The organism is [Enterobacter] lignolyticus SCF1 (assembly GCF_000164865.1).
Lineage (GTDB): Bacteria > Pseudomonadota > Gammaproteobacteria > Enterobacterales > Enterobacteriaceae > Enterobacter_B > Enterobacter_B lignolyticus.
Genome location: NC_014618.1, coordinates 4,458,046 through 4,573,388, shown reverse-complemented (window position 1 = coordinate 4,573,388; position 115,343 = coordinate 4,458,046). Strand labels below are relative to the sequence as shown.

At 57.4% G+C, this 115,343-nt stretch carries 94 protein-coding genes, 7 tRNA genes, 6 rRNA genes and 1 riboswitch (2 of these 108 only partly in view); of the genes, 76 read left to right on the top strand and 31 right to left on the bottom strand.

Going from position 1 to position 115,343, the window contains the following annotated elements; all coding sequences use genetic code 11:
• Both hemD and hemC read right to left on the bottom strand, forming a co-directional pair.
• Positions 1 to 390, bottom strand: partial view of a uroporphyrinogen-III synthase gene (gene hemD, locus ENTCL_RS21200; protein ID WP_013368176.1) — the 5' portion only. It extends 351 nt beyond the left edge of the window; 390 of the gene's 741 nt are visible here — the first part of the coding sequence; the start codon lies at positions 388 to 390; its stop codon lies beyond the left edge, outside the window.
• A complete protein-coding gene (hemC, locus tag ENTCL_RS21195; protein WP_044612036.1) occupies positions 387 to 1,328 on the bottom strand; it encodes a hydroxymethylbilane synthase in 942 nt (313 codons plus the stop codon). The genes hemD and hemC overlap by 4 nt, the downstream gene beginning before the upstream one ends.
• 341 nt (positions 1,329 to 1,669) lie before the next feature.
• On the opposite strand from hemC, the gene cyaA reads away from it, so the two are divergent.
• Positions 1,670 to 4,216: a class I adenylate cyclase gene (gene cyaA / locus ENTCL_RS21190; RefSeq protein ID WP_013368174.1), complete on the top strand. Its 2,547-nt coding sequence runs from the start codon at positions 1,670 to 1,672 to the stop codon at positions 4,214 to 4,216.
• On the opposite strand, the gene cyaY is transcribed toward cyaA, so the two are convergent.
• Positions 4,213 to 4,533 carry an iron donor protein CyaY gene (gene cyaY, locus ENTCL_RS21185; protein ID WP_013368173.1) on the bottom strand — a complete coding sequence of 107 codons (321 nt, stop codon included), beginning with the start codon at positions 4,531 to 4,533 and terminating at the stop codon, positions 4,213 to 4,215. The two genes, cyaA and cyaY, sit on opposite strands and share 4 nt — an antisense overlap.
• A 110-nt stretch (positions 4,534 to 4,643) precedes the next feature.
• On the opposite strand from cyaY, the gene lptM reads away from it, so the two are divergent.
• The 8 genes from lptM to corA all read left to right on the top strand — a co-directional run bounded on the left by lptM (position 4,644) and on the right by corA (position 11,574).
• On the top strand, positions 4,644 to 4,847 hold the full coding sequence (gene lptM, locus ENTCL_RS23315) for an LPS translocon maturation chaperone LptM (protein WP_013368172.1): 204 nt from the start codon (positions 4,644 to 4,646) through the stop codon (positions 4,845 to 4,847).
• 36 nt (positions 4,848 to 4,883) lie between these two features.
• A complete protein-coding gene (gene dapF / locus ENTCL_RS21180; protein ID WP_013368171.1) occupies positions 4,884 to 5,708 on the top strand; it encodes a diaminopimelate epimerase in 825 nt (274 codons plus the stop codon).
• Positions 5,705 to 6,412, top strand: a complete 708-nt coding sequence (locus ENTCL_RS21175; RefSeq protein ID WP_013368170.1) for a DUF484 domain-containing protein — start codon at positions 5,705 to 5,707, stop codon at positions 6,410 to 6,412. Before dapF ends, ENTCL_RS21175 begins: the two co-directional genes overlap by 4 nt.
• Entirely contained in the window at positions 6,409 to 7,311 is a 903-nt protein-coding gene (gene xerC / locus ENTCL_RS21170) for a tyrosine recombinase XerC (protein WP_013368169.1), read from the top strand. Before ENTCL_RS21175 ends, xerC begins: the two co-directional genes overlap by 4 nt.
• Positions 7,311 to 8,027 (top strand): 5-amino-6-(5-phospho-D-ribitylamino)uracil phosphatase YigB, encoded by a 717-nt coding sequence (gene yigB / locus ENTCL_RS21165; RefSeq protein ID WP_013368168.1) that lies wholly within the window; start codon positions 7,311 to 7,313, stop codon positions 8,025 to 8,027. The genes xerC and yigB overlap by 1 nt, the downstream gene beginning before the upstream one ends.
• Positions 8,028 to 8,106: 79 nt before the next feature.
• Positions 8,107 to 10,269: a DNA helicase II gene (uvrD, locus tag ENTCL_RS21160; RefSeq protein WP_125451886.1), complete on the top strand. Its 2,163-nt coding sequence runs from the start codon at positions 8,107 to 8,109 to the stop codon at positions 10,267 to 10,269.
• A gap of 148 nt (positions 10,270 to 10,417) precedes the next feature.
• Complete coding sequence (gene ysgD, locus ENTCL_RS24210) at positions 10,418 to 10,474, top strand: YsgD/CorL family protein (RefSeq protein WP_418112718.1); 57 nt, start codon at positions 10,418 to 10,420, stop codon at positions 10,472 to 10,474.
• A 149-nt stretch (positions 10,475 to 10,623) separates the two neighbouring features.
• Positions 10,624 to 11,574: a magnesium/cobalt transporter CorA gene (corA, locus tag ENTCL_RS21155; protein ID WP_013368166.1), complete on the top strand. Its 951-nt coding sequence runs from the start codon at positions 10,624 to 10,626 to the stop codon at positions 11,572 to 11,574.
• 14 nt (positions 11,575 to 11,588) lie between these two features.
• On the opposite strand, the gene ENTCL_RS21150 is transcribed toward corA, so the two are convergent.
• From ENTCL_RS21150 to yigI, 4 genes are all read right to left on the bottom strand, one after another.
• Positions 11,589 to 12,365, bottom strand: a complete 777-nt coding sequence (locus tag ENTCL_RS21150) for a phosphate/phosphite/phosphonate ABC transporter substrate-binding protein (RefSeq protein WP_013368165.1) — start codon at positions 12,363 to 12,365, stop codon at positions 11,589 to 11,591.
• Positions 12,313 to 13,353 carry a fatty acid desaturase gene (locus ENTCL_RS21145; RefSeq protein WP_013368164.1) on the bottom strand — a complete coding sequence of 347 codons (1,041 nt, stop codon included), beginning with the start codon at positions 13,351 to 13,353 and terminating at the stop codon, positions 12,313 to 12,315. The genes ENTCL_RS21150 and ENTCL_RS21145 overlap by 53 nt, the downstream gene beginning before the upstream one ends.
• 124 nt (positions 13,354 to 13,477) lie before the next feature.
• Complete coding sequence (gene rarD, locus ENTCL_RS21140) at positions 13,478 to 14,371, bottom strand: EamA family transporter RarD (protein ID WP_013368163.1); 894 nt, start codon at positions 14,369 to 14,371, stop codon at positions 13,478 to 13,480.
• A gap of 51 nt (positions 14,372 to 14,422) precedes the next feature.
• Complete coding sequence (yigI, locus tag ENTCL_RS21135) at positions 14,423 to 14,890, bottom strand: acyl-CoA thioesterase YigI (RefSeq protein ID WP_013368162.1); 468 nt, start codon at positions 14,888 to 14,890, stop codon at positions 14,423 to 14,425.
• Between the two features lie 159 nt (positions 14,891 to 15,049).
• Between yigI and pldA the strand changes: the two genes are divergently transcribed.
• The 3 genes from pldA to rhtC all read left to right on the top strand — a co-directional run bounded on the left by pldA (position 15,050) and on the right by rhtC (position 18,519).
• Positions 15,050 to 15,919 (top strand): phospholipase A, encoded by an 870-nt coding sequence (pldA, locus tag ENTCL_RS21130; protein ID WP_013368161.1) that lies wholly within the window; start codon positions 15,050 to 15,052, stop codon positions 15,917 to 15,919.
• Positions 15,920 to 16,008: 89 nt separating this feature from the next.
• The gene (recQ, locus tag ENTCL_RS21125) at positions 16,009 to 17,838 is read left to right on the top strand and encodes an ATP-dependent DNA helicase RecQ (RefSeq protein WP_013368160.1); all 1,830 of its coding nucleotides are present in this window, start codon (positions 16,009 to 16,011) and stop codon (positions 17,836 to 17,838) included.
• A gap of 60 nt (positions 17,839 to 17,898) precedes the next feature.
• Complete coding sequence (gene rhtC / locus ENTCL_RS21120) at positions 17,899 to 18,519, top strand: threonine export protein RhtC (protein WP_044612035.1); 621 nt, start codon at positions 17,899 to 17,901, stop codon at positions 18,517 to 18,519.
• On the opposite strand, the gene rhtB is transcribed toward rhtC, so the two are convergent.
• Positions 18,520 to 19,140, bottom strand: coding sequence for a homoserine/homoserine lactone efflux protein (gene rhtB / locus ENTCL_RS21115; RefSeq protein ID WP_013368158.1), 621 nt, complete (start codon positions 19,138 to 19,140; stop codon positions 18,520 to 18,522).
• A 109-nt stretch (positions 19,141 to 19,249) separates the two neighbouring features.
• Here rhtB and pldB point away from each other — a divergent pair, with 109 nt between their 5' ends.
• Together pldB and yigL are read left to right on the top strand one after the other, a co-directional pair.
• Positions 19,250 to 20,242, top strand: a complete 993-nt coding sequence (pldB, locus tag ENTCL_RS21110) for a lysophospholipase L2 (protein ID WP_013368157.1) — start codon at positions 19,250 to 19,252, stop codon at positions 20,240 to 20,242.
• A 42-nt stretch (positions 20,243 to 20,284) separates the two neighbouring features.
• Positions 20,285 to 21,091, top strand: coding sequence for a sugar/pyridoxal phosphate phosphatase YigL (gene yigL, locus ENTCL_RS21105; RefSeq protein ID WP_013368156.1), 807 nt, complete (start codon positions 20,285 to 20,287; stop codon positions 21,089 to 21,091).
• Here the strand turns inward: yigL and ENTCL_RS21100 are convergent.
• Positions 21,082 to 21,888 (bottom strand): EAL domain-containing protein, encoded by an 807-nt coding sequence (locus ENTCL_RS21100; protein ID WP_013368155.1) that lies wholly within the window; start codon positions 21,886 to 21,888, stop codon positions 21,082 to 21,084. The genes yigL and ENTCL_RS21100 overlap by 10 nt on opposite strands.
• Positions 21,889 to 22,069: 181 nt before the next feature.
• Here ENTCL_RS21100 and ENTCL_RS21095 point away from each other — a divergent pair, with 181 nt between their 5' ends.
• Positions 22,070 to 22,969 carry a carboxylate/amino acid/amine transporter gene (locus ENTCL_RS21095; RefSeq protein WP_013368154.1) on the top strand — a complete coding sequence of 300 codons (900 nt, stop codon included), beginning with the start codon at positions 22,070 to 22,072 and terminating at the stop codon, positions 22,967 to 22,969.
• Here ENTCL_RS21095 and metR read toward each other — a convergent pair.
• A complete protein-coding gene (gene metR / locus ENTCL_RS23310; RefSeq protein ID WP_013368153.1) occupies positions 22,857 to 23,810 on the bottom strand; it encodes an HTH-type transcriptional regulator MetR in 954 nt (317 codons plus the stop codon). The two genes, ENTCL_RS21095 and metR, sit on opposite strands and share 113 nt — an antisense overlap.
• A 116-nt stretch (positions 23,811 to 23,926) precedes the next feature.
• On the opposite strand from metR, the gene metE reads away from it, so the two are divergent.
• Complete coding sequence (metE, locus tag ENTCL_RS21080) at positions 23,927 to 26,188, top strand: 5-methyltetrahydropteroyltriglutamate--homocysteine S-methyltransferase (protein ID WP_013368152.1); 2,262 nt, start codon at positions 23,927 to 23,929, stop codon at positions 26,186 to 26,188.
• 47 nt (positions 26,189 to 26,235) lie between these two features.
• Here metE and ENTCL_RS21075 read toward each other — a convergent pair whose 3' ends face one another.
• Positions 26,236 to 27,039 (bottom strand): dienelactone hydrolase family protein, encoded by an 804-nt coding sequence (locus ENTCL_RS21075; protein ID WP_013368151.1) that lies wholly within the window; start codon positions 27,037 to 27,039, stop codon positions 26,236 to 26,238.
• A gap of 265 nt (positions 27,040 to 27,304) precedes the next feature.
• On the opposite strand from ENTCL_RS21075, the gene udp reads away from it, so the two are divergent.
• The 9 genes from udp (at position 27,305) to tatD (ending at position 35,215) form a co-directional block, all read left to right on the top strand.
• The gene (gene udp / locus ENTCL_RS21070; RefSeq protein WP_013368150.1) at positions 27,305 to 28,066 is read left to right on the top strand and encodes a uridine phosphorylase; all 762 of its coding nucleotides are present in this window, start codon (positions 27,305 to 27,307) and stop codon (positions 28,064 to 28,066) included.
• Between the two features lie 139 nt (positions 28,067 to 28,205).
• Positions 28,206 to 29,651: a DNA recombination protein RmuC gene (rmuC, locus tag ENTCL_RS21065; RefSeq protein ID WP_013368149.1), complete on the top strand. Its 1,446-nt coding sequence runs from the start codon at positions 28,206 to 28,208 to the stop codon at positions 29,649 to 29,651.
• A gap of 66 nt (positions 29,652 to 29,717) precedes the next feature.
• Entirely contained in the window at positions 29,718 to 30,473 is a 756-nt protein-coding gene (gene ubiE / locus ENTCL_RS21060) for a bifunctional demethylmenaquinone methyltransferase/2-methoxy-6-polyprenyl-1,4-benzoquinol methylase UbiE (protein ID WP_013368148.1), read from the top strand.
• A gap of 12 nt (positions 30,474 to 30,485) precedes the next feature.
• Positions 30,486 to 31,091 carry a ubiquinone biosynthesis protein UbiJ gene (gene ubiJ / locus ENTCL_RS21055; protein WP_013368147.1) on the top strand — a complete coding sequence of 202 codons (606 nt, stop codon included), beginning with the start codon at positions 30,486 to 30,488 and terminating at the stop codon, positions 31,089 to 31,091.
• Positions 31,088 to 32,728 (top strand): ubiquinone biosynthesis regulatory protein kinase UbiB, encoded by a 1,641-nt coding sequence (gene ubiB, locus ENTCL_RS21050; RefSeq protein WP_013368146.1) that lies wholly within the window; start codon positions 31,088 to 31,090, stop codon positions 32,726 to 32,728. The genes ubiJ and ubiB overlap by 4 nt, the downstream gene beginning before the upstream one ends.
• Before the next feature lie 76 nt (positions 32,729 to 32,804).
• The gene (tatA, locus tag ENTCL_RS21045) at positions 32,805 to 33,059 is read left to right on the top strand and encodes a Sec-independent protein translocase subunit TatA (protein WP_013368145.1); all 255 of its coding nucleotides are present in this window, start codon (positions 32,805 to 32,807) and stop codon (positions 33,057 to 33,059) included.
• A gap of 3 nt (positions 33,060 to 33,062) precedes the next feature.
• Positions 33,063 to 33,605, top strand: coding sequence for a Sec-independent protein translocase protein TatB (gene tatB / locus ENTCL_RS21040; protein WP_013368144.1), 543 nt, complete (start codon positions 33,063 to 33,065; stop codon positions 33,603 to 33,605).
• A gap of 2 nt (positions 33,606 to 33,607) precedes the next feature.
• Positions 33,608 to 34,390, top strand: coding sequence for a Sec-independent protein translocase subunit TatC (tatC, locus tag ENTCL_RS21035; RefSeq protein WP_013368143.1), 783 nt, complete (start codon positions 33,608 to 33,610; stop codon positions 34,388 to 34,390).
• Between the two features lie 42 nt (positions 34,391 to 34,432).
• Entirely contained in the window at positions 34,433 to 35,215 is a 783-nt protein-coding gene (gene tatD, locus ENTCL_RS21030) for a 3'-5' ssDNA/RNA exonuclease TatD (protein ID WP_013368142.1), read from the top strand.
• Positions 35,216 to 35,217: 2 nt separating this feature from the next.
• Here tatD and rfaH read toward each other — a convergent pair whose 3' ends face one another.
• Positions 35,218 to 35,706 (bottom strand): transcription/translation regulatory transformer protein RfaH, encoded by a 489-nt coding sequence (rfaH, locus tag ENTCL_RS21025; RefSeq protein WP_013368141.1) that lies wholly within the window; start codon positions 35,704 to 35,706, stop codon positions 35,218 to 35,220.
• A 173-nt stretch (positions 35,707 to 35,879) separates the two neighbouring features.
• Here rfaH and ubiD point away from each other — a divergent pair, with 173 nt between their 5' ends.
• Together ubiD and fre are read left to right on the top strand one after the other, a co-directional pair.
• Positions 35,880 to 37,364 carry a 4-hydroxy-3-polyprenylbenzoate decarboxylase gene (ubiD, locus tag ENTCL_RS21020; RefSeq protein WP_013368140.1) on the top strand — a complete coding sequence of 495 codons (1,485 nt, stop codon included), beginning with the start codon at positions 35,880 to 35,882 and terminating at the stop codon, positions 37,362 to 37,364.
• Positions 37,365 to 37,405: 41 nt separating this feature from the next.
• Entirely contained in the window at positions 37,406 to 38,110 is a 705-nt protein-coding gene (gene fre, locus ENTCL_RS21015; protein ID WP_013368139.1) for an NAD(P)H-flavin reductase, read from the top strand.
• A gap of 85 nt (positions 38,111 to 38,195) precedes the next feature.
• On the opposite strand, the gene fadA is transcribed toward fre, so the two are convergent.
• Together fadA and fadB are read right to left on the bottom strand one after the other, a co-directional pair.
• The gene (gene fadA / locus ENTCL_RS21010) at positions 38,196 to 39,359 is read right to left on the bottom strand and encodes an acetyl-CoA C-acyltransferase FadA (protein ID WP_013368138.1); all 1,164 of its coding nucleotides are present in this window, start codon (positions 39,357 to 39,359) and stop codon (positions 38,196 to 38,198) included.
• A 9-nt stretch (positions 39,360 to 39,368) separates the two neighbouring features.
• Positions 39,369 to 41,558 carry a fatty acid oxidation complex subunit alpha FadB gene (fadB, locus tag ENTCL_RS21005; RefSeq protein ID WP_013368137.1) on the bottom strand — a complete coding sequence of 730 codons (2,190 nt, stop codon included), beginning with the start codon at positions 41,556 to 41,558 and terminating at the stop codon, positions 39,369 to 39,371.
• A gap of 189 nt (positions 41,559 to 41,747) precedes the next feature.
• Here fadB and pepQ point away from each other — a divergent pair, with 189 nt between their 5' ends.
• From pepQ to birA, 11 genes are all read left to right on the top strand, one after another.
• Positions 41,748 to 43,079: a Xaa-Pro dipeptidase gene (pepQ, locus tag ENTCL_RS21000; RefSeq protein WP_013368136.1), complete on the top strand. Its 1,332-nt coding sequence runs from the start codon at positions 41,748 to 41,750 to the stop codon at positions 43,077 to 43,079.
• Positions 43,079 to 43,693: an IMPACT family protein gene (locus ENTCL_RS20995; protein ID WP_013368135.1), complete on the top strand. Its 615-nt coding sequence runs from the start codon at positions 43,079 to 43,081 to the stop codon at positions 43,691 to 43,693. The genes pepQ and ENTCL_RS20995 overlap by 1 nt, the downstream gene beginning before the upstream one ends.
• Before the next feature lie 40 nt (positions 43,694 to 43,733).
• On the top strand, positions 43,734 to 45,185 hold the full coding sequence (gene trkH / locus ENTCL_RS20990) for a Trk system potassium transporter TrkH (protein WP_013368134.1): 1,452 nt from the start codon (positions 43,734 to 43,736) through the stop codon (positions 45,183 to 45,185).
• 11 nt (positions 45,186 to 45,196) lie between these two features.
• Positions 45,197 to 45,730 (top strand): menaquinone-dependent protoporphyrinogen IX dehydrogenase, encoded by a 534-nt coding sequence (gene hemG, locus ENTCL_RS20985; protein ID WP_013368133.1) that lies wholly within the window; start codon positions 45,197 to 45,199, stop codon positions 45,728 to 45,730.
• A gap of 402 nt (positions 45,731 to 46,132) precedes the next feature.
• Positions 46,133 to 47,671: ribosomal RNA gene (locus ENTCL_RS20980) — 16S ribosomal RNA — on the top strand.
• Between the two features lie 71 nt (positions 47,672 to 47,742).
• Positions 47,743 to 47,819: transfer RNA gene (locus ENTCL_RS20975), tRNA-Ile, on the top strand.
• 38 nt (positions 47,820 to 47,857) lie between these two features.
• Positions 47,858 to 47,933, top strand: a tRNA-Ala gene (locus ENTCL_RS20970).
• A gap of 178 nt (positions 47,934 to 48,111) precedes the next feature.
• A 23S ribosomal RNA gene (locus ENTCL_RS20965) occupies positions 48,112 to 51,017 on the top strand.
• Positions 51,018 to 51,082: 65 nt separating this feature from the next.
• Positions 51,083 to 51,198 (top strand): 5S ribosomal RNA (gene rrf, locus ENTCL_RS20960).
• Together the 16S, 23S and 5S rRNA genes with 2 tRNA genes alongside form the textbook arrangement of a ribosomal RNA operon.
• A gap of 145 nt (positions 51,199 to 51,343) precedes the next feature.
• The gene (murB, locus tag ENTCL_RS20955; RefSeq protein WP_013368132.1) at positions 51,344 to 52,372 is read left to right on the top strand and encodes a UDP-N-acetylmuramate dehydrogenase; all 1,029 of its coding nucleotides are present in this window, start codon (positions 51,344 to 51,346) and stop codon (positions 52,370 to 52,372) included.
• Positions 52,369 to 53,331 carry a bifunctional biotin--[acetyl-CoA-carboxylase] ligase/biotin operon repressor BirA gene (gene birA / locus ENTCL_RS20950; RefSeq protein WP_013368131.1) on the top strand — a complete coding sequence of 321 codons (963 nt, stop codon included), beginning with the start codon at positions 52,369 to 52,371 and terminating at the stop codon, positions 53,329 to 53,331. The genes murB and birA overlap by 4 nt, the downstream gene beginning before the upstream one ends.
• 37 nt (positions 53,332 to 53,368) lie before the next feature.
• On the opposite strand, the gene coaA is transcribed toward birA, so the two are convergent.
• Positions 53,369 to 54,319: a type I pantothenate kinase gene (coaA, locus tag ENTCL_RS20945; RefSeq protein WP_013368130.1), complete on the bottom strand. Its 951-nt coding sequence runs from the start codon at positions 54,317 to 54,319 to the stop codon at positions 53,369 to 53,371.
• Between the two features lie 393 nt (positions 54,320 to 54,712).
• On the opposite strand from coaA, the gene ENTCL_RS20940 reads away from it, so the two are divergent.
• The 16 genes from ENTCL_RS20940 to ENTCL_RS20865 all read left to right on the top strand — a co-directional run bounded on the left by ENTCL_RS20940 (position 54,713) and on the right by ENTCL_RS20865 (position 72,468).
• Positions 54,713 to 54,788, top strand: a tRNA-Thr gene (locus tag ENTCL_RS20940).
• 8 nt (positions 54,789 to 54,796) lie between these two features.
• Positions 54,797 to 54,881, top strand: a tRNA-Tyr gene (locus ENTCL_RS20935).
• Between the two features lie 115 nt (positions 54,882 to 54,996).
• A tRNA-Gly gene (locus ENTCL_RS20930) sits at positions 54,997 to 55,071 on the top strand.
• 5 nt (positions 55,072 to 55,076) lie between these two features.
• Positions 55,077 to 55,152: transfer RNA gene (locus ENTCL_RS20925), tRNA-Thr, on the top strand.
• 112 nt (positions 55,153 to 55,264) lie between these two features.
• Complete coding sequence (gene tuf / locus ENTCL_RS20920) at positions 55,265 to 56,449, top strand: elongation factor Tu (RefSeq protein ID WP_013368129.1); 1,185 nt, start codon at positions 55,265 to 55,267, stop codon at positions 56,447 to 56,449.
• A gap of 222 nt (positions 56,450 to 56,671) precedes the next feature.
• Entirely contained in the window at positions 56,672 to 57,055 is a 384-nt protein-coding gene (gene secE, locus ENTCL_RS20915; RefSeq protein ID WP_013094999.1) for a preprotein translocase subunit SecE, read from the top strand.
• Between the two features lies 1 nt (position 57,056).
• Positions 57,057 to 57,602: a transcription termination/antitermination protein NusG gene (gene nusG / locus ENTCL_RS20910; RefSeq protein WP_001287521.1), complete on the top strand. Its 546-nt coding sequence runs from the start codon at positions 57,057 to 57,059 to the stop codon at positions 57,600 to 57,602.
• 143 nt (positions 57,603 to 57,745) lie between these two features.
• Positions 57,746 to 58,174, top strand: coding sequence for a 50S ribosomal protein L11 (gene rplK / locus ENTCL_RS20905; RefSeq protein ID WP_013368128.1), 429 nt, complete (start codon positions 57,746 to 57,748; stop codon positions 58,172 to 58,174).
• Positions 58,175 to 58,177: 3 nt separating this feature from the next.
• A complete protein-coding gene (gene rplA / locus ENTCL_RS20900; protein WP_013368127.1) occupies positions 58,178 to 58,882 on the top strand; it encodes a 50S ribosomal protein L1 in 705 nt (234 codons plus the stop codon).
• Between the two features lie 275 nt (positions 58,883 to 59,157).
• Positions 59,158 to 59,655, top strand: coding sequence for a 50S ribosomal protein L10 (gene rplJ / locus ENTCL_RS20895; protein WP_002438625.1), 498 nt, complete (start codon positions 59,158 to 59,160; stop codon positions 59,653 to 59,655).
• 66 nt (positions 59,656 to 59,721) lie between these two features.
• Positions 59,722 to 60,090, top strand: a complete 369-nt coding sequence (gene rplL, locus ENTCL_RS20890; protein ID WP_035890291.1) for a 50S ribosomal protein L7/L12 — start codon at positions 59,722 to 59,724, stop codon at positions 60,088 to 60,090.
• 320 nt (positions 60,091 to 60,410) lie between these two features.
• Positions 60,411 to 64,439 (top strand): DNA-directed RNA polymerase subunit beta, encoded by a 4,029-nt coding sequence (gene rpoB, locus ENTCL_RS20885; RefSeq protein WP_013368125.1) that lies wholly within the window; start codon positions 60,411 to 60,413, stop codon positions 64,437 to 64,439.
• Between the two features lie 76 nt (positions 64,440 to 64,515).
• A complete protein-coding gene (gene rpoC, locus ENTCL_RS20880) occupies positions 64,516 to 68,739 on the top strand; it encodes a DNA-directed RNA polymerase subunit beta' (RefSeq protein ID WP_013368124.1) in 4,224 nt (1,407 codons plus the stop codon).
• A 193-nt stretch (positions 68,740 to 68,932) separates the two neighbouring features.
• Complete coding sequence (locus ENTCL_RS20875; protein ID WP_013368123.1) at positions 68,933 to 69,895, top strand: sugar ABC transporter substrate-binding protein; 963 nt, start codon at positions 68,933 to 68,935, stop codon at positions 69,893 to 69,895.
• 76 nt (positions 69,896 to 69,971) lie between these two features.
• Positions 69,972 to 71,501, top strand: coding sequence for a sugar ABC transporter ATP-binding protein (locus ENTCL_RS20870; RefSeq protein ID WP_013368122.1), 1,530 nt, complete (start codon positions 69,972 to 69,974; stop codon positions 71,499 to 71,501).
• Positions 71,494 to 72,468 (top strand): ABC transporter permease, encoded by a 975-nt coding sequence (locus ENTCL_RS20865; RefSeq protein ID WP_013368121.1) that lies wholly within the window; start codon positions 71,494 to 71,496, stop codon positions 72,466 to 72,468. Before ENTCL_RS20870 ends, ENTCL_RS20865 begins: the two co-directional genes overlap by 8 nt.
• Before the next feature lie 563 nt (positions 72,469 to 73,031).
• On the opposite strand, the gene ENTCL_RS20860 is transcribed toward ENTCL_RS20865, so the two are convergent.
• From ENTCL_RS20860 to ENTCL_RS20820, 9 genes are all read right to left on the bottom strand, one after another.
• The gene (locus ENTCL_RS20860) at positions 73,032 to 73,349 is read right to left on the bottom strand and encodes a PTS lactose/cellobiose transporter subunit IIA (protein WP_013368120.1); all 318 of its coding nucleotides are present in this window, start codon (positions 73,347 to 73,349) and stop codon (positions 73,032 to 73,034) included.
• A gap of 3 nt (positions 73,350 to 73,352) precedes the next feature.
• Positions 73,353 to 73,658: a PTS sugar transporter subunit IIB gene (locus ENTCL_RS20855; RefSeq protein WP_013368119.1), complete on the bottom strand. Its 306-nt coding sequence runs from the start codon at positions 73,656 to 73,658 to the stop codon at positions 73,353 to 73,355.
• 307 nt (positions 73,659 to 73,965) lie between these two features.
• Positions 73,966 to 75,096 (bottom strand): 2-iminoacetate synthase ThiH, encoded by a 1,131-nt coding sequence (gene thiH / locus ENTCL_RS20850; RefSeq protein WP_013368118.1) that lies wholly within the window; start codon positions 75,094 to 75,096, stop codon positions 73,966 to 73,968.
• Positions 75,096 to 75,863 (bottom strand): thiazole synthase, encoded by a 768-nt coding sequence (gene thiG, locus ENTCL_RS20845; protein ID WP_013368117.1) that lies wholly within the window; start codon positions 75,861 to 75,863, stop codon positions 75,096 to 75,098. The genes thiH and thiG overlap by 1 nt, the downstream gene beginning before the upstream one ends.
• Before the next feature lies 1 nt (position 75,864).
• The gene (thiS, locus tag ENTCL_RS20840) at positions 75,865 to 76,065 is read right to left on the bottom strand and encodes a sulfur carrier protein ThiS (RefSeq protein WP_013368116.1); all 201 of its coding nucleotides are present in this window, start codon (positions 76,063 to 76,065) and stop codon (positions 75,865 to 75,867) included.
• On the bottom strand, positions 76,049 to 76,804 hold the full coding sequence (locus ENTCL_RS20835; RefSeq protein ID WP_013368115.1) for a HesA/MoeB/ThiF family protein: 756 nt from the start codon (positions 76,802 to 76,804) through the stop codon (positions 76,049 to 76,051). The genes thiS and ENTCL_RS20835 overlap by 17 nt, the downstream gene beginning before the upstream one ends.
• Entirely contained in the window at positions 76,797 to 77,432 is a 636-nt protein-coding gene (gene thiE, locus ENTCL_RS20830) for a thiamine phosphate synthase (RefSeq protein WP_013368114.1), read from the bottom strand. Before thiE ends, ENTCL_RS20835 begins: the two co-directional genes overlap by 8 nt.
• A complete protein-coding gene (gene thiC / locus ENTCL_RS20825) occupies positions 77,432 to 79,327 on the bottom strand; it encodes a phosphomethylpyrimidine synthase ThiC (RefSeq protein ID WP_013368113.1) in 1,896 nt (631 codons plus the stop codon). The genes thiE and thiC overlap by 1 nt, the downstream gene beginning before the upstream one ends.
• Before the next feature lie 80 nt (positions 79,328 to 79,407).
• Positions 79,408 to 79,508, bottom strand: a riboswitch (TPP riboswitch).
• A gap of 55 nt (positions 79,509 to 79,563) precedes the next feature.
• Positions 79,564 to 80,067: an Rsd/AlgQ family anti-sigma factor gene (locus ENTCL_RS20820; RefSeq protein WP_013368112.1), complete on the bottom strand. Its 504-nt coding sequence runs from the start codon at positions 80,065 to 80,067 to the stop codon at positions 79,564 to 79,566.
• Between the two features lie 96 nt (positions 80,068 to 80,163).
• Between ENTCL_RS20820 and nudC the strand changes: the two genes are divergently transcribed.
• The 6 genes from nudC to ENTCL_RS20790 all read left to right on the top strand — a co-directional run bounded on the left by nudC (position 80,164) and on the right by ENTCL_RS20790 (position 84,519).
• The gene (nudC, locus tag ENTCL_RS20815) at positions 80,164 to 80,937 is read left to right on the top strand and encodes an NAD(+) diphosphatase (RefSeq protein ID WP_013368111.1); all 774 of its coding nucleotides are present in this window, start codon (positions 80,164 to 80,166) and stop codon (positions 80,935 to 80,937) included.
• Positions 80,938 to 80,976: 39 nt separating this feature from the next.
• On the top strand, positions 80,977 to 82,041 hold the full coding sequence (hemE, locus tag ENTCL_RS20810) for a uroporphyrinogen decarboxylase (protein WP_013368110.1): 1,065 nt from the start codon (positions 80,977 to 80,979) through the stop codon (positions 82,039 to 82,041).
• A gap of 9 nt (positions 82,042 to 82,050) precedes the next feature.
• Positions 82,051 to 82,722, top strand: coding sequence for a deoxyribonuclease V (gene nfi, locus ENTCL_RS20805; RefSeq protein WP_013368109.1), 672 nt, complete (start codon positions 82,051 to 82,053; stop codon positions 82,720 to 82,722).
• A 42-nt stretch (positions 82,723 to 82,764) separates the two neighbouring features.
• Entirely contained in the window at positions 82,765 to 83,355 is a 591-nt protein-coding gene (locus ENTCL_RS20800) for a YjaG family protein (RefSeq protein WP_013368108.1), read from the top strand.
• 186 nt (positions 83,356 to 83,541) lie between these two features.
• A complete protein-coding gene (gene hupA / locus ENTCL_RS20795) occupies positions 83,542 to 83,814 on the top strand; it encodes a nucleoid-associated protein HU-alpha (protein WP_002884342.1) in 273 nt (90 codons plus the stop codon).
• A gap of 6 nt (positions 83,815 to 83,820) precedes the next feature.
• Positions 83,821 to 84,519 carry a DUF1481 domain-containing protein gene (locus ENTCL_RS20790; RefSeq protein ID WP_013368107.1) on the top strand — a complete coding sequence of 233 codons (699 nt, stop codon included), beginning with the start codon at positions 83,821 to 83,823 and terminating at the stop codon, positions 84,517 to 84,519.
• Positions 84,520 to 84,531: 12 nt separating this feature from the next.
• Here the strand turns inward: ENTCL_RS20790 and zraP are convergent, their stop codons facing one another.
• A complete protein-coding gene (gene zraP, locus ENTCL_RS20785) occupies positions 84,532 to 84,957 on the bottom strand; it encodes a zinc resistance sensor/chaperone ZraP (RefSeq protein WP_013368106.1) in 426 nt (141 codons plus the stop codon).
• A gap of 251 nt (positions 84,958 to 85,208) precedes the next feature.
• Here zraP and zraS point away from each other — a divergent pair, with 251 nt between their 5' ends.
• Both zraS and zraR read left to right on the top strand, forming a co-directional pair.
• Positions 85,209 to 86,603, top strand: coding sequence for a two-component system sensor histidine kinase ZraS (gene zraS, locus ENTCL_RS20780; protein ID WP_157865566.1), 1,395 nt, complete (start codon positions 85,209 to 85,211; stop codon positions 86,601 to 86,603).
• 8 nt (positions 86,604 to 86,611) lie between these two features.
• Positions 86,612 to 87,934, top strand: coding sequence for a sigma-54-dependent response regulator transcription factor ZraR (gene zraR, locus ENTCL_RS20775; RefSeq protein ID WP_013368104.1), 1,323 nt, complete (start codon positions 86,612 to 86,614; stop codon positions 87,932 to 87,934).
• Here zraR and purD read toward each other — a convergent pair.
• Together purD and purH are read right to left on the bottom strand one after the other, a co-directional pair.
• Positions 87,931 to 89,220, bottom strand: a complete 1,290-nt coding sequence (gene purD, locus ENTCL_RS20770) for a phosphoribosylamine--glycine ligase (protein WP_013368103.1) — start codon at positions 89,218 to 89,220, stop codon at positions 87,931 to 87,933. The two genes, zraR and purD, sit on opposite strands and share 4 nt — an antisense overlap.
• A gap of 15 nt (positions 89,221 to 89,235) precedes the next feature.
• Positions 89,236 to 90,825, bottom strand: coding sequence for a bifunctional phosphoribosylaminoimidazolecarboxamide formyltransferase/IMP cyclohydrolase (purH, locus tag ENTCL_RS20765; RefSeq protein ID WP_013368102.1), 1,590 nt, complete (start codon positions 90,823 to 90,825; stop codon positions 89,236 to 89,238).
• A 564-nt stretch (positions 90,826 to 91,389) separates the two neighbouring features.
• Between purH and ENTCL_RS20760 the strand changes: the two genes are divergently transcribed.
• The 8 genes from ENTCL_RS20760 to aceK all read left to right on the top strand — a co-directional run bounded on the left by ENTCL_RS20760 (position 91,390) and on the right by aceK (position 102,585).
• A 16S ribosomal RNA gene (locus ENTCL_RS20760) occupies positions 91,390 to 92,929 on the top strand.
• Positions 92,930 to 93,015: 86 nt separating this feature from the next.
• Positions 93,016 to 93,091 (top strand) — tRNA-Glu (locus tag ENTCL_RS20755).
• 194 nt (positions 93,092 to 93,285) lie between these two features.
• A 23S ribosomal RNA gene (locus tag ENTCL_RS20750) occupies positions 93,286 to 96,191 on the top strand.
• 65 nt (positions 96,192 to 96,256) lie between these two features.
• Positions 96,257 to 96,372 (top strand): 5S ribosomal RNA (gene rrf / locus ENTCL_RS20745).
• A 190-nt stretch (positions 96,373 to 96,562) separates the two neighbouring features.
• Positions 96,563 to 97,492: a homoserine O-acetyltransferase MetA gene (gene metA / locus ENTCL_RS20740; RefSeq protein ID WP_013368101.1), complete on the top strand. Its 930-nt coding sequence runs from the start codon at positions 96,563 to 96,565 to the stop codon at positions 97,490 to 97,492.
• A gap of 266 nt (positions 97,493 to 97,758) precedes the next feature.
• On the top strand, positions 97,759 to 99,360 hold the full coding sequence (gene aceB / locus ENTCL_RS20735; RefSeq protein WP_013368100.1) for a malate synthase A: 1,602 nt from the start codon (positions 97,759 to 97,761) through the stop codon (positions 99,358 to 99,360).
• A gap of 32 nt (positions 99,361 to 99,392) precedes the next feature.
• Positions 99,393 to 100,697 (top strand): isocitrate lyase, encoded by a 1,305-nt coding sequence (gene aceA, locus ENTCL_RS20730; protein WP_013368099.1) that lies wholly within the window; start codon positions 99,393 to 99,395, stop codon positions 100,695 to 100,697.
• Positions 100,698 to 100,803: 106 nt separating this feature from the next.
• Entirely contained in the window at positions 100,804 to 102,585 is a 1,782-nt protein-coding gene (aceK, locus tag ENTCL_RS20725; protein WP_044612031.1) for a bifunctional isocitrate dehydrogenase kinase/phosphatase, read from the top strand.
• Here the strand turns inward: aceK and iclR are convergent.
• Complete coding sequence (gene iclR, locus ENTCL_RS20720; protein WP_013368097.1) at positions 102,582 to 103,406, bottom strand: glyoxylate bypass operon transcriptional repressor IclR; 825 nt, start codon at positions 103,404 to 103,406, stop codon at positions 102,582 to 102,584. The genes aceK and iclR overlap by 4 nt on opposite strands.
• Positions 103,407 to 103,598: 192 nt before the next feature.
• Here iclR and metH point away from each other — a divergent pair, with 192 nt between their 5' ends.
• Together metH and ENTCL_RS20710 are read left to right on the top strand one after the other, a co-directional pair.
• Positions 103,599 to 107,282 (top strand): methionine synthase, encoded by a 3,684-nt coding sequence (gene metH, locus ENTCL_RS20715; protein WP_013368096.1) that lies wholly within the window; start codon positions 103,599 to 103,601, stop codon positions 107,280 to 107,282.
• Between the two features lie 180 nt (positions 107,283 to 107,462).
• A complete protein-coding gene (locus tag ENTCL_RS20710) occupies positions 107,463 to 109,094 on the top strand; it encodes a Na/Pi cotransporter family protein (protein WP_013368095.1) in 1,632 nt (543 codons plus the stop codon).
• An 86-nt stretch (positions 109,095 to 109,180) separates the two neighbouring features.
• Here the strand turns inward: ENTCL_RS20710 and pepE are convergent, their stop codons facing one another.
• Positions 109,181 to 109,870, bottom strand: a complete 690-nt coding sequence (gene pepE, locus ENTCL_RS20705) for a dipeptidase PepE (protein ID WP_013368094.1) — start codon at positions 109,868 to 109,870, stop codon at positions 109,181 to 109,183.
• A gap of 199 nt (positions 109,871 to 110,069) precedes the next feature.
• Here pepE and rluF point away from each other — a divergent pair, with 199 nt between their 5' ends.
• Positions 110,070 to 110,948, top strand: coding sequence for a 23S rRNA pseudouridine(2604) synthase RluF (rluF, locus tag ENTCL_RS20700; RefSeq protein WP_013368093.1), 879 nt, complete (start codon positions 110,070 to 110,072; stop codon positions 110,946 to 110,948).
• Here rluF and ENTCL_RS20695 read toward each other — a convergent pair whose 3' ends face one another.
• Both ENTCL_RS20695 and lysC read right to left on the bottom strand, forming a co-directional pair.
• Positions 110,949 to 111,221: a YjbD family protein gene (locus ENTCL_RS20695; protein ID WP_013368092.1), complete on the bottom strand. Its 273-nt coding sequence runs from the start codon at positions 111,219 to 111,221 to the stop codon at positions 110,949 to 110,951.
• 73 nt (positions 111,222 to 111,294) lie between these two features.
• The gene (gene lysC, locus ENTCL_RS20690) at positions 111,295 to 112,644 is read right to left on the bottom strand and encodes a lysine-sensitive aspartokinase 3 (RefSeq protein WP_013368091.1); all 1,350 of its coding nucleotides are present in this window, start codon (positions 112,642 to 112,644) and stop codon (positions 111,295 to 111,297) included.
• Between the two features lie 304 nt (positions 112,645 to 112,948).
• On the opposite strand from lysC, the gene pgi reads away from it, so the two are divergent.
• The 3 genes from pgi to ENTCL_RS20675 form a co-directional block, all read left to right on the top strand.
• Positions 112,949 to 114,598, top strand: coding sequence for a glucose-6-phosphate isomerase (gene pgi / locus ENTCL_RS20685; protein WP_013368090.1), 1,650 nt, complete (start codon positions 112,949 to 112,951; stop codon positions 114,596 to 114,598).
• A gap of 366 nt (positions 114,599 to 114,964) precedes the next feature.
• Entirely contained in the window at positions 114,965 to 115,207 is a 243-nt protein-coding gene (gene yjbE, locus ENTCL_RS20680; protein ID WP_013368089.1) for an exopolysaccharide production protein YjbE, read from the top strand.
• 63 nt (positions 115,208 to 115,270) lie between these two features.
• A protein-coding gene (locus ENTCL_RS20675) for a YjbF family lipoprotein (protein WP_013368088.1) crosses the window boundary here: on the top strand, positions 115,271 to 115,343 show its 5' portion. It continues 566 nt past the right edge of the window; the window shows 73 of its 639 coding nt (coding positions 1-73); it begins with the start codon at positions 115,271 to 115,273; the stop codon falls past the right edge of the window.

Sequence of the window (115,343 nt, the reverse complement as noted above, 5' to 3'; positions counted from 1 at the left end):
CAGCGCCTTTTTGCCCGTAATATTTTGTAATTCAGGTAATTGTAGCAATACTTCGCTGATTTCCCGATCCAAAGGATAGCGAACGTCGATGCCGCTGACGGTGTGCAGCGCCAGCGCGGTGGTGCGTCCGATGGCGAAGTAGCCGGGCGGCGACGGCCAGCGCAGGCCGGACTGCTGCAGCTGCCCGTGGGCGAAGTCGACGGCGTGCTGCGACAGCGCGAATAATAAATCGCCTGCGCCCAGCGCGGACATCGCCTGCGCGAGCCCGGGAAGATCGCGGCCGGGGGTAAATTCAATGAGCGGAAAGCTCCAGGCCTCTCGCCCCATCGCCTGCAGGCGGCGGACCAGCTCTTCTCCTTGCTCAGAGGGGCGAGTGACCAGAATACTCATTGCGGTGCTTCTCCGTTATAGACCTCAGCGAGGATCTCGCGCGCGCCGTTGTCGAGCAGCTCTTCGGCCAGCGATACGCCAAGACGCTCAGCCTCTTCCGGCGTGCCGCGGCGCTCTCCGCGCACCATACGGCTGCCGTCCGGAGCGCCAACCAGCGCGCGCAGCCACAGCTCGCCGCCTTGTAATTCAGCATAGCTACCGATAGGCACCTGGCAACCGCCCTCCAGACGGGTGTTCATCGCGCGCTCTGCGCCGACGCGAACGGCGGTTTCCGGATGGTTCAGCGGCGCCAGCAGGGCGCGCGTGGCGTCATCATCTAGGCGGCACTCGATGCCGACGGCGCCCTGGCCGACGGCGGGCAGCGACTGCTCCGGCGACAGAGCCTGGCGGATACGCGATTCCAGGCCGAGACGCTTCAGGCCGGCGACGGCCAGAATAATCGCGTCGTAGTCGCCGTTATCGAGCTTGCTCAGACGCGTGCCGACGTTGCCGCGCAGAGAGCGGATAACGAGATCCGGACGCTGTGCGGCCAGCTGGCACTGACGGCGTAAACTTGACGTGCCAACGATGCTGCCGGCAGGCAGCGCATCGAGGGACGCGTACTGATTTGAGACAAACGCATCGCGCGGATCTTCGCGTTCGCAGATGGTGGTCAGCCCAAGCCCCTGCGGGAACTCGACCGGCACATCCTTCATTGAGTGAACGGCGATGTCGGCGCGATGTTCAAGCAGAGCCAGCTCCAGCTCTTTGACAAACAGTCCTTTTCCGCCCACTTTGGCCAGCGGAGTATCAAGAATAACATCGCCGCGGGTGACCATGGGAACCAGTTCAACCTGTAGCCCCGGGTGACACGCCGTCAGGCGGTCTTTGACATAATGTGCCTGCCACAGCGCGAGGGGGCTTTGTCGGGTGGCAATTCTTAAAACTTTGTCTAACATGCTTGTTACCGTCATTATCGTCTACTAAGCATCCTAACATTGTTGCCATAAGGATGTTAGTTTTCACCGATTTCCGAATTTTGCAGAAAAAAGCCGGGCGAACCGTATTAAGGAATTTACACGTTGCAAACGGTGCTAGACTTGTATGTAGCGCATCTTTCTTTACGGTCAAACGGCAAGGTGTTAAATTGATCACGTTTTAGACCATTTGTTCGTCACTACTACGCTAACTATTTCTGACGACAAACGGGAACGGTTCTTGTTGAAATACTAAAAACCCCTGTCTCTTGCGCTCCTGCAGCCCGGACGATACGGCGGTTTTGAACATCAGGCGATATGTCTTGTACCTCTATATTGAGACACTGAAACAGAGACTGGATGCCATCAATCAATTGCGTGTGGATCGCGCGCTTGCTGCCATGGGGCCCGCTTTTCAGCAGGTCTACAGTCTACTGCCGACATTACTGCACTATCATCATCCGCTGATGCCGGGTTACCTTGACGGTAACGTTCCCAAAGGCATCTGCCTGTACACGCCTGATGAAACCCAACGCCACTACCTCGACGAGCTTGAGCTGCATCGCGGCATGCCGCCGCAGGAAACCGCCAAAGGGGAGCTGCCGATCACCGGCGTGTACTCCATGGGCAGCACCTCCTCGGTCGGGCAAAGCTGCTCTTCCGACCTCGATATCTGGGTCTGCCACCAGGCTTGGCTTGATAACGAAGAGCGTCAGCTGCTGCAGCGCAAGTGCAGCCTGCTGGAAAGCTGGGCGGCGTCGCTGGGCGTAGAGGTCAGCTTCTTCCTGATCGACGAAAACCGTTTCCGCCATAACGAAAGCGGCAGCCTCGGGGGTGAGGACTGCGGTTCCACTCAGCATATCCTGCTGCTTGACGAGTTTTACCGTACCGCCGTGCGTCTCGCCGGGAAACGTATTCTGTGGAATATGGTGCCGTGCGAGGAAGAAGAGCATTACGACGACTACGTCATGACGCTCTACGCGCAGGGCGTACTGACGCCAAACGAATGGCTGGATCTCGGCGGGCTGAGCTCGCTGTCGGCGGAAGAGTACTTCGGCGCCAGCCTGTGGCAGCTGTATAAAAGCATCGACTCCCCGTACAAGGCCGTGCTGAAAACGCTGCTGCTCGAAGCCTATTCCTGGGAGTATCCCAACACCCATCTTCTGGCGAAAGACATCAAACAGCGCCTGCACGATGGCGAAATCGTCTCCTTTGGTCTCGACCCTTACTGCATGATGCTGGAGCGCGTCACGACCTACCTGCAGGCGATTGACGACGATACGCGTCTCGATCTCGTGCGCCGCTGTTTCTATCTCAAGGTGTGTGAAAAACTAAGCCGCGAGCGCGCCTGCGTCGGCTGGCGTCGCGAAGTGGTGGGACAGCTGGTGAAAGAGTGGGGCTGGAGCGAAGAGCGCCTCGCCATGCTGGATAACCGGGCGAACTGGAAAATCGATGAGGTGCGCAAAGCGCATAACGAACTGCTCGACGCGATGATGCAGAGCTACCGTAACCTTATCCGCTTCGCGCGTCGGAATAACCTGAGCGTATCGGCAAGCCCGCAGGACATCGGGGTGCTGACCCGCAAGCTGTATGCCGCGTTTGAGGCGCTGCCGGGCAAAGTGACGCTGGTGAACCCGCAGATTTCCCCGGATCTGTCCGAGCCAAATCTGACGTTTATCTACGTGCCGCCGGGACGCGCCAACCGTACGGGCTGGTATCTGTACAACCGCGCGCCGAAGATGGAGGCTATCGTCAGCCATCAGCCGCTGGAATATAACCGTTATCTTAATAAGCTGGTGGCGTGGGCCTGGTTTAACGGCCTGCTCACCTCGCGCACTCGCCTGTTTATTAAGGGCAACGGGATTGCCGACCTGGCAAAACTGCAGGAGATGGTAGCGGACGTATCGCACCACTTCCCGCTGCGCCTGCCCGCGCCGACGCCGAAAGCGCTGTACAGCCCGTGTGAGATTCGCCATCTGGCGATTATCGTTAACCTGGAGTATGACCCGACGGCGGCGTTCCGCAATCAGGTCGTGCATTTCGATTTCCGCAAACTGGACGTGTTCAGCTTTGGCGAAGAGCAGAATTGCCTGGTTGGCAGCGTTGACCTGCTGTACCGCAACTCGTGGAATGAAGTGCGTACCCTGCACTTTAACGGCGAGCAGGCGATGATTGAAGCGCTGAAAACGATCCTCGGCAAAATGCACCAGGACGCCGCGCCGCCGGACAGCGTTGAAGTCTTCTGCTACAGCCAGCACCTGCGCGGCCTGATTCGCACCCGCGTGCAGCAGCTGGTTTCCGAATGCGTCGAGCTGCGTCTTTCCAGCACCCGTCAGGAAACCGGGCGCTTTAAAGCGCTGCGGGTCGCCGGGCAGACCTGGGGGCTGTTCTTCGAACGTCTGAACGTCTCGGTGCAGAAGCTGGAAAACGCTATCGAGTTTTACGGCGCGATTTCGCATAACAAGCTGCACGGATTGTCGGTGCAGGTGGAAACCAACCAGGTTCAGCTGCCGCAGGTGGTGGACGGGTTTGCCAGCGAAGGGATCATCCAGTTCTTCTTTGAAGACACCAGCGATGACAACGGCTTTAACATCTATATTCTGGACGAAGGCAACCGCGCTGAGGTGTATCACCACTGTGAGGGTAGTAAAGAGGAGCTGGTGCGCGACGTCAGCCGCTTCTATTCGTCATCGCACGATCGCTTCACCTACGGCTCAAGCTTTATTAACTTCAACCTGCCGCAGTTCTATCAGATTGTGAAAACCGACGGTCGCGCCCAGGTGATTCCGTTCCGCACCCAGACGATTAGCGCAGCCGTTCCGGCGAACCAGGAAGTGACTGCGCCTCTGCTGCAGCAGTATTTCTCTTAACGAAAACGGACCGTTTCGCCGGCCTGCTGGCTGGCGGCGTGTTCCAGCAGATCCCAGAACGTTTCGCCGCTGCGATCGCAGACCCACTCATCGCCTTTGAGACTGAAGTGATAGCCGCCCTGGCGGGTCGCCAGCCATACCTGATGCAGCGGCTCCTGGCGGTTAATAATGATTTTGCTGCCGTTTTCAAAGCTCAGAGTCAGCACGCCGCCGTTGATCTCACAATCAATGTCGCTGTCGCCGTCCCACTCATCCAGACGCTCCTCAATGGTGAGCCACAGGGCGTCGGCAAGGCGATGGAATTCACTGTCGTTCATTTTTATTTCCCATTATTGCGTGATGGCGGCAGTATAACGCTAAACGCTTGCTTTTACGTCTTCTCCTGCGATGATAGGAAGCAGAAAGCATCAACTACAGGCACTTTAGAATGAAGAACGTTTTTCGACCTTTGGTCATGTTGACTGTGCTGTTTACCCTTGCGGGCTGTGGTCTGAAGGGGCCGCTTTATTTCCCGCCAGCGGATAAGACGGCGCCTGTGCCGACGAAACCGGTCAATACAGGCACGCAGAATGCGGAGCCAAGCCGCAACGATCGTGGCGATACGGGTGGCCCATCACAGGTCAATTATTAATACTGAGCCGCTGTTTCCGCGTGTATGGAGTTGATGATGCAGTTCTCTAAAATGCATGGCCTCGGTAACGATTTTATGGTCGTTGATGCGGTAACGCAGAATGTGTTTTTTTCTCCGGAGCTGATTCGCCGCCTGGCGGATCGGCACCTTGGCGTGGGTTTCGATCAGCTGCTGGTGGTTGAACCGCCGTACGATCCCGAGCTGGACTTCCACTACCGTATTTTTAACGCCGACGGTAGCGAAGTGGCGCAGTGCGGCAACGGCGCGCGCTGTTTTGCCCGCTTTGTGCGCCTGAAGGGGCTGACCAACAAACGCGATATTCACGTCAGCACCGCCAACGGGCGCATGGTGCTGAGCGTCACCGACGACGAGCTGGTGCGGGTGAATATGGGCGAACCTAACTTTGAGCCCTCGCAGGTGCCGTTTCGCGCCAACAAAGCGGAAAAGACCTATATCATGCGGGCGGCCGAGCAAACAGTATTGTGCGGCGTTGTTTCAATGGGCAACCCGCACTGCGTGATCCAGGTCGATGATGTCGACACCGCGGCGGTGGAGACGTTAGGACCGGTGCTGGAAAGCCATGAGCGCTTTCCGGAGCGCGCCAATATCGGCTTTATGCAGGTGGTGAAGCGCGATCATATCCGTCTTCGCGTCTTTGAGCGTGGGGCCGGGGAGACGCAGGCCTGCGGCAGCGGCGCCTGTGCGGCGGTTGCCGTCGGCATCCAGCAGGGGCTGCTGGCCGAAGAAGTACGCGTGGAATTACCAGGCGGGCGTCTTGATATCGCCTGGAAAGGTCCGGGTCAACCGTTGTTTATGACTGGCCCGGCGGCACATGTCTACGACGGATTTATTCATCTATGAAACCCATCGGGGAAGAACAGCAGACCGAACTTGCCGCGCTCGACGATCGCGCGGTCGTCGAGTATCTGCTGCAACATCCTGACTTTTTTATTCGCAATGCGCAGGCGGTTGAGCAAATGCGCGTACCGCACCCGGTACGCGGCACCGTTTCGCTCGTGGAATGGCACATGGCGCGGGCGCGAACGCACATCAGCACGCTGGAAGAGAACATCTCGCTGCTGGTGGAGCAGGCGACCGCCAACGAGAGCCTGTTTTACCGTCTGCTGCAGCTGCAGACCCGGCTTGCCAGCGTGGACAGCCTGGACGCGTTCCTCAACCAGTTTCACCGCTGGGCGCGGGAGCTGGGGCTGGCTGGCGCCTCCGTGCGGCTGTTTGCCGATCGCTGGCGTATCGGCGCGCCGTCCAAATTCACGCAGCTGGCGCTGTCCCGCCAGACGTTCGAACCGATCCGTATCCAGCGTCTGGGCCCGGAGCGGCACTACCTCGGCCCGCTTAACGGCCCTGAGCTGCTGGTGGTGATGCCGGATGCCAAAGCGGTCGGTTCGGTGGCGATGTCGATGATGGGCAGCGACGGCGACCTGGGCGTGGTGCTGTTCAGCAGCCGCGACGCGCACCATTATCAGCCCGGACAAGGCACGCACCTGCTGCAGGAGATTGCGCTGCTGCTGCCGGGGATGCTGGAGCGCTGGGTTGAGCGGGTATGAACGACTCGCCGCTTTCCGCCGCCGTTGAGCGCTTCCTGCGCTATCTGGGCGTTGAGCGCCAGCTCAGCCCCATTACGCTACTGAATTATCGGCGTCAGCTTGATGCCATCATGACGCTTGCCGGCGAAAGCGGCGTCGCGAGTTGGCAGCAATGTGACGCTGCGGTGATCCGCAGCTGGGCGGTCCGCAGCCGCCGTAAGGGTCTTGGCCCGGCAAGCCTGGCGCTACGTCTGTCGGCGCTGCGCAGCTTTTTCGACTGGCTGGTCAGCCAGGGCGAGCTTTCGGCGAACCCGGCCAAAGCCGTCTCTGCGCCGAAAGCGCCGCGCCACCTCCCGAAAAACATCGACGTCGACGACGTGAACCGCCTGCTGGATATCGATCTTAACGACCCGCTGGCGGTGCGCGACCGGGCGATGCTGGAGGTGATGTACGGCGCCGGTCTGCGTTTGTCGGAGCTGGTGAATCTCGATCTCCGCCATCTTTCGCTGGAGTCCGGCGAAGTGTGGGTCATGGGCAAGGGCAGCAAAGAGCGCCGCCTGCCGATTGGCCGCAGCGCTGTACAGTGGGTAGAACACTGGCTCGATCTTCGCGGCCTGTTCGGCGCTGAAGACGACGCGCTGTTTTTATCCAAACTCGGCAAGCGTATTTCCACGCGCAACGTGCAAAAACGGTTCGCCGAGTGGGGCATTAAGCAGGGGCTCAACAGTCACGTTAACCCGCACAAACTGCGCCACTCCTTCGCCACGCATATGCTGGAGTCGAGCGGCGATCTGCGCGGGGTGCAGGAGCTGCTGGGGCACGCCAACCTCTCCACCACTCAGATCTATACCCATCTTGATTTTCAACACCTTGCCTCGGTGTACGATGCGGCGCATCCGCGCGCCAAACGGGGGAAATAATGCGTTTTTACCGTCCATTAGGCCAAATCTCAGCCCTGACATTCGACCTTGACGACACCCTTTACGACAACCGCCCTGTGATTCTGCGTACCGAACAGGAAGCGCTGGCGTTTGTGCAAAACTACCATCCGTTGTTAAAAAACCTGCAAAACCGCGATTTTCAGCGCGTGCGCCAGATGCTGCGCGAGCAGGAGCCGGAGATTTATCACGACGTGACCGAATGGCGGCGTCGTGCGGTTGAGCAGGCGATGCTGAACGCCGGCCTGAGCGCGCAGGAGGCGGCCGCGGGCGCGGTGGAGTCGATGGCGCACTTCGCCCACTGGCGCAGCCGCGTCGACGTTCCGCAGGAAACGCACGATACCCTGCGAAGGCTGGCGGAAAAGTGGCCGCTGGTGGCGATCACCAACGGCAACGCGCGCCCCGAGCGGTTCGGCCTTGGCGACTATTTCGAATTTGTACTGCGCGCGGGCCCGGACGGACGTTCGAAACCGTTCAACGACATGTATCATCTGGCGGCGGAAAAGCTTGGCCTGCCGCCTGGCGAGATCCTGCACGTCGGCGACGACCTGACTACCGACGTGGCGGGCGCCATTCGCTGCGGCATGCAGGCCTGCTGGATCAGGCCGGAAAACGCCGACCTGATGCGAACGCTCGACAGCCGCCTGCTGCCGCACATTGAAATTTCGCGGTTGGCATCCCTCACGACGCTGATATAATCACCAGCAGTATTGTATAAATCAACAGTATGCCCGCCCGGCGATGCGCCAGCGGGCAGCGCATTTTTCGGCGGTGCCAATGGACGTTTCTTACCTGCTCGACAGCCTCAATGACAAACAGCGTGAAGCCGTGGCGGCGCCGCGTACCAATATGCTGGTGCTGGCAGGCGCGGGCAGCGGTAAGACGCGCGTTCTGGTGCACCGTATCGCCTGGCTGCTGAGCGTGGAAAACAGCTCGCCGTACTCCATCATGGCGGTGACCTTTACCAATAAAGCGGCGGCCGAAATGCGTCACCGTATTGGTCAACTGATGGGCACATCGCAGGGCGGTATGTGGGTTGGCACCTTTCACGGGCTGGCGCACCGCCTGCTGCGCGCGCACCATCTGGACGCTAACCTGCCGCAGGATTTTCAGATCCTCGACAGCGAAGATCAGCTGCGTCTGCTAAAGCGCCTGATTAAGGCGATGAATCTCGATGAGAAGCAGTGGCCGCCGCGCCAGGCGATGTGGTACATCAACAGCCAGAAAGACGAGGGGCTGCGTCCGCACCACATTCAGAGCTACGGCAACCCCGTCGAGCAGACCTGGCAGAAAGTCTACCAGGCCTATCAGGAGGCCTGCGATCGCGCCGGGCTGGTGGATTTCGCCGAGCTGCTGCTGCGCGCTCACGAGCTGTGGCTTAACAAGCCGCACATCCTCCAGCACTACCGCGAGCGCTTTACCAACATCCTGGTCGACGAATTTCAGGATACCAACAACATTCAGTACGCGTGGATCCGCCTGCTGGCAGGCGATACCGGCAAGGTCATGATCGTCGGCGACGATGACCAGTCTATTTACGGCTGGCGCGGCGCGCAGGTGGAGAATATCCAGCGTTTCCTCAACGATTTCCCCGGGGCGGAAACCATCCGCCTTGAGCAGAACTACCGTTCGACCAGCAATATTCTGAGCGCGGCGAACGCCCTTATCGAAAACAACAACGGGCGCCTGGGCAAGAAGCTGTGGACCGACGGCGTCGACGGCGAACCGATTTCGCTGTACTGCGCGTTCAACGAGCTCGACGAAGCGCGGTTCGTGGTGAACCGCATCAAAACCTGGCAGGACAACGGCGGCGCGCTTGAGCAGTGCGCCATTCTGTATCGCAGCAACGCCCAGTCGCGCGTGCTGGAAGAGGCGCTGCTGCAGGCCAGCATGCCGTACCGTATCTACGGCGGCATGCGCTTCTTCGAACGCCAGGAAATTAAGGACGCCCTCTCTTACCTGCGTCTTATCGCCAACCGTAACGACGATGCGGCGTTTGAGCGGGTAGTCAACACCCCGACGCGCGGCATCGGCGACCGCACGCTGGACATCGTGCGCCAGACCTCCCGCGATCGCCAGCTGACGCTGTGGCAGTCCTGCCGCGAGCTGCTGAAAGAAAAAGCGCTGGCGGGACGCGCGGCCAGCGCTCTGCAGCGCTTTATGGAGCTGGTCGACGCGCTGGCGCAGGAGACCGCCGATATGCCGCTGCACGTGCAGACCGACCGGGTGATAAAAGACTCCGGGTTGTGGATGATGTACGAGCAGGAGAAAGGCGAGAAGGGCCAGACGCGGATCGAAAACTTAGAGGAACTGGTAACGGCGACGCGCCAGTTCAGCTACAACGATGAAGACGAAGATCTGATGCCGCTGCAGGCGTTCTTGTCGCATGCGGCGCTGGAAGCCGGGGAAGGGCAGGCGGATACCTGGCAGGACGCGGTACAGCTGATGACCCTGCACTCGGCAAAAGGGCTGGAGTTCCCGCAGGTGTTTATCGTCGGCATGGAAGAGGGGATGTTCCCCAGCCAGATGTCGCTGGATGAAGGCGGGCGGCTGGAAGAGGAGCGCCGCCTGGCCTACGTCGGCGTGACCCGGGCGATGCAAAAGCTGACCCTGACCTACGCGGAAACCCGTCGCCTGTACGGCAAAGAGGTGTATCACCGGCCGTCGCGCTTTATCGGCGAGCTGCCGGAGGCCTGCGTTGAAGAGGTGCGCCTGCGGGCGACGGTCAGCCGCCCGGTCAGCCATCAGCGTATGGGCACCCCCATGGCGGAAAACGACACCGGCTATAAGCTCGGCCAGCGCGTGCGCCATCCGAAATTTGGCGAAGGCACCATCGTCAACCTGGAGGGAAGCGGTGAACACAGCCGGCTGCAGGTGGCGTTTCAGGGGCAGGGAATTAAATGGCTGGTTGCGGCGTACGCCCGGCTGGAAAATGCGTAACTTTAAGAAATATATAATAAATTCTTCATCTTCTGCTAGTCTTATAGGCCAGGAGGGGCTAAATACCTTCTGGCGCTTCGCTGCGTGTTGACGCTGCATTTCCGCTGGCGTAACATGCGCGCACGATTACGCTAAGAGGACATTCGCCTTGGACACACCCAGTAGATGCTGGCTCATTTTCCTGTCATCCAGGAACAACTCCTAAGGCTATCCTCACATGCTGATAGCCTCAGAGGTTGTCAGCGACCCGTTCTATTCCCGTCGCGCTGAGTCAGGCTTTATGGTCTGAAACCCAATTTGTTTCTGTGTGCCCACCGAACTGTCCGATAATTTTTTGCATTGGGAGTCCCGGTCATGCTGAGCGCATTTCAACTGGAAAACAATCGCTTAACGCGTCTTGAGTCTGATGAAATCAAACATCTGGCCAGCTCGGTCTGGGTCGATTTGGTTGAACCGGATGATGAAGAACGTAACCGCGTACAGGCCGAACTGGGTCAGAATCTGGCGACACGCCCTGAACTGGAAGACATCGAAGCATCGGCACGTTTCTTCGAAGACGAAGACGGCCTGCATATTCACTCCTTTTTCTTCTTTGAAGACGCCGACGATCACGCCGGTAACTCCACCGTGGCGTTCACCATCCGCGAAGGCCGCCTGTTCACCCTGCGCGAGCGCGAACTGCCCGCCTTTCGTCTCTACCGCATGCGCGCCCGCAACCAGGAGATGGTGGACGGCAACGCCTACGAGCTGCTGCTCGATCTGTTCGAAACCAAAATCGAACAGCTGGCGGATGAAATCGAAAACATTTACAGCGACCTGGAAAAGCTGAGCCGCGTCATTATGGAAGGCCATCAGGGCGATGAGTATGACGAAGCGCTCTCGACGCTGGCGGAGCTGGAGGATATTGGCTGGAAGGTGCGCCTGTGTCTGATGGATACCCAGCGCGCGCTGAACTTCCTCGTGCGCAAGGCCCGGCTGCCGGCGGAGCAGCTGGAGCAGGCGCGTGAGATCCTGCGCGATATCGAATCCCTGTTGCCGCACAACGAATCGCTGTTCCAGAAGGTTAACTTCCTGATGCAGGCGGCGATGGGCTTTATCAACATCGAGCAGAACCGCATCATCAAAATCTTCTCGGTGGTTTCCGTGGTATTCCTGCCGCCGACGCTGGTGGCCTCAAGCTACGGGATGAACTTCGAGTTTATGCCGGAGCTGCACTGGAGCTTCGGCTATCCTGGGGCGATTGTCTTTATGATCCTCGCGGGCCTGGCGCCATACCTCTATTTCAAGCGCAGAAACTGGCTGTAACGCTCGCGCCGGGCTCAGAGCACGACTCCGGCGTGCTGCTCCCGCCGCGCGCGGATAACGTCGTAGTCTGCCCGTGACGCCGGGCTGAAGCCGTTGATGAACAGCGAATCGCTAAACGTACTTTCCTGCGCCGCCGCGCTCAGCGCTTCGCGCAGCGTCGAAAGCGTCTCCGGCGAAGTATGACGCGAGGTGATAAGCGGGAGCCCTGGGGTGAGCGCGGTTTCGCCGACGGCGACCAGTCCCGCCGTCTCCTGCGGGTGATAGCGGGCCATCAGCGCCCAGCTCACGCAGTCGATCGCCGCAATATCCGCCGTTTTCTCACGCAGCGCCGCCAGCGAGTGGCGGTGGCTGCCGCTCCATGTTCTCGACTGAAAAAAGGGCGTCCCGACGCCGAGCTGCGCCAGGCTGCCGCGCAGCGCGTGATACCCCGACTGCGAATCCGGCGCGTTGCACACCACCCGGCGGCGGTAAAAGTCGCTCAGGGTTTTCCCTTTATCCTCGGCCCTGGCAACCAGAACGCTACGGTATAAGCGCTTCTCGCAGCCTGGCGCCGCGTAATGGAACGTACCCACCACCTGTACCTGTGGAAGCTGGGCGATCAGCGGAAAGCCGCAGGTCTGGCTCAGCAGCAGGTCGCCGCGCTGCCAGTGAGCGAGCAAATCATCCGGGCGCACAAAGCGGCGCTCTCCGGGGAGCGCGAGCCGGTCGAGGTGGCGCAGCACCCATGACGCCAGCGCATCAGTCGCGGGCGGGTGCAGATCGTACATAGGAAACGCGATGTTCCAGAGCATCGTTAACGTCCTCCTCCGCGAATGCCTGACTTGCCGGATGCACCGTGACGTCGACGGGGCGAAACCCATAGCGACGCCACCACGCCCGGTAGCCGTTGACCACAAATCCCTGATTTCGCTGCTGATACGCCTGCTGATAACGGCGGTACAGCGCCGGCAGCCCGTACCAGGGGATGCCGGGCAAATCGTGGTGAATGGAATGATAGTTCAGGTTGAGAAACAGCAGGCGCCACGGCAGCCCGGCCTCGTTAATCACCGAGCGGGCCAGCGGGTCGTCCGCCGCGCGGTGTTCGAGAAACGATCGCACTTTGGTGATGGCCAGCGCCGGGTAGCTGACGGCGAACAGATACCAGAGAACGGAAACGCCGCAGTGGGCTATCCACAAGAACAGCAGCATCAGCAACATTGCGTGCGTGGCCCACATGCCGATGGCCGGATAATCGCGCCGGATAAGCGCGCGGACGATGCCCTGAATCACGCCGACGATATCCAGCGCGGGCGCCAGCAGCAGGCGGCCAACGAAGGTATTGCGCCAGCGGACGACCTGCCGCTGCCAGGGAGAGAAGCGCGCCCACGTCGCGGCGGAGAAGTAGTAGGTTTCCGGGTCGTCTTCCGGCAGGGTCAGGCTTTCGTTGCGGTGGTGGGCGAGGTGGGAATCCCGGTACAGGCCGTAGGGAAACCATACGGCAAGCGGCGGCAGGCCGAAAAGCTGGTTGACCCGCGCCCAGCGGGTCGGATGACCGTGAATCAGCTCATGCTGTAGCGACAGGTACCAGGCAGTAAAGACGATAAGCAGCAGCGTGGAAAGCGGGAGCCCCAGCGATGGCGCGTACGCCAGCGTCGTAAACCAGCCGCTATACAGGAACACGATCAGCAGCCACGTCGGCGCTTCGCTGCGCCAGAGCCAGCCGCGGGACATCCGGCGTACCGCTTCACGCTGCTCTTCATGCAGCCAGGCCGCGGCGCGGTGGGGGTGAGGTGTTGACATCGGGTTTTCCGTTCGGCGAAAGACATTCGCCGAAGATCGGAAAAAAGCGCTGAAATAACAACGAACTTAAGCGCAATAGCTTTGCTAAAAGCTGGCAATACGCCCGGCGGACCGGGCGCAGGCGTCAGGATTTCGGCGTGCGGTGCAGCGTGTAGACCGCATCCATAATAAAGATGGCCAGCGCCGCCCAGATAAAGCCGAAGGTGACCATTTTGTCCGATCCCGGCGTTTCGCCGTAGAACATTACCGCCAGCAGGAACATCAGCGTCGGGCCGATGTACTGGAAAAAGCCCAGCGTCGAGAGGCGCAGTTTGGTGGCCGCACCGGTAAAGCACAGCAGCGGTACGGTCGTGACGATACCCGCCGCCATCAGCAGCAGGTTCAGCGACCACGGGTTTTGCGTTAAATGGCTGGTCGGGCTGTCGGCAATGCCGAACAGCCAGATAGCCGCGACCGGCAGCAGCCACAGCGTTTCCACCAGCATGCCGGTCTGCGCATCTACGGCTATCTTCTTGCGCACCAGGCCGTAGAAGGCAAAGCTGAACGCCAGACCCAGGGCGATGACCGGCAGCGAGCCGAACGTCCACAGCTGCACCAGGACGCCGCAGGCGGCGAGCAGCACCGCCAGCCACTGCATACGACGAAAACGCTCGCCGAGGAACACCATGCCCAGCAGGATGTTCACCAGCGGGTTAATGAAGTAGCCGAGGCTGGCCTCCAGCATGTGGTGGTTATTCACCGCCCAGATAAACAGCAGCCAGTTTCCGCCGACCAGCACCGCCGAGAGCGCCAGGAGCAGGATTTTCTTCGGCGTCTGCCACAGCTTTTTCAGGCCGCTCCACTGTCGGCTGACGGTGATCAGCGCCACCATAAAGAAAAACGACCAGATAACGCGGTGGGTCAGGATTTCATCCGCCGGAACGTAGTGGATAAGCTTGAAGTAGGCCGGAGCGATGCCCCAAATAAAATAAGCGGCAAGGGCCAGCAATACGCCCTGCCGCGTCTGTTTAGCGTCCATCGGTTAAATCCGTGACAAAAAAGTAAAGCAATGTTACCCGATTTTACCGGCTCAACCCACCATATAAGTGGCGGTCGCGCTGGCGATATAGAGCTGCTCTTCGTTGTGCAGCTCTACGCGCGCGACCGCCACTTTATTGCCCGCGCGCAGCAGGCTGCTGCTGGCGGTAAAGCGGTTGCCGCGGCCCGGGCGGAGATAATCGACGCGCAGGTCGATAGTGCCCATGCGCGAAAGACGCTGGCGCAGCTCTTCTTCGTTGATCGTGTCGTGGCGCGTCAGCGTGCTGCCAACGCAGACCAGACCGGCGGCGACGTCCAGAGCAGAGGCGATCACGCCGCCGTGCAGAATGCTCTGCGCCCAGTTGCCGACCATCATCGGCTGGTTATTGAAACTGAGCTGCGCGAAATCTTTCTCATAGCGTTCAAGCTCAAGGCCCAGCGCACGGTTAAACGGCATGTGATACACGAATATTTCGCCCACCAGTTTGAGGACGGCTTCGGCCGTCAGTTCTGCAGACATACAACCTTTCCGATGGTTATGAAAATGTTGATTTTATGCTTATCAAATGTTGATTTCCACAATTGAGACAGAATCGGAGGGCGTAAAGGGCATAAACCGGTAAAATGGCGTCATAACAGGAAATATTTATAAACAAATTTGTTCAGGAGAACAGCATCAATGCGAACCCGTCCGGGGTGGTTACTGGCGGCGGCTGCGCTGCCATTATCCGTTTTTGCGCAGGAAGCGACGGTGAAATCGATCCACGATACCCCTGCCGTTAAGGGCAGCATCATCGCCAATCTGCTACAGGAGCATGATAATCCCTTTACGCTGTATCCCTACGATACGAACTATGTGATCTACACCTGGACCAGCGATATCAACAAAGAGGCTATCCAAAGCTACAGCTGGGCCGAAAACGCGCGTAAAGATGAGGTGAAGTTTCAGCTGAGCCTGGCGTTTCCGCTGTGGCGCGGGATTGTGGGCGACAATTCGGTGCTGGGCGCATCGTATACGCAAAAATCCTGGTGGCAGCTTTCCAACAGCAAAGAGTCTGCGCCGTTTCGCGAGACCAACTACGAGCCACAGCTGTTTCTGGGGTTTGCGACCGACTACCAGTTTGCCGGCTGGACGCTGCGTGACGTTGAGTTTGGCTACAACCATGATTCCAACGGCCGCGCCGACCCGACCTCGCGCAGCTGGAACCGGCTGTATACGCGTCTGATGGCGCAAAACGGCAATCTGATGGTCGAGGTGAAACCCTGGTATGTTATCGGCAGTACCAACGACAACCCGGATATCACCAAATACATGGGTTATTACCAGCTGAGAATTGGCTATCAGCTGGGCGACGCGGTGCTGAGCGCTAAAGGGCAGTACAACTGGAATAGCGGCTATGGCGGCGCGGAGCTTGGCGTCAGCTACCCGGTCAGTACGCACGTACGCCTGTATACGCAGGTGTATAGCGGCTACGGCGAGTCGCTGATTGATTATAACTTCAGGCAGACGCGCGTTGGCGTCGGGGTGATGCTGAACGATTTGTTCTAGCCTCCTCGAAGGATTTTGCGTTAAACGTTGCAGTTTCTTGCTCAGGCGCTGAAAATAGCGCCTGTTTTAATTTTGGCAATGGGGTTAACGTGGCGCAGGCGGAAGTACTCAATCAGACATCGCTGGCGAAGCAGGTTTTGCAGGAAACCTTTGGCTACCAGCAGTTCCGTCCGGGTCAGGAAACCATCATTGAAACCGTGCTGGAAGGCCGCGACTGCCTGGTCGTTATGCCTACCGGCGGCGGTAAATCGCTGTGTTATCAAATTCCCGCGCTGGTGCTCAACGGCCTGACGGTTGTCGTATCGCCGCTCATTTCTCTGATGAAAGACCAGGTCGATCAGCTGCTTGCCAATGGCGTGGCCGCGGCGTGTCTGAACTCAACGCAGAACCGCGAACAGCAGCTTGAGGTAATGGCGGGCTGCCGTACCGGCAAAATCCGCCTGCTGTATATCGCGCCGGAACGCCTGATGCTGGATAACTTCCTCGAGCATCTGGCGCACTGGAACCCGGTGATGCTGGCGGTCGACGAGGCGCACTGTATTTCCCAGTGGGGGCATGATTTCCGTCCGGAATATGCCGCGCTGGGCCAGCTGCGTCAGCGTTTCCCTGCGGTGCCGTTTATGGCGCTGACCGCTACGGCGGATGACACTACGCGCCTCGATATCGTTCGCCTGCTGGGGCTGAACGACCCGCTTATCCAGCTCAGCAGTTTTGACCGCCCTAACATCCGCTACATGCTGATGGAAAAGTTTAAACCGCTCGATCAGCTGATGCGCTACGTCCAGGAGCAGCGCGGCAAGTCCGGCATTATTTACTGCAACAGCCGCTCAAAAGTGGAAGATACCGCCGCCCGCCTGCAAAGTCGCGGCTATAGCGCGGCGGCCTATCACGCCGGGCTGGAAAACGGCGTCCGCGCCGATGTGCAGGAGAAGTTCCAGCGCGACGACCTGCAAATCGTGGTAGCGACCGTGGCGTTCGGTATGGGGATCAACAAACCCAACGTGCGCTTCGTGGTGCATTTTGATATACCCCGCAATATCGAATCCTACTACCAGGAGACCGGGCGCGCCGGGCGCGACGGGCTGCCCGCTGAAGCGATGCTGTTTTACGATCCGGCCGATATGGCGTGGCTCAGGCGCTGCCTGGAGGAAAAGCCGGCCGGGCAGTTGCAGGATATCGAACGCCATAAGCTTAACGCGATGGGCGCGTTTGCCGAGGCGCAGACCTGCCGCCGTCTGGTGCTGCTGAACTACTTTGGCGAAGGGCGCCAGGAATCCTGCGGCAACTGCGATATTTGCCTCGACCCGCCGCGCCAGTACGACGGGCTGGAGGATGCGCGCAAGGCGCTGTCGACCATTTACCGCGTCAACCAGCGCTTCGGCATGGGCTATGTGGTGGAGGTGCTGCGCGGCGCGAACAGCCAGCGTATCCGCGAGCTGGGGCATGACAAGCTGCCGGTGTACGGTATTGGCCGCGAGCAGAGTCATGAGCACTGGGTCAGCGTGATCCGCCAACTGATTCACCTCGGCTTCGCCACCCAGAATATCGCCCATCATTCGGCGCTACAGCTGACCGAGGCGGCGCGCCCGATACTGCGCGCCGAGGTGCCGCTGCAGCTGGCGGTGCCGCGTATCGTCGCCCTGAAGCCGCGGGTGGCGCAAAAATCCTACGGCGGCAACTACGATCGTAAGCTGTTCGCCAAACTGCGCAAGCTGCGTAAAGTCATCGCCGACGAAGAGAATATTCCGCCTTACGTGGTCTTTAACGACGCCACGCTTATCGAAATGGCCGAGCAGATGCCGGTCAGCCCCAGCGACATGCTGAGCGTCAACGGCGTCGGGATGCGCAAACTCGAGCGTTTTGGTCGGGAATTCATGGCCTTGATCCGCGCCCACCTCGACGGAGACGATGAGGAGTAGTCAGTCGATTAAAAAAGTGCCAGGATAATCACTCGGTAAATTATTCTCTCTGGGGATCCCATGTTAATGCTATTCCTGACCGTTGCGCTGGTGCACATCATTGCGCTGATGAGCCCTGGCCCGGATTTCTTCTTTGTGTCGCAGACTGCCGTCAGCCGTTCCCGTAAAGAGGCGATGATGGGCGTGCTCGGCATTACCGCAGGCGTCATGGTGTGGGCAGGCGTTGCGCTGCTCGGTCTGCATTTAATCCTCGAGAAAATGGCCTGGCTGCACAATATCATTATGGTCGGCGGCGGCCTGTATCTGTGCTGGATGGGCTACCAGATGCTGCGCGGGGCGCTGAAGAAAAGCGAAGCGTCAGTGGATGCGCCGCAGGTGGAGCTGGCGAAAAGCGGCAAAAGCTTCCTGAAAGGTCTGCTGACCAATCTGGCGAACCCAAAAGCGATTATCTATTTCGGCTCCGTGTTTTCGCTGTTCGTCGGGGATGACGTGGGCGCCGCCCAGCGCTGGGGCATCTTTTTGCTGATTATCGTCGAGACCTTCGCCTGGTTTACCATCGTCGCGAGTCTTTTTGCGCTGCCGACCATGCGCCGCGGCTATCAGCGCATGGCGAAATGGATTGACGGCGTTGCCGGCACCCTGTTCGCCGGTTTCGGCATCCACCTGATTATCTCCCGCTAATTATGCACGGTGCGCTGACGCGAGCAGCGCGCCGACCAGCATAAACAGCGAACCGAACGCTTTATTCAGCGCCTTCATCTGCCGCGGACCTTTGATCCATCCCGCGATGCGCGTCGCCAGCGTCGCGTAGCCAATCATCACAATGATATCGACCACAATGGTGGTCACGCCTAATACCACGTACTGCATCATCTGGGGTTGGTTGGGCACGATAAACTGCGGAAACAGCGCGGCGAGGAAAACGATGCTTTTCGGGTTGGTGAGGTTTACAAACACGGCGCGTTTAAACAGCCGACCGCGCGATTGCGTCTGCGCCAGCGCGTTGAGGTCGATAGCGCCAGCGGCGCGCCACTGCTGGATCCCAAGCCAAATAAGATAGGCGGCGCCCGCCCATTTTAGCACCTCGAAAGCGAGGATCGAGCGCGAGAACAGGGTGCCCAGACCAACGCCAACCAGCACGATATGGATCCCGAGCCCGGTTTGCAGGCCGGCAATCGACGCGCTCGCGCCGCGATAGCCATGGTTAATGGCGGTGGTCATGGTATTAATGGCGCCGGAGCCGGGTGAAAGGCTGAGAATAATGGACGTCAGCAGGTAGGCGAACCACCACTCAAAGGTCATGAGAATCTCCCTGATTGTCTGTTTTTATGCCACAATACGCTATTGTCTGTGTGTTGTGTGACGCGCCATAAAAAAACGATCTTCCGCGGTTAACGAGGGCGGATACCCGATGTTTCGGCAGCAAAAGGACTGGAATACAAGAGAAAACGCGTTTGCTGCATTCACGATGGGGCCACTGAATGATTTCTGGCGCCAGCGGGAAGAGGCGGTTTTTACCGGTGTGGACGGCGTCCCGGTGCGTTTTGTCCGTTTTCATACGCCGCACCACGATCGGGTGATTGTCGTTTGTCCCGGTCGTATTGAAAGCTATGTTAAATACGCCGAACTGGCGTACGATTTGTTTCTCTGCGGGTTCGACGTGCTGATCATCGACCATCGCGGGCAGGGGTTTTCCGGACGCATGCTCTCCGACACCCACCGCGGCCATGTGGTGAATTTCAGCGACTATGTGGACGACCTCGCCGCCTTCTGGCAGCAGGAGGTGGCGCCAGGCCCCTGGCGTAAGCGCTTTGTGCTGGCGCATTCGATGGGCGGCGCGATTGCCACCCTGTTTTTGCAGCGTCATCCCGGAGCGTGCGACGCCATGGCGCTTAGCGCCCCGATGTTCGGCATCGTGATGCGTTTTCCGGACTGGATGGTGCGCCATATTCTCGACTGGGCTGAGGGCCATCAGCGCATTCGAGAGAGCTATGCCATGGGTACCGGGCGCTGGCACGCCCTGCCGTTTAGCCTCAATATCCTGACGCACAGCCGTGAACGCTACCGACGCAACCTGGGGTTTTATGCCGATAATCCGGATTTGCGCGTCGGGGGGCCAACCTATCACTGGGTGCGCGAAGGGGTGCTGGCGGGCGAAGAGATCCTCGCCGGCGCCAGCGACGACACCACGCCTGTGCTGCTTATCCAGGCGCAGGAAGAACGCGTTGTGGATAACCGCATGCACGACCGCTATTGTGAATTACGCGCCGAGGCGGGCCATCCCTGCGAAGGGGTAACACCGCTTGTCATCGAAGGCGCTTACCATGAGATCCTTTTTGAAAAGGACGCCATGCGCTCAGTCGCGCTCAATGCCATCGTCGAGTTTTTTTGTCGACATGATTAATCCGGCGATAACGCCGCTCTTACTTAGAGGTTGAATTCTTTTATGTACCAGGTTGTTGCGTCTGATTTGGATGGCACGCTCCTCAATCCCGACCATCGTCTGTCCCCCTATACCAAAGAGACCCTGAAGCTGCTGACGGAAAAGGGAATTAACTTCGTTTTCGCCACCGGCCGCCATCATATCGACGTGGCGCAAATCCGTGATGGTCTGGGGATCAAAGCGTTTATGATTACCTCCAACGGCGCGCGCGTGCACGATACGGACGGTAATCTGATTTTTGCGCATAACCTCGATCGCGATATCGCCGCCGATCTGTTCGGCGTGGTGAATAACAACCCGGATATCGTCACTAACGTTTATCGTGACGATGAATGGTTTATGAACCGTCACCGCCCGGAAGAGATGCGTTTTTTCAAAGAGGCGGTATTCAACTACGCGCTGTACGAGCCGGGGCTGCTGGAGCCTGAAGGCGTCAGCAAAGTGTTTTTCACTTCGTCGGATCACGACGTGCTGCTGCCGCTGGAGCAGGCGATTAACGCGCGCTGGGGCGATCGCGTCAACGTCAGTTTCTCCACGTTAACCTGTCTGGAAGTGATGGCGGGCGGCGTATCGAAAGGCCATGCGCTGGAAGCGGTGGCGCAGATCATGGGCTACAACCTGAAAGACTGTATCGCCTTCGGCGACGGGATGAACGATGCGGAGATGCTCTCCATGGCGGGTAAAGGCTGCATCATGCAAAACGCCCATCAGCGCCTGAAAGATCTGCACCCGGAGCTGGAGGTCATTGGCAGCAACGCCGATGATGCCGTGCCGCACTACCTGCGCCATCTGTTCCTCAATCAGGACTGACGGCGTCTGTCTGCGCACCACTGAATAAAAGCCCTGCTGGTCAGGGCTTTGCTGTAATACCACCCCTGCGCATACACCACCCCCAGCGTTTGCAGCTGTTTGCGCTGCTCCGGGGTTTCTACGCCTTCCGCCAGCGGCTCCAGCGCTAGCGAACGGGCGAACGCAATGAGCGGCGGCAGCACGCTGTTTCCCGCCGCGGCGCCGATCAGCGTCCTGTCCAGCTTTAGCATGTCGAAGGTGAGCGCCTGAAGGTAGCTCATGTTGGCGTAGCCGCTGCCGAAATCATCGAGGAAAAGCCGGTGTCCGGCCTGGCGATAGCGGGCGGCGGGTTCGGCAATGTCCCAGGGGTCTATCTCGCTGTTCTCAGTGAGTTCGAGGGCGATTTGCTGCGGGCGAACCTGATGCGTTCGGCACAGGAGGGCGAGACGGTCGAGTAGCGCCGTCGTGAGCAGGTCGTCAGGCTCGACGTTGATCGAGACATAGCGCTGCGGGTGCTGGCGCAGCCAGGCGCCCACATCGGTGAAAACCTGCCCGACAATCCAGTGCGTCATCAGGCCGAGCAGGCCGGTTTCGCGGGCAAAGGGGATAAAGCTGTCCGGCGGGATGCACTGGCCATTGCGCTGCGGCCAGCGAACCAGCGCTTCGGCGCCCGCGACGCTGTCGGTATCAAGGCGCATGATGGGCTGATAGCGCACCTCCAGCTGCTGGTTGTGAATCGCGTGCAGGAGCCTGGCGCGCGAAGCGGCAAGCTGCCTGAAAAAGCCAGGCAGGAGATGAGGTTCATCCACAAAATCCATTTTACACCCGAAGCCCCCGGAAAATAATCGCGTTCAGTATTGGCGTTTTATAGCAAGGGAACCATCAGCGCGGGATCAATCCTCTCCAGGAAAATGCCGATTTTAATTGCCTGTTTTCTGCTCAGTTGTCAACCTGCTGTTCCGCTACAATGCGGGTTCATTCTTCGACGAGATTTTCACTGTGGCGTTACTGATCGTTACCACAATTCTGTGGGCGTTTTCATTCAGCCTGATAGGCGAATACCTGGCCGGGCATGTCGACAGCTATTTTTCCGTGCTGATGCGTATCGGGCTTGCGGCGCTGGTTTTTCTGCCGTTTCTGCGCGCGCGTGGGCAGTCTTTGCGCACGCTGCTGCTGTATATGCTGGTCGGCGCGATGCAGCTTGGCATCATGTATCTGTTCAGCTTCCGCGCCTATGTCTACCTGACGGTATCGGAGTTTCTGCTGTTCACCGTGCTCACGCCGCTCTATATCACGCTAATTTATGACCTGCTGAGCAAGCGCAGGCTGCGCTGGGGCTACCTTTTGAGCGCGCTGCTGGCGGTGGTTGGCGCGGCGATCATCCGCTATGACAAGGTCAGCGATCATTTCTGGACCGGGTTAATGTTCGTGCAGCTTGCCAATATCAGCTTCGCGATCGGGATGGTGGGCTATAAGCGGTTAATGGAAACTCGTCCCATGCCGCAGCATAACGCCTTTGCCTGGTTTTATATGGGGGCGTTTATTGTAGCGGTGGCGGCCTGGTTTATGCTCGGCAACCCGCAAAAGCTGCCGACCACCACGCTGCAGTGGGGCATTCTGGTGTGGCTGGGCGTTGTCGCCTCCGGCCTTGGCTACTTTATGTGGAACTACGGCGCGACGCAGGTTGATGCCGGGACGCTGGGGATCATGAATAACGTACATGTTCCGGCCGGGCTGCTGGTGAACCTGGCTATCTGGCAGCAGCAGCCGCACTGGCCGAGCTTCATCACAGGCGCGTTGGTGATAATGGCTTCGCTGTGGGTCCATCGAAAGTGGGTCGCTCCGCGTTGCGCACAAACGGCAGATGATCGCAGGCGTGATTCCGCGCTGAACGAATAAACGCATCGGTTATCGGCTGGCGCTGTTCACCATCGCGAACCGCGGCGTACAGCCGGCTCCACAGCCCCTCGCCCAGGGTTTTGGTTACGACCAGGCCCTGGCGCTCAAAACTTTCCACGACCCAGTGCGGCAGGGCGGCAATGCCCATCCGGGCGGCGACCATCTGGATCAGCAGCAGCGTGTTATCGACGCTTTTAAGCTGCGGGTTGATGCCGGCAGGCTGCAAAAAATGGCGCCAGATATCCAGGCGATTACGCTGCACCGGGTAAATCAGCAGCGTTTCGCTGGCGATATCTTCCGGCGTTACGCGCGCTCTGGCCGCCAGCGGATGTTCCGGCGCGAGGACGAGGCGAACCTCATAGTCGAACATCGGTGAATAGTGCAGGCCGCTGCGCGGCAGAATATCGGAGGTCAGGACCACATCCAGCTCCCCCTGCTGCAGCGCTGGCTGCGGGTCGAACGTCACCCCGGACTTAAAATCCATCTCCACCTGCGGCCAGCTGGCGCGGAAATTCTCCAGCGCGGGGGTCAGCCACTGAATACAGCTGTGGCACTCAATGGCGATGCGCAACGTGGTCTGCTGCGGTTCATTGCAGGCCTGCAGCGCGCGGTTGATCTGCGGCAACACCTGGTGGGCCAGCTGCAGCAGGATCTCGCCCTGCGGGGTAAAGCGCAGCGGTTGACTCTTGCGGACAAAAAGCCGAAAGCCAAGGCGCTGTTCCAGATCGCTGAACTGGTGAGAAAGCGCGGATTGCGTCTGGTGCAGCGTTGCTGCCGCCGCCGCCAGCGATCCGCAGTTTCGCAACGCCTGCAGCGTTTTCAGGTGTTTTATCTCGATCATGAATGTCCTTCACTTCGGCATGAATAAATTGCGCTTGAGGAATATACAGTACCTGCTGATTATGGATGTGTAAACATCTGGACGGCTAAATAACGAATTCCTTAAGAGGCAACCGCATGACAATCAAAAACCATACCCTCGGATTCCCTCGCGTCGGCCTGCGTCGCGAATTGAAAAAAGCGCAAGAAAGCTACTGGGCGGGCAATTCCAGCCGTGAAGCGCTGCTGGCCACCGGCCGCGAGCTGCGCGCTCGCCATTGGCAGCAGCAGCAGGATGCCGGTATCGACCTGCTGCCGGTCGGTGATTTTGCCTGGTACGACCATGTTCTGACCACCAGCCTGCTGCTCGGCAACGTCCCGGCTCGTCATCAGAACAACGACGGCTCCGTGGATATCGACACCCTGTTCCGTATCGGCCGCGGCCGTGCGCCGAGCGGTGAACCGGCGGCGGCGGCGGAAATGACCAAATGGTTTAACACTAACTACCACTACATGGTGCCGGAGTTTACGAAGGGCCAGCAGTTCAAACTGACCTGGACCCAGCTGCTGGATGAAGTAGACGAAGCGCTGGCGCTGGGCCACAGGGTGAAACCGGTGCTGCTGGGGCCAGTAACCTACCTGTGGCTGGGGAAAGTGAAAGGCGAGCCGTTTGACCGTCTCAGCCTGCTGAGCGATATTCTGCCGGTCTATCAGCAGGTACTGGCCGGGCTGGCGAAGCGCGGCATCGAGTGGGTCCAGATCGACGAACCGGCGCTGGTGCTTGAGCTACCGCAGGCGTGGCTGGATGCCTTTAAGCCTGCGTACGACGCGCTCGCCGGCCAGGTGAAGCTGCTGCTGACCACCTATTTCGAAGGCATAACGCCGAACCTGGATACCATTGCTTCTCTGCCTGTACAGGGCCTGCACGTTGATCTGGTGCACGGTAAAGATGACGTCGCAGAGCTGCACAAACGCCTGCCTGCGGACTGGCTGCTCTCCGCTGGCCTGATCAACGGCCGCAACGTCTGGCGCGCGGATCTGACCGAGAAATACGCGCAGATTAAGGACATCGTCGGCCAGCGCGACCTGTGGGTGGCATCGTCCTGTTCGCTGCTGCACAGCCCGATCGACCTCAGTGTGGAAACGCGTCTGGATGCGGAAGTGAAGAGCTGGTTCGCCTTTGCGCTGCAAAAATGCCATGAGCTTTCCCTGCTGCGCGATGCGCTGAACGGCGGCGAGACGGCGGCGATCGCCGAGTGGAGCAAACCGATTCAGGCCCGTCGCCACTCTGCGCGTGTGCATAACGCCGCCGTTGAGAAGCGGCTGGCGGCGATCACCGCCCAGGACAGCCAGCGTCAGAATCCATATCCGCAGCGCGCGAAAGCCCAGCGCGAGCGCTACAACCTGCCGGCGTGGCCGACAACGACCATCGGCTCCTTCCCGCAAACCACGGAGATCCGCGGCCTGCGTCTGGACTTCAAAAAAGGCGCGCTGGATGCGAATAACTACCGCACCGGTATTGCCGCGCACATCAAACAGGCCATTGTGGAGCAGGAACGGCTGGGGCTGGACGTGCTGGTGCACGGCGAGGCGGAACGTAACGACATGGTGGAGTATTTCGGCGAGCATCTGGACGGCTTCGTCTTCACCCAGAACGGCTGGGTGCAGAGCTACGGTTCACGCTGCGTCAAGCCGCCGGTGGTTATCGGCGATATCAGCCGTCCGCAGGCGATTACCGTTGAGTGGGCGAAGTATGCCCAGTCGCTGACCGACAAGCCGGTAAAAGGCATGCTGACCGGGCCGGTGACTATCCTCTGCTGGTCCTTCCCGCGCGAAGACGTCAGCCGTGAAACCATCGCTAAGCAGATTGCGCTGGCGCTGCGTGATGAAGTGGCGGATCTGGAGGCGGCGGGTATTGGCATCATTCAGATTGACGAACCGGCGCTGCGCGAAGGTTTACCGCTTAAGCGCAGCGACTGGGACGCCTATCTGACCTGGGGCGTAGAGGCGTTTCGCATCAACGCCGCGGTGGCGAAAGACGACACGCAGATCCACACCCACATGTGCTACTGCGAGTTCAACGACATCATGGACTCTATTGCGGCGCTGGATGCCGATGTGATCACCATCGAAACCTCGCGTTCGGATATGGAGCTGCTGGAGTCGTTCGAAGAGTTTGAGTACCCGAATGAAATCGGCCCGGGCGTTTATGACATCCACTCCCCGAACGTCCCGAGCGTGGAATGGATTGAAGCCCTGCTGAAGAAAGCCGCCCAGCGTATTCCGGCTGAGCGTCTATGGGTGAACCCGGACTGCGGCCTGAAAACCCGCGGCTGGCCGGAAACCCGCAGCGCGCTGGCGAACATGGTGAAAGCGGCGCAGAATTTGCGTCAGGCGTAATCCGCGGCCGTCGCGGTAAACAGGCCCGGCAACCGGGCCTGTTTGGTTTATTTTTTGGCGCCGTAGCGCGCAAACCACTCCAGCATGCGCTGCCAGCCATCTTTCGCCGACTCTTCATGATAGCTCGGGCGGTAGTCCGCGTTAAAGGCGTGCCCGGCCTCCGGGTAGACGATGATGTCGGCGTGGGCATTGGCCGCCCGTAGCGCGTGACGCATGGTGTCCACGCTCTCCAGCGAAATGCTGGGATCCTGACCGCCGTACAGGCCCAGCACCGGCGCATTCAGCTCAACGGCGATGTCCACCGGGTGTTTCGGCGAATTTAGCGATTTATCGCCAACCAGCTTACCGTACCAGGCCACGGCGGCCTTGAGCTGCGGATTATGCGCGGCATACAGCCAGGCGATCCTCCCGCCCCAGCAGAACCCGGTAATCAGCAGGCGATGGGCGTCGCCGCCGTTGCGCGATGCCCAGCTGGCGACATGGTCGAGGTCGGCCAGCACCTGGGCATCGGGAACTTTGGACACCAGCCCGCTGAACAGCGAGGGGATATCGGCATAATCGTCGGGGCTGCCCTGACGGAAATAGAGCTCCGGCGCAATCGCCAGATAGCCCTCCAGCGCCAGGCGGCGGCAGATGTCGCGGATATGCTCATGTACGCCGAAAATTTCCTGTACCACAATGACCACCGGCAGCGGGCCGGTCGCCTGTTTGGGACGGGCATGGAAAGCCGGCATATTGTCGCCTTGCGATGGGATCGACGTCTCTCCTGAGGAAATGGCGTCTTCTGGGGTACTGACGATGGTCGAGGCCAGGGGAGAGGCCGCAGGTGCAAAACCCGTTTTTTGAGTCATGGTATTCTCCGTACCTTCTAAACTGTGCCATGTCGCGCAGTGTTAACTATAGACCGCAGGTTAACGATCCACAGTGCCAGAAACGGGCTATCTTTTGTGCAGGAACGAAATGGATAGCTCGTTAATGTGATGTAAATCATCATTTAATGGAAAATTAATGCAATCATTTTCATTGGTGGTGATGGGCGTCACGAAAATAGTCCCGTCGCTTCTGTAAAGTACCTTTTTGCTTGTGCTGACAAATCGACCCACAGAGGAGTTTTATATGTCCAAGTCTGATGTTTTTCATCTCGGCCTCACCAAAAAAGATTTACAAGGGGCCCAGCTCGCTATCGTCCCTGGCGATCCTGAGCGTGTGGAAAAGATCGCCGCGCTGATGGATAAGCCGGTAAAACTGGCATCGCATCGCGAATTTACCTCCTGGCGCGCCGAGCTTGACGGTAAGCCGGTGATTGTCTGCTCCACCGGCATCGGCGGCCCGTCCACGTCCATCGCGGTAGAAGAACTGGCGCAGCTGGGCATTCGCACCTTCCTGCGCGTCGGGACGACTGGCGCTATTCAGCCACATATCAATGTCGGCGACGTGCTGGTGACTACGGCCTCTGTACGCCTCGATGGCGCCAGCCTGCACTTCGCACCGATGGAATATCCGGCGGTTGCTGATTTCACCTGCACCACGGCGCTGGTTGACGCGGCAAAAGCCGTTGGCGCAACTACCCACGTGGGCGTGACCGCCTCTTCTGATACCTTCTATCCGGGCCAGGAGCGTTATGACACCTTCTCTGGTCGTGTGGTAAGCCGCTTCAAAGGCTCCATGGAAGAGTGGCAGTCCATGGGCGTCATGAACTACGAAATGGAGTCCGCAACGCTGCTGACCATGTGCTCAAGCCAGGGCCTGCGCGCCGGTATGGTGGCGGGCGTTATCGTTAACCGCACTCAGCAGGAAATTCCGAACGCGGAAACCATGAAGCAGACGGAAAGCCACGCGGTGAAAATCGTGGTGGAAGCCGCCCGTCGCCTGCTCTAACCGACCCCTTTCTCATTAAGGCCGACGCGTTCGGCCTTTTTCTTTTTGCGTAGCGCCTCGCAGGAAACTCCTTTCAAACTGGACGTTTATACAGCACAATTCTATTTTGTGCGGGTAATACCTTGATGCAGGGGGCGTTGTGGATATCTCTATCATTATTTATGCCGTTGTGGCGCTCGCGGCCATGCTGGTCGGGTGGCTGGCGGCAAGCTACCGTCATGCGCAGCAGCAGGCGGATTTGCTGGCCGAGCAGCGGGATATCTTTGGCGAGCTAAGCGCGGTAAAGCAGCAGCTTGCGCAAAACGAGCACTGGCGCGACGAGTGCGCGCTGCTGAACAACGAACTGCGCAGCCTGCGTGAGATCAACACCTCGTTGGAGGCGGATCTCCGCGAGGTTTCCACCCGTCTGGAATCCACCCAGCTGCACGCCGAAGACAACATTCGCCAGATGATGAACAGCGAACAGCGCCTCAGCGAGCAGTTTGAAAACCTTGCCAACCGCATCTTTGAGCACAGCAACCGACGGGTAGATGAACAAAACCGGCAAAGCCTGCATGGGCTGCTGACGCCGCTGCGCGAGCAGCTGGACGGCTTTCGCCGCCAGGTGCAGGAGAGTTTTGGCCAGGAGGCGAGGGAGCGTCACACGCTGGCCCATGAGATCCGCAACCTGCAGCAGCTGAATGCGCAGATGGCGCAGGAGGCCGTCAATCTGACGAAGGCGCTGAAGGGCGACAACAAAACGCAGGGCAACTGGGGCGAAGTGGTGTTGACCCGCGTGCTGGAGGCGTCGGGGCTGCGCGAAGGCTATGAATATCAGACCCAGGTCAGTATTGAGACCGAGGCTCGCGCCCGCATGCAGCCGGACGTCATTGTCCGTTTGCCGCAGGGCAAAGATGTGGTCATTGACGCCAAAATGACGCTGGTGGCCTATGAGCGCTACTTCAATGCGGAAGATGACTACGTGCGGGAAGCCGCGCTGCAGGAGCATATCGCCTCGCTGCGCAACCATATCCGGCTGCTTGGTCGCAAAGATTATCAGCAGCTTCCGGGGCTGCGCAGCCTCGATTATGTTCTGATGTTTATCCCGGTCGAACCGGCGTTTTTGCTGGCGATAGACCGCCAGCCGGAGCTGATTACCGAAGCGCTGAAAAACAATATCATGCTGGTCAGCCCCACGACGCTGCTGGTGGCGCTGCGCACGATAGCCAATCTGTGGCGCTATGAGCACCAGAGCCGCAACGCGCAGCAGATCGCCGATCGCGCCAGCCGCCTGTACGACAAAATGCGGCTGTTTGTTGATGATATGTCGGCGATGGGGCAGAGCCTCGACAAAGCCCAGGACAACTATCGGCAGGCCATGAAAAAACTGGCCACCGGCCGTGGCAATTTGCTGGTACAGGCGGAGTCCTTTCGCAGCCTTGGCGTTGAGGTTAAACGCGAGATTAATCCCGATTTAGTCGAGCAGGCCACGGCGGAAGAGGAAGAGCCGCGCTTGCACGACGCTCAGGCGTCAAATGAAGACAGCGACTTAACCGCGCCTGATACGCCGCGCGGCGTTGCTCCTCGCTTTTCGCAGCAAGGTTGAACCATAGGGTAAACGCGCCCAATCTGTTACACTCGACGGACATTTTCTGGATAAGCAGGCATTGAGATGGTTGAGGATTCACAAGAAACGACGCACTTTGGCTTCCAGACGGTCGCCAAATCGCAGAAGGCTGACATGGTGGCACATGTATTCCATTCTGTAGCCGCTAAGTATGATGTCATGAATGACCTGATGTCATTTGGTATCCATCGTTTGTGGAAGCGCTTCACCATTGACTGCAGCGGCGTGCGCCGCGGGCAGAAAGTGCTCGACCTGGCGGGTGGAACCGGCGATCTGACGGCGAAGTTTTCCCGTCTGGTTGGCGAAACGGGCCGCGTCGTTCTTGCTGATATCAACGACTCAATGCTCAAAATGGGCCGTGAAAAGCTGCGCAACATCGGCGTGGTTGGCAACGTGGAATATGTGCAGGCGAACGCCGAAGCGCTGCCTTTCCCGGATAACACGTTTGACTGCATCACCATTTCTTTTGGTCTTCGCAACGTCACCGACAAAGACAAAGCGCTGCGCTCCATGTATCGCGTGCTCAAGCCGGGCGGACGTCTGCTGGTGCTGGAATTTTCCAAACCGATTATCGAACCGCTGAGCAAAGCCTACGATGCCTACTCGTTCCACATTCTGCCGCGTATTGGTGAAATGGTGGCCAACGATGCGGAAAGCTATCGCTATCTGGCGGAATCTATTCGTATGCATCCGGATCAGCCGACGCTGAAGGCGATGATGCAGGATGCCGGTTTTGACAGCGTGGATTACTACAACCTGACGGCGGGCATTGTGGCGCTGCATCGCGGCTACAAGTTCTGACAGGAGTGCATCATGCCTTTTCAACCCTTAGTGACCGCAGGTATTGAAAGCGCGCTGAATACCTTCCTGTGGCGCGAGCGCGCGCTGAAACCGGCGCGCCAGCGGCTGCTGGGGAAAGTGCTGCGTGTGGAGTTGAAAGAGTTCACGTCGCCGCTGGTGCTGGTGTTCAGCGATAGGCAGATTGACGTGCTCGGCGCATGGGAAGGTGAGGCCGACTGCACGGTTACGACGCGCGTTGGCGTACTGCCGCAGCTGCGCAACCGACAGCAGCTGACGGCGCTTATCCGCAGTGGCGATCTCGAAGTCGACGGCGATCTGCAGGTCGTACAGAATTTTGTCGCGCTCGCTGATCTGGCGGAATTCGATCCTGCCGAACTGCTGGCGCCCTACACCGGCGATATCGCCGCCGAGGGCGTCAGTAAAGCGCTGCGGGGCGGCGCAATGTTCCTCAAACGCGGTCTTCAGCGCCAGCAGCGCTATGTTGCGGAAGCAATCACCGAAGAGTGGCGCATGGCGCCGGGGCCGTTGGAAGTCGCGTGGTTTGCCGAAGAGACGGCAGCGGTTGAACGCGCCGTAGAGGCCTTCAGCAAACGACTGGAAAAACTGGAGGGGAAATGACGCCAGGAGAAATTCGGCGCCTGTATTTTATCATCCGTACCTTTTTGAGTTACGGGCTTGACGAGCTCATTCCCAAAATTCGCATTACGCTGCCGCTGCGTGTCTGGCGGCGTATGCTCTTCTGGATGCCGAATCGCCATAAACATCAGCCGTTAGGCGAACGCCTGCGTCTTGCGCTGCAGGAGCTGGGGCCGGTATGGATCAAATTCGGGCAGATGCTCTCCACCCGCCGCGATCTTTTCCCGCCGCAAATCGCCGATCAGCTGGCGTTGCTGCAGGACCGCGTTGCGCCGTTTGACGGCGCGCTGGCGCAAAAGCAGATTGAAAAGGCGATGGGCGATATTCCGGTAGAAAGCTGGTTTGATGATTTCGACGTTCAGCCGCTGGCGTCCGCCTCTATTGCGCAGGTGCATACCGCGAAGCTGAAAGAAAACGGCAAAGAGGTGGTTATCAAAGTGATCCGCCCCGATATCCTGCCGGTTATCAAAGCGGATATGAAGCTTATCTATCGCCTGGCGCGCTGGGTGCCGCGCCTGCTGCCGGACGGTCGCCGTCTGCGCCCGCTGGAAGTGGTGCGCGAATATGAAAAAACGCTGATCGACGAGCTGAACCTGCTGCGTGAGGCGGCGAACGCCATCCAGCTACGTCGCAATTTTGAAAACAGCCCCATGCTGTACGTGCCCGAGGTATTTTCCGACTACTGCAGCCAGAACATGCTGGTGATGGAGCGTATCTACGGTATCCCGGTATCGGATATCGAAACGCTGGAGAAGCAGGGCACCAACATGAAACTGCTGGCCGAGCGCGGCGTGCAGGTGTTCTTTACCCAGGTCTTTCGCGACAGCTTCTTCCATGCGGATATGCATCCAGGGAATATCTTTGTCAGCTACGAGCACCCGGAAAACCCGAAATATATCGGGATTGACTGCGGTATCGTCGGTTCGCTGAATAAAGAAGATAAGCGCTATCTGGCGGAAAACTTTATTGCGTTCTTCAACCGCGATTACCGCAAGGTAGCCGAGCTGCACGTCGATTCCGGCTGGGTTCCTGCCGATACTAACGTTGAAGAGTTCGAATTTGCCATCCGTACGGTGTGCGAGCCGATTTTTGAAAAACCGCTGGCGGAAATCTCTTTTGGCCACGTGTTATTGAATCTGTTTAACACCGCGCGACGCTTCAATATGGAAGTTCAGCCACAGCTGGTTTTACTGCAAAAAACATTACTTTACGTTGAGGGCGTAGGAAGGCAGCTCTATCCTCAGTTAGACTTATGGAAGACGGCGAAACCTTTCCTCGAGTCATGGCTTAAAGATCAGGTAGGGCTTCCGGCGCTGGCGCGGGCGTTAAAAGAGAAAGCGCCGTTCTGGATCGAAAAAATGCCGGAAATTCCTGAGCTGATTTATGACACTTTGCGCCAGGGCAAACACCTGCAGCTGAGCATTGATAAAATCGCCCGCGTAATGGAAGCCAACCCTGCTCGTCAGGGGCAGTCCCGTTATCTGTTTGGCGTCGGGTCGGTGCTGATGCTTAGCGGTACGCTACTGCTGATCAATCGTCCTGAGTGGGGAATGCATCCCGCCTGGCTGATGGCGGGCGGTCTGGTGGTGTGGTTTATCGGCTGGCGGAAAGGGCGCTGATTTTTGCATCATCATTAAGAAGGCGTGTAACATGCACGCCAATGGTTAATTTATCATCTGGCACAGAGGAACATGTATGGGTGGTATCAGTATTTGGCAGTTATTGATTATCGTCGTTATCGTAGTTCTGCTTTTCGGGACGAAAAAGCTGAGCTCGTTGGGATCTGACCTGGGCGCATCGATCAAAGGCTTTAAAAAAGCCATGAGCGATGACGAAGAGAAGAAGGAAACATCCGCTCAGGACGCTGATTTCCCACCGAAATCACTGTCTGAAAAGCAGGATGACGCCAAAAAAGACGATGCAAAACGCCACGACAAAGAGCAGGTGTAATTCGTGTTCGACATTGGTTTCAGTGAACTGCTGCTGGTATTTATTATCGGCCTGATAGTCCTTGGGCCGCAGCGGCTACCCGTTGCGGTGAAGACCGTTGCGGGATGGGTGCGCGCGCTGCGCTCGCTGGCATCGACGGTGCAAAACGAGCTCGCACAGGAGCTGAAACTGCAGGAGTTTCAGGAAAGCCTGAAAAAGGTCGAAAAGGCCAGCCTGGATAATCTTACCCCTGAGCTTAAAGCCTCTATGGATGAGCTGCGTGAAGCGGCGGAGTCGATGAAGCGTTCCTACACGCAGCACGATCCGGAAAAAGCGAGCGACGAAGCCAATACCATCCATAGCCCGGCGGCGAAAGCGGATAACGCGCCGCCTGCCGTGGAGAAGACGCCTGCGGCGTCGGAGCCTCAGGCTCACGGCGGCGCGCAGGCAGCTGAAGCCGTATCGACGGAACAAAACGCGGCGGCGCCTGACGAGAAGGTTAGCGCGACCGTAAAGACGACGGCACCGGTTGCCGAACCATCCCCCGTATCGAGTGATAAACCGTAAACATGGGCGTAGAAGATACTCAACCGCTGATCGCGCATTTGATTGAGCTCCGTAAACGCCTGATCAACTGCATCATTGCGGTCTTTGCGATTTTTCTGGCGTTGGTCTACTTCGCCAATGACATTTATCAGCTGGTTTCGGCGCCGCTTATCAAGCATATGCCGGCAGGGGCGACGATGATTGCGACCGACGTCGCGTCACCGTTTTTCACCCCGATCAAGCTGACCTTTATGGTCTCCATCATCCTGTCTGCGCCGGTTATCCTTTACCAGGTGTGGGCGTTTGTGGCGCCGGCGCTGTATAAGCATGAACGCCGCCTGGTGGTGCCGCTGCTGGTCTCCAGTACGCTGCTGTTCTATATCGGTATGGCGTTTGCTTACTTCGTGGTTTTCCCGCTGGCGTTTGGCTTCCTGACCCACACGGCGCCGATCGGCGTGCAGGTGTCGACGGATATCCGCAGTTACCTCGATTTCGTCATGGCGCTGTTTATGGCCTTCGGCGTGTCGTTTGAAGTGCCGGTCGCCATTGTGCTGCTGTGCTGGGTGGGCGTGACGACTCCGGAAGATCTGCGTAAGAAGCGCCCCTACGTGCTGGTTGGCGCGTTCGTGGTCGGGATGCTGCTGACGCCGCCGGACGTGTTTTCGCAGACGCTGCTTGCCATTCCGATGTATTGCCTGTTTGAAGTGGGGATCTTCTTCTCGCGCTTCTATACCGGTAAACGGCTGTCGCGCGATCGCGATGCCGAAGAGGACAGCGAATCCGAAACGGAGTCCAAAGAAGAATAATCGCCAGCCGCCCGAAAGGGCGGTTGTTGTATGGGAGTCTGTATGTTTGATATCGGCGTAAACCTGACCAGCCCGCAGTTTGCCCGCGACCATGATGCGGTCGTGGCGCGCGCTTTTGCAGCCGGGCTGAGCGGTATGCTGCTGACCGGCACCAGTTTGCACGAAAGCGAGCAGGCGCTGGCGTTGGCGCAGCGCCACGCGCGCTGTTGGTCGACGGCGGGTGTGCATCCGCATGACAGCAGCCGCTGGACCCGGGAAACGGAGCAGCGCATTCGCACGCTGGCGCAGGCGCCTGAGGTGGTGGCCATCGGCGAGTGCGGGCTTGATTTCAACCGTAATTTTTCCACTCCGCAGGCGCAGGAGGCGGCGTTCAGCGCTCAGCTGGCGCTGGCGGCAGAGTGCGGGATGCCGGTTTTTCTCCACTGCCGTGACGCGCATGAACGGTTTATGGCGCTGCTGACGCCCTGGCTTGATAAGCTGCCGGGCGCGGTGCTGCACTGTTTTACCGGTACCCGCGACGAGCTTCAGGATTGCCTCCGCCACGGGCTGTATATCGGTATTACCGGGTGGGTGTGCGATGAGCGGCGCGGTCTGGCGCTGCGCGATATGCTGCCACTCATCCCGGCAAACCGTCTGATGGTGGAAACCGATGCGCCCTACCTGCTGCCGCGCGATATGACGCCAAAGCCCGGCTCACGGCGTAACGAGCCTGCTTATCTGGCGCATATTATGGCGCGAATTGCCCACTGGCGGGGTGAAGATGCGCAGTGGCTTTCCGGGGAAACGGATAACAACGTGAGAACGCTGTTTGGCGTGGCGATGTAACGTCAGGTCTTACGAAAGTCGGTATTTTTCACGCTCTGCAGGATCTGCTGGTTGAGCAAGTTGAGCAGCAGCATGGAGCGGGCCTCGCCGTCGGGCTCGGTAAAAATGGCCTTCAGCCCTTCAAACGCGCCTTCGGTGATAACGACGCTGTCGCCGGGGTGCGGCGTCTGCGGGTCGATGATACCTTCCGGTTTATAGATCGAAAGCTGGTGAATCACCGTGGAGGGAACCAGCGCCGGATGCGCGCCAAAGCGAACAAAGTGGCTGACGCCGCGCGTTGCGTTGATGGTGGTGGTGTGGATCACTTCGGGGTCGAATTCCACAAACAGATAATTGGGGAAAAGTGGCTCGCTGACGGTGGTACGCTTGCCCCGGATGATTTTTTCCAGTGCAATCATAGGCGTCAGGCAATTTACCGCCTGTCGTTCGAGATGTTCCTGGGCACGCTGAAGTTGCCCGCGTTTGCAGTACAGTAAATACCAGGCTTGCATAATCACTCTTTCCAAAATTTCGCAGCAAGCATAACAAAAGCACGCCGCGATAGCGAAGGCGATTCTTGCCTGTGCGGATGTTCTCAGACTTCACGCTAATTTAACAAAATTACAGCATAGCGCGGCTGAAGGCCGTATAATGAAGCGCTTACAAAGAGGTTATTGTTGACTCCATGAAATACCACGATCTGCGCGACTTTCTGACACTGCTGGAACAACAGGGCGAGCTTAAACGCATCACCCTGCCTGTCGATCCCCATCTTGAGATCACCGAAATTGCCGATCGTACCCTGCGTGCGGGAGGCCCGGCGCTGCTGTTTGAAAACCCGAAGGGTTTCGACATGCCGGTGCTGTGCAACCTGTTCGGCACGCCGCGTCGTGTCGCCATGGGCATGGGGCAAGAGGATGTCAGCGCGCTGCGTGAAGTCGGAAAGCTGCTGGCGTTCCTGAAAGAGCCTGAACCGCCGAAAGGGTTCCGCGACCTGTTCGATAAGCTGCCGCAGTTTAAGCAGGTACTGAATATGCCGACGAAGCGCCTGCGTAACGCGCCGTGCCAGCAGAAAATGATGCAGGGCGACGACGTGGATCTTAACCGTATTCCGATAATGACCTGCTGGCCGGAAGACGCCGCGCCGCTCATTACCTGGGGGCTGACGGTGACCCGCGGGCCGCATAAAGAGCGGCAGAATCTCGGAATTTATCGTCAGCAGCTCATCGGGCGCAACAAGCTTATTATGCGCTGGCTGTCGCACCGCGGCGGTGCGCTGGATTTTCAGGAGTGGTGCGCGGCGCATCCGGGCGAACGTTTTCCGGTATCGGTCGCGCTGGGGGCCGATCCGGCCACCATTCTTGGCGCGGTCACGCCGGTGCCGGATACGCTGTCTGAGTACGCGTTTGCCGGGCTGCTGCGCGGCACCAAAACCGAAGTTGTGAAGTGTATTTCCAACGATCTCGAAGTGCCGGCCAGCGCGGAGATCGTGCTGGAAGGCTATATTGAAGCGGGTGAAACGGCGCCGGAAGGCCCGTATGGCGACCATACGGGCTACTACAATGAAGTGGATAGCTTCCCGGTATTTACCGTAACCCATGTGACGCAGCGCGAAGATGCGATTTACCACTCCACCTATACTGGCCGTCCGCCCGATGAGCCTGCGGTGCTGGGCGTGGCGCTGAACGAAGTGTTTGTCCCGATTCTGCAAAAGCAGTTCCCGGAGATTGTCGATTTCTATCTGCCGCCGGAAGGGTGCTCCTATCGCCTGGCGGTGGTGACCATGAAGAAGCAATACGCCGGGCATGCCAAGCGCGTCATGATGGGCGTCTGGTCGTTCCTGCGGCAGTTTATGTATACCAAGTTCGTGATTGTCTGCGATGACGACGTGAACGCGCGTGACTGGAACGACGTGATATGGGCGATAACAACCCGCATGGACCCGGCGCGTGATACGGTACTGGTGGAAAATACGCCAATAGATTATCTGGACTTTGCCTCGCCGGTTTCCGGTTTGGGCTCAAAGATGGGGCTGGACGCCACAAATAAATGGCCTGGCGAAACCCAGCGTGAATGGGGTCGTCCGATTAAAAAAGATCCCGAGGTGACGGCGAGAATCGACGCCATCTGGGACGAACTGGCTATCTTTAATGACGGTAAAAGCGCCTGAGGGCGGCCGTGTTTGCCATATAGACCCGACAGAGGGAGCGCATGACAACCTTAAGCTGTAAAGTGACATCGGTAGAAGCGATTACCGACACGGTATATCGCGTTCGTTTAGAACCCGAAGCGGCATTTTCCTTTCGCGCTGGCCAGTACCTGATGGTAGTGATGGACGAGCGGGACAAACGCCCGTTCTCCATGGCGTCCACGCCCGCAGAGCACACGTTTATTGAGCTGCATATCGGCGCGTCCGAGCTGAACCTGTACGCGATGGCGGTGATGGATCGCATTCTGAAAGAGCGCGAGATCGTAGTGGATATTCCCCATGGCGACGCCTGGCTGCGCGAGGATGACGATGCGCGCCCGATGGTGCTGATCGCCGGGGGGACCGGGTTCTCCTATGTGCGTTCAATTCTGTTAACCGCGCTGGCCCAGAACCCGAATCGCGATATCGCGATTTACTGGGGCGGGCGTGAAGAGAAGCATCTGTACGATTTGGCCGAGCTGGAAGCGCTGACCGTTGAGCACCCGAACCTGCGGGTGGAACCGGTGGTTGAGCAGCCCGAACCGGGCTGGCGCGGTCGTACGGGGACGGTGCTGACGGCGGTGCTGCAGGATTACGGTACGCTGGTAGAACACGATATCTACATTGCCGGTCGTTTTGAAATGGCGAAAATCGCCCGCGATCTGTTCTGCAATGAGCGCAACGCGCGTGAAGATCGCCTGTTCGGCGATGCCTTCTCTTTTATTTAAACAATAAAAAAACCCGCCCCTGACAGGCGGGAAGAACGGCAACTAAACCACGGGCCGGGCTGCATGTCGCAGCCCGGCTTTTTTTCTATACGCGTTCAAAGACGGTAGCGATACCCTGGCCTAAGCCGATACACATCGTCGCCAGACCAAACTGGGCGTCTTTACGCTCCATTAGGTTGATGAGCGTGGTGCTGATGCGCGCACCCGAGCAGCCCAGCGGGTGACCCAGGGCGATTGCGCCGCCGTTGAGGTTGATCTTCTCATCGATCTGCTCCATCAGCCCCAGATCCTTAATACACGGCAGGATCTGCGCGGCGAACGCCTCGTTCATTTCGAAAAGATCGATATCGCTGGTGGTAAGGCCGGCTTTTTTCAGCGCCAGCTTCGACGCCGGAACCGGGCCGTAACCCATGATGGACGGGTCGCAGCCGACGACCGCCATTGAGCGCACGCGGGCGCGCGGAGCCAGGCCCAGCTCGCGGGCGCGGCTTTCGCTCATCACCAGCATGGCGGCAGCGCCATCGGAGAGGGCGGAAGAGGTGCCTGCGGTCACGGTGCCGGTCACCGGGTCAAACGCCGGGCGCAGCGTGGACAGCGCTTCGACGGTGGTTTCCGGGCGGATAACCTCATCGTAGTTAAACTGCTTCAGCACGCCGTCGGCATCATGGCCGCCGGTCGGGATGATTTCATTTTTGAAGCCGCCCGACTGGGTGGCGGCCCAGGCGCGAGCATGGGAGCGCGCGGCAAAGGCGTCCTGCATTTCGCGGCTGATGCCGTGCAGACGGGAGAGCATCTCTGCGGTCAGACCCATCATACCCGCCGCTTTGGCGACGTTGCGGCTCATCCCCGGGTGGAAGTCCACGCCGTGGCTCATCGGCACGTGACCCATGTGTTCCACGCCGCCGATCAGGCAGACCTGGGCGTCGCCGGTCATGATCATCCGGGCAGCGTCATGCAGCGCCTGCATCGAGGAACCGCACAGGCGGTTGACGGTAACGGCCGGTACCGAGTGCGGAATTTCCGCCAGCAGCGCGGCGTTACGGGCGATGTTGAAGCCCTGCTCCAGGGTTTGCTGTACGCAGCCCCAGTAAATGTCGTCAATCGCAGTAGCGTCCAGCGCCGGGTTGCGCGCCAGCAGGCTGCGCATCAGGTGCGCTGAGAGATCCTCTGCGCGCACGTTGCGAAATGCGCCGCCTTTTGAACGGCCCATCGGGGTACGAATTGCATCGACAATGACAACCTGTTCCATTGTGACTCCTTAAGCCGTTTTCAGCTCGCCGACCGGACGGGCGGGCTCAACCGGGGGATAATATGCTTCGTTATGGCGCGCTTTGTCGCGCAGGCCTGCCGGTACCTCATACAGTGCGCCGAGGTGCTGGAACTGCTGCGCCATATCGAGATACTTCGCGCTGCCCAGGGTATCCAGCCAGCGGAAGGCGCCACCGTGGAACGGAGGGAAACCTAAACCATACACCAGCGCCATATCGGCTTCCGCCGGGCTTGCGATAATGCCTTCTTCCAGACAGCGCACCACTTCGTTGACCATCGGAATCATCATGCGGGCGACGATCTCTTCGTCGGTGAAGTCGCGTTTTGGTTTGCTGACCTCGGCGAGCAGGCCGTCCACGGCCGGGTCCTCCTCTTTTTTCGGCTTGCCTTTGCTGTCTTCTTTATAACGCCAGAAGCCGAGACCGTTTTTCTGGCCATAGCGGCTGGCATCAAACAGCGCATCGATAGCGTCGCGGTAATCTTTCTGCATCCGCTGCGGGAACCCCGCCGCCATCACCGCCTGAGCGTGGTGCGCGGTGTCGATACCGACGACGTCCAGCAGATACGCCGGGCCCATCGGCCAGCCGAACTGTTTTTCCATCACTTTATCGACTTTGCGGAAATCCGCGCCGTCGCGCAGCAGCTGGCTGAAGCCGGCAAAGTACGGAAACAGCACGCGGTTGACAAAGAATCCGGGGCAGTCGTTCACCACGATCGGCGTTTTGCCCATCTTGCTCGCCCATGCCACGACTTTGGCGATGGTATCGTCAGAGGTCTTCTCGCCGCGAATCACCTCAACCAGCGGCATGCGGTGTACCGGGTTAAAGAAGTGCATGCCGCAGAAGTTTTCCGGGCGCTTCAGGGCGTGCGCCAGTTCGCTAATGGGGATCGTCGAGGTGTTCGAGGCCAGCACGGCGTCCGGGCGAACCTTGTCTTCGGTTTCCGCCAGCACCGCTTTTTTCACTTTCGGGTTTTCAACAACCGCCTCTACGACCACATCGACGCGCTCAAAACCGGCATAGTCCAGCGTTGGGTGAATGGTCGAAATGACCCCCGCCAGCTTCAGTCCGTCGATTTTTCCGCGCTCCAGCTGTTTGTTAAGCAACTTTGCCGCTTCGGTCATGCCGAGCGTCAGAGACTTATCGTTGATGTCCTTCATAATGACCGGCACGCCCTTCCAGGCCGACTGATAAGCGATACCACCGCCCATGATGCCTGCGCCCAGTACGGCGGCCTGTTTTGGCGTCTCAACGTTTTTGGTCAGCTTTTTCGCCTGGCTTTTGACAAACTGATCGTTCAGGAAGATTCCGACCAGCGCGCGGGCTTCGCTGGAGTGCGCCAGCGGAACAAAACTCTGGTTCTCAAGCGCCAGGGCCTCGTCGCGGCCAAAACGGGCTGCCGCTTCAATGGTTTTTACCGCCGTCATCGGCGCCGGGTAATGTTTGCCGGCCGTCTGTGCCACCATGCCTTTGGCGATGGTGAAGCTCATGGCGGCTTCAATTTTGCTTAAGCGCAGCGGCTCCAGCTTTGGCTGGCGCTTGGCTTTCCAGTCAAGCGCGCCGTCGATAGCCTGACGCAGCATCGCCACCGCGCCGTCGCGCAGCTTCTCGGGTTTTACAATGCCGTCGATCAGGCCAATTTTCAGCGCTTCTTCCGCGCCGACGTCTTTACCTGCGACGATGATCTCCAGCGCGCTGTCGGCGCCGAGCATGCGCGGCAGGCGAACCGAGCCGCCAAAGCCGGGCATAATGCCCAGTTTGGTTTCCGGCAGCCCGATGCGCAGATCGGCGGTTGCCAGGCGATAGTCGGTCGCCAGCACGCATTCGCAGCCGCCGCCAAGCGCGTAGCCGTTGACGGCGGAGAGGGTAGGGACCGGCAGGTCTTCCAGGCGGCTAAAGACGCTATTTGCGAAATGCAGCCACTGGCTTAACTGTTCCTGCGGAACCTGGAACAGGGATAAGAATTCGGTGATATCGGCGCCGACGATAAACGCGGCTTTTTCAGAGCGCAGCAGCAGGCCCTTGAGATCTTTTTGTTTTTCGAGGACGTCCAGCGCCTGGCCGAGGCTGGCTACGGTTGCCGTATCGAGCTTATTGACCGAGCCGGGGGCATCGAACACCAGTTCGGCAATGCCATCTTCCAGCCAGTCGAGGTACAGGGTATCGCCTTTGTAGAGCATGTCAGTCTCCTGAATCCAGCAAAGTAATCTGGTCGTACCAGATGATTCGGATTGTGGATTTTATGTTAAAAAAATGCAAATTACTCTTTAAGAAATTGACGGCTGGATCACGCTCGGCAGAAATCACGCACCCCTGAATCGATGTGCTAAGATGCGGGGACTTATGGTCAAAAAACAGAAGGGTAAAACATGGAATCGCTGGCCACACTCTATAAAAATCATATCGTTACGCTACAGGAACGGACCCGTAATGTGCTGGAACGCTTTAAGCTTGATGCGCTACTTATTCATTCTGGCGAACTGTTTAACGTCTTTCTTGACGATCATCCGTACCCGTTTAAGGTAAACCCGCAGTTTAAAGCGTGGGTGCCTGTGACCCAGGTGCCGAACTGCTGGCTGCTGGTCGATGGCGTTAACAAGCCGAAATTGTGGTTTTATCTGCCGGTAGACTACTGGCACAACGTTGAGCCGCTGCCGACCTCCTTCTGGACCAATGACGTCGAGGTTATCGCCCTGCCGAAAGCCGACGGTATTGGCAGTCAGCTGCCCACCGCTCGCGGCAACATTGCCTATATTGGACCGGTCGCCGAGCGCGCGATGGGGCTGGATATTGCGGCAGACAACATCAACCCGAAAGGGGTTATCGATTACCTGCACTACTACCGCGCGTATAAAACCGATTATGAGCTGGCCTGCATGCGCGAAGCGCAGAAGATGGCGGTTAACGGTCACCGCGCCGCGCACGAAGCGTTTTTGTCCGGGATGAGCGAGTTTGACATTAACCTCGCCTACCTGACGGCGACGGGGCATCGCGATACCGATGTGCCTTACAGCAACATTGTTGCGCTCAACGAGCATGCTTCCGTGCTGCACTACACCCGGCTGGATCACCGCGCACCGTCGGAAATTCGCAGCTTCCTGCTTGATGCGGGCGCGGAGTACAACGGCTATGCGGCTGACCTGACCCGCACCTGGGCGGCGCACGGCGATAGCGACTTTGCCCATCTGATAAAAGATGTGAACGATGAGCAGCTGGCGCTGATCGGCACCATGAAGGCGGGCGTGAGCTACGTCGATTACCACGTGCAGTTCCATCAGCGCATCGCGAAACTGCTGCGTAAGCACCACATCATTACCGACATGAGCGAAGAGGCGATGGTGGAAAACAACATTACCGGGCCGTTTATGCCGCACGGTATTGGCCATCCGCTGGGCCTGCAGGTGCACGACGTGGCCGGATTTATGCAGGATGATACCGGCACGCATCTTGCCGCGCCGTCTAAATACCCGTATCTGCGCTGCACCCGCGTGCTGGAGCCGCGTATGGTGCTGACCATTGAGCCGGGCATCTACTTTATTGAGTCCCTGCTGGCGCCGTGGCGTGAAGGGCCGTTCAGCAAACACTTCAACTGGCAGAAAATCCAGGCGCTGAAGCCGTTTGGCGGCATTCGCATTGAAGATAACGTTGTGATTCACGAGAAGAGCGTGGAGAACATGACGCGGGATCTGAAGCTGGCGTAATGGAGAGCTGGCTGATTCCGGCGGCGCCGGTCACCGCGATCGAGGAGATCAAAAAAAGCCGCTTCATTACGCTCCTGGCGCATACCAACGGCGTAGAGGCGGCGAAAGCGTTTGTTGAATCGGTAAAAGCGGCGCACCCGGACGCCCGCCACCACTGCGTGGCGTGGGTGGCGGGGCCACCGGATGATTCGCAGCAGCTGGGGTTTTCCGATGACGGCGAACCGGCGGGTACGGCGGGCAAGCCAATGCTCGCCCAGCTGATGGGCAGCGGCGTTGGCGAGATAACCGCAGTGGTTGTCCGCTACTACGGCGGGATCCTGTTGGGAACCGGCGGCCTGGTGAAAGCCTACGGCGGCGGCGTCCATCAGGCGCTGGCGGCGCTCACCACCGTGCGCAAGAGGCCGCTGACCGAATATACGTTGCAGTGCGAATATGCCCAGCTGGCGGGGATTGAATCCCTGCTTGGGCAGTTTTCCGGTAAAATTGTGAGCAGCGATTATCAGGCTGTTGTACAACTGCGGGTGGCGCTGGCGCAGGCTGAACTGGCGGCTTTTTCGGCAAAACTGGCTGATTTTAGTCGCGGCGCGTTGCAATTGCGCGAGATTGACGAATAATCCCCGGTTTACTTTTTGCTTATCTAAGGAAGCGGCAGTGATGCATTTTCGCGCCATAACCCGAATCGTTGGACTTCTGGTCATTTTGTTTTCAGGAACGATGATTGTTCCCGGGCTGGTGGCATTGATATACCGCGATGGTGCAGGACGCGCGTTCACGCAGACGTTTTTCGTCGCGCTGGCGATTGGCTCCCTGCTGTGGTGGCCTAACCGTAAGCAGAAGGGCGAGCTGAAATCCCGCGAAGGTTTTCTGATCGTCGTACTGTTCTGGACGGTGCTGGGGAGCGTGGGTGCGCTGCCCTTTATCTTTGCCGAGCAGCCGAGCCTGACGGTGACGGACGCTTTCTTTGAATCCTTTTCTGGTTTAACGACGACCGGCGCGACGACGCTGGTGGGGCTGGATTCACTCCCCCATGCGATCCTCTTTTATCGCCAGATGCTGCAGTGGTTTGGCGGTATGGGGATCATTGTGCTGGCGGTGGCCATCCTGCCGATACTGGGCGTCGGGGGGATGCAGCTCTATCGGGCCGAAATGCCAGGGCCGTTGAAAGATAACAAAATGCGCCCGCGTATCGCCGAGACGGCGAAAACGCTGTGGCTGATTTATGTGTTGTTGACCGTGGCCTGCGCGCTGGCGCTGTGGTTTGCCGGAATGCCAGCCTTTGACGCGATAGGGCACAGCTTTGCCACTATCGCTATCGGCGGTTTCTCCACGCACGACGCCAGCGTGGGCTACTTCAACAGCCCGACTATCAACACCATCATCGCTATCTTCCTGCTAATTTCCGGCTGTAACTATGGCCTGCACTTTTCGCTGCTGAGCGGCCGTAGCCTCAAGGTTTACTCGCGCGATCCCGAATTCAGAATGTTTATCGGCGTGCAGCTGACGCTGGTGGTGGTGTGTACCCTGGTGCTGTGGTTCCACGATGTCTATAACTCGGCGATGACAACGCTTAACCAGGCGTTTTTCCAGGTGGTGTCGATGGCGACGACCGCAGGCTTCACTACCGACAGCATTGCGCGCTGGCCGCTGTTCCTGCCTGTTTTGCTGCTGTGCTCTGCGTTTATCGGCGGCTGTGCGGGGTCAACGGGCGGGGGGCTGAAGGTTATCCGTATCCTGCTGCTGTTTAAGCAGGGCAACCGCGAACTGAAGCGTCTGGTACATCCGAATGCGGTGTACAGCATCAAGCTCGGCAACCGCGCGCTGCCGGAACGTATTCTGGAAGCGGTGTGGGGCTTTTTCTCCGCTTACGCGCTGGTCTTTATTGTCAGCATGCTGGCTATTATCGCCACCGGCGTGGATGACTTCTCGGCCTTTGCGTCCGTTGTGGCGACGCTCAATAACCTCGGGCCGGGGCTTGGCGTGGTGGCCGACAACTTTGCCAGCATGAACCCGGTCGCGAAGTGGATCCTGATTGCCAACATGCTGTTTGGTCGTCTGGAGGTCTTTACGCTGCTGGTGCTGTTTACCCCCACCTTCTGGCGCGAATAACAGGAGTGTTTGTGAAACTATTGATTCTTTTCTCCACCCGTGACGGGCAAACGCGCGAGATTGCCGCTTCGCTGGCCTCCGAGCTCAAAGAGCAGGGCTTCGACGTGGATGTGGTGAATCTGCATCGTTCGGAGCAGATTGACTGGCAGGCCTATCAGGGTGTGGTGATTGGCGCATCGATTCGTTACGGGCACTTTCATCCGCTGCTCGACAGCTTTGTGAAGAAGCATCAGCAGTCGCTGGCGCAGCTGCCTTCCGCGTTCTACTCGGTGAACCTGGTGGCGCGCAAGCCGGAGAAGAGCACGCCGCAGACCAATAGCTATACGCGCAAGTTTTTGCTGAGCTCGCCGTGGCGTCCGGACCTTTGCGCCGTTTTCGCCGGGGCGCTGCGCTACCCGCGCTATCGCTGGTTCGATCGCTTTATGATTCGGCTGATTATGAAGATGACCGGCGGAGAAACCGATACGCATAAAGAGGTGGTGTATACCGACTGGCGTCAGGTTGCGGTTTTTGCCCAGGAAATCGCTCAGTTCGTGCGCAAATAGCCTGTAAAACCGGCTCATCGCCTGGAAAATAGCCGAACGAAAAGTTTTTTGAAATTTCCTCTTGTCACTTCAGAATTACTCCCTATAATGCGCCTCCACTGACACGGAACAACGGCATACAGGCCGCCGGGTCAGCGGGGTTCTCCGGCGAAAGCCAGCGGGAACATCACAGAGAAAAGCAAAAATAAATGCTTGACTCTGAAGCGGGAAAGCGTAATATGCACACCCCGCGCCGCAGCGAAAAACAACGCGGCACTGCTCTTTAACAATTTATCAGACAATCTGTGTGGGCACTCAAAGTGACATGGATTCTTAATGTCCTCGGACACTAAATGAATACCAAGTCTCTGGAGTGAACACGTAATTCATTACGAAGTTTAATTCTAAGAGCATCAAACTTTTAAATTGAAGAGTTTGATCATGGCTCAGATTGAACGCTGGCGGCAGGCCTAACACATGCAAGTCGAACGGTAGCACAGAGAGCTTGCTCTCGGGTGACGAGTGGCGGACGGGTGAGTAATGTCTGGGAAACTGCCTGATGGAGGGGGATAACTACTGGAAACGGTAGCTAATACCGCATAACGTCGCAAGACCAAAGTGGGGGACCTTCGGGCCTCATGCCATCAGATGTGCCCAGATGGGATTAGCTAGTAGGTGGGGTAACGGCTCACCTAGGCGACGATCCCTAGCTGGTCTGAGAGGATGACCAGCCACACTGGAACTGAGACACGGTCCAGACTCCTACGGGAGGCAGCAGTGGGGAATATTGCACAATGGGCGCAAGCCTGATGCAGCCATGCCGCGTGTATGAAGAAGGCCTTCGGGTTGTAAAGTACTTTCAGCGAGGAGGAAGGCATTAAGGTTAATAACCTTGGTGATTGACGTTACTCGCAGAAGAAGCACCGGCTAACTCCGTGCCAGCAGCCGCGGTAATACGGAGGGTGCAAGCGTTAATCGGAATTACTGGGCGTAAAGCGCACGCAGGCGGTCTGTCAAGTCGGATGTGAAATCCCCGGGCTCAACCTGGGAACTGCATTCGAAACTGGCAGGCTTGAGTCTCGTAGAGGGGGTAGAATTCCAGGTGTAGCGGTGAAATGCGTAGAGATCTGGAGGAATACCGGTGGCGAAGGCGGCCCCCTGGACGAAGACTGACGCTCAGGTGCGAAAGCGTGGGGAGCAAACAGGATTAGATACCCTGGTAGTCCACGCCGTAAACGATGTCTATTTGGAGGTTGTTCCCTTGAGGAGTGGCTTCCGGAGCTAACGCGTTAAATAGACCGCCTGGGGAGTACGGCCGCAAGGTTAAAACTCAAATGAATTGACGGGGGCCCGCACAAGCGGTGGAGCATGTGGTTTAATTCGATGCAACGCGAAGAACCTTACCTGGTCTTGACATCCACGGAATTTGGCAGAGATGCCTTAGTGCCTTCGGGAACCGTGAGACAGGTGCTGCATGGCTGTCGTCAGCTCGTGTTGTGAAATGTTGGGTTAAGTCCCGCAACGAGCGCAACCCTTATCCTTTGTTGCCAGCGGTTAGGCCGGGAACTCAAAGGAGACTGCCAGTGATAAACTGGAGGAAGGTGGGGATGACGTCAAGTCATCATGGCCCTTACGACCAGGGCTACACACGTGCTACAATGGCATATACAAAGAGAAGCGACCTCGCGAGAGCAAGCGGACCTCATAAAGTATGTCGTAGTCCGGATTGGAGTCTGCAACTCGACTCCATGAAGTCGGAATCGCTAGTAATCGTGAATCAGAATGTCACGGTGAATACGTTCCCGGGCCTTGTACACACCGCCCGTCACACCATGGGAGTGGGTTGCAAAAGAAGTAGGTAGCTTAACCTTCGGGAGGGCGCTTACCACTTTGTGATTCATGACTGGGGTGAAGTCGTAACAAGGTAACCGTAGGGGAACCTGCGGTTGGATCACCTCCTTACCTTAAAGAACCTGCCTTTGTAGTGTCCACACAGATTGTCTGATGAAAAATGAGCAGTAAAAAATCTCTGCAGGCTTGTAGCTCAGGTGGTTAGAGCGCACCCCTGATAAGGGTGAGGTCGGTGGTTCAAGTCCACTCAGGCCTACCAAATTTGCGATGCAAATTTGATGAGGTTTTAACTACGATGGGGCTATAGCTCAGCTGGGAGAGCGCCTGCTTTGCACGCAGGAGGTCTGCGGTTCGATCCCGCATAGCTCCACCATCTTTACTGCGACACAAGAAAACTTCAGAGTGAACCTGAAAAGGTGCACTGCGAAGTTTTGCTCTTTAAAAATCTGGATCAAGCTGAAAATTGAAACGACACACCTTAATGGTGTGTTCGAGTCTCTCAAATTATCGCAAACCGGTGATGAATCGAAAGAAACATCTTCGGGTTGTGAGGTTAAGCGACTAAGCGTACACGGTGGATGCCCTGGCAGTCAGAGGCGATGAAGGACGTGCTAATCTAGCGAAAAGCGCCGGCGAGGTGATATGAACCTTTGACCCGGCGATGTCCGAATGGGGAAACCCAGTGTGATCCGTCACACTATCATTAACTGAATCCATAGGTTAATGAGGCGAACCGGGGGAACTGAAACATCTAAGTACCCCGAGGAAAAGAAATCAACCGAGATTCCCCCAGTAGCGGCGAGCGAACGGGGAGGAGCCCAGAGTCTGAATCAGCGCGTGTGTTAGTGGAACGGTCTGGAAAGTCCGGCGATACAGGGTGACAGCCCCGTACACGAAAATGCACACGCTGTGAACTCGAAGAGTAGGGCGGGACACGTGGTATCCTGTCTGAATATGGGGGGACCATCCTCCAAGGCTAAATACTCCTGACTGACCGATAGTGAACCAGTACCGTGAGGGAAAGGCGAAAAGAACCCCGGCGAGGGGAGTGAAAAAGAACCTGAAACCGTGTACGTACAAGCAGTGGGAGCCTCTTAATGGGGTGACTGCGTACCTTTTGTATAATGGGTCAGCGACTTATATTCTGTAGCAAGGTTAACCGAATAGGGGAGCCGAAGGGAAACCGAGTCTTAACTGGGCGTTAAGTTGCAGGGTATAGACCCGAAACCCGGTGATCTAGCCATGGGCAGGTTGAAGGTTGGGTAACACTAACTGGAGGACCGAACCGACTAATGTTGAAAAATTAGCGGATGACTTGTGGCTGGGGGTGAAAGGCCAATCAAACCGGGAGATAGCTGGTTCTCCCCGAAAGCTATTTAGGTAGCGCCTCGTGAATTCATCTTCGGGGGTAGAGCACTGTTTCGGCTAGGGGGTCATCCCGACTTACCAACCCGATGCAAACTGCGAATACCGAAGAATGTTATCACGGGAGACACACGGCGGGTGCTAACGTCCGTCGTGAAGAGGGAAACAACCCAGACCGCCAGCTAAGGTCCCAAAGTCATGGTTAAGTGGGAAACGATGTGGGAAGGCACAGACAGCCAGGATGTTGGCTTAGAAGCAGCCATCATTTAAAGAAAGCGTAATAGCTCACTGGTCGAGTCGGCCTGCGCGGAAGATGTAACGGGGCTAAACCATGCACCGAAGCTGCGGCAGCGACACTATGTGTTGTTGGGTAGGGGAGCGTTCTGTAAGCCGTTGAAGGTGTGCTGTGAGGCATGCTGGAGGTATCAGAAGTGCGAATGCTGACATAAGTAACGATAAAGCGGGTGAAAAGCCCGCTCGCCGGAAGACCAAGGGTTCCTGTCCAACGTTAATCGGGGCAGGGTGAGTCGACCCCTAAGGCGAGGCCGAAAGGCGTAGTCGATGGGAAACAGGTTAATATTCCTGTACTTGGTGTTACTGCGAAGGGGGGACGGAGAAGGCTATGTCATCCGGGCGACGGTCGTCCCGGTTTAAGCGTGTAGGTGTGTGTTCCAGGCAAATCCGGAGCACTTTAACACTGAGGCGTGATGACGAGGCACTACGGTGCTGAAGTGACAGATGCCCTGCTTCCAGGAAAAGCCTCTAAGCATCAGGTAACACGAAATCGTACCCCAAACCGACACAGGTGGTCAGGTAGAGAATACCAAGGCGCTTGAGAGAACTCGGGTGAAGGAACTAGGCAAAATGGTGCCGTAACTTCGGGAGAAGGCACGCTGATATGTAGGTGAAGCCCCTGCGGGTGGAGCTGAAATCAGTCGAAGATACCAGCTGGCTGCAACTGTTTATTAAAAACACAGCACTGTGCAAACACGAAAGTGGACGTATACGGTGTGACGCCTGCCCGGTGCCGGAAGGTTAATTGATGGGGTTATCCGTAAGGAGAAGCTCTTGATCGAAGCCCCGGTAAACGGCGGCCGTAACTATAACGGTCCTAAGGTAGCGAAATTCCTTGTCGGGTAAGTTCCGACCTGCACGAATGGCGTAATGATGGCCAGGCTGTCTCCACCCGAGACTCAGTGAAATTGAACTCGCTGTGAAGATGCAGTGTACCCGCGGCAAGACGGAAAGACCCCGTGAACCTTTACTATAGCTTGACACTGAACATTGAGCCTTGATGTGTAGGATAGGTGGGAGGCTTTGAAGTGTGGACGCCAGTCTGCATGGAGCCAACCTTGAAATACCACCCTTTAATGTTTGATGTTCTAACGTGGACCCGTGATCCGGGTTGCGGACAGTGTCTGGTGGGTAGTTTGACTGGGGCGGTCTCCTCCCAAAGAGTAACGGAGGAGCACGAAGGTTGGCTAATCCTGGTCGGACATCAGGAGGTTAGTGCAATGGCATAAGCCAGCTTGACTGCGAGCGTGACGGCGCGAGCAGGTGCGAAAGCAGGTCATAGTGATCCGGTGGTTCTGAATGGAAGGGCCATCGCTCAACGGATAAAAGGTACTACCGGGGATAACAGGCTGATACCGCCCAAGAGTTCATATCGACGGCGGTGTTTGGCACCTCGATGTCGGCTCATCACATCCTGGGGCTGAAGTAGGTCCCAAGGGTATGGCTGTTCGCCATTTAAAGTGGTACGCGAGCTGGGTTTAGAACGTCGTGAGACAGTTCGGTCCCTATCTGCCGTGGGCGCTGGAGAATTGAGGGGGGCTGCTCCTAGTACGAGAGGACCGGAGTGGACGCATCACTGGTGTTCGGGTTGTCATGCCAATGGCATTGCCCGGTAGCTAAATGCGGAAGAGATAAGTGCTGAAAGCATCTAAGCACGAAACTTGCCCCGAGATGAGTTCTCCCTGAGACTTTAGGTCTCCTGAAGGAACGTTGAAGACGACGACGTTGATAGGCCGGGTGTGTAAGCGCAGCGATGCGTTGAGCTAACCGGTACTAATGAACCGTGAGGCTTAACCTTACAACGCCGAAGATGTTTTGGCGGATTTGAGACGATTTTCAGCCTGATACAGATAACAGAATTTGCCTGGCGGCACTAGCGCGGTGGTCCCACCTGACCCCATGCCGAACTCAGAAGTGAAACGCCGTAGCGCCGATGGTAGTGTGGGGTCTCCCCATGTGAGAGTAGGGAACTGCCAGGCATCAATCAAGTGAAGAGCCCATCCTGACGGATGGGCTTTTTGCGTTTTTGTCCTTTTCTCAGTTGAGAAGACCTGCAGACAAACTAATCACCCATCTCCGCGCATATACGGTAAACTAGCCGGGTTTTTGCATCTGGAACCTGCTATGAACCACTCCCTGAAATCCTGGAATACCTTCGGAATTGACCGCCATGCGGCACGTATCGTCAGCGCTGACACCACCTCCGAACTGCTGGCTGCCTGGCGGCAGGCCACTGCGGAAAATTTGCCGGTGCTGATCCTCGGCGAAGGCAGCAACGTGCTGTTTCTGGAAGACTATGATGGTCTGGTGCTGGCTAACCGTATTAAGGGAATTGCCGTTTCTGAGCAGGCTGATGCCTGGCATCTGCACGTTGGCGCCGGAGAGAACTGGCATAATCTGGTGAAGTTCACGCTGGATAACAATATGCCAGGGCTCGAGAATTTAGCGCTCATTCCGGGCTGCGCAGGCTCATCGCCAATTCAGAATATCGGCGCCTACGGCGTGGAGCTGCAGCGCGTGTGTGAATACGTTGACTGCGTTGAGCTGGCAACCGGCAAAGCATCCCGCCTGACGGCGGCAGAATGCCGTTTTGGCTATCGCGACAGCATCTTCAAGCATGAATATCAGGATAAATACGTGATTGTGGCCGTGGGACTTCGCCTGGCGAAAACCTGGCAGCCGGTCCTGAGCTATGGCGACCTGACGCGCCTCGATCCGCACAGCGTTACGCCGGAGCAGGTTTTCGATGCCGTCTGCCACATGCGTATGACAAAGCTCCCCGATCCTAAGGTTCATGGCAACGCCGGTAGTTTCTTTAAAAATCCGGTTGTCCCGGCCGCTGAGGCCGCCGCATTGCTGGCAGGTTACCCGGACGCCCCGCATTACCCGCAGGCAGATGGCCGCGTGAAGCTCGCCGCAGGCTGGCTTGTCGACCGCTGCCAGCTCAAAGGTAAATCGCTGGGAGGCGCTGCGGTACACCGTCAGCAGGCGCTGGTGCTGATCAATGAAAATAACGCCACCAGTGACGATGTCGTCGGTCTGGCGCACTATGTTCGCCAGCAGGTTGGCGAGAAGTTTAACGTCTGGCTTGAGCCCGAGGTGCGCTTTATCGGCCGCCGCGGCGAGGTCAATGCGGTGGAGGCCATTGCGTGAAGGACAATACGATCCCATTAACGCTGATTTCAATTCTTTCCGACGGTGGCTTCCATTCCGGCGAACAGCTGGGAGAACAGCTGGGCATGAGCCGGGCGGCTATCAATAAACACGTTCAGACGCTGCGAGACTGGGGCGTTGATGTATTCACTGTTCCTGGCAAGGGATATAGCCTCCCTGAGCCGATTCAGCTGCTGGATGAAGCCTTTATCCGTTCCCACATCGAGTCAGGCTCAGTGACCGTTTTACCTGTTATCGACTCTACCAACCAGTATCTGCTCGACAGGCTAAGCGAACTTTACTCTGGCGATACCTGTGTTGCGGAATATCAGCAGGCCGGGCGCGGGCGCCGCGGGCGTAAGTGGTTCTCCCCTTTTGGCGCCAATCTCTATCTGTCCATGTACTGGCGGCTGGAGCAGGGACCTGCGGCCGCGATTGGCCTGAGCCTGGTGATTGGTATTGTGATGGCCGAAGTTTTGCAGCGCCTCGGCGCTGAGGGCGTTCGGGTAAAATGGCCAAACGACCTCTACCTGCAGGATCGTAAACTTGCCGGCATCCTGGTCGAACTGACAGGAAAAACCGGAGATGCTGCGCAGATCGTCATCGGCGCTGGCGTTAACCTGACGATGCGCCGGGTAGAGTCAGAGGTGGTGAATCAGGGCTGGACTAACCTGCAGGAAGCGGGGATCAGGATCGATCGCAATATGCTGGCAGTCCAGTTAATTAAAGAACTTCGCGAGGCGCTGAACCTGTTTGAGCAGGAGGGGTTGACGCCTTATCTTTCGCGTTGGGAAAAACTGGATAACTTTATCAATCGCCCGGTAAAACTGATTATTGGCGAGAAAGAAATCTTTGGTATTTCGCGTGGCATTGATACTCAGGGGGCGCTTCTGCTGGAGCAGGATGGCGTTATTAAGCCGTGGGTTGGCGGTGAAATATCGCTACGCAGCGCAACGTGATGCAGAATTAAAAGGGAGCCGCCTGGGCTCCCTTTTTTTATTTCCGTAGGCGGACTTCTTCTACCGAGTGGTTCGCGCTCTTGGTCAGAATTAAGCTTGCTCGTTCACGCGTTGGTAGAATATTTTCTTTAAGGTTCAACAGGTTGATTTCGTTCCATAATGAGGTGGCGATATTAACTGCCTCATCTTTAGTTAATTTCGCATAGTTATGGAAATAGGAATCCGGATTGGTAAATGCGCCTTCGCGGAATTTCAGGAAGCGGTTGATATACCATGTCTGGAGAAGCGCTTCCGGCGCATCGACATAAATAGAGAAATCAACAAAATCAGAAACAAATACGTGATGCGGATCGTGTGGATAATCCATACCGCTCTGCAGGACATTTAATCCTTCGAGAATCAAAATATCAGGATGAGTGACCGTTTTATCCCCGCCAGGAATAACATCATAACTGAGGTGGGAATACACTGGCGCCGTCACGTTTGGGGCGCCTGATTTGATATCAGAGACAAACTTTACCAGACGATGCATGTCGTACGACTGCGGGAAGCCTTTCTTCTTCATCAGGCCGCGTTCTTTGAGCACCTCGTTGGGGTGCAGGAAGCCATCCGTCGTGATGAGCTCAACGCGACGATGCTCCGGCCAGCGGCTGAGCAGCGCCTGCAGAACGCGAGCCGTCGTGCTTTTGCCGACCGCCACGCTGCCGGCGATGCTGATAACGTAAGGGATGCGCTGGGCGTTAGTGCCGAGAAATTGCTCCAGCACGGCCTGGCGGCGCAGGTTCGAGCTGATGTAAAAGTTGAGCAAACGGGATAGCGGCAAATAGATCTCCGCCACTTCCTCCAGAGACAGGTCTTCGTTAATACCTTTCAAGCGCGTGATTTCCCCCTCCGTGAGGGTCATAGGCACGGAATCACGAAGTGCGGCCCACTGGCTGCGGTTGAACTGTACATAGGGCGTCATTAACGTTTGCTCTTTTTTACTCATAAGCATGTTTTGGCTGCCACGCGCGTTTCAACAGAGAAATGCGGATGGCGCATTACATTTAGTTAGTCAGGACAATGGGCAGGAGGTTAACACCAGATTGAACAGAACAAGAAGAAAAAATCAGATTAAGTGATGCTTTCAGCATAAAGCATCAATCGGCGGCCAGCGGATGGCGCGGCGCGCCCGACGGACATACGTAGATCTACGATGAGATTCGCCGCCATCACGCCAGAGGAGGGGAAAATTCTCCTGCCTCGTCGAATTTTTGTGCTCACGGGAGTGGAATAGCGTCATTTTTTATCCGGAATGCATAAAATGTGAGCGATAGAACGTTTTATGCAAATTTTTAGTTGCATGCATCGGCCGCTCTCCCTAGAATGCGCGCTACTTGATGCCGACTTAGCTCAGTAGGTAGAGCAACTGACTTGTAATCAGTAGGTCACCAGTTCGATTCCGGTAGTCGGCACCATCAAGTCCGGTGGGGTTCCCGAGCGGCCAAAGGGAGCAGACTGTAAATCTGCCGTCACAGACTTCGAAGGTTCGAATCCTTCCCCCACCACCACTTTCTGGCAGCGTTTTTGCTGCATGAGTTGGTTAAAAAATTAGCTAGCTCAAACATATAAAGAGAGAAATCTCTTTTTTGTTACAGAAAGAACTGGGTAGCCGAGTTTCAGGATGCGGGCATCGTATAATGGCTATTACCTCAGCCTTCCAAGCTGATGATGCGGGTTCGATTCCCGCTGCCCGCTCCAGACGTGCTGATATGGCTCAGTTGGTAGAGCGCACCCTTGGTAAGGGTGAGGTCCCCAGTTCGACTCTGGGTATCAGCACCACTTCACTATCTCCTCCCTTTTCTCTCTGTAACGCTAAATTCAACAAGTCGGGCATGTTGCCTGGTTGATGTGGTGATATCACCGATTTATCCGTGTCTTAGAGGGACAATCGATGTCTAAAGAAAAGTTTGAACGTACAAAACCGCACGTTAACGTCGGTACTATCGGCCACGTTGACCATGGTAAAACAACGCTGACCGCTGCCATCACTACCGTACTGGCTAAAACCTACGGTGGTTCCGCTCGCGCATTCGACCAGATCGATAACGCGCCGGAAGAAAAAGCTCGTGGTATCACCATCAACACCTCTCACGTTGAATATGACACCCCGACTCGCCACTACGCGCACGTAGACTGCCCGGGCCACGCCGACTATGTTAAAAACATGATCACCGGTGCTGCGCAGATGGACGGCGCGATCCTGGTTGTTGCTGCGACTGACGGCCCGATGCCGCAGACCCGTGAGCACATCCTGCTGGGTCGTCAGGTAGGCGTTCCGTACATCATCGTGTTCCTGAACAAATGCGACATGGTTGATGACGAAGAGCTGCTGGAACTGGTTGAGATGGAAGTGCGTGAACTGCTGTCTCAGTACGATTTCCCGGGCGACGACACGCCGATCATTCGTGGTTCTGCTCTGAAAGCGCTGGAAGGCGACGCAGAGTGGGAAGCGAAAATCATCGAACTGGCCGGCTTCCTGGATTCTTACATCCCGGAACCAGAGCGTGCGATTGACAAGCCGTTCCTGCTGCCGATCGAAGACGTATTCTCCATCTCCGGTCGTGGTACCGTTGTTACCGGTCGTGTAGAGCGCGGTATCATCAAAGTTGGCGAAGAAGTTGAAATCGTTGGTATCAAAGAGACTGCGAAGTCTACCTGTACTGGCGTTGAAATGTTCCGCAAACTGCTGGACGAAGGCCGTGCGGGTGAGAACGTTGGTGTTCTGCTGCGTGGTATCAAACGTGAAGAAATCGAACGTGGTCAGGTACTGGCGAAGCCGGGCACCATCAACCCGCACACCAAGTTCGAATCTGAAGTGTACATCCTGTCCAAAGACGAAGGCGGCCGTCACACTCCGTTCTTCAAAGGCTACCGTCCGCAGTTCTACTTCCGTACAACTGACGTGACTGGCACCATCGAACTGCCGGAAGGCGTAGAGATGGTAATGCCGGGCGACAACATCAAAATGGTTGTTACCCTGATCCACCCGATCGCGATGGACGACGGTCTGCGTTTCGCAATCCGTGAAGGCGGCCGTACCGTTGGCGCGGGCGTGGTTGCTAAAGTTCTCGGCTAATCGCTGATAACATTTGACGCAATGCGCAATAAAAGGGCATCATTTGATGCCCTTTTTGCACGCTTTCGAACCAGAACCTGGCTCATCAGTGATTTTTTTTGTCATAATCATTGCTGAGACAGGCTCTGAAGAGGGCGTTTAGTCCGAAACATTATTTCGGTTTGGTTCGCCTCGCGTACGCGGGGTGAAAATGTTTGTAGAATACTTCTGACAGGTTGGTTTATGAGTGCGAATACCGAAGCTCAAGGGAGCGGGCGCGGCCTGGAAGCGATGAAGTGGGTAGTCGTTGCCGTGCTGCTGATCGTGGCTATTGTGGGCAACTACCTCTATCGTGACATTATGCTGCCGCTGCGTGCGCTGGCAGTTGTAATTCTGATTGCTGCAGCGGGTGGTGTCGCGCTGTTGACGACGAAAGGCAAAGCAACCGTTGCGTTTGCCCGTGAAGCGAGAACTGAAGTCCGTAAGGTCATTTGGCCGACTCGCCAGGAAACGTTGCACACCACGCTGATTGTGGCCGCAGTTACTGCTGTAATGTCACTGATCCTGTGGGGGCTGGATGGTATTCTGGTCCGCCTGGTATCCTTTATCACTGGCCTGAGGTTCTGAGATGTCTGAAGCTCCTAAAAAGCGCTGGTACGTCGTTCAGGCGTTTTCCGGTTTTGAAGGCCGCGTAGCTACGTCGCTGCGCGAGCATATCAAATTACACAATATGGAAGAGTTGTTTGGTGAAGTCATGGTGCCGACCGAAGAAGTGGTCGAAATCCGTGGCGGCCAGCGCCGCAAGAGCGAGCGCAAATTCTTCCCGGGCTACGTACTGGTTCAGATGGTGATGAATGACGCCAGCTGGCACCTGGTGCGCAGCGTACCTCGCGTAATGGGCTTCATCGGTGGTACCTCCGATCGTCCGGCGCCGATCAGCGACAAAGAAGTCGATGCGATTATGAACCGCCTGCAGCAGGTGGGGGATAAGCCGCGTCCGAAAACGCTGTTTGAGCCAGGTGAAATGGTTCGCGTTAATGACGGTCCGTTTGCTGACTTCAACGGCGTGGTGGAAGAGGTGGACTACGAGAAGTCCCGCCTGAAAGTCTCCGTTTCTATCTTCGGCCGTGCAACGCCGGTAGAGCTGGATTTCAGCCAGGTTGAAAAAGCATAAATAAGCAGCGATCAAACGTTGCACAAGGCGCGAGATTGGAATACAATTTCGCGCCTTTTGTATTTATGGGCCTTGCGCGCATAAATCACGTATTAATCACGGGGAGCCTCCTTGAGGCGCTATACCCACTAGAGGAAATTTAAATGGCTAAGAAAGTACAAGCCTATGTCAAGCTGCAGGTTGCAGCTGGTATGGCTAACCCGAGCCCACCGGTAGGTCCGGCTCTGGGTCAGCAGGGCGTAAACATCATGGAATTCTGCAAAGCGTTCAACGCCAAAACTGATTCCATGGAAAAAGGTCTGCCGATTCCGGTAGTTATCACTGTTTACGCTGACCGTTCTTTCACTTTCGTAACCAAGACTCCGCCGGCTGCCGTTCTGCTGAAGAAAGCTGCAGGCATCAAGTCTGGTTCCGGTAAGCCGAACAAAGAGAAAGTTGGTAAAATTTCTCGCGCTCAGCTGCAGGAAATCGCGCAGACTAAAGCTGCCGACATGACCGGTGCCGACATTGAAGCGATGACTCGCTCAATCGAAGGTACTGCGCGTTCCATGGGCCTGGTAGTGGAGGACTAAGAAATGGCTAAACTGACCAAGCGCATGCGCGTGATCCGTGAGAAAGTTGATGCAACTAAACAGTACGACATCAACGAAGCTATCTCTCTGCTGAAAGAGCTGGCCACCGCTAAATTTACCGAAAGCGTAGACGTTGCTGTCAACCTCGGTATCGACGCTCGTAAATCTGACCAGAACGTACGTGGTGCAACTGTACTGCCGCACGGTACTGGCCGTTCTGTCCGCGTAGCCGTATTTACCCAGGGCCCGAACGCTGAAGCTGCTAAAGCAGCTGGCGCTGAGCTGGTAGGTATGGAAGATCTGGCTGACCAGATCAAGAAAGGCGAAATGAACTTTGACGTTGTTATTGCTTCCCCGGATGCAATGCGCGTTGTTGGCCAGCTGGGCCAGGTTCTGGGTCCGCGCGGCCTGATGCCAAACCCGAAAGTGGGTACCGTAACTCCGAACGTTGCTGAAGCGGTTAAAAACGCTAAAGCAGGTCAGGTTCGTTACCGTAACGACAAAAACGGCATCATCCACACCACCATCGGTAAAGTGGACTTTGACGCTGACAAACTGAAAGAAAACCTGGAAGCTCTGCTGGTTGCGCTGAAAAAAGCTAAACCGACTCAGGCGAAAGGCGTGTACATCAAGAAAATCAGCATCTCCACCACCATGGGTGCTGGCGTTGCCGTTGATCAGGCTGGTCTGAGCGCTTCTGCGAACTAAGATTAGTCTTTACGTGGGTGGTGATTTTGTCTACAATCTTACCCCCACGAAAAATTTTTCGGTTGGAGCCTGGCCTTATCCAGGCCTCCGTCCAAGACCGCAGGTGTTTCGTAACAGGAACTTAATTCCCTGCGTAGACGGTGACAGAACCTGAAGACTATTTTTTTAAGTATCTTTGGCTTGTTTCTGCTCACCGTGTTAAGACGCTCTTTTCGTTGAAAAGAGTGAAGTGAGTTCCAGAGATTTACTCTGGCAAACATCCAGGAGCAAAGCTAATGGCTTTAAATCTTCAAGACAAACAAGCGATTGTTGCTGAAGTCAGCGAAGTAGCCAAAGGCGCGCTGTCTGCAGTAGTTGCGGATTCCCGTGGCGTGACTGTAGATAAAATGACTGAACTGCGTAAAGCAGGTCGCGAAGCCGGCGTTTACATGCGTGTTGTTCGCAACACCCTGCTGCGCCGTGTTGTTGAAGGTACTCAGTTCGAGTGCCTGAAAGACGCGTTTGTTGGTCCGACCCTGATTGCATACTCTATGGAACACCCGGGCGCTGCCGCTCGTCTGTTCAAAGAGTTCGCGAAAGCGAATGCAAAATTTGAGGTCAAAGCCGCTGCCTTTGAAGGTGAGCTGATCCCGGCGTCTCAGATCGACCGCCTGGCAACTCTGCCGACATACGAAGAAGCAATTGCACGCCTGATGGCAACCATGAAAGAAGCTTCGGCTGGCAAACTGGTTCGTACTCTGGCTGCTGTACGCGATGCGAAAGAAGCTGCTTAATCGCAGTTGTCTTTATAAAGCATTCGCTTACGTATAAACTTATTCTGATATTCAGGAACAATTTAAATGTCTATCACTAAAGATCAAATCATTGAAGCAGTTGCCGCTATGTCCGTAATGGACGTTGTAGAACTGATCTCTGCAATGGAAGAAAAATTCGGTGTTTCCGCTGCTGCTGCTGTAGCTGTTGCTGCAGGCCCGGCTGCTGAAGCTGCTGAAGAAAAAACTGAGTTCGACGTAATTCTGAAAGCCGCTGGCGCTAACAAAGTTGCTGTTATCAAAGCAGTACGTGGCGCAACTGGCCTGGGTCTGAAAGAAGCTAAAGACCTGGTAGAATCTGCTCCGGCCGCTCTGAAAGAAGGCGTGAGCAAAGATGACGCTGAAGCTCTGAAAAAATCTCTGGAAGAAGCTGGCGCTGAAGTTGAAGTTAAATAAGCCAACCCTTCCGGTTGCAGCCTGAGAAATCAGGCTGATGGCTGGTGACTTTTTGGTCACCAGCCTTTTTGCGCTGTAGGGCGCCAGTAGCATTTCACACTGTTTGACTGCTGGTTAGCCTGACAATGCTTGTTTCTATCGACGACTTAATATACTGCGACAGGGCTCGCGTTCTGTGTAAATCGCAATGAAATGGTTTAAGCGTGATAGCAACAGGCATTGCGGAAAGTGTTCCATTTTCCGGTCAACAAAATAGTGTTGCATAAACTGCCCGTCGAATGGGCAGAGTGGGTCGACTTGTCAGCGAGCTGAGGAACCCTATGGTTTACTCCTATACCGAGAAAAAACGTATTCGTAAGGATTTTGGTAAACGTCCACAAGTACTGGATGTGCCATATCTCCTTTCTATCCAGCTTGACTCGTTCCAGAAGTTTATCGAGCAAGATCCTGAAGGTCAGTACGGTCTGGAAGCGGCTTTCCGCTCCGTGTTCCCTATTGCGAGCTATAGCGGCAATTCTGAGCTGCAGTATGTTAGCTATCGCCTGGGCGAGCCGGTATTTGACGTTCAGGAATGTCAGATCCGTGGCGTGACCTATTCCGCCCCGCTGCGCGTTAAGCTGCGTCTGGTGATCTACGAGCGTGAAGCGCCGGAAGGCACCGTAAAAGACATTAAAGAACAAGAAGTCTACATGGGCGAAATTCCGCTCATGACCGATAACGGTACCTTTGTCATCAACGGTACTGAGCGTGTTATCGTTTCTCAGCTGCACCGTAGCCCTGGCGTCTTCTTTGACAGCGACAAGGGTAAAACCCACTCTTCGGGTAAAGTGCTGTATAACGCGCGTATTATCCCTTACCGCGGCTCCTGGCTGGACTTCGAATTCGATCCGAAAGACAACCTGTTCGTTCGTATCGACCGTCGTCGTAAACTGCCTGCGACCATTATTCTGCGTGCGCTGAATTACACCACCGAGCAGATCCTCGATCTGTTCTTCGAGAAAGTGGTCTTTGAAATCCGCGACAACAAGCTGCAGATGGAGCTGTTGCCGGAACGCCTGCGTGGCGAAACCGCGTCGTTCGACATCGAAGCCAACGGTAAAATCTACGTTGAGAAAGGTCGTCGTATCACTGCGCGCCACATCCGCCAGCTGGAAAAAGATGAAATCAAACACATCGAAGTTCCGGTTGAGTACATCGCAGGTAAGGTTGCCGCTAAAGATTACGTTGATGAATCTACCGGCGAGCTGATCTGCCCGGCGAACATGGAGCTGAGCCTGGATCTGCTGGCGAAGCTGAGCCAGTCCGGCCACAAGCGCATTGAGACCCTGTTCACCAACGATCTGGACCACGGCCCGTACATGTCTGAAACCGTACGCGTCGACCCGACCAACGATCGTCTGAGCGCGCTGGTAGAAATCTACCGCATGATGCGCCCGGGTGAGCCGCCGACTCGCGAAGCGGCTGAAAGCCTGTTTGAGAACCTGTTCTTCTCCGAAGACCGCTATGACCTGTCTGCGGTCGGCCGCATGAAGTTCAACCGTTCTCTGCTGCGCGACGAAATCGAAGGCTCCGGCATTCTGAGCAAAGCTGACATCATCGACGTGATGAAGAAGCTTATCGATATCCGTAACGGCAAGGGCGAAGTGGACGATATCGACCACCTCGGCAACCGTCGTATCCGTTCCGTTGGCGAAATGGCGGAAAACCAGTTCCGCGTTGGCCTGGTGCGTGTAGAGCGTGCGGTGAAAGAGCGTCTGTCTCTGGGCGATCTGGATACCCTGATGCCTCAGGACATGATCAACGCCAAGCCGATTTCCGCGGCGGTGAAAGAGTTCTTCGGTTCCAGCCAGCTGTCCCAGTTCATGGACCAGAACAACCCGCTGTCTGAGATTACGCACAAGCGTCGTATCTCTGCACTCGGCCCAGGCGGTCTGACCCGTGAGCGCGCAGGCTTCGAAGTTCGAGACGTACACCCGACTCACTACGGTCGCGTATGTCCAATCGAAACCCCTGAAGGTCCGAACATCGGTCTGATCAACTCCCTGTCCGTGTACGCACAGACGAACGAATACGGTTTCCTGGAAACCCCGTATCGTAAAGTGACCGACGGCGTTGTGACCGACGAAATTCATTACCTGTCTGCTATCGAAGAAGGCAACTACGTTATCGCTCAGGCGAACTCCAACCTGGATGACGACGGCCACTTCGTAGAAGATCTGGTTACCTGCCGTAGCAAAGGCGAATCCAGCCTGTTCAGCCGCGACCAGGTCGACTACATGGACGTATCCACCCAGCAGGTGGTATCCGTCGGTGCGTCCCTGATCCCGTTCCTGGAACACGATGACGCCAACCGTGCATTGATGGGTGCGAACATGCAACGTCAGGCGGTCCCGACCCTGCGCGCTGATAAGCCGCTGGTAGGTACCGGTATGGAACGTGCTGTTGCCGTTGACTCCGGTGTAACTGCGGTTGCGAAACGCGGCGGTCTGGTGCAGTACGTGGATGCGTCCCGTATCGTTATCAAAGTTAACGAAGACGAGATGTACCCGGGCGAAGCAGGTATCGACATCTATAACCTGACCAAATACACCCGTTCTAACCAGAACACCTGCATCAACCAGATGCCGTGTGTCTCTCTGGGTGAGCCGGTTGAGCGCGGCGACGTGTTGGCTGACGGTCCGTCCACCGACCTCGGTGAACTGGCGCTCGGTCAGAACATGCGCGTAGCGTTCATGCCGTGGAACGGCTACAACTTCGAAGACTCCATCCTCGTCTCCGAGCGTGTGGTTCAGGAAGATCGTTTCACCACCATTCACATCCAGGAACTGGCGTGCGTGTCCCGTGACACCAAGCTGGGGCCGGAAGAGATCACCGCTGATATCCCGAACGTGGGTGAAGCTGCGCTCTCTAAACTGGACGAATCCGGTATCGTTTACATCGGTGCGGAAGTGACCGGCGGCGACATTCTGGTCGGTAAGGTAACGCCGAAAGGTGAAACCCAGCTGACGCCAGAAGAGAAACTGCTGCGCGCGATCTTCGGTGAGAAAGCGTCTGACGTTAAAGACTCTTCTCTGCGCGTGCCGAACGGTGTTTCCGGTACCGTTATCGACGTTCAGGTCTTCACTCGCGACGGCGTTGAGAAAGACAAACGCGCGCTGGAAATCGAAGAAATGCAGCTCAAGCAGGCGAAGAAAGACCTGTCTGAAGAACTGCAGATCCTCGAAGCGGGTCTGTTCAGCCGTATCTATGCGGTGCTGGTTTCCGGCGGCGTTGAAGCCGAGAAGCTGGACAAACTGCCGCGCGATCGCTGGCTGGAACTGGGCCTGACCGACGAAGAGAAACAGAATCAGCTGGAACAGCTGGCTGAGCAGTATGACGAACTGAAGCACGAGTTCGAGAAGAAACTCGAAGCGAAACGCCGCAAAATCACTCAGGGCGACGATCTGGCACCGGGCGTGCTGAAGATTGTTAAGGTCTATCTGGCCGTTAAACGTCAGATCCAGCCGGGTGATAAGATGGCGGGCCGTCACGGTAACAAGGGTGTTATCTCTAAGATCAACCCGATCGAAGATATGCCGCACGATGCTAACGGTACGCCGGTAGATATCGTACTGAACCCGCTGGGCGTACCGTCTCGTATGAACATCGGTCAGATTCTGGAAACCCACCTGGGTATGGCTGCGAAAGGCATCGGCGACAAGATCAACGCCATGCTGAAACAGCAGCAGGAAGTCGCGAAACTGCGCGAGTTCATCCAGCGTGCGTACGATCTGGGCGCTGACGTTCGTCAGAAAGTCGACCTGAGCACCTTCAGCGATGAAGAAGTTCTGCGTCTGGCGGAAAACCTGCGTAAAGGTATGCCGATCGCAACGCCGGTATTCGACGGTGCGAAAGAAGCGGAAATCAAAGAGCTGCTGCAGCTGGGCGACCTGCCGACCTCCGGTCAGATCACCCTGTTTGACGGCCGTACCGGTGAACAGTTCGAGCGTCCGGTAACCGTAGGTTACATGTACATGCTGAAACTGAACCACCTGGTCGACGACAAAATGCACGCTCGTTCCACCGGTTCCTACAGCCTGGTTACCCAGCAGCCGCTGGGTGGTAAGGCGCAGTTCGGTGGTCAGCGCTTCGGTGAGATGGAAGTGTGGGCGCTGGAAGCATACGGCGCAGCCTACACCCTGCAGGAAATGCTTACCGTTAAGTCTGATGACGTGAACGGTCGTACCAAGATGTATAAGAACATCGTGGACGGCAACCATCAGATGGAACCGGGCATGCCGGAATCCTTCAACGTACTGTTGAAAGAGATCCGTTCGCTGGGTATCAACATCGAACTGGAAGACGAGTAATTCTCGCTCAAACAGGTCACTGCTGCCGGGTTAACGCCCGGCAGCGGAATGTGCTAACTCCGACGGGAGCAAATCCGTGAAAGACTTATTAAAGTTTCTGAAAGCGCAAACTAAAACCGAAGAGTTTGATGCGATCAAAATTGCTCTGGCGTCGCCAGACATGATCCGTTCATGGTCTTTCGGTGAAGTTAAAAAGCCGGAAACCATTAACTACCGTACGTTCAAGCCTGAGCGTGACGGCCTTTTCTGCGCCCGTATCTTTGGGCCGGTAAAAGACTACGAGTGCCTGTGCGGTAAGTACAAGCGCCTGAAACACCGTGGTGTTATCTGTGAGAAGTGCGGCGTTGAAGTGACCCAGACTAAAGTGCGTCGTGAGCGCATGGGCCACATCGAGCTGGCGTCTCCGACTGCCCACATCTGGTTCCTGAAATCGCTGCCGTCCCGTATCGGTCTGCTGCTCGATATGCCGCTGCGCGATATCGAACGCGTACTGTACTTCGAATCCTATGTGGTTATCGAAGGCGGTATGACCAACCTGGAACGCAACCAGATCCTGACCGAAGAGCAGTATCTGGACGCGCTGGAAGAGTTCGGTGACGAATTCGACGCGAAGATGGGCGCCGAAGCTATTCAGGCCCTGCTGAAGAGCATGGACCTGGAGCAGGAATGCGAACAGCTGCGTGAAGAGCTGAACGAAACCAACTCCGAAACCAAGCGTAAAAAGCTGACCAAGCGCATCAAGCTGCTGGAAGCGTTCGTACAGTCCGGCAACAAGCCGGAGTGGATGATCCTGACCGTTCTGCCGGTTCTGCCGCCAGATCTGCGTCCGCTGGTTCCGCTGGATGGCGGTCGTTTCGCAACGTCCGATCTGAACGATCTGTATCGTCGCGTGATCAACCGTAACAACCGTCTGAAGCGTCTGCTGGATCTGGCCGCGCCGGACATCATCGTACGCAACGAAAAACGTATGCTGCAGGAAGCGGTCGACGCCCTGCTGGATAACGGTCGTCGCGGTCGTGCGATCACCGGTTCTAACAAGCGTCCGCTGAAATCTTTGGCCGATATGATCAAAGGTAAGCAGGGTCGTTTCCGTCAGAACCTGCTCGGTAAGCGCGTTGACTACTCCGGTCGTTCTGTTATCACCGTAGGTCCATACCTGCGTCTGCATCAGTGCGGTCTGCCGAAGAAAATGGCACTGGAGCTGTTCAAACCGTTCATCTACGGCAAGCTGGAACTGCGTGGCCTCGCCACCACCATCAAAGCCGCGAAGAAAATGGTTGAGCGTGAAGAAGCTGTCGTTTGGGATATCCTGGACGAAGTGATCCGCGAACACCCGGTACTGCTGAACCGTGCACCAACACTGCACCGTCTGGGTATTCAGGCATTTGAACCAGTACTGATCGAAGGTAAAGCTATCCAGCTGCACCCGCTGGTTTGTGCGGCATATAACGCCGACTTCGATGGTGACCAGATGGCTGTTCACGTACCGCTGACGCTGGAAGCCCAGCTGGAAGCGCGTGCGCTGATGATGTCTACTAACAACATCCTGTCCCCGGCGAACGGCGAACCTATCATCGTTCCGTCTCAGGACGTTGTACTGGGTCTGTACTACATGACCCGTGACTGTGTTAACGCCAAAGGCGAAGGCATGGTGCTGACTGGCCCGAAAGAAGCTGAGCGTATTTATCGCGCTGGCCTGGCCTCTCTGCATGCGCGCGTTAAAGTGCGTATCACCGAATACGAAAAAGATGAAAACGACGAATTCGTTGCGAAAACCAGCCTGAAAGACACGACCGTTGGCCGTGCCATTCTGTGGATGATCGTACCGAAAGGTCTGCCTTTCTCCATCGTCAACCAGGCGCTGGGCAAGAAAGCCATCTCCAAAATGCTGAACACCTGTTACCGCATTCTGGGGCTGAAGCCGACCGTTATCTTCGCTGACCAGACCATGTACACCGGCTTTGCTTATGCAGCGCGTTCAGGTGCATCGGTTGGTATCGATGACATGGTCATCCCGGAGAAGAAACACGAGATCATCTCTGAAGCGGAAGCTGAAGTTGCTGAGATCCAGGAGCAGTTCCAGTCTGGTCTGGTCACCGCAGGCGAACGCTACAACAAAGTTATCGATATCTGGGCTGCGGCGAACGATCGTGTATCCAAAGCGATGATGGATAACCTGCAGACCGAAACGGTTATCAACCGTGAAGGCAAAGAAGAACAGCAGGTTTCCTTCAACAGCATCTACATGATGGCCGACTCCGGTGCGCGTGGTTCTGCGGCACAGATTCGTCAGCTGGCAGGTATGCGTGGTCTGATGGCGAAGCCGGATGGCTCCATCATCGAAACGCCAATCACCGCGAACTTCCGTGAAGGTCTGAACGTACTCCAGTACTTCATTTCCACGCACGGTGCGCGTAAAGGTCTGGCGGATACCGCACTGAAAACAGCGAACTCCGGTTATCTGACGCGTCGTCTGGTTGACGTGGCGCAGGATCTGGTTGTGACCGAAGACGATTGTGGCACCCTCGAAGGTATCACCATGACCCCGGTTATCGAGGGTGGTGATGTTAAAGAGCCGCTGCGCGATCGCGTACTGGGTCGTGTGACTGCTGAAGACGTTCTGAAGCCGGGTACCGCAGACATTCTGGTTCCGCGTAACACACTGCTGCACGAGCACTGGTGTGACCTGCTGGAAGCGAACTCTGTTGACTCCGTGAAAGTGCGTTCCGTCGTATCCTGTGACACCGACTTTGGTGTTTGTGCGCACTGCTATGGTCGTGACCTGGCGCGTGGCCACATCATCAACAAAGGCGAAGCTATCGGCGTTATCGCGGCACAGTCCATCGGTGAGCCGGGTACACAGCTGACGATGCGTACGTTCCACATCGGTGGTGCGGCATCTCGTGCGGCGGCTGAATCCAGCATCCAGGTGAAAAACAAAGGTAGCATCAAGCTCAGCAACGCGAAGTCGGTTGTTAACTCCGCAGGTAAGCTGGTTGTGACCTCTCGTAACACCGAGCTGAAACTGATCGACGAATTCGGCCGTACCAAAGAAAGCTATAAAGTGCCTTACGGTGCGGTAATGGCGAAGGGTGACGGCGAGCAGGTTGCAGGCGGCGAAACCGTAGCAAACTGGGATCCGCACACCATGCCGGTTATCACCGAGGTGTCTGGTTTCATTCGCTTCACCGATATGATCGACGGCCAGACGATTACCCGTCAGACCGACGAACTGACCGGTCTGTCTTCCCTGGTGGTTCTGGACTCTGCAGAACGTACTACCGGTGGTAAAGACCTGCGTCCGGCACTGAAAATCGTTGACGCTAACGGCGACGACGTCCTGATCCCGGGCACCGACATGCCGGCTCAGTACTTCCTGCCGGGTAAAGCGATTGTTCAGCTGGAAGACGGTATTCAGATCAGCTCCGGTGACACCCTGGCGCGTATTCCTCAGGAATCCGGCGGTACCAAGGATATTACCGGTGGTCTGCCGCGCGTTGCGGACCTGTTCGAAGCACGTCGTCCGAAAGAGCCGGCAATCCTGGCGGAAATCAGCGGTATCATTTCCTTCGGTAAAGAGACCAAAGGTAAACGCCGTCTGGTGATCACGCCGGTTGATGGCAGCGATCCGTACGAAGAGATGATTCCGAAATGGCGTCAGCTCAACGTGTTTGAAGGCGAACGCGTAGAACGCGGCGACGTTGTTTCCGACGGTCCGGAAGCGCCGCACGACATTCTGCGTCTGCGTGGCGTTCACGCGGTAACCCGTTACATCGTGAACGAAGTGCAGGACGTTTACCGTCTGCAGGGCGTTAAGATCAACGATAAGCACATCGAAGTTATCGTTCGTCAGATGCTGCGTAAAGCCACTATCGTGAACGCGGGCAGCTCCGAGTTCCTCGAAGGTGAGCAGGTTGAATACTCCCGCGTTAAGATAGCTAACCGCGATCTGGAAGCGGATGGCAAGATTGGCGCAACCTTCGCGCGCGATCTGCTGGGTATCACCAAAGCGTCTCTGGCGACCGAGTCCTTCATCTCTGCGGCATCGTTCCAGGAAACGACCCGCGTTCTGACCGAAGCGGCCGTTGCGGGCAAACGCGACGAACTGCGCGGTCTGAAAGAGAACGTCATCGTGGGTCGTCTGATCCCGGCGGGTACCGGTTATGCGTACCACCAGGACAGAATCCGCCGTCGTGCCGCGGGCGAAGCGCCGGCAGCACCGCAGGTGAGCGCAGAAGAAGCCTCTGCCAGCCTGGCAGAGCTGCTGAACGCAGGCCTGGGCGGTTCTGACAACGAGTAATCGTTCACGCAAGTGTTCTACGCCGAAAAGGCCAGTCTGATGACTGGCCTTTTTTTTATTGTCTTTTTCCGTCCAGAGTCTCCGGGCTATACCGCTGAAATAATGTGCAGTGCCTCACTTCGATCTCGATTACGCTTAACTATACTGCATCCGATATTGCGTCATACCCTACCCATAAAACTGGATAATTATCATGAATATAAAAGCGTATTCTTATTTTATCAGTACTGCTGTGGCCCTGACGTTGTCGGCGGCAATGACCACGACCGCGTTTTCCGCCGATGCGCCGGCGCATAAACCTAAAATAGCGCTGGTAATGAAGTCGCTGGCGAATGAATTTTTTCTGACGATGGAAAATGGCGCCAAAGATTATCAAAAGCAGAATGCCGATAAATTCGATCTGGTTTCCAACGGAATCAAAAATGAAACAGATACCGCCAGCCAGATCCAGATTGTCGAGCAGATGATCGTCTCGAAAGCGGACGCCATCATTATTGCGCCCTCTGATTCGAAGGCGATGGTGCCGGTGGTGAAAAAGGCGATTGATGCCGGGATATTAGTGATCAATATCGACAATAAATTCGATGACGCGGTGCTGAAGGATAAAGGCCTGAACATCCCGTTTGTGGGGCCGAACAACCGCAAGGGGGCGAAAGATATCGGTGATTATCTGGCAAAACATCTGAAGTCAGGCGACGAGGTGGGCATTATTGAAGGTATCCCAACCTCCACCAACTCCCAGCAGCGTACTCTGGGCTTCCAGGATGCGATGTCGCAGGGCGGAATGAAGGTCGTTTCCGTCCAGTCCGGCCAATGGGAAATGAATAACGCAAACGCGATTGCTGCCGCAATGCTGAGTGAATATCCCAATATTAAGGCGCTGCTGGCGGATAACGACAACATGGCGCTGGGGGCGGTTTCCGCGATTCGCGCGGCGGGCAAGCGCGGCCAGGTGCAGGTCGTCGGTTATGACAACATCGACGCTATCAAACCGATGCTGCAGGATGGCCGGGTGCTGGCCACGGCGGATCAGTTCGCTTCCCAGCAGGCGGTCTTTGGTATCAATACGGCGCTGGATGCCCTGAAAGCCGGCAAAAAGCAAAGCGAGCTTTCCGGTAGCATTGAAACGCCGGTCAAACTGATCGTGAAGCAATAAGCGGCAATGTACCCCTCCGGGGCCAGGCAAACGCCCCGGATGTTTCTGGGATTCGAAAGCAGGTATTGCGCACGAAATGGCTGATTATCAAGAGATCCTGTCAATGTCCGGCGTGGGTAAAACCTACAGCGAGCCGGTGCTGACCAATATTAATCTGACGTTGTATTCCGGGAAAGTGCTGGCGCTCACCGGAGAAAATGGCGCAGGGAAAAGTACGCTATCGAAAATTATCGGCGGCCTGATTGCGCCGACGACGGGCAGCATGACCTATCTCGGGCAGCCTTACGCCCCCGCCAGCCGCAAGGAGGCGGAAAAACTCGGCATTCGCATGGTGATGCAGGAGCTGAACCTGCTGCCTACGCTGACCATTGCCGAGAATCTCTTTCTCGATCGGCTGCCGAATCGGGGCGGCTGGATCAACCGTAAACGCCTGCGCGAGATGGCCATCCCGGTGATGGCGACGGTCGGCCTGCAGGCGCTGGATCCCGACATGCTGGTGGGAGAGCTCGGTATCGGTCATCAGCAGATGATTGAAATCGCCCGTAATCTGATCGGCGACAGCCGTATTCTTATTCTGGATGAGCCGACCGCTATGCTGACCAGTCGCGAAGTTGAGCTGCTGTTCGCACAAATTCAGCAGTTCAAACAGCGGGGCGTGTCGCTGATCTATATCTCCCATCGCCTCGACGAGCTGGCGCAGGTCGCTGACGAGATTATGGTGCTGCGAGACGGCAACATGGTCTGTACCGATGACATCAGGCGCTACAGCAGCGAACAGCTGGTCTCGCTGATGGTCGGACGCGATCTCGACAGCCGCTTTGACGTCAGCGCCCGCCGCCAGGGAAACCCGATACTGAAGGTTGAGCACTTTACCCGCGGCGACGTTTTGCAGGATATCTCGTTAACGCTGCATCGCGGCGAGGTGCTGGGTATCAGCGGGCTGGTCGGCGCTGGCCGCACCGAGCTGATGCGGGCCATTTTCGCGGCCGACCGTATCGATAGCGGCCAGCTGTGGGTGGGGGACCCGCTAAAGGCCGTGACGCTTCGCTCGCCCGCAGAGGCGATAGCGCATCGCATTGCGCTGGTGACTGAAGACCGTAAAGGCGAGGGGCTGCTGCTGCCGCTGTCCGTGGCGGCGAATACGTCGCTGGGCAACAGTGACAAGATAAGCCGTCTGTCGTGGCTCGACGCGGGCCGGGAGCAGAGGCTGGCGCAGAAATATATCAGTCGCCTGGGGATTCGTACATCGGGCGCGCAGCTGGCGGTCGATAGCCTGTCTGGCGGCAACCAGCAGAAGGTATTGATTAGCCGCTGGCTGGAGCGGAGCTGCGATGTGATTCTCTTCGATGAGCCGACGCGCGGTATTGACGTTGGCGCAAAGCGGGATATCTATCTGCTCCTGAATGAATTAACGCAAAGCGGGAAAGGGGTGATCGTTGTCTCCAGCGATCTACGTGAACTGATGCTGATTTGCGATCGCATTGCGGTACTTTCCGCCGGCAAGCTGGTGGAGACTTTTACACGCGACGGCTGGACGCAGGATGCCATTCTGGCCGCAGCGTTTTCCGGCTATCAGCACGCCACGGGGAGTTTACACAATGAGTAATACGTCACTGCCGGTCAGCGCACGTCCCGCGACATGGCGCGGATTAAGCAGCTATCTGGGATTGCTCGGCGCGCTGCTGGCGATGGTTGTTCTGTTTTCATTTCTCAGCGATCACTTCCTCAGCCTGAATACCTTCAGCACGATAGCCAACCAAATTCCCGATTTGATGGTGATGTCGGTTGGTATGACCTTTGTGCTGATTATTGCCGGCATCGACCTGTCGGTGGGCTCCGTGCTGGCGCTGTCGGCTGCCGTGGTGAGCGTGACCTATCTGAACCTGCACTGGTCTCCCTGGCTTGCGGCTATCGCGGGCATTGTGGTGGCGACGGCAATAGGTTCATTAACCGGCCTGATCGCCGTTATCTGGCGTATTCCAACCTTTATTGTCTCGCTGGGGATGTTAGAGATAGCCCGGGGAAGCGCCTACCAGTTGACCGATTCGCGGACTGCCTATATCGGTTCCAGCTTCGATTTTCTTGCGGACCCGATAGCGTTTGGCATCTCGCCGTCGTTCGTTATCGCCGTCCTGGTCATTCTGGTTGGGCATCTGGTTCTGACCCGCACTATTTTTGGCCGTCACCTGATTGGTATTGGCACCAATGAAGAGGCGGTACGGCTGTCGGGCATCAACCCTGCGCCTTATAAAGTGGTGGTCTTTGCGCTGATGGGGGCGCTGGCCGGGCTGGCATCGCTTTTTCAGGTGGCGCGTCTGGAGGCGGCCGATCCGAACGGCGGCGTGGGCATGGAGCTGCAGGTGATTGCCGCGGTCGTGATCGGCGGCACAAGCCTGATGGGCGGCCGGGGCTCGGTCATTTGTACGTTCCTTGGCGCGTTGATTATCTCCGTTCTGGCGGCGGGTCTGGCGCAAATCGGCGCCAGTGAGCCGACAAAACGCGTGATCACCGGACTGGTCATCGTTGTTGCCGTGGTGCTCGATACCTACCGCAGCCAGCGTCAGAAAACGTAGCGTAGCCAGAGGCACCTGTCGGTGTAATACCGCTCAGTTAAGCAAAGTAATGAATTTTTATTCATTACTTTGCTTTAAAAGCCCCGTATGAAAACGCAGTGGAATCGTTCCGTTCACTGAGCCTCCTCTGCTTCCTGTCAGTTTCACTGCGGTGAACGTGTAAAGGGCGTTCGCCGCCACGCCCTTTACAATCCCGGCGCCCGTTCCCTCCGGCTTCTTCTTCGCCTGCATGGGGCACGGGTGTTGAGTCCCCGCTGAAATCGGCGAACCGGAGACCGGATGACAAGGTCTGGACGCCAGGGAAGGCGGCCAGAGGCGACATGAGACAGGATGTCGAATGGAGCCGACCGCAGGCAGACGGTCGGGAGGTGAGCGTAGTGCGAAGCACCGATTTCGCCGCGGGGCCTCGGGGATTGACAAGGGGGCCGTGGTGGCCCCCTTGTCCCGTTCACAGGATGTGAAGTCTCAGCGTCTGCAGGTCATCAGGTGAACGGAACAACCTGCAGTGCTTAACTGACAATCCTTACATCACCAGATGCCCTTTAGATCCCAGCGGTCTTCGCTTAGCTGACCGCCGGGAGACGGCGGTACAGCTCAATCATGTCGCCCGCCAGATCCTGAATGACCATCGCGTTCATCAGATGATCCTGGGAGTGTACGGTGATCAGGTTCACCGGCAGCTTGCCGGTGCCTTCATCCAGCCCGATCAGCTGGGTCTGAATGGTATGCGCATGTTTCACAAAATCACGCGACTCATCCATCGCTTTTTGCGCCCCGTCAAAGTCGCCTTTACGGGCCAGCTGCAGGGCGGTTAATGCGGAGCTCCGCGCGGCGCCGGCGTTAACCAGCAGCTCCATAATGATTGATTCCAAATCTTCCACGGCTTACTCCATCAGCTTGAGGGCTTTTTCCAGAACGACATCGCCTTTCATCATGCCGTAATCCATCATATCAATGACCGCCACTTTCTTACCCAGCGGATCGGCCTGCGCCTGCAGTTTTGCCTGCTCGTATTTCACCTGCGGCCCCAGCAGGATGAGGTCTGCCGTAGCGATATTGTCTTTGAACTCAGCGACGGGGACGGCCTTAATCGAAACCTCAACGCCTTTTTTCTGTGCGGCGTCTTTCATACGTTGAACCAGCATGCTGGTGGACATACCTGCAGCACAGCATAAAACGATGTTCTTCATAGTCAGCCTCAATGTACATGTGTTTATTGATAATTATCCCGCGGCGAGCGCCGCCACAACCGCTTTGCGGCGATTGTGTGTTGGGTATCACAAAGAAATCATGCCAGAGATGAAACCGGTTACAGCGCGGGGATAAGGCGCCGCGACAGGGTGAAGGCAGGGCGAAAACGAGGAAGAAACCTTTCGCCCTGGACAGCTTCCGTTGCTGACCCTGAGAGGATAAAAAATCGGAAGATAATCAACAATCTCCCGATGTCTATATTACGACGCCGCCCGGCATCTTTGCGTCATATTGCAGACGCTTTCATTATATCTGCGAGGAGTGCCCCAGCCAGCTATCCCAGTCTTTCCATACCGGCTGTAAACCGCGTGCGGCGATGGCGCTGGCGACCTCCTGCGGGCGCCGGTTGTCATGCGGCGCGAACTGCTCCAGCTCAGGATGGTCATCGGCGTAGCCCCCGGGCTGCGTTTTGGAAAACGCGCTGACGTGGGTGATGGCCAGCGGGATGACGCTATCGCGAAACTGTGGCGACTCCCTCGTCGACAGCGAAAGCTCCACCTCCGGCGCCAGCAGACGAAACGCGCAGATGGCCTGCACCAGCTGCTTCTCGTCCATCAGCGATGCGGGCTGAATGCCGCCAGCGCACGGCCGCAGGCGCGGGAAGGAGATGGAGTAGCGGCTTTGCCAGTAGCGCTGCTGTAGCCAGAGCAGATGCTCGGCTACCATGTAGCAGTCTACCCGCCAGCTGTCGGAAAGCCCGATCAGCGCGCCGAGGCCAATCTTGTCGATACCGGCCCTGCCGAGCCGGTCCGGCGTTTCCAGCCGCCAGAAGAAGTCCTGCTTGTTGCCTTTGAGGTGGTGCCGGGCATATTCCGCTTCATGATAGGTTTCCTGATAGACCATCACGCCGTCCAGACCGAGCGTTTTCAGCTCGGCGTACTCGGCCTGGGACAGGGGCTGTACCTCCATTTGCAGCGAGGCGAACCGGCGGCGGATGGCGGGAAGATGGCGGCGGAAATAGTCCATGCCGACCTTGCTCTGATGCTCCCCGGTGACCAGCAGCAGATGCTCAAACCCGAGCGCGCGAATGGCCTGACATTCCCGGGCTATCTCCTCTGCGTCCAGCGTTTTGCGCCTGAGGCGGTTGCTCATGGAGAAGCCGCAGTAGGTGCAGTCGTTGGCGCAGAGGTTGGAGAGGTACAGCGGAACGTAGAAGTTGACGGTGTTGCCGAAGCGCTGCCGGGTCAGCCGCTGCGCGCGCTGCGCCATCGGCTCAAGGTAGCGGCTGGCGGCGGGCGACAGCAGCGCCATCATGTCGTCCCGGCTGAGTACGCGCGCATTCAGCGCCCGTTCCACGTCAGCGACGGTTTTGCTGTTGATGCGCAGGCGAATATCGTCCCAGTCCAGTTGCCGCCAGCGGTGGGTAAAAGTCTCCATCACAGCGCCTCCAGAAAGCCGGTCAGCGGGCTGGTGGCCTGGGCATGCAGGCTGCGCGCGCCCGGCACCGCTCCGCGGGCCAGTACACCGGCGTCGACGGCGAGACGAAACGCGTGCGCCATTTTCACCGGGTCATCGGCAACGGCGATAGCCGTATTCACCAGCACGGCGTCGGCGCCCATTTCCAGCGCCGCCGCCGCATGGCTGGGGACGCCGATTCCGGCGTCAACCACCACGGGAACGTTGGCCTGTTGAATGATGATTTCCAGCATCGCCCGGGTCTCCAGCCCCTGGTTGGAGCCTATCGGCGCGCCCAGCGGCATCACCGCCGCGCAGCCGACCTCCTCCAGCCGCTTGCACAGCACCGGATCCGCGCCGCAGTAGGGGAGAACCACGAATCCTTGCCTGACCAGACGCTCTGCCGCCTTCAGCGTTTCGATAGGGTCCGGCAGCAGCCAGCGCGCGTCGGGATGAATTTCCAGTTTAAGCCAGTTCGTCCCCAGTGCTTCCCGCGCAAGCCCGGCGGCGAATACCGCTTCCTCGGCCGTTTTGGCGCCGGAGGTATTGGGCAGCAGCGATACGCCCGCCTCCAGCAGCGGCGCGAGGATCGCATCGTTACGCTGACGCAAATCCACGCGCTTCATCGCCAGCGTCACCAGCTGGCTGCCCGACGCGCGGACGGCATCGACCATCAGCTGCGGCGTGGCGAATTTCCCGGTGCCGGTGAACAGATGCGACTCAAAAGTTTTATCCGCAATACGTAACATCTCAGCCTCCCGCGATAACCTGAAAAAGCAGAATGGCGTCGCCGTCCTGCAACAATTGCTCATCCCACTGCGCGCGGGGGAGAATCTGTTGATTGAGCGCCAGCGCCATACCGGGTCTTAACAGCTGCAGCTGCGTCAGCAGCGCGGAAACGCTCAGCGCGGACGAGCACTCCACGCTCTCCTCGTTAACGATGATTCTCATGCTGGCCTCCGCATACCGGACAGCCGTCGGCGCGCCTGAGCATCAGGGTGCGCCAGCTGTTGGCGCGGGCGTCAAACAGGCGCAGCGCGTCATGCTGTGTCTCCATGCCGCAGAGCAGCTTAATGGTTTCCAGCGCCTGGAGCGCACCCATGACCCCGACCACCGGACCCACGACTCCGGCGGTACGGCAGTTGCGCTCCGGTTCGGCATCGTCCGGCCACAGGCAGCGGTAGCAGCCGTGCGTCCAGGGCGGTGTCAGCACCATCATCTGGCCGCCGAAGCCGACGGCGCTGGCGGTAATCAGCGGCGTGTCCGTTTTCACGCAGGCGGCATTTATCGCCTGGCGCGTCGCCATGTTGTCCGTGCAGTCGAGCACAACGTCGGCGCGTGCGACCTCGCGGGCCAGCGCTTCCCCAACGAGGCGCTCCTGGAGCGCAATCAGCGAAATGCCGGGATTCAGACGGGACAGGCGCGCCCGGGTGGCCTGTGATTTCGGCTGATTTATGTCATCAGCGGTAAACAAAATTTGGCGCTGCAGATTGCTCAGGTGTACGTCGTCGTCGTCCGCCAGGACCAGCGTGCCGACCCCGGCGCCCGCCAGATACAGCGCGGCGGGCGATCCCAACCCGCCGAGCCCAACAATTAGCACCCGGCTGGCGAGCAGCCTTTCTTGCCCGTCGATGGCGATGTCCTCCAGCAGAAGCTGTCGGCTATAGCGCATAAAGTCGGCGTCATTCATTGCCTGCCCCCGCCATATCAAGCAGCTGCGCGGTGGCCAGCTGCCAGTCCGCCGCCTGGGTAATGGCGCTGACCACCGCGACGCTGCCGACGCCGGTCGCCAGGACCGACGGCGTGCGCTCAAGGCTGATGCCTCCGATGGCGACGGTCGGGTAATTCGCCAGCCGCGTAATGTGCCGCGTAAGCTGCTCCAGCCCCTGCGGCGCAGAGGGCATCTGCTTGGTCCGCGTCGGGAAGACGTGGCCGAGCGCGATATAGGAGGGGCGCGCCGCCAGCGCCACGTCGATCTCCATATCGTCATGGGTGGAGACGCCAAGGCGCAAACCGGCGGCGCGAATAGCGGCCAGGTCGGTGGTCTGTAAATCCTCCTGGCCAAGGTGCACGCCGTAGGCCTGATGGCTAATCGCCAGCCGCCAGTAATCATTAATGAACAGCCGGGCGTTGTAGCGACGGCCAAGCGCGATCGCCGCGACGACATCGGCTTCCACCTCGTCGTCGCGCTTATCTTTGATGCGCAGCTGAAGGGTGCGTACGCCTGCGTCCAGCAGGCGTGCAATCCATTCCACGCTGTCGACCACCGGATACAGGCCTAAACGAAACGGCACCGGCGGAAAATCGGGCTGGTACATCAGGCTTTCTCCTTACGCAGATAAATTTCCCCGCCCCTGGCGCGGAAGTTCTCCGACATATCCGCCATGCCGACTTCTATCGTCTGTGCCGCGGCGTAATCGCGCACTTCCTGGCTGATTTTCATCGAGCAGAATTTTGGTCCGCACATCGAGCAGAAGTGGGCCACTTTGCCGGATTCCTGCGGCAGGGTTTCGTCGTGATAGGCGCGGGCGGTGAACGGGTCGAGCGCCAGGTTGAACTGATCTTCCCAGCGGAATTCGAAGCGCGCTTTCGACATCGCGTTATCGCGAATCTGCGCGCCCGGATGGCCTTTCGCCAGGTCGGCGGCGTGGGCGGCAATCTTGTAGGTAATCAGCCCCTGCTTCACATCCTCTTTATTCGGCAGGCCGAGGTGCTCCTTCGGCGTGACGTAGCAGAGCATGGCGCAGCCGAACCAGCCGATCATCGCCGCGCCAATGCCGGAGGTGAAGTGGTCGTAGCCCGGCGCGATGTCGGTGGTCAACGGTCCTAAGGTGTAGAACGGCGCTTCGTGGCAGTGCTCCAGCTCTTCGGTCATATTGCGGCGGATCATCTGCATCGGCACGTGACCCGGGCCTTCAATCATCACCTGTACGTCGTACTCCCAGGCGATTTTGGTCAGTTCGCCCAGCGTGTGCAGTTCGGCAAACTGCGCTTCATCGTTGGCATCCTGAATCGAGCCCGGACGCAGACCGTCGCCCAGCGACAGCGAAACGTCATAGGCGGCGCAGATTTCGCAAATTTCGCGGAAGTGCTGGTAGAGGAAATTCTCCTGGTGATGCGAGAGACACCATTTCGCCATGATAGAACCGCCGCGCGAGACGATGCCGGTCAGCCGTCCGGCGGTCATCGGCACATAGCGCAGCAGCACGCCCGCGTGGATAGTGAAGTAGTCCACGCCCTGCTCGGCCTGCTCCAGCAGCGTATCGCGAAACGCCTCCCAGGTGAGATCTTCGGCGATCCCATTGACCTTCTCCAGCGCCTGGTAGATCGGCACGGTGCCGATCGGTACCGGGCTGTTGCGCAGGATCCACTCGCGGGTCTCGTGGATGTAGCGGCCGGTGGAGAGGTCCATCACCGTGTCTGCGCCCCAGCGCGTTGACCACACCAGCTTTTCGACCTCTTCTTCAATCGACGATGTGACCGCTGAATTGCCGATATTGGCGTTGACCTTCACCAGGAAGTTACGGCCGATGATCATCGGTTCGGATTCTGGATGGTTGATGTTGGCGGGGATGATGGCGCGCCCGGCAGCCACTTCGTCACACACGAATTCCGGGGTGATATTCTCCGGCAGACGGGCGCCGAAGCCTTCGCCAGGATGCTGGTGGCGCAGCGTTCGGCTTCGAATCCGCTCGCGGCCCATGTTTTCACGAATGGCGATAAACTCCATCTCCGGCGTGACGATCCCCTGGCGGGCATAGTGCAACTGGGTCACGCGTTTGCCCGCTTTGGCGCGCTGCGGCGTCAGCAGGCCGGTGAAGCGCAGTTCATCGAGACCGTCATCCGCCAGGCGCGCTTTGGTATACGCAGAGCTGCGGTCCGTCAGCGCTTCGCTGTCGTTGCGAGCGGCAATCCACGGCTGGCGCAGCTTTGCCAGCCCCTGCTGAACGTCGATCGCGATATCCGGATCGCCGTACGGGCCGGAGGTGTCATACACCGGGATCGCTTCGTTATCTTCAAACTGCGGATCCTCTTTGCTGCCGCCAATGAGCGTTGGGCTAAGCTGAATTTCCCGCATCGGGACGCGGATATCCGTCTGAGAGCCGGTAATGTAAATACGTTTTGAGTTCGGGAAGGCGGTGCCTTCGAGCGTATCGATAAAGCGTTGGGCCTGTGCGCGCTGTTCGCGGCGGGTCAGTTTTTGTGCAGACATAGCTCATTCCAGAAAGTAAGGACGTGGCTTGTCAGACGACGGATGAAGCAAGAGGCGAGATCGCCAGAAGGCGATACAGCAGCAGTGTTACTCTTGTTCCCTTCGCAGGTATTAGCCTGATCAGGTTCCGCGGATCCCGAATAAACGGTCTCAGCCCAACTGGGCACTCCGACAAGATAAACCCTCGCCCGTATGGCGAGGTAGTGTATGTAAACTACGCGTTAACGCTTAAAATCTCAAGCCGGACGTGCAATATGGCCCGCGTTATTGGCGCCGCCCTTAAGACGGTGATCAAAAGCCAGCACAATAAGCCGGTCTTCCAGCGTAAAGCGGGCGTCCAGCGCTTCGCCAAGGCTTGAAAGCGCCTTCTGGAACGCCATGCAGTTGTCGTCATCGATGGCGTTTTCCAGGCTGGAATCATAGATATCCATGATCTGCTGGGTATTGGCCTCCAGCAGCGGATAAATCTTGTTGGTGGCTAAAAGTGGGTTATCGCCTTCCATTTTACCCACAATGCGCTCATAAATATTGAAGTGACCGGCGGAGAGATAGTCGACCAGACTTTGGCAAAAATCGTCCAGCGCCTTTTCGTTAAGGCGCATGTATGAGCCTTTACCCGGCTTAATGCCGACCAGGTTGTAGTAGGCGACGAGCAGATGTTTACGTACCAGCAGCCAATGGTCGATGAAGTGATTATTTCCACCCACGCGTTCTGTCAGGCTTTCTAATTGGTTTAGCATGATTGACTCCGCACGTTTAAGATTGAAAACTGCTCAGACCAATATGTAAAAATAATGTAAACACGTTGCCAGTGAAGCGAAGGTAGTGCAATAGACATGGATCGAATAATTGAAAAATTAGATCGCGGCTGGTGGATCGTCAGCCACGAACAAAAATTATGGCTTCCTCGCGGTGAAATACCATACGGCGAAGCGGGAAATTTCGATCTTGCGGGGCAGTCCGCAATGCGGATCGGCGAGTGGCAGGGCGATCCTGTCTGGCTCGTGCAGCAGGCGCGCCGTCACGATATGGGCACGGTGCGTCAGGTGCTCGATCAGGACGTCGGCCTGTTCCAGCTGGCCGGTCGCGGCGTGCAGCTCGCCGAGTTCTACCGTTCCCACAAATTCTGCGGCTATTGCGGCCATACCATGCGGCCGAGCAAAACCGAGTGGGCCCTGCTGTGCAGCCACTGCCGCGAGCGCTACTACCCGCAAATCGCGCCCTGCATCATCGTCGCTATCCGCCGGGACGATTCGATTCTGCTGGCGCAGCATACCCGCCATCGCAACGGCGTCCACACGGTCCTGGCAGGCTTCGTCGAGGTCGGGGAAACCCTTGAGCAGGCCGTTGCGCGCGAAGTGATGGAAGAGAGCGGCATTCGGGTGAAGAACCTGCGCTATGTCACCTCGCAGCCGTGGCCGTTCCCGCAGTCGCTGATGACCGCCTTTATGGCGGAATACGACAGCGGCGACATCGTTATCGACCCGAAAGAGCTGCTGGAGGCGAACTGGTATCGCTTCGACGGTCTGCCGCTGCTGCCGCCGGCGGGCACCGTCGCGCGCCGCCTGATCGAAGATATGGTGGCAATGTGTCGGGCAGAGTACGAGTGATGGTACACTGACCGCCTGACGCATAAAGGAACTGCAAACATGACCGAACTGAAGAACGATCGTTATCTGCGTGCGCTGCTGCGCCAGCCTGTTGATGTCACGCCGGTGTGGATGATGCGCCAGGCGGGCCGCTATCTGCCGGAATACAAAGCGACAAGGGCGCAGGCGGGCGATTTCATGTCGCTGTGCAAAAATGCGGAACTGGCCTGCGAAGTGACGCTGCAGCCGCTGCGCCGCTATAAGCTTGATGCGGCGATCCTCTTTTCGGATATTCTGACCGTTCCTGATGCGATGGGGCTTGGCCTCTATTTTGAAGCTGGCGAAGGCCCGCGCTTCACCTCGCCGATCGCCAGCAAAGCGGATGTCGAAAAGCTGCCGGTTCCCGACCCGGAGCAGGAGCTTGGCTATGTGATGAACGCGGTGCGTACCATTCGCCGCGAGCTGAAAGGCGACGTCCCGCTGATCGGTTTTTCCGGCAGCCCGTGGACGCTGGCGACCTACATGGTGGAAGGCGGCAGCAGCAAAGCGTTCACCGTGATCAAGAAAATGATGTACGCCGACCCGCAGGCGCTGCACCTGCTGCTCGATAAGCTGGCGAAAAGCGTCACGCTGTATCTGAACGCGCAAATCCGCGCGGGCGCGCAGTCGGTGATGATTTTCGATACCTGGGGCGGTGTGCTGACCGGGCGCGACTATCAGCAGTTTTCACTCTATTACATGCACAAAATCGTCGACGGCCTGCTGCGGGAAAATGAAGGCCGCCGGGTGCCGGTGACGCTGTTTACTAAAGGCGGCGGGCAGTGGCTGGAGGCAATGGCGGAGACCGGGTGCGACGCGCTGGGCCTCGACTGGACGACGGACATCGCCGACGCGCGCCGTCGGGTGGGCGATAAGGTCGCGCTGCAGGGCAATATGGACCCGTCCATGCTGTACGCCCCGCCGGCGCGCATTGAGGAAGAGGTGTCCACGATCCTCGCCGGTTTTGGTCACGGCGAGGGCCATGTTTTCAACCTTGGGCACGGTATCCATCAGGATGTTTTGCCGGAGCATGCGGGCGCGTTTGTCGACGCGGTACACCGCCTGTCGGCGCAGTACCATCGGTAAGGACGCGATATGGATCTGGCGACGCTTCGCCTGCAGCAGCAGACCCTGGCATCCTCGGTGATCCGCGAGGATCGGCTTGATGTCGATCCGCCCCGCTGGATCGGCGGCGCGGACGTTGGGTTCGAACAGGGCGGAGAGATCACCCGCGCGGCGATGGTGGTGCTGAGCTATCCGGCGCTTGAGCTGGTGGAGTACAAAGTCGCCCGCATCGCCACCACCATGCCATATATCCCCGGTTTTCTCTCCTTTCGCGAGTATCCCGCGCTGCTGGCGGCGTGGGAGCAGCTTGCGCAAAAACCGGATCTGCTGTTCGTCGACGGTCACGGTATTTCTCACCCCCGGCGCCTGGGCGTCGCCAGCCACTTCGGGCTGCTGGTGGATGTGCCGACGATTGGCGTAGCGAAAAAGCGGCTGTGCGGCAAGTTTGAGCCTTTGTCTGCGGAGCCCGGCGCGCTGGCGCCGCTGCTGGATAAAGGCGAACCGCTGGCCTGGGTGTGGCGCAGCAAGGCGCGCTGTAATCCGCTATTTGTTTCTACCGGTCATCGTGTGAGCCAGGATAGCGCGCTGGCGTGGGTGCAGCGCTGCATGCGGGGCTACCGTCTGCCGGAGCCGACGCGCTGGGCCGACGCCGTCGCCTCGGAGCGCCCGGCGTTTCGCAGGCTGCAAGCAATTCAGCCCTGATTCAGGTACACTTCCGCTAATTACCGATTCTGAGATCTCATCATGTTACAAAACCCGATTCATCTGCGCCTGGAGAAGCTGGAAAGCTGGCAGCACGTCACCTTTATGGCCTGCCTGTGCGAGCGTATGTACCCGAACTACGCCATGTTCTGCAAGCAAACGGAGTTTGCCGACGGGCAGCTGTATCGCCGTATTCTCGATCTGGTCTGGGAAACGCTGACGGTGAAAGACGCGAAGGTCAACTTCGACAGTCAGCTGGAGAAGCTGGAAGAGGCGATCCCCGTCGCGGATGATTTCGACATGTACGGGGTCTATCCGGCGATCGACGCCTGCGTGGCGCTCAGCGAGCTGATCCACTCCCGTTTAAGCGGTGAAACCCTCGAACACGCCGTGGAGGTGAGCAAGAGCTCAATCACCACCGTCGCCATGCTGGAAATGACCCAGGCGGGTCGGGAAATGACCGATGAAGAGCTGAAAGAAAACCCGGCCGTAGAGCAGGAATGGGACATTCAGTGGGAAATATTCCGACTTCTGGCCGACTGCGAAGAACGCGATATTGAGCTGATCAAAGGGCTGCGGGCAGACCTTCGCGAGGCCGGCGAGAGCAATATCGGTATAATTTTTGAGCAATGAGACCAGAAAACGTGATTTACCGCCTGATTTGTCATGCCTGAAGGCTTCACATCTGCCCCCCGTCTGGTCTACATTTGGGGGGCGAAAAAAAGTGGCTATCGGTGCGTGTATGCAGGAGAGTGCTTTTCAGGCATTTCCGTCGCACTCGATGCTTAGCAAGCGATAAACACATTGTAAGGATAACTTATGAACAAGACTCAACTGATTGATGTAATTGCGGACAAGGCTGATCTGTCTAAAGCACAGGCAAAAGCTGCTCTGGAATCCACCCTGGCTGCTATTACTGAGTCTCTGAAAGAAGGCGATGCTGTACAACTGGTTGGTTTCGGTACCTTCAAAGTGAACCACCGCGCTGAGCGTACTGGCCGCAACCCGCAGACCGGTAAAGAAATCAAAATCGCCGCAGCTAACGTGCCGGCATTTGTTTCTGGTAAAGCACTGAAAGACGCCGTTAAGTAAGACCGCGTGGCAGCGAACAGTTTTAACGAAGGGGCGGTTTCGCCCCTTTTGTCTGGCTGGCGCCGTGCGTTAGTGCTGGCAGGCGTCGTGCTGCTCTCTGCCTGTAGCCGTCAGTCCGCGCTGCCGCCGTTTACCGCCAGCGGCTATGCCGATAATGAAGGCGCTGTGCGCATCTGGCGTAAGGACAGCGACGGCGAAACCCATCTGCTGGCCGCGTTCAGTCCGTGGCATAGCGGAAACACGTCCCTCAGCGAATATCGCTGGCAGGACGACACCCTGTCTCTCATCGAACTCAACATCTACGGCAAACCGCCGGAGCATGTGAAGGTGCGCTTCGACTCCCGGGGCGATCTCAGCTTTATGCAGCGTGAAGTCGATGGCCAAAAGCAGCAGCTTTCCAACGACCAGATCGCCCTGTACCGCTATCAGGCCCAGCAGATTCGCCAGACCAGCGATGCCCTGCGTCAGGGGCGCGTCATGCTGCATCAAGGGCGCTGGCATAAGGATGGCTCCGTCACTACCTGTGAAGGGCAGACGGTGAAGCCCGACCTCGACGGTCAGGCGATAAGCCATATTGAGCGCCGCCAGAGCCACTCCACGGTGGAGCTCAGCGTGGCATGGCTGGAAGCGCCGGAAGGTTCACAGCTGCTGCTGGTGGCGAATGAAGACTTTTGCACCTGGCAGCCGAAGGCAAAAACCTTTTAACGCGGGCGCGGTTTACCAGTGACCCATTCCGCCCATATGACCGCCGCACCCGCCGTGACCCATACCGCCGCGAGGTATGCCCGCCTGCGCCAGCGCGAGGTCGCGTTTAACGCGGCTTTCGTCCAGCGACTGGTTTAGCGACGCCATCTCTTTAGCAACCGCATTGATTTTACCGCTGTCCGGCGCGCTGGCGGTGAGCAGCGCGTTATATTCATAGCGTTTGGACGCCAGCTGCTGGCGCAGCGCGCTGGTTTGCGCGTAGTAGTCATCATGAATTTTTTGCGCCGCCGCCTGCTGCTCCGTGGTTAACGGGCTGCCGCCCTGCTGCCACATCCCGCCGTGGTTGCCCCAGCCGTCTCTGGCGAGGGCTGGGGTAGATGCAAGCGCCATCAGCGATAGCGCAACCAGCGCCAGTCCGGTCTGTTTATTCCGTTTCATGGTAATTCTCCAGTCAGTTATCTCACTGGCGGTATTGCATCTTCCGTGCCAACGGTAAAAGCAGCGGCCTGCGGGCGTATCGGCGCGGCGGCATCGGCGAAAGCGAGTAAAAATGACCCGCCGGGTCGGCGCCACGAGTCATTTTTACTCGCGCGGGCAGCGGGTTATTGTCCGGAGGCAGGTTTAGCAGGAGAGAAAAGTGGCATGATTTCTGCTCAGGAAAAGGAGTCGACATGGCAAAGGAATTTTGTATGCGCATGATACGTCTGCATAAGGACAGCGCGGCACGCTGGCTGAGCGGCGCATTGCCTGCCGTGGTGCTGCTGCTGGTGGCGCTGTTCTCGGTGATGGTGATTCGGGACTACGGGCGGGAGAGCGCGGCCGCCCGGCAGACGCTGCTGGAGAAGGGGAGCGTGCTGATACGCGCGCTGGAATCCGGCTCGCGCGTTGGTATGGGGATGCGGATGCATCACGCGCAGCAGCAGACGCTGCTGGAAGAGATGGCGGGCCAGCCCGGCGTGCTGTGGTTCGCGGTGACGGATGCCGGGGGCAATATTATCACCCACAGCGATCCGGCCCAGGTGGGGAAGACGCTGTATTCGCCGCGCGAGATGCGCGAACTCACTGTGGATGAACAGGAGCGCTGGCGGCGCGTTAGCGTTGCGGGAGATGATGCGGAACCGACGCCCGCGCTGGAGATCTACCGGCAGTTTCAGCCGCTCCACGCGTCAGGCAAACATATGATGCCGCGCTGCAACGCCGCTTTGCCGCCTGACGCCGGGTACCAGGCGATTTTTATCGCCTTTGACGCCCGCGATCTGGTTGCCGCCCAGGCGCGTGAATGGCGTAATACGCTGATTGTTCTGTTTGCGCTGGCCGCCGTGCTGCTGGCGACGATACTGACCTTTTTTTGGTACCAGCGCTACCAGCGCTCCCGCCTGCAGCTGCAGGAGGCGATGAACCGTAAAGAGAAGCTGGTGGCGCTCGGGCATCTGGCGGCCGGGGTCGCGCACGAGATCCGCAATCCGCTCTCCTCCATCAAAGGGATCGCGAAGTACTTCGCCGAACGGACGCCGGAAGGCGGCGAGCCGCACGAGCTGGCGCGGGTGATGGCCAAAGAGGCTGACAGGTTAAACCGGGTGGTGAGCGAGCTGCTGGAGCTGGTGAAACCGGCGCATCTGGCCCTGCAGTCTGTCGATCTTAATGAAGTTATCGCCCATTCGCTGCAACTGGTGAGCCAGGATGCGCAAAGCCGGGAGATTGCGCTGCGCTATACTCCCAACCCCGGCCTGTGTCGGATAGAGGCCGACCCTGACAGGCTGACGCAGGTGCTGCTGAATCTCTATCTGAACGCCATCCATGCGATCGGGCGACAGGGCACGATTGAGGTTGAAGCCCGCGAATGCGACGGGCAGCGGGTGAAAATCGCGGTTCGCGATAGTGGCAAAGGCATTGCGCCCGAGCAGCTGCAGGCGATTTTTACGCCGTACTTCACGACAAAAGCCGAGGGAACGGGGTTAGGGTTAGCGGTAGTGCAAAACATCATTGAGCAGCATGGCGGGACCATTCAGGCGACAAGCGTCGTCGGCAACGGGGCGGTATTTACCCTCTACCTGCCGGTGAAGGCAAAACAGCAGAAGGACTGACAGGGAAGATGAACGTTAACATCGACGTACTGGTGGTGGATGACGATGTCAGCCACTGCACGATTTTACAGGCGCTGCTGCGCGGCTGGGGCTATCAGGTCGCAATCGCCAACAGCGGCAAGGAGGCGCTGCGCCAGGTGCGCGAGCATGTCTTTGACGTGGTGCTGTGCGACGTGCGGATGGCGGAAATGGACGGTATTGATACGCTCAAAGAGATTAAGGCGCTGAATCCGGCGATCCCTGTGCTTATCATGACCGCCTTCTCCAGCGTTGAAACCGCGGTGGAAGCAATAAAAAGCGGCGCGCTGGATTACCTCATCAAGCCGCTGGATTTTGACCGTCTGCAGGAGACGTTAGCGCAGGCGCTCGCGCATACCCGCGAGCCGGAGGGCGAGCCGTCCCCGGTTTCGGCGGCGCAGTGCGGTATGGTCGGCCGCAGCCCGGCGATGCAGCATCTGCTCAATGATATCGCTATGGTGGCGCCCTCAGACGCGACGGTGCTGATTCACGGCGACTCCGGCACCGGTAAAGAGCTGGTGGCCCGGGCGCTGCATGCCAGCAGCGCTCGCGGCGAGAAACCGCTGGTGACGCTGAACTGCGCGGCGCTCAATGAGTCCCTGCTGGAGTCTGAGCTGTTTGGCCACGAGAAAGGGGCGTTTACCGGGGCGGACAAGCGCCGGGAAGGCCGCTTTGTCGAGGCCGACGGCGGCACCCTGTTCCTGGATGAGATCGGCGACATTTCGCCGCTGATGCAGGTCCGGCTGCTGCGGGTTATTCAGGAGCGGGAGGTGCAGCGCGTCGGCAGCAACCAGACGATTTCCGTCGACGTCAGGCTTATCGCCGCCACGCACCGTGACCTGGCGCAGGAGGTGAGCGCCGGGCGTTTCCGTCAGGATCTCTACTACCGGCTGAACGTGGTGACTATCGAGATGCCGTCGCTACGCCAGCGTCGTGAGGATATCCCGCTGCTGGCCGAACACTTCCTGCAGCGCTACGCCGGGCGCAACCGCAAAGCGGTGAAAGGGTTTACGCCGCAGGCGATGGATCTGCTGATCCATTACGACTGGCCGGGCAACATCCGCGAGCTGGAAAACGCCATCGAGCGGGCCGTCGTTCTGCTGACCGGGGAGTTCATCACTGAGCGTGAGCTGCCGCTGGCGATTGCCGCCACGCCGATCAAAGCGCTGCCGGAGCACGATATCCTGCCGCTGGTGGAGGTGGAGAAAGAGGTGATTCAGGCGGCGCTGGAGAAAACGGGCGGCAATAAAACGGAAGCCGCCCGTCAGTTGGGGATTACGCGTAAAACGCTGCTGGCAAAACTGTCGCGTTAGTTCTGCTCGCGCGCGATGGCGCGATAGCCGATATCCTTGCGGCTAAAGCTGCCGTCCCAGTGGATGTCGGTCATCAGCTGATACGCGCGCTGCTGCGCCTCGGCGACGGTATTGCCCAGCGCGGTGACGCACAGTACGCGGCCGCCGTTGGTCAGTACCCGATCGTCATCCGAGAGGCGGGTGCCGGCGTGGAAGACTTTACCGCCTTCCACCTCTTCCAGCGGCAGGCCGTGGATCTCATCGCCGTTGCGGTAGCTGCCCGGATAGCCGCCCGCGGCCATCACCACGCCCAGGGAGGCGCGGGTATCCCAGCGGGAGGTTTTATCCCCCAGTTTGCCGTCGCAGGCCGCCAGGCACAGCTCAACCAGGTCGGACTGCAGGCGCAGCATGATCGGCTGGGTTTCCGGGTCGCCGAAGCGGCAGTTGAATTCGATAACCTTTGGGTTGCCCTGCTTGTCGATCATCAGACCGGCATACAGGAAACCGGTATAGGTGTTTCCTTCCGCCGCCATCCCGCGCACCGTGGGCCAAATGATCCGTTCCATCGTGCGCTGGTGAACGTCGTCCGTGACCACCGGGGCTGGGGAGTAGGCGCCCATACCGCCGGTGTTCGGGCCGGTATCGCCGTCGCCGACGCGTTTATGATCCTGGCTGGTGGCCATCGGCAGCACGTGCTCACCGTCCACCATCACGATAAAGCTGGCCTCTTCGCCGTCGAGGAATTCTTCAATCACGATGCGGTGCCCCGCGTCGCCAAAGGCGTTACCGGCCAGCATGTCCTGGACCGCGGCTTCCGCTTCTTCAAGCGTCATCGCCACAATAACGCCTTTACCGGCGGCAAGACCGTCCGCCTTGATAACGATCGGCGCGCCTTTCTCACGCAGATACGCCAGCGCAGGCTCGACGTCGGTGAAGTTCTGGTATTCCGCCGTCGGGATACGGTGGCGAGCGAGGAAGTCCTTGGTGAACGCTTTGGAGCCTTCGAGCTGCGCGGCGCCTTCCGTTGGGCCGAAAATTTTCAGGCCCGCGGCGCGGAATGCATCAACCACGCCGATGACCAGCGGCGCTTCCGGGCCGACGATGGTCAGGTCAATTTTTTCATTCTGCGCGAAGTTCAGCAGTTCAGGGATATCCGTCACGCCAATGGCGACGTTCTGCAGCGCAGGCTCCAGCGCGGTGCCGGCATTACCCGGCGCCACGAAAACGGTGCTGACCAGCGGCGACTGGGCGGCTTTCCAGGCCAGCGCGTGTTCGCGCCCGCCGTTGCCAATGATTAATACTTTCATTGTCTGCTCCAGAGATTAATGGCGGAAGTGGCGCATGTCGGTAAAGATCATCGCGATGCCGTGTTCATCGGCAGCGGCAATAACCTCGTCGTCACGAATGGAACCGCCAGGCTGGATAACGCAGCTCACGCCAACGGCGGCTGCGGCATCGATACCGTCGCGGAACGGGAAGAAGGCGTCAGACGCCATGGCGGAGCCTTTCACTTCCAGACCTTCGTCGCCCGCTTTAATCCCGGCGATTTTCGCGGAGTAGACGCGGCTCATCTGGCCTGCGCCTATCCCGATGGTCATGTTCTCTTTGGCGTAAACGATGGCGTTGGATTTGACGAACTTCGCCACTTTCCAGCAGAACAGCGCGTCACGTAATTCCTGCTCGGTTGGCTGGCGTTTGGATACCACGCGCAGCTCGCCTTTGGTCACCATACCGAGGTCACGGTCCTGAACCAGCAGGCCGCCGTTCACGCGTTTGAAGTCCAGACCCGGCACACGTTCAGCCCACTGGCCGCAGACCAGCACGCGCACGTTCTGTTTTGCGGCGGTGATTTTCAGCGCTTCGTCGGTGGCTGACGGAGCGATAATCACTTCGACAAACTGGCGAGAGATAATGGCCTGCGCGGTTTCGGCATCCAGCTCGCGGTTGAAGGCGATAATGCCGCCGAACGCGGAGGTTGGGTCGGTTTTGTACGCGCGATCGTAGGCATCCAGCACAGAGGCGCTTACCGCTACGCCGCACGGGTTAGCGTGCTTCACGATAACGCAGGCGGGTTCGCTGAACTCTTTCACGCACTCAAGCGCGGCGTCGGTGTCTGCAATGTTGTTATAGGAGAGCGCCTTGCCCTGCACCTGACGGGCGGTAGCAACAGAGGCTTCTTTTACTTCTTCTTCTATATAGAAGGCAGCCTGCTGGTGGCTGTTCTCGCCGTAGCGCATATCCTGCTTCTTAATGAAGTTCAGGTTCAGGGTGCGCGGGAAGCGGCCGGAAGGATCTTTGCTTTCGCCGTGGTAGGCGGGCACCAGGCTACCGAAGTAGTTGGCGATCATGCTGTCGTAGGCCGCGGTGTGTTCAAACGCTTTGATCGCGAGGTCGAAACGGGTATCCAGCGTCAGGGAGCCGTCGTTGGCATCCATCTCGTTAATAATGGCGTTGTAGTCGCTGCTCTTGACCACGATAGTGACATCTTTATGGTTCTTGGCGGCGGAACGCACCATGGTCGGGCCGCCGATATCAATATTCTCGACGGCATCTTCCAGCGAGCAGCCTTCACGGGCCACGGTCTGGGCGAACGGGTAGAGGTTAACAACGACCATATCGATCGGCGCAATCCCGTGTTGTTCCATAATGCCGTCGTCCTGGCCGCGACGGCCCAGAATGCCGCCGTGCACTTTCGGATGCAGGGTTTTTACGCGCCCATCCATCATTTCCGGGAAACCGGTGTAATCGGACACTTCGGTTACCGGCAGGCCTTTTTCTGCTAACAGGCGGGCAGTGCCCCCCGTAGACAGCAGCTCCACACCGCGTGCGGAAAGTGCCTGCGCGAATTCGACGATACCGGCTTTATCAGAAACACTGAGCAATGCGCGGCGGACTGGACGACGTTGTTGCATGGTAAATCCCCTGGATTTGACGATTACAGAGAGCGTTAGCTGAATTTTCCGCGAAAAATTCAGCTAACGCCCCTTACGGGGCATCCTTGTTTCAGCGAGGGCATTTTAACGAAAACGTTTGCGCAACGCTCGCGAATTTTCACTTTTTCGTAGCATTGTGGATAAGTCTGTGTGTAAACAGGTATAAGGCGGGGTTTTGCTGGGGAATGCAGCAGTCAGTCATTTTTCTGCAATTTTTCTATTGCAGGCGCTCGAGAACTCCCTATAATGCGCCTCCATCGACACGGCGGATGTGAATCACTTCACACAAACAGCCGGTTCGGTTGAAGAGAAAAAATCCTGAAAATCAGGGTTGACTCTGAAAGAGGAAAGCGTAATATACGCCACCTCGCGACAGAGCGCTGAAGCGCGTCGCAACTGCTCTTTAACAATTTATCAGACAATCTGTGTGGGCACTCAAAGTGACATGGATTCTTAATGTCCTCGGACACTAAATGAATACCAAGTCTCTGGAGTGAACACGTAATTCATTACGAAGTTTAATTCTAAGAGCATCAAACTTTTAAATTGAAGAGTTTGATCATGGCTCAGATTGAACGCTGGCGGCAGGCCTAACACATGCAAGTCGAACGGTAGCACAGAGAGCTTGCTCTCGGGTGACGAGTGGCGGACGGGTGAGTAATGTCTGGGAAACTGCCTGATGGAGGGGGATAACTACTGGAAACGGTAGCTAATACCGCATAACGTCGCAAGACCAAAGTGGGGGACCTTCGGGCCTCATGCCATCAGATGTGCCCAGATGGGATTAGCTAGTAGGTGGGGTAACGGCTCACCTAGGCGACGATCCCTAGCTGGTCTGAGAGGATGACCAGCCACACTGGAACTGAGACACGGTCCAGACTCCTACGGGAGGCAGCAGTGGGGAATATTGCACAATGGGCGCAAGCCTGATGCAGCCATGCCGCGTGTATGAAGAAGGCCTTCGGGTTGTAAAGTACTTTCAGCGAGGAGGAAGGCATTGTGGTTAATAACCGCAGTGATTGACGTTACTCGCAGAAGAAGCACCGGCTAACTCCGTGCCAGCAGCCGCGGTAATACGGAGGGTGCAAGCGTTAATCGGAATTACTGGGCGTAAAGCGCACGCAGGCGGTCTGTCAAGTCGGATGTGAAATCCCCGGGCTCAACCTGGGAACTGCATTCGAAACTGGCAGGCTTGAGTCTCGTAGAGGGGGGTAGAATTCCAGGTGTAGCGGTGAAATGCGTAGAGATCTGGAGGAATACCGGTGGCGAAGGCGGCCCCCTGGACGAAGACTGACGCTCAGGTGCGAAAGCGTGGGGAGCAAACAGGATTAGATACCCTGGTAGTCCACGCCGTAAACGATGTCTATTTGGAGGTTGTTCCCTTGAGGAGTGGCTTCCGGAGCTAACGCGTTAAATAGACCGCCTGGGGAGTACGGCCGCAAGGTTAAAACTCAAATGAATTGACGGGGGCCCGCACAAGCGGTGGAGCATGTGGTTTAATTCGATGCAACGCGAAGAACCTTACCTGGTCTTGACATCCACGGAATTCGGCAGAGATGCCTTAGTGCCTTCGGGAACCGTGAGACAGGTGCTGCATGGCTGTCGTCAGCTCGTGTTGTGAAATGTTGGGTTAAGTCCCGCAACGAGCGCAACCCTTATCCTTTGTTGCCAGCGGTTAGGCCGGGAACTCAAAGGAGACTGCCAGTGATAAACTGGAGGAAGGTGGGGATGACGTCAAGTCATCATGGCCCTTACGACCAGGGCTACACACGTGCTACAATGGCATATACAAAGAGAAGCGACCTCGCGAGAGCAAGCGGACCTCATAAAGTATGTCGTAGTCCGGATTGGAGTCTGCAACTCGACTCCATGAAGTCGGAATCGCTAGTAATCGTGAATCAGAATGTCACGGTGAATACGTTCCCGGGCCTTGTACACACCGCCCGTCACACCATGGGAGTGGGTTGCAAAAGAAGTAGGTAGCTTAACCTTCGGGAGGGCGCTTACCACTTTGTGATTCATGACTGGGGTGAAGTCGTAACAAGGTAACCGTAGGGGAACCTGCGGTTGGATCACCTCCTTACCTTAAAGAACCTGCCTTTGTAGTGCTCACACAGATTGTCTGATGAAAAGTAAAAAGCAAGGCGTCTTGCCGAAGCAGACTTCAGTGTCCCCTTCGTCTAGAGGCCCAGGACACCGCCCTTTCACGGCGGTAACAGGGGTTCGAATCCCCTAGGGGACGCCACTTGCTGGTTGTGTGAGTGAAAGTCGCCTGCCTCAGTATCTCAAAACTGACTTCCGAGTCACGTTTGAGATATTTGCTCTTTAAAAATCTGGATCAAGCTGAAAATTGAAACGACACATCTTTAATGGTGTGTTCGAGTCTCTCAAATTATCGCAAACCGGTGATGAATCGAAAGAAACATCTTCGGGTTGTGAGGTTAAGCGACTAAGCGTACACGGTGGATGCCCTGGCAGTCAGAGGCGATGAAGGACGTGCTAATCTGCGAAAAGCGCCGGCGAGGTGATATGAACCTTTGACCCGGCGATGTCCGAATGGGGAAACCCAGTGTGTTTCGACACACTATCATTAACTGAATCCATAGGTTAATGAGGCGAACCGGGGGAACTGAAACATCTAAGTACCCCGAGGAAAAGAAATCAACCGAGATTCCCCCAGTAGCGGCGAGCGAACGGGGAGGAGCCCAGAGTCTGAATCAGCGCGTGTGTTAGTGGAACGGTCTGGAAAGTCCGGCGATACAGGGTGACAGCCCCGTACACGAAAATGCACACGCTGTGAACTCGAAGAGTAGGGCGGGACACGTGGTATCCTGTCTGAATATGGGGGGACCATCCTCCAAGGCTAAATACTCCTGACTGACCGATAGTGAACCAGTACCGTGAGGGAAAGGCGAAAAGAACCCCGGCGAGGGGAGTGAAAAAGAACCTGAAACCGTGTACGTACAAGCAGTGGGAGCCTCTTAATGGGGTGACTGCGTACCTTTTGTATAATGGGTCAGCGACTTATATTCTGTAGCAAGGTTAACCGAATAGGGGAGCCGAAGGGAAACCGAGTCTTAACTGGGCGTTAAGTTGCAGGGTATAGACCCGAAACCCGGTGATCTAGCCATGGGCAGGTTGAAGGTTGGGTAACACTAACTGGAGGACCGAACCGACTAATGTTGAAAAATTAGCGGATGACTTGTGGCTGGGGGTGAAAGGCCAATCAAACCGGGAGATAGCTGGTTCTCCCCGAAAGCTATTTAGGTAGCGCCTCGTGAATTCATCTTCGGGGGTAGAGCACTGTTTCGGCTAGGGGGTCATCCCGACTTACCAACCCGATGCAAACTGCGAATACCGAAGAATGTTATCACGGGAGACACACGGCGGGTGCTAACGTCCGTCGTGAAGAGGGAAACAACCCAGACCGCCAGCTAAGGTCCCAAAGTCATGGTTAAGTGGGAAACGATGTGGGAAGGCACAGACAGCCAGGATGTTGGCTTAGAAGCAGCCATCATTTAAAGAAAGCGTAATAGCTCACTGGTCGAGTCGGCCTGCGCGGAAGATGTAACGGGGCTAAACCATGCACCGAAGCTGCGGCAGCGACACTATGTGTTGTTGGGTAGGGGAGCGTTCTGTAAGCCGTTGAAGGTGTGCTGTGAGGCATGCTGGAGGTATCAGAAGTGCGAATGCTGACATAAGTAACGATAAAGCGGGTGAAAAGCCCGCTCGCCGGAAGACCAAGGGTTCCTGTCCAACGTTAATCGGGGCAGGGTGAGTCGACCCCTAAGGCGAGGCCGAAAGGCGTAGTCGATGGGAAACAGGTTAATATTCCTGTACTTGGTGTTACTGCGAAGGGGGGACGGAGAAGGCTATGTCATCCGGGCGACGGTCGTCCCGGTTTAAGCGTGTAGGTGTGTGTTCCAGGCAAATCCGGAGCACTTTAACACTGAGGCGTGATGACGAGGCACTACGGTGCTGAAGTGACAGATGCCCTGCTTCCAGGAAAAGCCTCTAAGCATCAGGTAACACGAAATCGTACCCCAAACCGACACAGGTGGTCAGGTAGAGAATACCAAGGCGCTTGAGAGAACTCGGGTGAAGGAACTAGGCAAAATGGTGCCGTAACTTCGGGAGAAGGCACGCTGATATGTAGGTGAAGCCCCTGCGGGTGGAGCTGAAATCAGTCGAAGATACCAGCTGGCTGCAACTGTTTATTAAAAACACAGCACTGTGCAAACACGAAAGTGGACGTATACGGTGTGACGCCTGCCCGGTGCCGGAAGGTTAATTGATGGGGTTATCCGTAAGGAGAAGCTCTTGATCGAAGCCCCGGTAAACGGCGGCCGTAACTATAACGGTCCTAAGGTAGCGAAATTCCTTGTCGGGTAAGTTCCGACCTGCACGAATGGCGTAATGATGGCCAGGCTGTCTCCACCCGAGACTCAGTGAAATTGAACTCGCTGTGAAGATGCAGTGTACCCGCGGCAAGACGGAAAGACCCCGTGAACCTTTACTATAGCTTGACACTGAACATTGAGCCTTGATGTGTAGGATAGGTGGGAGGCTTTGAAGTGTGGACGCCAGTCTGCATGGAGCCAACCTTGAAATACCACCCTTTAATGTTTGATGTTCTAACGTGGAACCCGTGATCCCGGGTTGCGGACAGTGTCTGGTGGGTAGTTTGACTGGGGCGGTCTCCTCCCAAAGAGTAACGGAGGAGCACGAAGGTTGGCTAATCCTGGTCGGACATCAGGAGGTTAGTGCAATGGCATAAGCCAGCTTGACTGCGAGCGTGACGGCGCGAGCAGGTGCGAAAGCAGGTCATAGTGATCCGGTGGTTCTGAATGGAAGGGCCATCGCTCAACGGATAAAAGGTACTCCGGGGATAACAGGCTGATACCGCCCAAGAGTTCATATCGACGGCGGTGTTTGGCACCTCGATGTCGGCTCATCACATCCTGGGGCTGAAGTAGGTCCCAAGGGTATGGCTGTTCGCCATTTAAAGTGGTACGCGAGCTGGGTTTAGAACGTCGTGAGACAGTTCGGTCCCTATCTGCCGTGGGCGCTGGAGAATTGAGGGGGGCTGCTCCTAGTACGAGAGGACCGGAGTGGACGCATCACTGGTGTTCGGGTTGTCATGCCAATGGCATTGCCCGGTAGCTAAATGCGGAAGAGATAAGTGCTGAAAGCATCTAAGCACGAAACTTGCCCCGAGATGAGTTCTCCCTGAGACTTTAGGTCTCCTGAAGGAACGTTGAAGACGACGACGTTGATAGGCCGGGTGTGTAAGCGCAGCGATGCGTTGAGCTAACCGGTACTAATGAACCGTGAGGCTTAACCTTACAACGCCGAAGATGTTTTGGCGGATTTGAGACGATTTTCAGCCTGATACAGATAACAGAATTTGCCTGGCGGCACTAGCGCGGTGGTCCCACCTGACCCCATGCCGAACTCAGAAGTGAAACGCCGTAGCGCCGATGGTAGTGTGGGGTCTCCCCATGTGAGAGTAGGGAACTGCCAGGCATCAATTAGAAGAACCCCGTACCGAAAGGTGCGGGGTTTTTTGCTTTTGATTTTCTCCCTCTTCCCGTGGGGACCCTACTTGAAACTTTCTCACTTTTCTCCGGCAGACTCGACATTCTGTTCATTTCTGGTTATTGTCAGCTATCTGGATGTCTAAACGTTTAAACGTATGCTGTGAGGTAATAAGGTTATGCCGATTCGGGTGCAGGACGAGCTGCCAGCCGTCAATTTCTTACGTGATGAGAACGTCTTTGTCATGACGGCATCGCGCGCGACTACTCAGGAAATTCGTCCTCTGAAGGTACTTATCCTTAACCTGATGCCGAAAAAAATAGAAACTGAAAACCAGTTTCTGCGCCTGCTCTCCAACTCGCCGCTGCAGGTTGACGTGCAGCTGCTGCGCATCGATGCCCGGGAATCCCGCAACACGCCGACCGAACATCTCAACAACTTTTACTGTAACTTTGACGATATCAGCCATGAAAACTTCGATGGTCTGATCGTGACCGGCGCGCCGCTGGGCCTGGTGGAGTTCAACGATGTCGCCTACTGGCCGCAGATCAAACAGGTGCTGGAGTGGGCGAAAGACCACGTGACCTCAACGCTGTTTGTCTGTTGGGCGGTACAGGCCGCGCTTAACATTCTCTACGGTATTCCAAAGCAGACCCGCAGCGAAAAGCTCTCTGGCGTTTATGAACATAACACCCTTCACCCGCATGCGCTCCTGACCCGCGGGTTTGACGATGCGTTCCTTGCGCCGCATTCACGCTATGCGGATTTCCCGTCGATACTGATCCGCGATTACACCGATCTTGAAATCCTGGCGGAAACCGCAGAGGGCGATGCCTACCTCTTTGCCAGTAAAGACAAGCGCATTGCTTTTGTTACCGGTCACCCTGAATACGATGCCAATACCCTGGCGAGTGAATATTTCCGCGACGTTGAGGCCGGCCTGACGCCTGAGGTGCCTTACAATTATTTCCCGAAAAACGATCCGCAGAACACGCCGCGCGCAACCTGGCGCAGCCATGGCAACCTGCTGTTTACCAACTGGCTCAACTATTATGTCTATCAGATCACTCCGTACGATCTGCGCCATATGAACCCTACGCTGGAGTAATCTCCCGCCCGCGTCGGCATAAAGCGATTCAGCATTCCATTTCAGGCACCTTCGGGTGCCTTTTTTATTTCCGAATCTAAAACCATATCTATAACAAAATTTAATCATTTATTTATCATATAATTACACAATCTATTATCAAAAAATGGAAATTGTTTTTGATTTTGGAAAATAATTGCGTAGGCTTAACTCTGCTGAACGAAAACTACACAACGATCTTCGTTCGCGTGGGGAGTGACTTTGGATCAACGACGAGGAGCCGCGTAATGACACAACAGACGACAACGATCGAAGAACTGGCCTTCAGCCAGCCCTTTGGTCAGCAGGAACAGCAGATTTTGACTCCCGAAGCGGTTGAGTTTCTGAGCGAGCTGGTGACGCGCTTTACGCCGAAGCGCAACAAACTGCTGGCGGCGCGTATCAAGCAGCAGCAGGATATTGATGACGGAATACTTCCTGACTTTATTTCGGAAACCGCTTCCATTCGTAATGGCGAGTGGAAAATCCGCGGTATCCCTGAGGATCTGCTCGACCGTCGCGTGGAGATTACCGGCCCCGTAGAGCGCAAAATGGTGATTAACGCGCTGAATGCCAACGTTAAAGTTTTTATGGCGGATTTCGAGGATTCGCTGGCGCCGAGCTGGAGCAAAGTCATCGACGGGCAGATAAACCTGCGCGATGCGGTGAACGGCACCATCAGCTACACCAATGAATCCGGCAAAATCTACCAGCTTCAGCCTGACCCGGCGATCCTCGTCTGCCGCGTGCGCGGCCTGCATCTGCCGGAAAAACATGTTACCTGGCGCGGTGAGGCGATTCCCGGCAGCCTGTTTGATTTTGCGCTCTACTTTTTCCACAACTACAACGCGTTGCTGGCGAAGGGCAGCGGCCCCTATTTCTACCTGCCAAAAACGCAGGCCTGGCAGGAAGCGGCCTGGTGGAGCGAGGTGTTCAGCTATACCGAAGACCGCTTCAATCTGCCGCGCGGCACGATCAAAGCGACGCTGCTGATCGAAACGCTGCCGGCCGTTTTCCAGATGGATGAGATCCTGCATGCGCTGCGCGACCATATCGTTGGCCTGAACTGCGGGCGCTGGGACTACATTTTCAGCTATATCAAAACCCTGAAAAATCATCCCGACCGCGTCCTGCCCGACAGGCAGGTCGTGACCATGGATAAGCCGTTCCTCAGCGCCTATTCGCGTCTGCTGATCAAAACCTGCCACAGGCGCGGCGCATTCGCGATGGGGGGTATGGCGGCGTTTATCCCCAGCAAAGATGCTGAGCGCAACAGCCAGGTGCTGAATAAGGTGAAAGCCGATAAAGCGCTGGAAGCCAATAACGGCCACGACGGCACCTGGATTGCGCATCCGGGTCTGGCTGATACCGCCATGGCGGTCTTTAACCAGGTGCTGGGCGAGAACAAAAACCAGCTGTTCGTCACCCGTGAAGACGATGCGCCGATTACCGCCGGGCAGTTGCTGGCGCCGTGCGAGGGCGAGCGTACCGAAGCGGGGATGCGCGCCAACATTCGCGTCGCCGTGCAGTACATCGAGGCGTGGATCTCCGGCAACGGCTGTGTGCCGATTTACGGTTTGATGGAGGATGCGGCGACGGCGGAAATCTCCCGTACCTCTATCTGGCAGTGGATCCACCACGAGAAAACCCTGAGCAACGGTAAACCGGTGACCAAAGCGCTGTTCCGCCAGATGCTGGCCGAAGAAATGCTGGTGATTCAGGAGGAGCTTGGCGAGCACCGCTTCAGCAGCGGCCGCTTTGACGACGCCGCGCGCCTGATGGAGCAGATAACCACCTCTGACGACTTAATCGACTTCCTCACCCTGCCAGGCTATCGCCTGCTTGCGTAAATCCACCACTTAATACTATGGAGCATCTGCACATGAAAACCCGTACTCAGCAAATTGAAGAACTGCAAAAAGAGTGGACCCAACCGCGCTGGGAAGGCATTCGCCGTCCGTACAGCGCCGAGGAAGTGGTGAAATTACGCGGCTCCGTGAACCCGGAGTGCACGCTGGCGCAGATGGGCGCGGCAAAGATGTGGCGTCTGCTGCACGGCGAGGCGAAAAAGGGCTACATCAACAGCCTCGGCGCGCTGACCGGCGGCCAGGCGCTGCAGCAGGCGAAGGCGGGCATTGAGGCGGTTTACCTCTCCGGCTGGCAGGTGGCGGCTGACGCTAACCTGGCGTCCAGCATGTACCCGGATCAGTCGCTCTACCCGGCGAACTCGGTACCTGCGGTGGTGGATCGGATCAACAATACCTTCCGCCGCGCCGATCAGATCCAGTGGTCTTCCGGTATTGAGCCGAACGATCCGCGCTTTGTCGACTACTTCCTGCCGATCGTCGCCGATGCGGAAGCGGGTTTCGGCGGCGTGCTGAACGCCTTTGAGCTGATGAAATCGATGATTGAAGCCGGTGCAGCGGCGGTTCACTTCGAAGACCAGCTGGCGTCGGTGAAAAAATGCGGCCATATGGGCGGTAAAGTGCTGGTGCCGACCCAGGAGGCTATTCAGAAGCTGGTTGCCGCGCGCCTGGCTGCTGACGTGCTCGGCGTGCCGACGTTGGTCATTGCCCGTACCGATGCGGATGCGGCTGACCTGATTACCTCAGACTGCGATCCTTATGACAGCGAGTTCATTACCGGCGAGCGTACCAGCGAAGGATTCTATCGCACCCATGCTGGCATCGAGCAGGCGATCAGCCGCGGTCTGGCGTATGCGCCATACGCTGACCTCGTGTGGTGTGAAACCTCCACGCCGGATCTGGCGCTGGCGAAACGCTTTGCTGATGCTATCCACGCGAAATTCCCGGGCAAGCTGCTGGCCTACAACTGCTCGCCGTCCTTCAACTGGCAGAAAAATCTGGACGATAAAACCATCGCCAGCTTCCAGCAGCAGCTGTCGGATATGGGCTACAAGTACCAGTTCATCACCCTGGCCGGTATTCACAGCATGTGGTTCAACATGTTCGACCTGGCGCACGCCTATGCGCAGGGCGAAGGGATGAAGCACTACGTTGAGAAAGTGCAGCAGCCGGAGTTCGCCGCGGGCAAAGAGGGGTACTCCTTCGTTTCGCACCAGCAGGAAGTGGGCACCGGCTACTTCGATAAGGTCACCACTATCATTCAGGGCGGCGCCTCCTCGGTGACCGCATTGACCGGTTCGACGGAAGAAGCGCAGTTCTGATGTTTTCCCCCTCACCCCTCTCCCCAGAGGGGTGAGGGGATGGTTTGGCACAGACCTGTTTTCTCCCTCTCCCGACGGGAGAGGGGTGAGGGGTATGGGGGAATTGATGTCGCGAGGCCTTGAATTACTGATCGCACAAACCATACTGCAGGGCTTCGATGCCCAGTATGGTCGTTTTCTGGAAGTCACTTCCGGCGCACAGCAGCGTTTTGAACACGCCGACTGGCACGCCGTACAGCAGGCCATGAAGCAGCGTATTCACCTCTACGATCACCACGTCGGCCTGGTGGTGGAGCAGCTGCGCTGTATTACCGACGGCAAAAACCCCGATGCGGCATTTTTGCTGCGGGTTAAAGAGCATTACACCCACTTATTACCCGACTACCCGCGCTTCGAAATCGCGGAGAGCTTCTTCAACTCCGTCTATTGCCGGCTGTTTGACCACCGCTCGCTGACGCCCGAGCGGTTGTTTATTTTCAGCTCGCAGCCGGAGCGGCGGTTTCGCACCATTCCGCGACCGCTGGCAAAGGATTTCTTTCCCGATCACGGCTGGGAGACTCTGCTGCATCGCGTGCTAACTGACCTGCCGCTGCGTTTGCCCTGGCAGAATAAAGCCCGGGATATCGGCTTCATCATCGCGCATCTTCGCGAAGCCTTCGGCGAGAAGGTGCTCAGACGCAGCCATTTGCAGGTTGCCAATGAGCTTTTCTACCGTAATAAAGCCGCCTGGTTGGTTGGCAAACTGGTGACGCCATCGGCCGTCATCCCGTTTCTGTTGCCCATCCACCGTACCGATGACGGCGAGCTGTTTGTCGATACCTGCCTGACGACCAGCGCGGAGGCCAGCATTGTGTTCGGCTTCGCCCGCTCCTATTTTATGGTGTATGCCCCGCTGCCTGCGGCGCTGGTGGAATGGCTGCGGGAGATCCTGCCGGGTAAAACCACCGCCGAACTGTATATGGCGATTGGCTGTCAGAAGCATGCCAAAACCGAAAGCTACCGGGAATATCTGCACTATATCGCCAGCGCAGATGAGCAGTTTATCGAAGCGCCGGGTATTCGCGGCATGGTGATGCTGGTCTTCACCCTGCCGGGCTTTGACCGGGTATTTAAGGTGATTAAAGATAAATTTGCGCCGCAAAAAGAGATGACCGCTGCTCACGTTCGCGCCTGCTATCAGCTGGTGAAAGAACACGATCGCGTCGGGCGCATGGCGGATACCCAGGAGTTCGAAAACTTTGTGCTGGATAAGCAGCAGATCGATCCGGCGCTAATGGAGCTATTGCTGCAGGAAGCGCCGGGAAAAATCAGCGATCTTGGGGACAAAATCGCGATCAGCCACCTCTACATCGAGCGCCGGATGGTGCCGCTCAATATCTGGCTGGAACAGGCAGACGGCCAGGCCTTACGGGATGCGATTGAAGAGTACGGTAACGCCATCCGTCAGCTCGCCGCCGCCAACATCTTTCCCGGCGATATGCTGTTTAAAAACTTTGGCGTCACCCGGCACGGGCGGGTGGTGTTCTACGACTACGACGAAATTTGCTATATGACCGAGGTGAATTTCCGCGATATTCCGCCTGCGCGTTACCCGGAAGATGAACTGTCCGGCGAACCGTGGTACAGCGTGTCGCCCGGCGACGTTTTCCCGGAAGAGTTTCGCCACTGGCTGTGCGCCGATCCGCGCATTGGGCCGCTGTTTGAAGAGATGCACGCCGACCTGTTTCGCGCAGAGTACTGGCGCGGGCTGCAGACGCGGATCAAGAACGGGTATGTAGAGGATGTGTACGCCTATCGACGCAAGCAGAGGTTTTGCATCAGATTCTCTCCTCTCCCTCTCCCTGTGGGAGAGGGCCGGGGTGAGGGCACAGGCCGCTCACAATCTTAACGGATCCCGCCGTACGCCAGCGTGACCTCTTTCGCCGCCTTAATCACCAGCGCACCCAGCTCCGTCACCCGGTCGTCGGTCATCCGCGAAATGGGGCCGGAAATGGAAATGGCGGCAAACGGCTCGCGGTGTTCGTCAAAAATGCAGGCCGCGATGCAGCGCAGGCCAAGGGCGTGCTCTTCATCATCGAAGGAATAGCCGCGCTTGCGCGTCAGGGCCAGGTCTTCTTTCAAATGCACCGGCGACACCAGCGTGGCGTGGGTATAGGCGTGCAGGCCTTTGCGGTGCAGCAGTCCCGTCACCTGCTCCTCGCTCAGCTGCGATAGAAACGCTTTCCCCGCCCCGGAGGCGTGCATCGGCAGCTTGCCGCCAATCGGCGCAGACATGCGCATCAGCTGCGTACACTGTACCTGGTCGATAATGATCGCCTGATGATCGCTCTGGTCGAGTACCGCGAGGTTTACCGTCTCGCCGGAATCTTCCATCAGCTTGCGCAGGATCGGGTGGACGATGGCCAGCAGGTTGCGGCTTTGCAGGAAGCTGCTGCCGACGATAAACGCATGAGCGCCGACCGTCCAGTGGCCCAGCTCGCCGACCTGGCGCACGAAGCCCAGCTGCTGCATGGTCGTCAGCAGACGGTGGGTGGTGGAGTTCGGCAGCCCGGCCTGCTGAGCCAGCTCCGTCAGCGCGACGCTGCCGTGGGACTCGGCGATCCATTCCAGCAGTTTTAATCCGCGGGTCAGCGACTGAACTTGCCCGCCCTGTTGAGCGGCGGCGGGGGCCGGTTTTCTGCCGCGTTTAGCGGGAACGGTAGCAACCATGGCTGACTCCTTTTCTGTATCGTGGAAATCATTTTCGTTTTATTTGGTGGTTTTGCAACCGTTATTAAGACTGATCGGAGGAGTGAAAATGAACATGTCTCATGTTACCGCTGTGTGACTTTTCCCCCCCGCCAGTTTGTGCCAGTATGAACCGCAGCCTTTTGGCCTGGTTGAGCGTTGTCGGGAGCACGTGTGAGCAGCAAAACAGAACAACTGCATGCGCAGTTAAAAGAGCGAATTTTGGTTCTGGACGGGGGCATGGGCACCATGATCCAGAGCTACCGTCTGACTGAAGAGGATTTCCGCGGCGCGCGCTTTGCGGACTGGCCCTGCGATCTGAAAGGCAACAACGACCTGTTGGTGCTCAGCAAGCCGGAGGTGATTAGCGCTATCCACAACGCCTATTTTGAGGCGGGTGCGGATATCATCGAAACCAACACCTTCAACTCGACCCCCATCGCCATGGCGGATTACCAGATGGAATCCCTGTCGGCGGAAATCAACTTTGCCGCGGCAACGCTGGCGCGTGCCTGCGCCGACGAATGGACCGCCCGTACGCCGGACAAACCGCGCTATGTGGCAGGCGTTCTCGGCCCGACCAACCGCACCGCATCTATTTCTCCGGACGTGAACGACCCGGCGTTTCGCAACATTACCTTCGATCAGCTGGTGGCGGCCTACCGCGAATCGACCAAAGCGCTGGTGGAGGGCGGATCGGACCTCATCCTGATTGAAACGGTCTTCGATACGCTCAACGCCAAGGCCGCTATCTTTGCGGTCAAAGCGGAGTTTGACGCGCTGGGCGTTGAGCTGCCGATTATGATCTCCGGCACCATTACCGATGCCTCCGGGCGTACGCTTTCCGGCCAGACGACGGAGGCGTTTTATAACTCCCTGCGCCACGCCGACGCGCTCACCTTCGGCCTGAACTGCGCGCTGGGCCCGGACGAACTGCGCCAGTATGTGCAGGAGCTGTCGCGTATTGCCGACTGCTATGTCACCGCGCACCCGAACGCCGGTCTGCCGAACGCCTTTGGCGAATACGATCTCGACGCCGACACCATGGCGGCTCAAATTCGCGAATGGGCCGAAGCCGGTTTTCTGAACATCGTCGGCGGCTGCTGCGGCACCACCCCGGAACACATTGCGGCTATGAGCCGCGTCGTGACAGGGCTTACGCCGCGTAAACTGCCCGAGATCCCGGTCGCCTGCCGTCTTGCGGGTCTTGAGCCGCTGACCATCGGCGATGACAGCCTGTTTGTGAACGTCGGCGAGCGTACCAACGTCACCGGTTCGGCGAAATTCAAGCGCCTGATTAAAGAAGAGAAGTACAGCGAAGCGCTGGACGTTGCCCGCCAGCAGGTGGAGAGCGGTGCGCAGATTATCGATATCAACATGGATGAGGGGATGCTCGACGCCGAAGCGGCGATGGTGCGTTTCCTTAACCTTATCGCCGGCGAGCCGGATATCGCCCGCGTACCGATTATGATCGACTCCTCGAAGTGGGAGGTCATCGAAAAAGGGCTGAAGTGCATCCAGGGCAAAGGCATCGTCAACTCCATCTCGATGAAAGAGGGCGTTGAGCCGTTTATCCACCATGCGAAGCTGGTGCGCCGCTACGGCGCTGCGGTGGTGGTGATGGCCTTTGATGAAGTCGGCCAGGCCGATACCCGCGAGCGTAAAATTGAGATTTGCCGCCGCGCGTACCAGATTCTGACCGAAGAGGTGGGCTTCCCGCCGGAAGACATCATCTTCGACCCGAACATTTTTGCCGTTGCGACCGGTATCGAAGAGCACAACAACTACGCGGTCGATTTTATCGGCGCCTGCGAAGACATTAAGCGCGAGCTGCCGCACGCGCTGATTTCCGGCGGCGTGTCGAACGTGTCGTTCTCGTTTCGCGGCAACGACCCGGTGCGTGAAGCCATCCATGCGGTGTTCCTCTACTACGCCATTCGTAACGGTATGGACATGGGGATCGTCAACGCCGGGCAGTTGGCGATTTACGACGACCTGCCCGCCGAGCTGCGCGACGGCGTTGAGGATGTGATCCTCAACCGCCGCGACGATGCCACCGAGCGGATGCTGGATCTGGCGGAGAAATACCGCGGCAGCAAATCTGACGACGGCGCCAACGCCCAGCAGGCCGAATGGCGCAGCTGGGAGGTGAAAAAACGCCTCGAATACTCGCTGGTCAAAGGCATCACCGAGTTTATTGAGCAGGATACCGAAGAGGCCCGCCAGCAGGCCGCGCGCCCGATTGAGGTCATCGAAGGGCCGCTGATGGACGGCATGAACGTGGTCGGCGACCTGTTCGGCGAGGGCAAAATGTTCCTGCCGCAGGTGGTGAAATCCGCCCGCGTGATGAAGCAGGCCGTGGCGTATCTTGAGCCGTTTATTGAAGCCAGCAAAGAAAAGGGCAAAAGCAACGGTAAGATGGTGATCGCCACGGTGAAGGGCGATGTGCACGACATCGGCAAGAATATCGTCGGCGTAGTGCTGCAGTGCAATAACTACGAGATTGTCGATCTTGGCGTGATGGTGCCGACGGAGAAAATCCTCAAAACCGCCCGCGAGGTGAATGCGGACCTGATTGGCCTTTCCGGGCTGATTACCCCGTCGCTCGACGAGATGGTCAACGTGGCGAAAGAGATGGAGCGTCAGGGCTTTACCATCCCGCTGCTGATTGGCGGCGCGACGACGTCCAAAGCGCACACTGCGGTGAAGATTGAGCAGAACTACAGCGGACCGACGGTCTATGTGCAAAACGCCTCGCGCACCGTGGGCGTGGTCGCTGCGCTGCTGTCGGACAGCCAGCGCGACGACTTCGTCGCGCGCACCCGCAAAGAGTACGAAACCGTCCGCATCCAGCACGGCCGTAAGAAGCCGCGCACGCCGCCGGTAACGCTGCAGGCGGCGCGGGATAACGATCTGGCCTTCGACTGGGCAAGCTATACGCCGCCGGTCGCCCACCGTCTCGGCGTGCAGGAGGTCAGCGCCAGCATCGAAACGCTGCGCAACTATATCGACTGGACGCCGTTCTTTATGACCTGGTCGCTGGCGGGCAAATACCCGCGCATTCTGGAAGATGAGGTTGTCGGCGAGGAGGCGCAGCGCCTGTTCCGCGATGCTAACGAGATGCTGGATAAGCTCAGCGCCGAAAAAACGCTGAATCCGCGCGGCGTCGTTGGCCTGTTCCCGGCGAACCGGGTGGGCGACGACATCGAAATCTACCGCGACGAGACCCGAACCCACGTGCTGGCGGTCAGCCGCCACCTGCGCCAGCAGACCGAAAAGGTCGGGTTCGCCAACTACTGCCTGGCCGATTTCGTGGCGCCGAAGCTCTCCGGCAAAGCGGACTATATCGGCGCATTCGCCGTGACCGGTGGCCTGGAAGAGGACGCGCTGGCGGACGCGTTCGACGCGCGGCACGATGATTACAACAAGATCATGGTCAAAGCGATTGCCGACCGCCTGGCGGAAGCCTTTGCCGAGTATCTCCACGAGCGCGTGCGTAAAGTGCAGTGGGGCTATGCGGCCAACGAGAATCTGAGCAACGACGAACTCATCCGCGAAAACTATCAGGGCATTCGTCCGGCGCCGGGGTATCCCGCCTGTCCGGAGCATACCGAGAAGGGCACCATCTGGCAGCTGCTGGATGTGGAGACCCACACCGGAATGAAGCTGACCGAGTCCTTCGCCATGTGGCCGGGGGCGTCGGTGTCCGGCTGGTACTTCAGCCATCCGGACAGCAAATATTTTGCCGTGGCGCAGCTGCAGCGCGATCAGGTCGAAGACTATGCTTTCCGTAAAGGGATGAGCGTGTCGGAGGTGGAGCGCTGGCTTGCGCCGAACCTGGGGTATGACGCCGATTAAGCCATTCTCTGTCACATAACTGTCATTTTCTCTTACAACAAACAAGGCGCCTCTGCGGTGCCTTGTCTCTTTGTTGACGTTAAACCCTTATACTGGAATGACGCCGTTTTCCTCCCCTTCTCCGCTGAAGAGGGGAAGGAAAGCCCAGAAAAATAATAACGATAAGGAGAACAAGACTCCGTGTTGACTCTGTTACACCTGCTTTCAGCTGTCGCCCTGCTGGTGTGGGGGACCCACATTGTGCGTACCGGCGTGATGCGCGTCTTTGGCGCCCGCCTGCGCACGGTCCTGAGTAGTAGCGTTGAGAAAAAACCGCTGGCCTTCTGCGCCGGGATCGGCGTTACGGCGCTGGTGCAAAGCAGCAATGCCACCACCATGCTGGTGACCTCGTTTGTGGCGCAGGATCTGGTCGCGCTCACCCCTGCGCTGGTGATTGTGCTGGGAGCCGACGTGGGGACCGCGCTGATGGCGCGCGTGCTCACCTTCGATTTGTCTTGGCTTTCGCCGCTGCTGATTTTTATCGGCGTGATTTTCTTCCTTGGCCGCAAGCAAACCCGCGCGGGGCAGCTGGGGCGCGTGGGTATCGGCCTGGGTCTGATTCTGCTGGCGCTCGAGCTTATCGTTCAGGCCGTGCATCCCATCACGCAGGCCAACGGCGTACAGGTCATTTTCGCCTCGCTGACCGGCGATATCATGCTGGATGCGCTGATCGGCGCGATGTTCGCCGTTATCACCTATTCAAGCCTCGCCGCGGTACTGCTGACGGCGACCTTGACCGCGACGGGGGTTATCTCGTTTCCGGTGGCGCTGTGTCTGGTGATTGGCGCCAACCTCGGCTCCGGGCTGCTGGCGATGCTCAACAACAGCGCCGCCAACGCCGCCGCCCGGCGCGTAGCGCTCGGCAGCCTGCTGTTTAAGCTGGTGGGCAGCCTGATTGTGCTGCCGTTTGTGCATATCCTGGCGGATACCTTAAGCAAGCTGCCGGTGGAGAAATCCGAACTGGTTATCTATTTTCACGTGTTCTACAACCTGTTGCGCTGCCTGGCGATGGTACCGTTCGCCGAGCCGATGGCGCGCTTTTGCAAGCGGATGATTCGCGATGAGCCCGAGCTTGATGCGCGGCTTAAGCCTAAGCATCTCGACGTCACCGCGCTGGATACGCCGACGCTGGCGCTGGCCAACGCCGCGCGGGAAACGCTGCGGATTGGGGATGCGATGGAAATGATGATGGAGGGGCTGCGCAAAATCATCCACGGCGAATCGCGCGAAGAAAAAGAGCTGCGTAAAATCGCCGACGACATCAACGTGCTGTATACCGCGATCAAGCTCTACCTGGCGAGGATGCCTAAAGATGAGCTGGCGGAAGAGGAGTCCCGCCGCTGGGCGGAGATTATCGAAATGTCGCTGAACCTGGAGCAGGCCTCCGATATCGTTGAGCGTATGGGCAGCGAGATTGCCGATAAGTCCCTGGCCGCGCGCCGCGCGTTCTCGGTGGACGGCATGAAGGAGCTGGATGCGCTGTACGATCAGCTGCTCAGCAACCTGCAGCTGGCCATGTCGGTGTTCTTCTCCGGCGACGTGACCAGCGCCCGCCGGTTGCGCCGCAATAAGCACCGTTTTCGCATCATGAACCGTCGCTACTCCCACGCCCACGTTGACCGGCTGCACCAGCAGAACGTGCAGAGCATTGAAACCAGCTCGCTGCACCTCGGGCTGCTGGGCGACATGAAGCGTCTTAATTCCCTGTTCTGCGCGGTCGCCTACAGCGTAATGGAGCAGCCGGACGAAGACGACGACAGGGATGATTATTGACGAAAGGCGGCGTAAACGCCTTATCCGGCCTGCATAAGCGGCAGGCCGGGTAAATGCAGCGCCTCGGGCGCTTCACACGATGCGGCTTAAAAGCGGTGACCTTCCTCAAGGGGAAGCGCCTCTTCACCGGCTCTGAACACGTAAGTCGTGTTCGGCCCTCCGAGCACGGCCTGGCCTTTGCTGACCGTGATCCAGTTACCTTCCGGCAGACCAATCACCGTCAGCTCCGGCGCCACGACCAACAGCTCGCGAATACGCTGTTCGCGCGTTTCGCCTTTGTGGCCTTCCGGCAAGGCGTTAGTGAAGTGCGGGTTAATCTGCAGGGGGAACAGGCCCAGCGCATCAAAGCCCTGCGGATCGACAATCGGCATGTCGTTGGTGGTACGGATGGTCGGGCAGGCGAGGTTGGAGCCTGCGCTCCAGCCGATGTACAGCGCGCCGCGTTTGACCGCATCGACAATCGGCGTCAGCAGGCCGCGAGTCCGGCACTCTTTCAACAGCTGGAAGGTGTTGCCCCCGCCGACAATCACCACATCGGCACTGGCAACGGCGGCCGCCGGATCGGCAACCGTATGAATGCCTGTGACATGGACGCCCATTGGCGTAAAGATCGCCGCCGTTTTTGCGGTGTAGTCGTCCCAGGTTTGCGTGACGCCGGCAAACGGAATAAAGACGGCGGAACGGCGGCCGTTCAACTGCCCGGCAATCAGCGGCAGGGCGTGTTCCATCCAGCCTTTACCCGGCAGCGTTGAGTTACTCAATAAAAGTAGTTCCATCATTGCTCCATGCAATCAGTAAATTACAAAACGCAGCAATGCTACCACCGTCAGCGCCGCGCCTTACTGACATGGCTCACGATGTTGGAAGCGGAGGCTGGCTGAATCTGCGCAGGCGGGTTTTGCCGCCGCATATTTATGCCCGACTATTTTTTATCGTCCGCAAGATAAGATATATTTCGCTTTTACAGGAGACACTATGCTGCCCACTCAATCAACCCGATTAAATAAGTACATCAGCGAGAGCGGTATTTGCTCGCGTCGCGAAGCCGACCGTTTTATCGAACAGGGCAACGTGTTCATCAACGGCAAACGCGCCACCATTGGCGATCAGGTAGCGCCTGGCGACGTGGTCAAAGTGAATGGTCAGCTTATCGAGCCCAGAGATGCCGAAGACCTGGTGTTTATCGCGTTGAATAAGCCGGTTGGCATTGTCAGCACCACCGAAGACGGCGAGAGAAATAACATTGTCGACTTTGTTAACCACAGCAGCCGAATTTTCCCGATTGGCCGCCTCGACAAAGATTCGCAGGGGCTGATTTTTCTCACCAACCACGGCGATCTGGTCAATAAAATCCTGCGTGCCGGCAACGATCACGAGAAAGAGTACGTGGTCACCGTCAACAAGCCGGTCACCGATGAGTTTATTCGCGCCATGGGCGCGGGCGTCCCGATCCTCGGCACCGTCACCAAAAAATGTAAAGTCAAAAAAGAGGCGCCGTTCGCGTTTCGCATTACCCTCATTCAGGGGCTCAACCGGCAGATTCGCCGCATGTGCGAACATTTCGGCTATGAGGTGACGAAGCTTGAGCGTACGCGGATTATGAACGTGAGCCTCGCCGGTATTCCGCCGGGAGAGTGGCGCGACCTGACCGACGATGAGCTGATCGAGCTGTTTAAGCTGATTGAGAATTCGTCATCGGAGGCAAAGCCGAAGGCGAAGGCCAAACCGAAAACCGCCGCGGGCGCGGTGAAAAAACCAGCCGGTAACGGCGGGAAAAATATGGCAAAAACCCCGGCGGAGATGGCGAACCGTAAGCGCTTCACCTCGCCGGGACGTAAAAAGAAAGGGCGCTAGTTAGCGTCTGCCGCGCGTCGGGGTATTGGCCGACCAGGAAAATGACGCTTCGGCGTCGGGCTTATAGGCCTGCTGTTTTTTTAACTGGCGGGCCTTTTTCGCCGCGGCTTCCCGCTGCGCCATCAGCTTATCGATATACTCCTTTTTCACGCTGTTGGTCTCCGCGTTAGTCAGCGGACGGCCATGCGCAATACGGGCCCTGTCGAGCAGGGTTTTCAGCTCCCGCTGCTCGCGTTCCGTCATCTCTTTTTGGGTCAGTCTGGGTGCGGCCATACCTGAAGCCTCCTTAAGGGGGAGACTTCAGTGTAAAGCAAGCGCGTTCAGGAACGAAGCGCCCTGAGCGAGGTTATTCAAACAAATTATGATGCAGCTTGCGCACCACGTCTTCCGCCTCTTCGCCCGGTACCAGGAAGCACAGGTTGTGGCTGGAGGCGCCGTAGCAAATCATGCGGATGTTGAACGGTTCCAGCACGCCAAACACCTCTTTGCCGACGCCGCAGGATTTCGACAGGTTATTGCCGATAAGCGCCACCAGCGCCAGATTCTCTTCGACTTCCACCCGGCACAGCGACGACAGCTCGGTTAACAGCGCCTGGGTCAGCAGCGTATCGCCGGTGGAGGTCGAACCGGTGGTGTCAAGGGTCAGGGCGATGCTGACTTCCGACGTGGTTATCAGATCGACCGAAATATTATGCCGCGCCAGCATACCGAAGACCTCGGCGAGGAAGCCGCGGGAGTGCAGCATGTTCAGGCTGTGCAGCGTCAGCAGGGTTTGCTTGCGGCGCAGCGCCAGGGCGCGGAACAGCGGCGGATTGGCGGTTTCATTGCATACCAGCGTTCCGCCGGCTTTTGGGTCTTTGCTTGAGCCGACGAACACCGGAATATCGCTGCGTACGGCAGGCAGCAGCGTGGCGGGGTGCAGCACTTTCGCGCCGAATGTCGCCAGCTCCGCCGCCTCTTCAAAAGCGATTTCGTCGATTCGCTGCGCCGACGGCACAACGCGCGGGTCGGTGGTGTAGATGCCCGGGACATCGGTCCAGATATCCACGCGGCTGGCGTGCAGCGCTTCGCCGAGCAGGGCGGCGGTATAGTCGCTGCCGCCGCGGCCCAGCGTGGTGGTACGGCCTTTCGACTCGCTGCCGATAAAGCCCTGGGTAATCACCAGCCCCTCCGCCAGACGCGGTCTGAGCTGGGCGGCGGAAAGCTCCGCCAGCGCGGCGACATCCGGCTCGGCGCGGCCAAAGCGATCGCTGGTGCGCATCACTTTGCGCACGTCGAACCACTGCGCCTGGACGCGGCGCTCGCGCAGGATCTCCACAAACAGCAGGGTGGAAATCAGCTCGCCGTGGCTGACCAGTTCGTCCGTCAGGGCATGGGAAGAGGCCAGCGACGCCGCCTCCGCAAGCGCGGTGATGTTCTCCAGCAGGCGATCGATCTCTTCGCGAATCACGTTAGGGTACTGCAGGCGTTCAATGATATTGAACTGAATCTGGCGCAGCGCGTCGAGCTTAGCGAAACGCTCGGTCGCTTCCAGCCCTTCGGCCAGCGCCACCAGCAGATTGGTTACGCCCGCAGAGGCGGACAGCACGACGACGCGAACGTTCTCGTCGGCGAGCACCACATCGGCGCTGCGATTCATGGCGTCAAAGTCAGCCACACTGGTTCCGCCAAATTTGGCGACAACTACATTCGTCATAACGACCTCGTGTCAGGAAATGAAAATAGCGACCATGGCACAAGGGCAAAACGAAAACCGGTGCAGGCGCAACTACCGTATTCATAAATAAAATGTGCGCTGGATCCTGTCAACGCCGGGATTATGCGGATTTTTCATGCTGTCATTAGTCTCAGTAATCACGCTTATAACAACTATACTTTTCGGAGCTTTTTGGCGGTTTACGGCATCCCCTCTGGCTATGACATAAAAACCATCACAATTTTTGCCTGCAGGCGCTACAATCGACCGAAGTCACAATTCTCAAATCATGAAGAGTATTGCTATGAAAAATATCAACCCAACGCAGACTTCTGCCTGGCAGGCACTACAGAAACACTACGAAGACATGAAGGACGTTACGATCGCCGAGCTGTTCGCGAAAGATAACGACCGTTTCGCGAAGTTTTCCGCGACGTTTGACGATCTGATGCTGGTGGATTTTTCCAAAAACCGCATCACCGAAGAGACGCTGAGCACGCTGCAGGCGCTGGCGAAAGAGACCTCCCTGGCTGACGCTATCAGGTCCATGTTCTCCGGTGAGAAGATCAACCGTACTGAGGATCGTGCGGTGCTGCACGTGGCGCTGCGCAACCGTAGCAATACCCCGATTATCGTTGACGGCAAAGACGTGATGCCGGAAGTGAATGCCGTTCTGGAAAAGATGAAGCATTTCTCGCAAGCCATCATTTCCGGTAGCTGGAAAGGCTACACCGGCAAAGCGATCACCGACGTGGTCAACATCGGCATCGGCGGCTCGGACCTCGGCCCGTTCATGGTGACCGAAGCGCTGCGCCCGTACAAAAACCACCTCAACATGCACTTTGTGTCCAACGTTGACGGCACCCACATCGCCGAAGTGCTGAAGACTGTGAACCCGGAAACCACCCTGTTCCTGGTTGCCTCTAAAACCTTCACTACCCAGGAAACCATGACCAATGCCCACAGCGCGCGCGACTGGTTCCTGAAAACCGCCGGTGATGAAAAGCACGTTGCGAAACACTTCGCCGCGCTGTCGACCAACGGTAAAGCGGTGGGCGAATTCGGTATCGACACCGCGAATATGTTCGAGTTCTGGGACTGGGTCGGCGGCCGCTACTCGCTGTGGTCCGCGATTGGCCTGTCGATCGTTCTGTCCGTCGGCTTCGACAACTTTGTTGAGCTGCTGTCCGGCGCCCATGCGATGGACAAGCACTTCTCCACCACCGCGCCGGAGAAAAACCTGCCGGTGCTGCTGGCGCTGATCGGTATCTGGTACAACAATTTCTTCGGCGCAGAAACCGAAGCGATTCTGCCGTATGACCAGTACATGCACCGCTTTGCCGCCTACTTCCAGCAGGGCAACATGGAGTCCAACGGCAAATACGTTGACCGTAACGGCAACGCGGTGGACTACCAGACGGGCCCAATCATCTGGGGCGAGCCGGGCACCAACGGCCAGCACGCGTTCTATCAGCTGATCCACCAGGGCACCAAAATGGTTCCTTGCGATTTCATCGCCCCGGCCGTTACCCACAACCCGCTTTCCGATCACCACCAGAAGCTGCTGTCTAACTTCTTCGCACAGACCGAAGCGCTGGCGTTTGGTAAATCCCGCGAGGTGGTTGAGCAGGAATACCGTGACCAGGGTAAAGATCCGGCAACCCTGGAACACGTTGTGCCGTTCAAAGTGTTCGAAGGCAACCGCCCGACCAACTCCATCCTGCTGCGTGAAATCACGCCGTTCAGCCTCGGCGCGCTGATCGCGCTGTATGAGCATAAGATTTTCACCCAGGGCGCTATCCTCAACATCTTCACCTTCGACCAGTGGGGCGTTGAGCTGGGCAAGCAGCTGGCAAACCGCATTCTGCCGGAGCTGGCGGACGGTAAAGACGTCAGCAGCCATGACAGCTCAACCAACGGTCTGATTAACCGTTATAAAGCCTGGCGCGGCTAAGCAATAGAGCAAAGAACAATGCCGGCAAATTGCCGGCATTTTTTTATCGGATAAATCCTCTTGCTCATCGGTCTCACGAAATAGCCGCCATGGCGTTAATCTGAAAACCACTTTTCCCTGTTCAATAATAAATATATCTTTTCGGATTATACGGATATTGTATTTTTATTGTTTTATTTTAACTGCATGTTTTTATTGATATATAAATATTAAATTAATGCCTTCATGGCTTATTAATCTCATTATCCTAAAACCTCTTGTCTCATTCCTGATGCCGTAATGACACCGTCTGAGTTGTGTATACTCGATGGCGCCTGAATTTTCAGGTGACTCTCCATTCATTCCAATTAATGAAAGGAAATAACGATGAAGCAAATCGTGTATGGCATTTTTGCCATCTCTGCGCTTGCGGCGGCTTCTGCCTGTGCGGCGCCGGTGGAAACCGGTGATGCGGCAGGATCTGCGGCGACGTCGGTGTCCGCGGGAAGCTCTACCGCGACCAGCGCCAGCGCCGTAGGCTCGGCCGTAGGGGCTGCGCTGGCCGCAACCGGCGGCGGTGATGGTTCTAATACCGGAACCACCACCACGACCACCACCCGTACCCGGTAATTTACCCGGTACGTTAACCATAACCACACTTCGGTGTGGTTATTCTGCCCCCGGAGACGCGCGGTGAAGCGAACTTCCCTCATCACTTTGTGCCTGCTGTTGCAGGCCTGTTCGGCGACGACCAAAGGGCTCGGAC

What these genes read in the sequence shown, in the direction of transcription:
- hemC (WP_044612036.1), bottom strand. Translation starts at nt 1,328, where the DNA reads ATGTTAGACAAAGTTTTAAGAATTGCCACCCGACAAAGCCCCCTCGCG.
- cyaY (WP_013368173.1), bottom strand. Translation starts at nt 4,533, where the DNA reads ATGAACGACAGTGAATTCCATCGCCTTGCCGACGCCCTGTGGCTCACC.
- lptM (WP_013368172.1), top strand. Translation starts at nt 4,644, where the DNA reads ATGAAGAACGTTTTTCGACCTTTGGTCATGTTGACTGTGCTGTTTACC.
- dapF (WP_013368171.1), top strand. Translation starts at nt 4,884, where the DNA reads ATGCAGTTCTCTAAAATGCATGGCCTCGGTAACGATTTTATGGTCGTT.
- ENTCL_RS21175 (WP_013368170.1), top strand. Translation starts at nt 5,705, where the DNA reads ATGAAACCCATCGGGGAAGAACAGCAGACCGAACTTGCCGCGCTCGAC.
- xerC (WP_013368169.1), top strand. Translation starts at nt 6,409, where the DNA reads ATGAACGACTCGCCGCTTTCCGCCGCCGTTGAGCGCTTCCTGCGCTAT.
- yigB (WP_013368168.1), top strand. Translation starts at nt 7,311, where the DNA reads ATGCGTTTTTACCGTCCATTAGGCCAAATCTCAGCCCTGACATTCGAC.
- uvrD (WP_125451886.1), top strand. Translation starts at nt 8,107, where the DNA reads ATGGACGTTTCTTACCTGCTCGACAGCCTCAATGACAAACAGCGTGAA.
- corA (WP_013368166.1), top strand. Translation starts at nt 10,624, where the DNA reads ATGCTGAGCGCATTTCAACTGGAAAACAATCGCTTAACGCGTCTTGAG.
- ENTCL_RS21150 (WP_013368165.1), bottom strand. Translation starts at nt 12,365, where the DNA reads ATGCTCTGGAACATCGCGTTTCCTATGTACGATCTGCACCCGCCCGCG.
- ENTCL_RS21145 (WP_013368164.1), bottom strand. Translation starts at nt 13,353, where the DNA reads ATGTCAACACCTCACCCCCACCGCGCCGCGGCCTGGCTGCATGAAGAG.
- rarD (WP_013368163.1), bottom strand. Translation starts at nt 14,371, where the DNA reads ATGGACGCTAAACAGACGCGGCAGGGCGTATTGCTGGCCCTTGCCGCT.
- yigI (WP_013368162.1), bottom strand. Translation starts at nt 14,890, where the DNA reads ATGTCTGCAGAACTGACGGCCGAAGCCGTCCTCAAACTGGTGGGCGAA.
- pldA (WP_013368161.1), top strand. Translation starts at nt 15,050, where the DNA reads ATGCGAACCCGTCCGGGGTGGTTACTGGCGGCGGCTGCGCTGCCATTA.
- rhtC (WP_044612035.1), top strand. Translation starts at nt 17,899, where the DNA reads ATGTTAATGCTATTCCTGACCGTTGCGCTGGTGCACATCATTGCGCTG.
- rhtB (WP_013368158.1), bottom strand. Translation starts at nt 19,140, where the DNA reads ATGACCTTTGAGTGGTGGTTCGCCTACCTGCTGACGTCCATTATTCTC.
- pldB (WP_013368157.1), top strand. Translation starts at nt 19,250, where the DNA reads ATGTTTCGGCAGCAAAAGGACTGGAATACAAGAGAAAACGCGTTTGCT.
- yigL (WP_013368156.1), top strand. Translation starts at nt 20,285, where the DNA reads ATGTACCAGGTTGTTGCGTCTGATTTGGATGGCACGCTCCTCAATCCC.
- ENTCL_RS21100 (WP_013368155.1), bottom strand. Translation starts at nt 21,888, where the DNA reads ATGGATTTTGTGGATGAACCTCATCTCCTGCCTGGCTTTTTCAGGCAG.
- metR (WP_013368153.1), bottom strand. Translation starts at nt 23,810, where the DNA reads ATGATCGAGATAAAACACCTGAAAACGCTGCAGGCGTTGCGAAACTGC.
- metE (WP_013368152.1), top strand. Translation starts at nt 23,927, where the DNA reads ATGACAATCAAAAACCATACCCTCGGATTCCCTCGCGTCGGCCTGCGT.
- ENTCL_RS21075 (WP_013368151.1), bottom strand. Translation starts at nt 27,039, where the DNA reads ATGACTCAAAAAACGGGTTTTGCACCTGCGGCCTCTCCCCTGGCCTCG.
- udp (WP_013368150.1), top strand. Translation starts at nt 27,305, where the DNA reads ATGTCCAAGTCTGATGTTTTTCATCTCGGCCTCACCAAAAAAGATTTA.
- ubiE (WP_013368148.1), top strand. Translation starts at nt 29,718, where the DNA reads ATGGTTGAGGATTCACAAGAAACGACGCACTTTGGCTTCCAGACGGTC.
- ubiJ (WP_013368147.1), top strand. Translation starts at nt 30,486, where the DNA reads ATGCCTTTTCAACCCTTAGTGACCGCAGGTATTGAAAGCGCGCTGAAT.
- ubiB (WP_013368146.1), top strand. Translation starts at nt 31,088, where the DNA reads ATGACGCCAGGAGAAATTCGGCGCCTGTATTTTATCATCCGTACCTTT.
- tatA (WP_013368145.1), top strand. Translation starts at nt 32,805, where the DNA reads ATGGGTGGTATCAGTATTTGGCAGTTATTGATTATCGTCGTTATCGTA.
- tatC (WP_013368143.1), top strand. Translation starts at nt 33,608, where the DNA reads ATGGGCGTAGAAGATACTCAACCGCTGATCGCGCATTTGATTGAGCTC.
- tatD (WP_013368142.1), top strand. Translation starts at nt 34,433, where the DNA reads ATGTTTGATATCGGCGTAAACCTGACCAGCCCGCAGTTTGCCCGCGAC.
- rfaH (WP_013368141.1), bottom strand. Translation starts at nt 35,706, where the DNA reads ATGCAAGCCTGGTATTTACTGTACTGCAAACGCGGGCAACTTCAGCGT.
- ubiD (WP_013368140.1), top strand. Translation starts at nt 35,880, where the DNA reads ATGAAATACCACGATCTGCGCGACTTTCTGACACTGCTGGAACAACAG.
- fre (WP_013368139.1), top strand. Translation starts at nt 37,406, where the DNA reads ATGACAACCTTAAGCTGTAAAGTGACATCGGTAGAAGCGATTACCGAC.
- fadA (WP_013368138.1), bottom strand. Translation starts at nt 39,359, where the DNA reads ATGGAACAGGTTGTCATTGTCGATGCAATTCGTACCCCGATGGGCCGT.
- fadB (WP_013368137.1), bottom strand. Translation starts at nt 41,558, where the DNA reads ATGCTCTACAAAGGCGATACCCTGTACCTCGACTGGCTGGAAGATGGC.
- pepQ (WP_013368136.1), top strand. Translation starts at nt 41,748, where the DNA reads ATGGAATCGCTGGCCACACTCTATAAAAATCATATCGTTACGCTACAG.
- ENTCL_RS20995 (WP_013368135.1), top strand. Translation starts at nt 43,079, where the DNA reads ATGGAGAGCTGGCTGATTCCGGCGGCGCCGGTCACCGCGATCGAGGAG.
- trkH (WP_013368134.1), top strand. Translation starts at nt 43,734, where the DNA reads ATGCATTTTCGCGCCATAACCCGAATCGTTGGACTTCTGGTCATTTTG.
- murB (WP_013368132.1), top strand. Translation starts at nt 51,344, where the DNA reads ATGAACCACTCCCTGAAATCCTGGAATACCTTCGGAATTGACCGCCAT.
- coaA (WP_013368130.1), bottom strand. Translation starts at nt 54,319, where the DNA reads ATGAGTAAAAAAGAGCAAACGTTAATGACGCCCTATGTACAGTTCAAC.
- tuf (WP_013368129.1), top strand. Translation starts at nt 55,265, where the DNA reads ATGTCTAAAGAAAAGTTTGAACGTACAAAACCGCACGTTAACGTCGGT.
- secE (WP_013094999.1), top strand. Translation starts at nt 56,672, where the DNA reads ATGAGTGCGAATACCGAAGCTCAAGGGAGCGGGCGCGGCCTGGAAGCG.
- nusG (WP_001287521.1), top strand. Translation starts at nt 57,057, where the DNA reads ATGTCTGAAGCTCCTAAAAAGCGCTGGTACGTCGTTCAGGCGTTTTCC.
- rplK (WP_013368128.1), top strand. Translation starts at nt 57,746, where the DNA reads ATGGCTAAGAAAGTACAAGCCTATGTCAAGCTGCAGGTTGCAGCTGGT.
- rplA (WP_013368127.1), top strand. Translation starts at nt 58,178, where the DNA reads ATGGCTAAACTGACCAAGCGCATGCGCGTGATCCGTGAGAAAGTTGAT.
- rplJ (WP_002438625.1), top strand. Translation starts at nt 59,158, where the DNA reads ATGGCTTTAAATCTTCAAGACAAACAAGCGATTGTTGCTGAAGTCAGC.
- rplL (WP_035890291.1), top strand. Translation starts at nt 59,722, where the DNA reads ATGTCTATCACTAAAGATCAAATCATTGAAGCAGTTGCCGCTATGTCC.
- rpoB (WP_013368125.1), top strand. Translation starts at nt 60,411, where the DNA reads ATGGTTTACTCCTATACCGAGAAAAAACGTATTCGTAAGGATTTTGGT.
- ENTCL_RS20875 (WP_013368123.1), top strand. Translation starts at nt 68,933, where the DNA reads ATGAATATAAAAGCGTATTCTTATTTTATCAGTACTGCTGTGGCCCTG.
- ENTCL_RS20870 (WP_013368122.1), top strand. Translation starts at nt 69,972, where the DNA reads ATGGCTGATTATCAAGAGATCCTGTCAATGTCCGGCGTGGGTAAAACC.
- ENTCL_RS20865 (WP_013368121.1), top strand. Translation starts at nt 71,494, where the DNA reads ATGAGTAATACGTCACTGCCGGTCAGCGCACGTCCCGCGACATGGCGC.
- ENTCL_RS20855 (WP_013368119.1), bottom strand. Translation starts at nt 73,658, where the DNA reads ATGAAGAACATCGTTTTATGCTGTGCTGCAGGTATGTCCACCAGCATG.
- thiH (WP_013368118.1), bottom strand. Translation starts at nt 75,096, where the DNA reads ATGGAGACTTTTACCCACCGCTGGCGGCAACTGGACTGGGACGATATT.
- thiG (WP_013368117.1), bottom strand. Translation starts at nt 75,863, where the DNA reads ATGTTACGTATTGCGGATAAAACTTTTGAGTCGCATCTGTTCACCGGC.
- thiS (WP_013368116.1), bottom strand. Translation starts at nt 76,065, where the DNA reads ATGAGAATCATCGTTAACGAGGAGAGCGTGGAGTGCTCGTCCGCGCTG.
- ENTCL_RS20835 (WP_013368115.1), bottom strand. Translation starts at nt 76,804, where the DNA reads ATGAATGACGCCGACTTTATGCGCTATAGCCGACAGCTTCTGCTGGAG.
- thiE (WP_013368114.1), bottom strand. Translation starts at nt 77,432, where the DNA reads ATGTACCAGCCCGATTTTCCGCCGGTGCCGTTTCGTTTAGGCCTGTAT.
- thiC (WP_013368113.1), bottom strand. Translation starts at nt 79,327, where the DNA reads ATGTCTGCACAAAAACTGACCCGCCGCGAACAGCGCGCACAGGCCCAA.
- ENTCL_RS20820 (WP_013368112.1), bottom strand. Translation starts at nt 80,067, where the DNA reads ATGCTAAACCAATTAGAAAGCCTGACAGAACGCGTGGGTGGAAATAAT.
- nudC (WP_013368111.1), top strand. Translation starts at nt 80,164, where the DNA reads ATGGATCGAATAATTGAAAAATTAGATCGCGGCTGGTGGATCGTCAGC.
- hemE (WP_013368110.1), top strand. Translation starts at nt 80,977, where the DNA reads ATGACCGAACTGAAGAACGATCGTTATCTGCGTGCGCTGCTGCGCCAG.
- nfi (WP_013368109.1), top strand. Translation starts at nt 82,051, where the DNA reads ATGGATCTGGCGACGCTTCGCCTGCAGCAGCAGACCCTGGCATCCTCG.
- ENTCL_RS20800 (WP_013368108.1), top strand. Translation starts at nt 82,765, where the DNA reads ATGTTACAAAACCCGATTCATCTGCGCCTGGAGAAGCTGGAAAGCTGG.
- hupA (WP_002884342.1), top strand. Translation starts at nt 83,542, where the DNA reads ATGAACAAGACTCAACTGATTGATGTAATTGCGGACAAGGCTGATCTG.
- zraP (WP_013368106.1), bottom strand. Translation starts at nt 84,957, where the DNA reads ATGAAACGGAATAAACAGACCGGACTGGCGCTGGTTGCGCTATCGCTG.
- zraS (WP_157865566.1), top strand. Translation starts at nt 85,209, where the DNA reads ATGCGCATGATACGTCTGCATAAGGACAGCGCGGCACGCTGGCTGAGC.
- zraR (WP_013368104.1), top strand. Translation starts at nt 86,612, where the DNA reads ATGAACGTTAACATCGACGTACTGGTGGTGGATGACGATGTCAGCCAC.
- purD (WP_013368103.1), bottom strand. Translation starts at nt 89,220, where the DNA reads ATGAAAGTATTAATCATTGGCAACGGCGGGCGCGAACACGCGCTGGCC.
- purH (WP_013368102.1), bottom strand. Translation starts at nt 90,825, where the DNA reads ATGCAACAACGTCGTCCAGTCCGCCGCGCATTGCTCAGTGTTTCTGAT.
- metA (WP_013368101.1), top strand. Translation starts at nt 96,563, where the DNA reads ATGCCGATTCGGGTGCAGGACGAGCTGCCAGCCGTCAATTTCTTACGT.
- aceB (WP_013368100.1), top strand. Translation starts at nt 97,759, where the DNA reads ATGACACAACAGACGACAACGATCGAAGAACTGGCCTTCAGCCAGCCC.
- aceA (WP_013368099.1), top strand. Translation starts at nt 99,393, where the DNA reads ATGAAAACCCGTACTCAGCAAATTGAAGAACTGCAAAAAGAGTGGACC.
- aceK (WP_044612031.1), top strand. Translation starts at nt 100,804, where the DNA reads ATGTCGCGAGGCCTTGAATTACTGATCGCACAAACCATACTGCAGGGC.
- iclR (WP_013368097.1), bottom strand. Translation starts at nt 103,406, where the DNA reads ATGGTTGCTACCGTTCCCGCTAAACGCGGCAGAAAACCGGCCCCCGCC.
- pepE (WP_013368094.1), bottom strand. Translation starts at nt 109,870, where the DNA reads ATGGAACTACTTTTATTGAGTAACTCAACGCTGCCGGGTAAAGGCTGG.
- rluF (WP_013368093.1), top strand. Translation starts at nt 110,070, where the DNA reads ATGCTGCCCACTCAATCAACCCGATTAAATAAGTACATCAGCGAGAGC.
- ENTCL_RS20695 (WP_013368092.1), bottom strand. Translation starts at nt 111,221, where the DNA reads ATGGCCGCACCCAGACTGACCCAAAAAGAGATGACGGAACGCGAGCAG.
- lysC (WP_013368091.1), bottom strand. Translation starts at nt 112,644, where the DNA reads ATGACGAATGTAGTTGTCGCCAAATTTGGCGGAACCAGTGTGGCTGAC.
- pgi (WP_013368090.1), top strand. Translation starts at nt 112,949, where the DNA reads ATGAAAAATATCAACCCAACGCAGACTTCTGCCTGGCAGGCACTACAG.
- yjbE (WP_013368089.1), top strand. Translation starts at nt 114,965, where the DNA reads ATGAAGCAAATCGTGTATGGCATTTTTGCCATCTCTGCGCTTGCGGCG.